At 68.0% G+C, this 93,303-nt stretch carries 75 protein-coding genes, 1 tRNA gene and 3 pseudogenes (1 of these 79 only partly in view); 36 read left to right on the plus strand and 43 right to left on the minus strand.

All coding sequences use genetic code 11. From position 1 onward, the window contains the following. The 6 genes from ACI2L1_RS23115 to ACI2L1_RS23140 form a co-directional block, all read left to right on the plus strand. Positions 1–196 carry the 3' portion of a hypothetical protein gene (locus tag ACI2L1_RS23115; RefSeq protein ID WP_404741234.1) on the plus strand. The gene continues 902 nt to the left of window position 1, outside the view, so only the last 196 of its 1,098 coding nucleotides appear in the window; its start codon lies beyond the left edge, outside the window; it ends in the stop codon at positions 194–196. 232 nt (positions 197–428) lie between these two features. Beyond that, positions 429–2,861 (plus strand): type I restriction-modification system subunit M, encoded by a 2,433-nt coding sequence (locus tag ACI2L1_RS23120; RefSeq protein WP_404741235.1) that lies wholly within the window; start codon positions 429–431, stop codon positions 2,859–2,861. Continuing rightward, a complete protein-coding gene (locus ACI2L1_RS23125) occupies positions 2,861–4,048 on the plus strand; it encodes a restriction endonuclease subunit S (protein ID WP_404741236.1) in 1,188 nt (395 codons plus the stop codon). Before ACI2L1_RS23120 ends, ACI2L1_RS23125 begins: the two co-directional genes overlap by 1 nt. After that, positions 4,045–7,131, plus strand: coding sequence for a type I restriction endonuclease subunit R (locus ACI2L1_RS23130; protein WP_404741237.1), 3,087 nt, complete (start codon positions 4,045–4,047; stop codon positions 7,129–7,131). The genes ACI2L1_RS23125 and ACI2L1_RS23130 overlap by 4 nt, the downstream gene beginning before the upstream one ends. Continuing rightward, positions 7,118–7,840, plus strand: a complete 723-nt coding sequence (locus ACI2L1_RS23135) for a M48 family metallopeptidase (RefSeq protein WP_404741238.1) — start codon at positions 7,118–7,120, stop codon at positions 7,838–7,840. The genes ACI2L1_RS23130 and ACI2L1_RS23135 overlap by 14 nt, the downstream gene beginning before the upstream one ends. Positions 7,841–7,880: 40 nt before the next feature. Further along, on the plus strand, positions 7,881–9,344 hold the full coding sequence (locus ACI2L1_RS23140; RefSeq protein ID WP_404741239.1) for a hypothetical protein: 1,464 nt from the start codon (positions 7,881–7,883) through the stop codon (positions 9,342–9,344). Between the two features lie 82 nt (positions 9,345–9,426). Here ACI2L1_RS23140 and ACI2L1_RS23145 read toward each other — a convergent pair whose 3' ends face one another. Then, a complete protein-coding gene (locus tag ACI2L1_RS23145) occupies positions 9,427–9,831 on the minus strand; it encodes a hypothetical protein (RefSeq protein WP_404741240.1) in 405 nt (134 codons plus the stop codon). Positions 9,832–10,124: 293 nt separating this feature from the next. Between ACI2L1_RS23145 and ACI2L1_RS23150 the strand changes: the two genes are divergently transcribed. Beyond that, on the plus strand, positions 10,125–11,708 hold the full coding sequence (locus ACI2L1_RS23150; RefSeq protein WP_404741241.1) for a hypothetical protein: 1,584 nt from the start codon (positions 10,125–10,127) through the stop codon (positions 11,706–11,708). A gap of 189 nt (positions 11,709–11,897) precedes the next feature. On the opposite strand, the gene ACI2L1_RS23155 is transcribed toward ACI2L1_RS23150, so the two are convergent. Further along, entirely contained in the window at positions 11,898–12,392 is a 495-nt protein-coding gene (locus ACI2L1_RS23155) for a hypothetical protein (protein ID WP_404741242.1), read from the minus strand. Positions 12,393–12,607: 215 nt separating this feature from the next. After that, on the minus strand, positions 12,608–13,105 hold the full coding sequence (locus ACI2L1_RS23160; RefSeq protein ID WP_404741243.1) for a lactococcin 972 family bacteriocin: 498 nt from the start codon (positions 13,103–13,105) through the stop codon (positions 12,608–12,610). A 591-nt stretch (positions 13,106–13,696) separates the two neighbouring features. Here ACI2L1_RS23160 and ACI2L1_RS23165 point away from each other — a divergent pair. Beyond that, positions 13,697–13,769 (plus strand) — tRNA-Arg (locus ACI2L1_RS23165). A 116-nt stretch (positions 13,770–13,885) separates the two neighbouring features. Here ACI2L1_RS23165 and ACI2L1_RS23170 read toward each other — a convergent pair. From ACI2L1_RS23170 to ACI2L1_RS23185, 4 genes are all read right to left on the minus strand, one after another. Then, on the minus strand, positions 13,886–14,578 hold the full coding sequence (locus ACI2L1_RS23170; protein WP_404741244.1) for a response regulator: 693 nt from the start codon (positions 14,576–14,578) through the stop codon (positions 13,886–13,888). Beyond that, positions 14,575–15,729 carry a sensor histidine kinase gene (locus tag ACI2L1_RS23175; protein ID WP_404741245.1) on the minus strand — a complete coding sequence of 385 codons (1,155 nt, stop codon included), beginning with the start codon at positions 15,727–15,729 and terminating at the stop codon, positions 14,575–14,577. Before ACI2L1_RS23175 ends, ACI2L1_RS23170 begins: the two co-directional genes overlap by 4 nt. 27 nt (positions 15,730–15,756) lie before the next feature. Then, positions 15,757–16,545: a hypothetical protein gene (locus ACI2L1_RS23180; protein ID WP_404741246.1), complete on the minus strand. Its 789-nt coding sequence runs from the start codon at positions 16,543–16,545 to the stop codon at positions 15,757–15,759. A gap of 308 nt (positions 16,546–16,853) precedes the next feature. Continuing rightward, positions 16,854–17,252, minus strand: coding sequence for a hypothetical protein (locus ACI2L1_RS23185; RefSeq protein WP_404741247.1), 399 nt, complete (start codon positions 17,250–17,252; stop codon positions 16,854–16,856). Positions 17,253–17,331: 79 nt separating this feature from the next. Here ACI2L1_RS23185 and ACI2L1_RS23190 point away from each other — a divergent pair, with 79 nt between their 5' ends. The 7 genes from ACI2L1_RS23190 (at position 17,332) to ACI2L1_RS23220 (ending at position 25,014) form a co-directional block, all read left to right on the plus strand. Continuing rightward, positions 17,332–18,168 carry an ATP-binding protein gene (locus ACI2L1_RS23190; protein ID WP_404741248.1) on the plus strand — a complete coding sequence of 279 codons (837 nt, stop codon included), beginning with the start codon at positions 17,332–17,334 and terminating at the stop codon, positions 18,166–18,168. Positions 18,169–18,520: 352 nt separating this feature from the next. Then, positions 18,521–18,694 (plus strand): hypothetical protein, encoded by a 174-nt coding sequence (locus ACI2L1_RS23195; protein WP_404741249.1) that lies wholly within the window; start codon positions 18,521–18,523, stop codon positions 18,692–18,694. 695 nt (positions 18,695–19,389) lie between these two features. Next, positions 19,390–19,674, plus strand: a complete 285-nt coding sequence (locus tag ACI2L1_RS23200; RefSeq protein ID WP_404741250.1) for a hypothetical protein — start codon at positions 19,390–19,392, stop codon at positions 19,672–19,674. Between the two features lie 454 nt (positions 19,675–20,128). Further along, a complete protein-coding gene (locus tag ACI2L1_RS23205; RefSeq protein ID WP_404741251.1) occupies positions 20,129–20,422 on the plus strand; it encodes a lactococcin 972 family bacteriocin in 294 nt (97 codons plus the stop codon). Positions 20,423–20,562: 140 nt separating this feature from the next. Then, entirely contained in the window at positions 20,563–22,680 is a 2,118-nt protein-coding gene (locus tag ACI2L1_RS23210; RefSeq protein ID WP_404741252.1) for a hypothetical protein, read from the plus strand. A 54-nt stretch (positions 22,681–22,734) separates the two neighbouring features. Next, complete coding sequence (locus tag ACI2L1_RS23215) at positions 22,735–23,385, plus strand: ABC transporter ATP-binding protein (protein WP_404741253.1); 651 nt, start codon at positions 22,735–22,737, stop codon at positions 23,383–23,385. 174 nt (positions 23,386–23,559) lie between these two features. Then, positions 23,560–25,014, plus strand: coding sequence for a hypothetical protein (locus tag ACI2L1_RS23220; RefSeq protein WP_404741254.1), 1,455 nt, complete (start codon positions 23,560–23,562; stop codon positions 25,012–25,014). On the opposite strand, the gene ACI2L1_RS23225 is transcribed toward ACI2L1_RS23220, so the two are convergent. Beyond that, complete coding sequence (locus tag ACI2L1_RS23225) at positions 24,980–26,065, minus strand: tyrosine-type recombinase/integrase (protein WP_404741255.1); 1,086 nt, start codon at positions 26,063–26,065, stop codon at positions 24,980–24,982. The two genes, ACI2L1_RS23220 and ACI2L1_RS23225, sit on opposite strands and share 35 nt — an antisense overlap. A 196-nt stretch (positions 26,066–26,261) precedes the next feature. Continuing rightward, on the minus strand, positions 26,262–27,347 hold the full coding sequence (gene chvE / locus ACI2L1_RS23230) for a multiple monosaccharide ABC transporter substrate-binding protein (RefSeq protein WP_404741256.1): 1,086 nt from the start codon (positions 27,345–27,347) through the stop codon (positions 26,262–26,264). Between the two features lie 934 nt (positions 27,348–28,281). On the opposite strand from chvE, the gene ACI2L1_RS23235 reads away from it, so the two are divergent. Next, positions 28,282–28,482 carry a hypothetical protein gene (locus ACI2L1_RS23235; RefSeq protein WP_404741257.1) on the plus strand — a complete coding sequence of 67 codons (201 nt, stop codon included), beginning with the start codon at positions 28,282–28,284 and terminating at the stop codon, positions 28,480–28,482. A gap of 303 nt (positions 28,483–28,785) precedes the next feature. Here the strand turns inward: ACI2L1_RS23235 and ACI2L1_RS23240 are convergent, their stop codons facing one another. Then, on the minus strand, positions 28,786–30,462 hold the full coding sequence (locus ACI2L1_RS23240; protein WP_404741258.1) for a flavin monoamine oxidase family protein: 1,677 nt from the start codon (positions 30,460–30,462) through the stop codon (positions 28,786–28,788). A gap of 477 nt (positions 30,463–30,939) precedes the next feature. On the opposite strand from ACI2L1_RS23240, the gene ACI2L1_RS23245 reads away from it, so the two are divergent. Continuing rightward, complete coding sequence (locus ACI2L1_RS23245; protein ID WP_404741259.1) at positions 30,940–31,779, plus strand: hypothetical protein; 840 nt, start codon at positions 30,940–30,942, stop codon at positions 31,777–31,779. A 326-nt stretch (positions 31,780–32,105) separates the two neighbouring features. On the opposite strand, the gene ACI2L1_RS23250 is transcribed toward ACI2L1_RS23245, so the two are convergent. The 4 genes from ACI2L1_RS23250 to ACI2L1_RS23265 all read right to left on the minus strand — a co-directional run bounded on the left by ACI2L1_RS23250 (position 32,106) and on the right by ACI2L1_RS23265 (position 39,069). After that, a complete protein-coding gene (locus ACI2L1_RS23250) occupies positions 32,106–33,044 on the minus strand; it encodes a GNAT family N-acetyltransferase (RefSeq protein ID WP_404741260.1) in 939 nt (312 codons plus the stop codon). A gap of 193 nt (positions 33,045–33,237) precedes the next feature. After that, entirely contained in the window at positions 33,238–34,566 is a 1,329-nt protein-coding gene (locus ACI2L1_RS23255; protein ID WP_404741261.1) for a VanZ family protein, read from the minus strand. Between the two features lie 86 nt (positions 34,567–34,652). Continuing rightward, positions 34,653–35,480: a MarR family transcriptional regulator gene (locus tag ACI2L1_RS23260; RefSeq protein ID WP_404741262.1), complete on the minus strand. Its 828-nt coding sequence runs from the start codon at positions 35,478–35,480 to the stop codon at positions 34,653–34,655. A 67-nt stretch (positions 35,481–35,547) separates the two neighbouring features. Beyond that, positions 35,548–39,069, minus strand: coding sequence for an Ig domain-containing protein (locus ACI2L1_RS23265; protein WP_404741263.1), 3,522 nt, complete (start codon positions 39,067–39,069; stop codon positions 35,548–35,550). A gap of 333 nt (positions 39,070–39,402) precedes the next feature. Here ACI2L1_RS23265 and ACI2L1_RS23270 point away from each other — a divergent pair, with 333 nt between their 5' ends. Further along, complete coding sequence (locus tag ACI2L1_RS23270) at positions 39,403–39,969, plus strand: Uma2 family endonuclease (RefSeq protein ID WP_404741264.1); 567 nt, start codon at positions 39,403–39,405, stop codon at positions 39,967–39,969. Positions 39,970–40,016: 47 nt separating this feature from the next. Here ACI2L1_RS23270 and ACI2L1_RS23275 read toward each other — a convergent pair whose 3' ends face one another. From ACI2L1_RS23275 to ACI2L1_RS23290, 4 genes and pseudogenes are all read right to left on the minus strand, one after another. Then, positions 40,017–40,436: a roadblock/LC7 domain-containing protein gene (locus tag ACI2L1_RS23275; RefSeq protein WP_404741265.1), complete on the minus strand. Its 420-nt coding sequence runs from the start codon at positions 40,434–40,436 to the stop codon at positions 40,017–40,019. After that, on the minus strand, positions 40,433–42,421 hold the full coding sequence (locus ACI2L1_RS23280; RefSeq protein ID WP_404741266.1) for a nitrate- and nitrite sensing domain-containing protein: 1,989 nt from the start codon (positions 42,419–42,421) through the stop codon (positions 40,433–40,435). Before ACI2L1_RS23280 ends, ACI2L1_RS23275 begins: the two co-directional genes overlap by 4 nt. A 623-nt stretch (positions 42,422–43,044) precedes the next feature. After that, positions 43,045–45,231: an RNA polymerase recycling motor ATPase HelR gene (gene helR, locus ACI2L1_RS23285; RefSeq protein WP_404741267.1), complete on the minus strand. Its 2,187-nt coding sequence runs from the start codon at positions 45,229–45,231 to the stop codon at positions 43,045–43,047. Positions 45,232–45,276: 45 nt separating this feature from the next. Further along, positions 45,277–45,720 (minus strand): annotated as a pseudogene (locus ACI2L1_RS23290) (glycosyltransferase); the annotation flags it as partial. A 487-nt stretch (positions 45,721–46,207) separates the two neighbouring features. Between ACI2L1_RS23290 and ACI2L1_RS23295 the strand changes: the two are divergent. Further along, complete coding sequence (locus tag ACI2L1_RS23295) at positions 46,208–46,876, plus strand: glycoside hydrolase family 11 protein (RefSeq protein WP_404741268.1); 669 nt, start codon at positions 46,208–46,210, stop codon at positions 46,874–46,876. Next, positions 46,876–47,550 carry a polysaccharide deacetylase family protein gene (locus ACI2L1_RS23300; protein ID WP_404741269.1) on the plus strand — a complete coding sequence of 225 codons (675 nt, stop codon included), beginning with the start codon at positions 46,876–46,878 and terminating at the stop codon, positions 47,548–47,550. The genes ACI2L1_RS23295 and ACI2L1_RS23300 overlap by 1 nt, the downstream gene beginning before the upstream one ends. Positions 47,551–47,713: 163 nt before the next feature. Here the strand turns inward: ACI2L1_RS23300 and ACI2L1_RS23305 are convergent, their stop codons facing one another. Genes ACI2L1_RS23305 through ACI2L1_RS23320 form a run of 4 tightly spaced genes read right to left on the minus strand, consistent with a single transcriptional unit; the run spans position 47,714 to position 51,555 of the window. Next, complete coding sequence (locus tag ACI2L1_RS23305) at positions 47,714–48,310, minus strand: GTP-binding protein (protein ID WP_404741270.1); 597 nt, start codon at positions 48,308–48,310, stop codon at positions 47,714–47,716. Further along, positions 48,291–48,674 carry a DUF742 domain-containing protein gene (locus ACI2L1_RS23310; RefSeq protein ID WP_404741271.1) on the minus strand — a complete coding sequence of 128 codons (384 nt, stop codon included), beginning with the start codon at positions 48,672–48,674 and terminating at the stop codon, positions 48,291–48,293. The genes ACI2L1_RS23305 and ACI2L1_RS23310 overlap by 20 nt, the downstream gene beginning before the upstream one ends. A gap of 8 nt (positions 48,675–48,682) precedes the next feature. Next, entirely contained in the window at positions 48,683–49,117 is a 435-nt protein-coding gene (locus tag ACI2L1_RS23315) for a roadblock/LC7 domain-containing protein (RefSeq protein ID WP_404741272.1), read from the minus strand. Positions 49,118–49,119: 2 nt separating this feature from the next. Then, the gene (locus tag ACI2L1_RS23320; RefSeq protein ID WP_404741273.1) at positions 49,120–51,555 is read right to left on the minus strand and encodes a nitrate- and nitrite sensing domain-containing protein; all 2,436 of its coding nucleotides are present in this window, start codon (positions 51,553–51,555) and stop codon (positions 49,120–49,122) included. A 335-nt stretch (positions 51,556–51,890) separates the two neighbouring features. Between ACI2L1_RS23320 and ACI2L1_RS23325 the strand changes: the two genes are divergently transcribed. Together ACI2L1_RS23325 and ACI2L1_RS23330 are read left to right on the plus strand one after the other, a co-directional pair. Then, positions 51,891–52,820: an N-acetylmuramoyl-L-alanine amidase gene (locus ACI2L1_RS23325; protein WP_404741274.1), complete on the plus strand. Its 930-nt coding sequence runs from the start codon at positions 51,891–51,893 to the stop codon at positions 52,818–52,820. Positions 52,821–53,195: 375 nt separating this feature from the next. Continuing rightward, positions 53,196–54,683, plus strand: a complete 1,488-nt coding sequence (locus ACI2L1_RS23330) for a serine/threonine-protein kinase (protein ID WP_404741275.1) — start codon at positions 53,196–53,198, stop codon at positions 54,681–54,683. Positions 54,684–54,689: 6 nt separating this feature from the next. Here the strand turns inward: ACI2L1_RS23330 and ACI2L1_RS23335 are convergent, their stop codons facing one another. Together ACI2L1_RS23335 and ACI2L1_RS23340 are read right to left on the minus strand one after the other, a co-directional pair. Further along, the gene (locus ACI2L1_RS23335) at positions 54,690–54,866 is read right to left on the minus strand and encodes a hypothetical protein (protein WP_404741276.1); all 177 of its coding nucleotides are present in this window, start codon (positions 54,864–54,866) and stop codon (positions 54,690–54,692) included. Positions 54,867–55,046: 180 nt separating this feature from the next. Beyond that, a complete protein-coding gene (locus ACI2L1_RS23340; RefSeq protein ID WP_404741277.1) occupies positions 55,047–55,247 on the minus strand; it encodes a hypothetical protein in 201 nt (66 codons plus the stop codon). 84 nt (positions 55,248–55,331) lie between these two features. On the opposite strand from ACI2L1_RS23340, the gene ACI2L1_RS23345 reads away from it, so the two are divergent. Both ACI2L1_RS23345 and ACI2L1_RS23350 read left to right on the plus strand, forming a co-directional pair. Continuing rightward, a complete protein-coding gene (locus ACI2L1_RS23345; protein ID WP_404741278.1) occupies positions 55,332–56,165 on the plus strand; it encodes a Scr1 family TA system antitoxin-like transcriptional regulator in 834 nt (277 codons plus the stop codon). Next, positions 56,162–56,269: pseudogene (locus ACI2L1_RS23350) on the plus strand (DUF397 domain-containing protein); the annotation flags it as partial. The gene ACI2L1_RS23345 and the pseudogene ACI2L1_RS23350, both read left to right, overlap by 4 nt. Here the strand turns inward: ACI2L1_RS23350 and ACI2L1_RS23355 are convergent. Continuing rightward, on the minus strand, positions 56,237–57,475 hold the full coding sequence (locus tag ACI2L1_RS23355; protein WP_404741279.1) for an MFS transporter: 1,239 nt from the start codon (positions 57,473–57,475) through the stop codon (positions 56,237–56,239). The pseudogene ACI2L1_RS23350 and the gene ACI2L1_RS23355 sit on opposite strands and share 33 nt — an antisense overlap. Before the next feature lie 72 nt (positions 57,476–57,547). Here ACI2L1_RS23355 and ACI2L1_RS23360 point away from each other — a divergent pair, with 72 nt between their 5' ends. Further along, entirely contained in the window at positions 57,548–58,549 is a 1,002-nt protein-coding gene (locus ACI2L1_RS23360; RefSeq protein WP_404741280.1) for a winged helix-turn-helix domain-containing protein, read from the plus strand. Between the two features lie 19 nt (positions 58,550–58,568). Beyond that, positions 58,569–59,072 carry a glutathione peroxidase gene (locus ACI2L1_RS23365; RefSeq protein ID WP_404741281.1) on the plus strand — a complete coding sequence of 168 codons (504 nt, stop codon included), beginning with the start codon at positions 58,569–58,571 and terminating at the stop codon, positions 59,070–59,072. A gap of 300 nt (positions 59,073–59,372) precedes the next feature. On the opposite strand, the gene ACI2L1_RS23370 is transcribed toward ACI2L1_RS23365, so the two are convergent. From ACI2L1_RS23370 to ACI2L1_RS23380, 3 genes are all read right to left on the minus strand, one after another. Next, positions 59,373–59,564 (minus strand): DUF397 domain-containing protein, encoded by a 192-nt coding sequence (locus ACI2L1_RS23370; RefSeq protein ID WP_069763889.1) that lies wholly within the window; start codon positions 59,562–59,564, stop codon positions 59,373–59,375. A 189-nt stretch (positions 59,565–59,753) separates the two neighbouring features. Then, the gene (locus tag ACI2L1_RS23375) at positions 59,754–60,623 is read right to left on the minus strand and encodes a helix-turn-helix domain-containing protein (protein WP_404741282.1); all 870 of its coding nucleotides are present in this window, start codon (positions 60,621–60,623) and stop codon (positions 59,754–59,756) included. 326 nt (positions 60,624–60,949) lie between these two features. Then, positions 60,950–61,705, minus strand: a complete 756-nt coding sequence (locus ACI2L1_RS23380) for a GPP34 family phosphoprotein (protein ID WP_028808344.1) — start codon at positions 61,703–61,705, stop codon at positions 60,950–60,952. 235 nt (positions 61,706–61,940) lie between these two features. Between ACI2L1_RS23380 and ACI2L1_RS23385 the strand changes: the two genes are divergently transcribed. Together ACI2L1_RS23385 and ACI2L1_RS23390 are read left to right on the plus strand one after the other, a co-directional pair. Beyond that, entirely contained in the window at positions 61,941–64,268 is a 2,328-nt protein-coding gene (locus ACI2L1_RS23385) for a D-alanyl-D-alanine carboxypeptidase (protein ID WP_404741283.1), read from the plus strand. Between the two features lie 163 nt (positions 64,269–64,431). Continuing rightward, entirely contained in the window at positions 64,432–66,273 is a 1,842-nt protein-coding gene (locus ACI2L1_RS23390; protein ID WP_404741284.1) for an MFS transporter, read from the plus strand. Between the two features lie 83 nt (positions 66,274–66,356). Here ACI2L1_RS23390 and ACI2L1_RS23395 read toward each other — a convergent pair whose 3' ends face one another. Beyond that, complete coding sequence (locus ACI2L1_RS23395; protein WP_404741285.1) at positions 66,357–67,196, minus strand: hypothetical protein; 840 nt, start codon at positions 67,194–67,196, stop codon at positions 66,357–66,359. Between the two features lie 180 nt (positions 67,197–67,376). On the opposite strand from ACI2L1_RS23395, the gene ACI2L1_RS23400 reads away from it, so the two are divergent. The 3 genes from ACI2L1_RS23400 to ACI2L1_RS23410 all read left to right on the plus strand — a co-directional run bounded on the left by ACI2L1_RS23400 (position 67,377) and on the right by ACI2L1_RS23410 (position 71,611). Beyond that, positions 67,377–69,026 carry a recombinase family protein gene (locus ACI2L1_RS23400; RefSeq protein WP_404741286.1) on the plus strand — a complete coding sequence of 550 codons (1,650 nt, stop codon included), beginning with the start codon at positions 67,377–67,379 and terminating at the stop codon, positions 69,024–69,026. A gap of 90 nt (positions 69,027–69,116) precedes the next feature. Next, a complete protein-coding gene (locus tag ACI2L1_RS23405; RefSeq protein ID WP_404741287.1) occupies positions 69,117–69,905 on the plus strand; it encodes an SDR family oxidoreductase in 789 nt (262 codons plus the stop codon). 125 nt (positions 69,906–70,030) lie between these two features. Next, entirely contained in the window at positions 70,031–71,611 is a 1,581-nt protein-coding gene (locus ACI2L1_RS23410) for a sodium:solute symporter family protein (protein WP_404741288.1), read from the plus strand. Between the two features lie 22 nt (positions 71,612–71,633). On the opposite strand, the gene ACI2L1_RS23415 is transcribed toward ACI2L1_RS23410, so the two are convergent. Together ACI2L1_RS23415 and ACI2L1_RS23420 are read right to left on the minus strand one after the other, a co-directional pair. Then, positions 71,634–72,752: an ADP-ribosylglycohydrolase family protein gene (locus ACI2L1_RS23415; protein ID WP_404741289.1), complete on the minus strand. Its 1,119-nt coding sequence runs from the start codon at positions 72,750–72,752 to the stop codon at positions 71,634–71,636. 136 nt (positions 72,753–72,888) lie between these two features. After that, a complete protein-coding gene (locus tag ACI2L1_RS23420; RefSeq protein WP_404741290.1) occupies positions 72,889–76,242 on the minus strand; it encodes a tetratricopeptide repeat protein in 3,354 nt (1,117 codons plus the stop codon). A gap of 88 nt (positions 76,243–76,330) precedes the next feature. Here ACI2L1_RS23420 and ACI2L1_RS23425 point away from each other — a divergent pair, with 88 nt between their 5' ends. Continuing rightward, entirely contained in the window at positions 76,331–76,837 is a 507-nt protein-coding gene (locus ACI2L1_RS23425; protein ID WP_404741291.1) for a DUF2165 domain-containing protein, read from the plus strand. Here the strand turns inward: ACI2L1_RS23425 and ACI2L1_RS23430 are convergent. From ACI2L1_RS23430 to ACI2L1_RS23445, 4 genes are all read right to left on the minus strand, one after another. Further along, positions 76,830–77,390 (minus strand): hypothetical protein, encoded by a 561-nt coding sequence (locus ACI2L1_RS23430; RefSeq protein ID WP_404741292.1) that lies wholly within the window; start codon positions 77,388–77,390, stop codon positions 76,830–76,832. The genes ACI2L1_RS23425 and ACI2L1_RS23430 overlap by 8 nt on opposite strands. Positions 77,391–77,480: 90 nt before the next feature. After that, on the minus strand, positions 77,481–80,093 hold the full coding sequence (locus ACI2L1_RS23435) for a bifunctional FO biosynthesis protein CofGH (RefSeq protein WP_404741293.1): 2,613 nt from the start codon (positions 80,091–80,093) through the stop codon (positions 77,481–77,483). 69 nt (positions 80,094–80,162) lie between these two features. After that, positions 80,163–81,005 (minus strand): LLM class F420-dependent oxidoreductase, encoded by an 843-nt coding sequence (locus ACI2L1_RS23440; protein WP_404741294.1) that lies wholly within the window; start codon positions 81,003–81,005, stop codon positions 80,163–80,165. A 78-nt stretch (positions 81,006–81,083) separates the two neighbouring features. After that, positions 81,084–81,890, minus strand: a complete 807-nt coding sequence (locus ACI2L1_RS23445) for a hypothetical protein (protein ID WP_404741295.1) — start codon at positions 81,888–81,890, stop codon at positions 81,084–81,086. On the opposite strand from ACI2L1_RS23445, the pseudogene ACI2L1_RS23450 reads away from it, so the two are divergent. Further along, positions 81,846–82,157, plus strand: a pseudogene (locus ACI2L1_RS23450) (phosphoesterase); the annotation flags it as partial. The gene ACI2L1_RS23445 and the pseudogene ACI2L1_RS23450 overlap by 45 nt on opposite strands. A gap of 18 nt (positions 82,158–82,175) precedes the next feature. On the opposite strand, the gene ACI2L1_RS23455 reads toward ACI2L1_RS23450, so the two are convergent. Continuing rightward, positions 82,176–82,994 carry an endonuclease/exonuclease/phosphatase family protein gene (locus ACI2L1_RS23455; RefSeq protein ID WP_404741296.1) on the minus strand — a complete coding sequence of 273 codons (819 nt, stop codon included), beginning with the start codon at positions 82,992–82,994 and terminating at the stop codon, positions 82,176–82,178. Between the two features lie 92 nt (positions 82,995–83,086). Here ACI2L1_RS23455 and ACI2L1_RS23460 point away from each other — a divergent pair, with 92 nt between their 5' ends. Continuing rightward, positions 83,087–83,479 carry a nitroreductase/quinone reductase family protein gene (locus ACI2L1_RS23460; RefSeq protein WP_404741297.1) on the plus strand — a complete coding sequence of 131 codons (393 nt, stop codon included), beginning with the start codon at positions 83,087–83,089 and terminating at the stop codon, positions 83,477–83,479. Positions 83,480–83,540: 61 nt separating this feature from the next. Here ACI2L1_RS23460 and ACI2L1_RS23465 read toward each other — a convergent pair whose 3' ends face one another. From ACI2L1_RS23465 to ACI2L1_RS23485, 5 genes are all read right to left on the minus strand, one after another. After that, positions 83,541–84,077: a DUF3455 domain-containing protein gene (locus ACI2L1_RS23465; protein WP_404741298.1), complete on the minus strand. Its 537-nt coding sequence runs from the start codon at positions 84,075–84,077 to the stop codon at positions 83,541–83,543. Positions 84,078–84,211: 134 nt separating this feature from the next. Beyond that, entirely contained in the window at positions 84,212–85,672 is a 1,461-nt protein-coding gene (locus ACI2L1_RS23470) for an aldehyde dehydrogenase family protein (protein WP_404741299.1), read from the minus strand. Beyond that, positions 85,669–87,399 (minus strand): amidohydrolase family protein, encoded by a 1,731-nt coding sequence (locus tag ACI2L1_RS23475; RefSeq protein WP_404741300.1) that lies wholly within the window; start codon positions 87,397–87,399, stop codon positions 85,669–85,671. Before ACI2L1_RS23475 ends, ACI2L1_RS23470 begins: the two co-directional genes overlap by 4 nt. A gap of 119 nt (positions 87,400–87,518) precedes the next feature. After that, a complete protein-coding gene (locus ACI2L1_RS23480; protein ID WP_404741301.1) occupies positions 87,519–88,637 on the minus strand; it encodes an LLM class flavin-dependent oxidoreductase in 1,119 nt (372 codons plus the stop codon). Between the two features lie 88 nt (positions 88,638–88,725). Then, positions 88,726–89,496 (minus strand): SDR family NAD(P)-dependent oxidoreductase, encoded by a 771-nt coding sequence (locus ACI2L1_RS23485; RefSeq protein WP_404741302.1) that lies wholly within the window; start codon positions 89,494–89,496, stop codon positions 88,726–88,728. A gap of 205 nt (positions 89,497–89,701) precedes the next feature. On the opposite strand from ACI2L1_RS23485, the gene ACI2L1_RS23490 reads away from it, so the two are divergent. Together ACI2L1_RS23490 and ACI2L1_RS23495 are read left to right on the plus strand one after the other, a co-directional pair. Continuing rightward, a complete protein-coding gene (locus ACI2L1_RS23490; protein WP_404741303.1) occupies positions 89,702–90,439 on the plus strand; it encodes a hypothetical protein in 738 nt (245 codons plus the stop codon). Between the two features lie 52 nt (positions 90,440–90,491). Further along, the gene (locus ACI2L1_RS23495; RefSeq protein ID WP_404741304.1) at positions 90,492–91,283 is read left to right on the plus strand and encodes a hypothetical protein; all 792 of its coding nucleotides are present in this window, start codon (positions 90,492–90,494) and stop codon (positions 91,281–91,283) included. Between the two features lie 102 nt (positions 91,284–91,385). On the opposite strand, the gene ACI2L1_RS23500 is transcribed toward ACI2L1_RS23495, so the two are convergent. Then, positions 91,386–92,051, minus strand: a complete 666-nt coding sequence (locus tag ACI2L1_RS23500; RefSeq protein WP_404741305.1) for a LuxR C-terminal-related transcriptional regulator — start codon at positions 92,049–92,051, stop codon at positions 91,386–91,388. 98 nt (positions 92,052–92,149) lie between these two features. After that, positions 92,150–93,064 carry an LLM class F420-dependent oxidoreductase gene (locus tag ACI2L1_RS23505; RefSeq protein ID WP_404741306.1) on the minus strand — a complete coding sequence of 305 codons (915 nt, stop codon included), beginning with the start codon at positions 93,062–93,064 and terminating at the stop codon, positions 92,150–92,152. Between the last annotated feature and the right edge of the window lie 239 nt (positions 93,065–93,303).

A 93,303-nucleotide genomic window follows, 5' to 3' on the forward strand; every position in this document is an offset into this window, starting at 1 on the left:
GGCAGAGCTCTGGTACGGCGACTGCGGTATCCGGCGCATGAACGTCATCGACTACCTGTCCGGCCCGCGTCAGCCGCGGTACCGGCACCTCGAAGCCTCTGATCCATCCCCGAGCGTCGAAGTGGCCTACGAGGGCTGGACGTTCCCGAAGGGCGGGGTGGCCTTCGTCTGGGTGCTCGACGAGGAACTCTCGTGATCGACTCGCTGAAGGTAGTCAAGCCCATGGGGGATGCGCGGCAACCGCATCCCCTGTCAGTACCCGGCGCTATCGTTGAGGCACTCGCTTGGAGTATCACCACTAGTGACACTGCTGTCACGCACTGGCACGCGAAGGATGGGCCCCGAAGGATGGACAGGTCACGCGTACACCTCGCCGCAGGATCGCGGTCAGGCTCTGGGCTCGATGCAGGCAAGGGGGTGGCGTGGTAGTGGCTCTCAAAAAGTCGGACCTGTACAGCTCGCTCTGGCGGAGCTGTGACGAACTGCGCGGCGGCATGGACGCCAGCCAGTACAAGGACTACATCCTCACGCTGTTGTTCGTGAAGTACGTGACAGACAAGGCCAAGTCCGACCCGAACTCCTTGATCGACGTCCCCGCCGGCGGGTCCTTCGATGACATGGTCGCCCTCAAGGGTGACAAGGAAATCGGCGATCGTGTCAACAAGATCATCGGCAAGCTCGCCGAGGCCAACGGGCTCGAGAAGGTCATTGACCTGGCCGACTTCAACGACGAGGAGAAGCTCGGCAAGGGCAAGGAGATGCAGGATCGCCTCTCCAAGCTGGTGACGATCTTCGCTGACCTGGACTTCCGGGGTAGCCGCGCTGAGGGCGACGACCTTCTCGGCGACGCCTATGAGTACCTGATGCGGCACTTCGCAACGGAATCGGGCAAGTCGAAGGGGCAGTTCTACACCCCGGCCGAGGTCTCACGCATTCTCGCCAAAGTCGTCGGTATCGGCCCCGGCACCCGGCAGGACCACACGGTCTACGACCCCACATGCGGTTCCGGCTCGCTGCTCCTCAAAGTGGCCGACGAGGCACCACGCGGCCTCACCATCTACGGCCAGGAGAAGGACAACGCCACCTGGGCGCTGGCCCAGATGAACATGATCCTCCACGGCTACGCGGACCGTGACATCCGCAAGGGTGACACGATTACCAGCCCACAGTTCACCCAGGGCGCACGGCTACAGACCTTCGACTTTGCCGTTGCCAACCCACCGTTCTCGATCAAGTCATGGAGCAACGGCCTGGAGAACGACTACGGCCGCTTCGAGTACGGCCGGCCGCCGGAGAAGAACGGCGACTACGCCTTCCTGCTGCACATCCTCAAGTCACTCAAGAGCACGGGTAAAGCCGCAGTCATCTTGCCGCATGGTGTGCTCTTCCGCGGTCACGCCGAAGAGAGCATTCGTAAGGAGTTGCTACGCCGCGGCTACATCAAGGGCATCATCGGCCTGCCCGCGAACCTCTTCTACGGCACCGGTATCCCGGCCTGCATCATCGTCCTCGACAAGGAGAACGCCCAGGCGCGCACCGGCGTCTTCATGATCGACGCTTCCAAGGGCTTCATGAAGGACGGCAACAAGAATCGCCTCCGGAGCCAGGACATCCACAAGATCGTCGACGTCTTCAACAAGCAGACCGAGAACGACCGCTATTCCCGTATGGTGCCGCTCCACGAGATCGCCGACCCGAAGAACGACTACAACCTCAATATCCCGCGGTACATCGACTCCTCTGAGCCCGAAGACATCCAGGACCTTCACGCCCACATGCACGGCGGGATCCCAGACCGCGACCTGGACTCACTTAACAGGTACTGGGAGGCGTTCCCGAGCCTTCGTGCCACGCTCTTCAAGCCAAACCGCCCCGACTACAGCGACCTCGCGGTCGGCGTGACTGAGGTGCAACAGGCCATCCTGGATTCCAGCGAGTTCCAGAAGTTCGCCACGGACGTCCGCGGCCAGGTTGATGACTGGTTCTCCGCGCACCGGCCAGTCCTGCAAGCGCTCAACGCGGACACTGTCCCCAAGGATCTGATCGCTCGTATTGGCGACGATCTACTGGCACGGTTCAAGAACGCCCCCCTGCTCGACGAGTACGACGTCTACGAGCAGCTCATGACCTACTGGCACGGCGTCATGCACGACGACGTCTTCCTCGTCATGAACGACGGATGGTGTGAGGCGGCGAAGCCGCGCAAGACCATCGAGGACAAGGAGCGCAAGCTCACCGAGACCCCGGACCTCGTCATTGGCTCCGGGCGCAGCGTCACCAAGTACAAGATGGACCTCGTCCCGCCGGCGCTTGTCGTAGCTCGTTACTTTGCGGATGAACAGGCCGAGGCCGACGCACTGCACGCGGCAGCCGAAGAGGCAAGCCGTGCTGTCGAGGAGTACATCGAAGAGCACGCTGCCGAGGACGGCCTGCTTGCTGAAGCGATGGACGATGGCAAGATCTCCAAGGCGCTCGCTTCGGCGCGACTCAAAGTGGCTCGGCACGAGGGAGCTGACGCGGAGGAGATCAAAGCTCTCCAGCACCTGGTCAAGCTGTACAACGAAGAGTCTGTTGCCAAGAAGGCGGCCAAGGAGGCCCAAGCCGCCCTCGATCTCGCGACCCTCAAGAAATACGGCGACCTCACCGAGCCTGAGATCAAGCAGCTCGTACTCGACGACAAGTGGCATGCCACCGTCGCTAGCCGCGTGGCGTCTGAGGCTGAGTCACTCACGCTCGCACTCGTGTCACGGATCCAGCAGCTCGGCGAGCGCTATGCCGAAACCGTGGGGGCGCTTAACACGCTAGTGGAAATGCTCGGCTCCAAGGTCTCACAGCACCTGGCTAGCATGGGGGTGGAGTAATGACCAACCCGGTGCATAAGCCACTCGGCCAGCTACTGCTACGCCCGCCTCGCTACGGAATTAACGCTGCGGCTGTTCCGCTGGCTCCCGGTGTAGCGACCTATGTTCGAATCACAGATATCAACGACTCGGGCAGGTTCTCCCCTGATCCGAAGGTCGGAGTAGATCACGTCAGCGCAGTCAACTACAGACTGTCCGCTGGAGAGCTTGTTTTCGCGCGCACTGGCGCCAGCGTTGGCAAGTCCTACCTGTACGACTCGCGTGACGGCGAGTTGGTATACGCCGGATTCCTGATCAATATTGCACCAGACCCGAAGCGACTCAATCCCAAGTATCTATCACTCTTCGTGCAGTCTAAGGAATATTGGGACTGGATTGCCCGAACATCTGTTCGTAGCGGTCAGCCGGGCGTTAATGGACGCGAGTATGCGCAACTCCCAGTGCCATTGCCTGACATCGCGACGCAGAACGCGATCGTGTCAGCGATGAATGACGTCGACGACCTGCTCTCCACGCTGGAACGCTTGATCGCCAAGAAGCAGGCGATCAAGCACGGCATGGTGCAGTGTCTCCTCACCGGAAAAGTGCGTCTCCCTGGCTTCACTTCTGGAACTTGGGAAACCCGCCCCCTGCGAGAGGGTGTATCGCTAATTTCCGGCACGCATGTAATGGCGCGGGATTGCAATACGCGAGGAATCGGAACACCCTATCTCACCGGCCCCGCAGACTTCCCCAATGGGGAGATCAAACAGACGAAGTTCACCACTCGGCCGGTCTCGTTGTGCAGAGCTGGAGATATCCTCATCACAGTCAAGGGGTCAGGGTCTGGATCCATGGTCGAAGCTGACGCAGAGTACTGCATCAGCCGGCAACTCATGGCCGTACGCACTTCGAAATGGGATTCACGCTTTCTCTTCTACTCCCTTCTGCACAACGCTTCACAGATTCGGGCGGCATCAGCTGGCCTAATCCCAGGGCTTTCGCGATCAGATATCCTTGACCAGCAACTGCCGATTCCTCCCACCATGGCCGAACAAAACGCTATCGCTGAAGCCCTGTCGGCTATTGATCATCAAATCGAGGGCTTGAAACGCTTGAATGCCCAGAAAGAGGCGATCAAGACGGGCATGATCCAGCAGCTCCTGACCGGCCGTACCCGCCTTCCCACCAAGGAGAGCGCAGCATGAGCAACGTCGGTCAGCCGGAGCGCAAGACTCAAGACCGCGTCGTCGAGCTGTTCCGAGACTCGCTGGGCTACGACTACCTCGGCAACTGGGAGTATCGCGCGGCGAACTCCAACATTGATGTTGAGCTGCTCACTCAGAACCTCCGCGCCCGGGGCTACAACGACAACCTCATCAACAAGGCGATCGACAAGCTGAAGAGCGACGCTTCGCTCGGTGGTGGTCGCGATCTGTACGAGGCGAACCGAGACGTGTACGGCCTGCTCCGGTACGGAGTGAAGGTCAAGCCGGGTGTCGGCGAGCAGACAGAGACGGTCTGGCTCGTTGACTGGGCACGCCCCGAAGCCAACCACTTCGCTCTTGCCGAGGAAGTGACGGTGCTGGGTCAGCACACCAAGCGCCCGGACATCGTGCTGTACGTTAACGGCATCGCCTTCGGGACGATCGAGCTCAAGCGCTCGAAGGTCGCCGTCTCTGAAGGTATCCGGCAGAGCATCGGGAACCAGCGGCCCGAGTTCATTCGCCCGTTCTTCACGACGGTACAGCTCGTCATGGCCGGCAATGACGTGGAGGGGCTGCGCTACAGCCCTATCGACACGCCGGAAAAGTACTGGCTCGCATGGCGTGAACCGTCCGACATCGCCGACCCGCTCGATCGTTCCTTGACCCAGCTCTGCTCGAAGGAGCGTCTGCTTGAGCTGGTTCACGACTTCATGGTCTTCGACGCAGGGCAGAAGAAGACGAGTAGGCACAACCAGTACTTCGGCGTCAAGGCGGCTCAGGAGCGGATCGCCAAGCGCGAGGGCGGCATCATCTGGCACACCCAGGGCTCAGGCAAGTCGCTGACGATGGTGTGGTTGGCCAAGTGGATCCGTGAGAACCAGCCGGACGCTCGCGTTCTCCTCATCACTGACCGGACCGAACTGGATGATCAGATCGAGAAGGTCTTCCAGGGAGTCAACGAGGCCATCTACCGCACGAAGAGCGGTGGCGACCTCCTCGCCACATTGAACGCGAGCGAGGAGTGGCTGGTCTGCTCGCTGGTCCACAAGTTCCGCAGCTCGGAAGACGAGGCTGCCCGCGATGAGGCTGAGAGCGAGTTCATTCGTGAGCTGAAAGCGACTGTTCCCAAGGATTTCCACGCCAAAGGCAACATCTTCGTCTTCGTCGACGAAGCACACCGTACGCAGTCGGGCAAGATGCACGACGCCATGAAGGCGCTCATGCCAGGTGCCATGTTCATCGGCTTCACCGGTACGCCTCTCCTCAAGGAGGACAAGGACACCACTGTTGAGCGGTTCGGCAGCTTCATCCACACCTACAAGTTCAACGAAGGTGTTGCAGACGGCGTCGTGCTCGACTTGCGATACGAGGCTCGCAACATCGACCAGGACCTGACCTCGCCGGCAAAGGTCGACCAGTGGTTTGAGGCCAAGACCCGCGGTATGACCGACCTCTCCCGTGCCGAGCTCAAGAAGCGCTGGGGCACCATGCAGAAGGTCGTCAGCTCGGAGCCGCGCGCCCGGCAAATAGTCAACGACATCCTGCTCGACATGGAGATCAAGCCGCGCCTGTCGGACGGTCGCGGCAACGCCATCCTCGTCAGTCAGAGCATCTATCAGGCGTGCAAGTTCTACGAGCTGTTCACCCAGGCCGGGTTCAAGGGCAAGTGCGCCATCATCACGTCGTACACGCCACAGGCCAGTGACATCTCCAAGGAGGACTCCGGCCACGGCGCCACCGAGCGGCTGCGGCAGTACGAGATCTACCGGCAGATGCTCGCGGACCACTTCAACGAGCCTGCCGACAAGGCAATGGGCAAGGTCGAGCAGTTCGAGAGGGACGTCAAGGAACGTTTCATCAACGACCCGGGTCAGATGCGGCTGCTCATCGTTGTCGATAAGCTCTTGACCGGCTTCGACGCCCCGAGCGCGACGTACCTGTACATCGACAAGAAGATGCAGGACCATGGTCTGTTCCAGGCGATCTGCCGGGTGAACCGCCTCGATGGCGAGGACAAGGACTACGGCTACATCGTCGACTACCGCGATCTGTTCAACTCGCTCGAGTCCGCCATCACGGACTACACCGTCGGCGCCCTCGAAGGCTACGAGGCAAAGGACGTCGAGGGGCTGCTGTCCGATCGGATCGACAAGGCTCGTGAGGATCTCGATGAGGCCCTGGAGAAGATCCGGGCGCTCTGTGAGCCGGTCGCACCGCCGAAGGACACCCTCCAGTACCAGCAGTACTTCTGCGCCCGCGAGCAGGGCAACGCCGAGCAGCTCAAGGCCAACGAACCCAAGCGGGTTGAGCTCTATAAGTCTGTTGCGGCCGTGACCCGCGCGTACAGCAACCTCGCCAACGAAATGCAGGCCGCTGGGTACAGCGACGCCGAAACGGCAGCGATCAAGGACGAGATCACCCACTACGCCAACGTGCGCGACGAGGTGAAACTCGGTGCTGGCGAGAATGTTGACTTCAAGCAGTACGAGGCCGGCATGCGGCACCTGCTCGACACCTACATCAGTGCCACTCCCTCCGAGGTAATTTCCGACTTCCAGGAAGCCGGGCTGATCCAGCTGATCGTCGAGATGGGAGCTGGCGCGCTCGACAAGCTTCCCGTGGGTATCAAGAAGGACCCCGAAGCGATGGCAGAGACGATCACCAACAACATGCGCAAGGTGATCATCGACGAGCGCCCGATGAACCCGAAGTACTACGACAAGATGTCGGAGCTACTCGACGCCATACTCGAAGAGCGGCGTCAAGGTGCTCTGGACTACAAGGAGTACCTCGAGAAGCTACTGGAGCACGCGTCCAACCTCGGTAAGGGCGAATCGGACACCGAGTACCCGGAGTGGGCCGACAACGGTGCCCGCCGCGCCCTGATCGACTTCTTCGATCAGGCACCGGAGCTGGCCGCGGTGGTGGACACCACCATCCTCCACACCAAGCCCGACTCATGGGTGGGCAACGCGATGAAGGAGAAGAAGGTCAGGCGCGCGCTCGCTCAGGCGCTGCCTGCCGACTTCGACCGGCTTGATGAACTGCTTGAACTGCTAAAGGCACGTCATGAGTACCGCTAGTGCCTATCTCACCGTCCGTGGCATCGGCATCGACGTCATCTACAAGAACATCAAGAACCTGCACATCGGTGTCTATCCACCCCTTGGGCGCGTTCGGGTAGCAGCGCCGCACCAGCTCGACGATGACCAGGTGCGGCTCGCGGTAATCCAGCGCTTGTCATGGATCAAAGAACAGCGCGAACGACTTCAATCAGCCGCACGTCAGTCAACCCGAGAGATGGTTACAGGCGAGTCTCACTATGTGTGGGGCGTTCGTCGCCGAATGAAGGTCGTTGAGCGCCCCGGACGAGCCCACATCGAGCTAGACGGTGAGCGACTGCTGCTGTACGTCCCTGCCGACACGACAGCTGAACGGCGCCATGAGCTGCTCGATCGCTGGTACCGGGAGCAGATTCGACATGCGATCCCGAGCCTGATCGCCAAGTGGGAACCGATCCTCGACGTATCGGTGCCGCGCTGGAGCATCAAGCGCATGAAGACGAAGTGGGGATCCTGCAACCGCGAGACCGGACACATCTGGTTCAACGTCGAGCTCGCCAAGAAGCACCCGTCCTGCCTGGAGTACATCGTCGTCCACGAGATGGCGCATTACCTGGCGCGCCATCACGACGACCGTTTCACCAAGCTCATGGATAGGTTCATGCCGAACTGGCGTAACCTCCGTGACCAGCTGAACAATGCACCGCTCGCAGAGGAGCAATGGACATGATTGCGCTGCATGTTCTTCAGGAAATAAGCGGGGCTAGACGATGACTGACTTCGACCTCTATTTCTCCGAATACTTCGGCGTCGATCCCGCCGTCTTGGAGGAGTACGGGGCCTTTGATGTCAGCATCGTCTCCGACCTTCCACTATTCATCGATCCATTTCTCCTCTTCAACAGCGAAAAGCCCGAGTACCAAGCCCTCCATGAGCAGATCCTCAAGTACCTGTACTTTCTGCGTGATAAGGCAGCGCCCGATCTTGATCCGAGTTTGATAAAGAGCTGGTACCGGTTCAAAGAGGTCAAGCAGAACTGGTTCGGGTTCACGGTGCTTGGCAATGGCGGCAGCGGACTCGGTGGTAAGTTCGCAACTTCGCTGCACGAGTCACTCGGGTCAATTCTTACTAACTTCGGCTCCGAGCAAATCACCGAGAGCTCCCATCTGGAGAAGCTGGCCCTGATCCAACCTGGTGTCGGGCGTGACAACATCAGCGACTTCGCGACGAATCTAATCAAGGACTACCTCCTCGACTACACCCAGACGTTCGCCAAGAATCACCTTTCTCCGGAAAAGGTCGAGACCTTCGCAGTGACGCGAGCTGCGTTCAACTATGACACCGAATCTTGGGAGGCACAGAGGTACGTCCTGCCTCGGCTCGGCGATGACTTCGTCCTGCTGACGCCGACCGATATCCTGACTCGTGACGACACCTGGATTAGTCAAGCGGACATGATCCGCAGCTTTGACAGGCTGCCGTCTGCCGTGCCTGACGACGAACTTAGAGCGCAGGTCAACAACTACTTTCGCCAGCGACTGGGGAGGAAGCCTACAGCGAAAGATCGTGCAGCGGCTGCCCACAGCACAATTCGCCAGTTCCCAGAACTCGTCGATTACTACATCAAGACCAAGGAAGACTCAGGCGACGAGGCTGTCGCAACCAGTTCGGAAAAGGTCGACGACACCTACAAAGTACTCGTCACCCAGCTCAAACTGGCTGTCGCCGACCTTGCTTCGAAGTCCAGGTTCTACGACCAGGCGTGGACCAGCTACGACGAGGCGCTTGATCGCGTCCATCTCTTCAAGGCCTATGTCGAGGACAACGACGGATACAAGCTGATCAACCGTGCAGGGAAGCCGTTCTCGCGTGAGGACGAGGTTCAGCTGTTCTTTGGCCTGCTCTGGTGTCGCACTGACTTTGACGTCAACCGAGAACCGAACAACGGACGCGGGCCGGTAGATTTCAAGGTCAGCTATGGTGCGGGCGATAAATCATTGATCGAGTTCAAGCTTGCGAGCAATTCGTCGCTCAAGCGAAACCTAGAGAACCAAGTCCCCGTCTACGAGAAGGCAAATAGGACCGATAAGTCCATCAAGGTCATCATCTGCTACACCCAGGCTCACCAGAATAAGGTCGCCAAGGTGCTCAAGGAATTGGGTCTCGACAAGGAGCCGTCTATCGTCGTGATTGACGCAAGGAACGACAACAAACCCTCTGCGTCGAAGGCGTAGCCTGAGACACACCGCCAACGAAGAGTGTCCGTTGGCTGGTCGCGGGGTGTTCTTTTAATTGGAACAAGACAGCTATGAGCTACTACGCCACGGGCGGACGCATCTCTACTTCCGCCCGCTTGAGCGCCTTCCATACCGCGCTGCCGCTGATGCCGAACTTCTTCCCGATCTCATTCGTGCTCAGTCCCTGCTCGTAAAGCTCCTTGGCCTGTTTCACTCGTGCCGGTGTCATCTTGGTCATCTGTCGCTTGGCCACGCCGGCACGTTCCAAGTGCCGGTCTACCGTGTGGCGGTGGACGCCGTAGCGCCGAGCCAGCTCGTTCATCTCGGCGCCGCGTCGGTACGCCTCCACCAGCTCCGCCACTTCGTCAGGTGACAGCATCCGGCACTCACGAACGCTCGTTGCGACGCCTGGCTCAACCAACGGCGGCTCTACCTGTGGCAACGCCGCCATGTTGACGCTCTCCAGCGCCTTGAACAGTCGCAACAGGGGTGCGCCAGGGTTCGAAAGCGAGTCACGGAGGCGCACAGCAAAAGGGCCGGCTCAGGAGGGTTTCCTCCCAGGCTGGCCCTTCGTCTTCGAGTCCGTGCCACACACGTGCCACTAGCTTGAGTTTTAACCTCGATAAATATGGTTCGGCGCCTGCCAGGCCCACGTGAGGTGAACTCTGCAGTCCGCATGGCATGCACTCCATCAGCGTCGGTTTCGGGAAGCAAGGCGGATAAGGTCGTGGACCAAGTCTTCACTAGACCGGTTGACACCTGGGGGGGGTACAAGGCATGCCTACACCTGAGCAGATCTGGGCGGACGCCGACCTCCCCACCCGTCGGCTCGCCGGGCTGGCTCTCAACCCGTCCGTGCCGGAGAGCGCCCTCCTGTGGCTACTCTCCGACGCTCCGCTTGCCGTACGAATGGTGCTGTGCCGGGACCGGATCCTGCCTGACGCCGTCGTCGACGCGGTGATCGAGCACCCCGACACCTACACCCGCAGCTTCTTCGCTCGTAACCCCCATGTCGATCCGGCCCAGCGAGTTCGGCTACTGGACGATCCCGAGTGGTTCGTCCGCGCCCACCTCGCCGAGGGACCGCGAGTGGCAGCCCCCGCGCGTCCCAGGCCTCTGCCCGATGAGGCCGTCGTCCACATGATCAGCACGTATGACGACGAACTCCTCGGCGGCCCCTTTTACCAGCAGATCTCCGCCAGGCTGCGCCGCTCCATGCCCACACATCCGATCGCGAAGGTCCGCCGTTGGGGCGTCGGCAGCTGGTCGTCATTGTCCGCGGACATACGGGCTGCACTGCTCGCAGACCCCGACGACGGGGTCCGGGAGAGGGCGCAGCGCCATGCGCGCTTGCAGGATCCGGCGTGGGTGGAGAGCGCGCTCCCTGACCGGCCGTGCCACGCCCGTACCGACATGCTGCTCCACCGCGCCCTCAGCAGACCGGTAGTGGACGGCGTCCTCACCAGGCCCGTAGGCGAGGAGGACAAGGCGATGATCGCCGTCAACCCCACCCTCCCCGCCGACGCGGTGGTCCTCCTGGCCGCCGACCCGGATCCGCAGATACGGGGCCTGATCGCGCAGCGCACAGACCTCGGACCCACCGAGCGCCGCGCACTCGTCGCCGATCCGGACCCGGACGTGCGCACGAAGGTCGCGTACCACGCGGACCTGGCACCGGCCGAGCGCCGCGTGCTCATGACGGACCCCCACCCCGGCGTCCGGCTGGCCGTGTCCCTCCACCCCGCACTGAGCGAGGAGGAACGGGCCCGGATCGACTACCAGGTCCCCATGGACGAGCCCTTCGTCTTCCACCCGGTGTTTGAGGTGGCCCGAAATCCCGGGACCGTCCGCCGAAACGCACTCTCCAACCACCCCCTGCTGCGGCGACAGGCAGCCAGGGACCATCTGCTGTCACCGGACCTCGTCGCCCGCCTGGCCTCCGACGACGATCTCGGCGTACGCGTCCTGCTGGCCCAGAACCATCCGGACGCCCCCGCGTCACTTCTGCTGCGCAGCTTCCTGGAGTACACCGGCGCCGAGCGCAGCCACCTCACCACCCGGCCGAACTTCCCGACCAGCGGACTGGCAGCCTTCGCCGACCACGAGGACCCTGAGGTCCGGGCCTTGGCCGCACGCGACCCCGAAACTGAGCCGACAGCCGTGGAGCGGCTCACCCGGGACCCGGAGTATGCCGTGAGGGCTGCGGCGGCGCGCCACTCGAGGCTTCCGCAGTCCCGGCTGGTAGTACTCCTCGACGACGAGGAGCTGGCTCACGCTGCGGCTGCGAACGCGGCGCTGGACGTGGACACGATCCGCCGACTGTTGAAGGCGGACAGCCGATGGGTAAGGCCGACGGCGTAGAGGAAGCTCCCGCTTGGCCCCAGCGCTCTGCGAAGAACGAGTTGTGAAACACCGACGCAACGAGGCTTCACTCCGCGGGTGTTCCGAAACCGCATGCCGCTCATGGAGAGGGCGATCGCGGGCGCTGCCCACATGGGAGCGTCGATCGTTTCGTGGCAAACAACGGCGCGAAGAAGGCTAAAACTCAAGCTAGCCAACGCCCACCCCGGCGGAACGAATACGGCGAGACCTCCACCAACCCCAGACCGTGTGGCCCACCAGAGCGACCGCAACGGCAACAGCCGTGAACCGAACGGTGGTCCAGGTACCCAGAACAATCTGACTCGGCCCGCGCGACTCCGTCTCCAGGCGCATGGAAGTCTCATAAAAAGCCACCAGGGGAACAAGCAGCCGGAAGCCTAGGCCGCCGATGCCCGGCACCCGTGCGAGGTTCCCCAGGAGCCCAAGGGGTGCCCCGAAGAAGAATGCCAGCACACCCCAGAGGACAATTCCGGATGATCCCGCACCTGAGGAATCCAGTCCATCCAGGGAGGCCAGGCTTCCCTTGGTCAGGTAGTAGGTCACGACACCGACAGCCAGCCCCAGAGGTGCGAGAACAACCGATTCGATTTTAGACCGGCGGAAATAACCCACCAGAAACGCGTAACACGCCCACGGCCACCCACCGGTGAAAACGGCGCCCACGGCCGCACCTGGACGGCCGCCCCAATGCTCCACGGTAGGCCCTAGCAGCCCAAGCAACAAGCCAAGCCCGAGTGGCACCGCAAACGACGCGACCCGAGCACTCCAATAGTTCACTCTCTCCCCTTCCGGCCCTAATGCGGCATTACTCCGGGCCCGTGTGCGCCCGGAGCAATGGCCCACCCGAGGGTGGTCAACCCTCATCACAGCGGAAACATTTATGCATTATCGTAGTATGCATAGCAAGTCCATGCTGCACCTTGTGTTGAGGTGGCGTAGGAAGTCTCCCCCTTCGCCACCCAGCCACTTGAGTGGTCGACGTTCTGGACCCTGACCGTTGACTTGTGCTTCACATCCGCGATGTAGTTCGAGTAGCACCTCTTTCCAGCCGACACCAGATCGTACCCATAGCACCACTTGCCATGAGTCACGGTCTCGCAGGTATTCCCTTTCAGCTGAACGGCCGAATCTTTGATTTCCAGCTTTACCACGCCCCACTCGGAGGGGTTACCCAGCTCCGCTGGCGGGTTGACGCCGTCACCTCTCTTATGGATGACGGGCTGCCCAGGTATGAGGCCGCCGTTGGCCTCAACCACGGTATTGCCGGTACCGGTTCCGCTCTGAGAGCCGTAGGCCGCCGCCGGGGTGGCAAAACTGGAAACCGCAAGCGCGGCGCCCAAAATGCCGAAAAGTATTGACTTCCCAAACTTTTTCACGTTCCCCCTATCTCCGCCCCCGTTATTGAGGGCTCGAAAAGATCTTCTATGAGGGCGCTGTGGCAGTCAAGGCTTGGCTGATTTACGGCCCCGGCACAGCCTGAAACCGTTGTTGGGCGGCGGTATTCACGGGCGGGTCATGAAACGCGCGGTCACGCCAGGCGTGTTGTCGGGGCCCATAACACCCCCGCCGTCCTGGCCACCGTCCGCGACCTGATCCGCGGTGCTCTCAAGCCGGCCGGGCATGTCAACATCGCCTTCGCCCGACGCGCCGACACCGGCCAACAAGGCTCCGTAGGCCTGGTCTTGAACAAGCCCTGGACGCGCTGAGCTGCCCAAGCTGAGGGCTCGCGCACCGTGTGACGGGGCCGGCTGTCGCTACTTGCTCTGGTCGATGACACAAGCCGGTAGCGTGGCTGAGGCCGGTGGGGTGCAGCGAGGCATACGCGCGCGTGATCGGCTGGCGCACCCACCGTCGTAGCGGACTGTCGTCGGCTGAGCCTCGTGCCACTACCGTGCCAGACGCAGGGGTCGGCCACGGTCAACGAGGGGGACCAGCGGTCAAGTTGCTGGCCATCTCCGCAGGCATCGAAGCCTGAGGTCACCTGCACGACAGCCCCGCCTCTCTCCTAAAACGGGTGTCGCAGGTTCGAATCCTGCCGGGGCACAGCGGAGTAGCAGGTCAGAAGCCCTGTCGTCCTAGCGGGCGGCAGGGCTTTCGGTCTCGCGGCACACATGAGTCGCCAGCGAGGGGGGCCATGACACAACTCCCCTGGACCGTCACACTCCACCCCGCCGATCCCCTACGAGCCCGGTCTCGTAGGCGACGATCACGAGCTGGGCACGGTCGCGCGCACGCAGCTTGGCGAGCAGGCGTCCGATGTGGGTCTTGACCGTGGCCAGGCTCAGGTGGAGGTGCTCTGCGATCTCGGTGTTGGACAAACCCCGCGCGATCAGGACGAGCACCTCCAACTCCCGGTCGGTGACTCCGTCCAGCGAGCGGCTGATCGGGTGGGCGGGCTCCGGACGGCGGGCGAACTCCGCGATCAGGCGGCGGGTAACCGAAGGAGCGAGCAGCGCATCGCCCGCGGCGACAACGCCGACGGCGGTGAGGACCTCGGTCGGCGGGGTGTCCTTGAGCAGAAAACCCGCGGCGCCGGCGCGCAGGGCGGCGTAGACGTACTCGTCGAGGTCGAAGGTGGTGAGGATGAGGACGCGGACGCCGGACAGGGCCGGGTCCGAGCAGATCTGCCGCGTCGCCTCGATGCCGTCGAGGTCCGGCATGCGTACGTCCATCAGCACGACGTCCGGCCGTTCGCGGCGGGCGAGTTCGACGGCCTCCGCTCCGTTCGCGGCCTCGCCCACGGCCGTCATGCCGGGCGTGTGGTCGACGAGGACCCGGAAACTGCCGCGCACCATCGCCTGGTCGTCGGCGATCAGTACCCGGACCGGGAGCGCGTCGGTCATGGTCATTGCTTCCCTTCGGCGGGCAGGCGGACGGACACCGCGAAGCCGCCCTCCGGCCGGGGCCCGGCCTCGAAGCTGCCGCCGTACATCATCGCCCGCTCCCGCATCCCCAAGAGGCCATGCCCGCCTGGCAGTTCACCGACGATCTGCCCGGACGCGGATGGTGGTCCCTCGTCCGCGATGTCGATGCGTATCTCTCGCGCATCCGCCTCGACCGTGACCTGGCAGCGGGTCGGGGCGGCGTGCCGGACCGCGTTGGTGAGGGCCTCCTGGACGATCCGGTAGATGGTCAGCTGTGTCCCCTCGGCCAGGTCCTCCGTGGCGTGGACCGTCAGGTCGACGTCCACCCCTGCGCGCTGTGCCTCCGCGGCGAGCGCACCGAGGTCGTCGAGTTTCGGTACGGGTGCCAGGGGCGTGCTTTCCGTGCGCAGCACCCCGAGCGTGCGCCGCATCTCGGCCAGCGCCGAACGGCTGGTTTCCTCGATGACCTTGAGGGCGGCCCGCGCCTCCCGCGGGTCGGCCTCCGCCACATGCCCGGCGACACCCGCCTTGACGGCGATCAGGCTGAGGTTGTGCGAGACGATGTCGTGCAGCTCGCGGGCGATCCGCAGACGCTCCTCGTCCAGTGCGCGCTCCGACCGGCGCCGCTGTTCCCGGGCGGCCTCGGCCCGGCGGCCGCGCACGGTGAACCCCACGCCCCAGGCCCCGCCGACCACCAGGAACACGAGCCCGGCCACCCCGACGGCGCCCCGCCAGTCCTCTGCGGGAGTGACCACCGCCTCGCCGAGGTAGACGGCACCGCACGCGACCGGGAGCGCCACCGCAAGTGCGGACACGGACCGGCGGGCGGGCTCGGCCAGTCCGACGAGGTAGGCCGCAAGCCCGGCAGCGGCGTACGGCTCACGGGGGATGTCGAGAAGCGATGCCGTGGCCAGGGCGGCCAGTACGGCCACCAGGACGGCGAGCGGCCAACGGCGGCGTACGGCGATCGGCAGCCCGACGGCGGCGGCGATCAGACAGCCGAGCCAGAGCGGTCCTGTGAAGGCCGGCTGGCCGTCGTCGGCAGTCAGCCGGGCGAAGCCGACGTACACGGCGGTCAGGGCCAGGGCCGCGCTGAGGTCGAGGGCGTAGAGATGTCGCTGCCCACGGGACTTCATGGCCCGACCGTACCTGTACGCGTGCATTCAGCCGGCCTGTCCCAGCAGCACCATCAGCCCGAGCGTCACCAGAGTCAGCGGCACCCAGCGCAGCACCGCCGCCCGACTGGGGCGGGGCGCTTCGCGCAGCAGCGCCAAGCCCAGCGGCACCAATGCGGCGCACAGTCCGGCCAGGGCCACCAGTGACAGCGGGGTGGTCCCCTTGAGTACGCCGAGGGGTAGTGCCGCGGTGAGGCCGAGTGCGACGGCACGGACCGGGCCGAGCACCCGGGTGCGCCACGCACCGAGGGCAAGGACCACCCACCCGGCGAGGATGGCGAGGTTCAACGTGGCGAAGACGTGGAAGGCGCCGTAGCCGGCGGAGACCGCTTCGGTGGCGGGCCCGACCCCCTGGGAACGCACCAGCTGAAAGGCCAGATGGTCCACCCCCGCGTGGAAGGCGCGGGCGAACAGTCCGAACATGACCAGCACCCCGCCCCACAGTCCCCAACCCGCGCTGCGGGCCCCGATGCGTGCGGCCATCACGGCCACGGCGGGCCAGAGCAGCAGGCCACCCGCCGCAAAGAGGCCGTATGCGGTGGCCATCAAGGTGGGGTGCCGCTCGTACGCGGCAAGCTGGTCGGGGTAGAAGAAGTGGAAGCGGGCCCGCAACAACACGCCGGCCAGCATCAGGGGTGGGCCGAGCACCATGGCAGTGCCGCCCACCCAACGTCCCGGGAAGCCGGTGGCCTCCCACTGCTCCACGGGCAGTGCGCCGTGCAGTCGGGCGCTGATCGTTGTGACCGGGGTGGCCATGGATGTCGTCGGGTTCGTCATGCTGATGACGATGCCTTCGCCGCCCCTGCCGGGCGTCGGACCAGGAGCTGAACTGCAGGGTCAGACCTGGGTATGACCTGTCGGACTACCTGAACAGGCACCGCCTCGCCCCGCCGCATGGGCAACTGACGGCTTGCCAGGAAGGCATTGCAGAACACATTCGGCACACACGGGGACGGGAAACCCCGCGAACATACGAGAACTACTGAGAGGTCTTTTCCCAGGCCATGCAGGGCCCTGCACCCACGGCACGCACGCATGAGGGTGAGGCTCTTGAATAAGTCCAGATATAATAAGCGCACCTATCCTTACAGAGGTGCGCAGTGGACAAACCCGCTGAAATGTTCGACCGCGACTTCGAGTGGGCCGAGCTGACCCGCTTCGCCGCCCTGTCCGGCCCGCGTGCCACCCTCGGCGTGGTCTCCGGCCGCCGCCGCCAGGGCAAGACCTTCCTCTTGGACGCCCTCGCGCGGGCAAGCGGCGGCTTCATGTTCACCGCGACCGAGACCACCGAAACCGACGCCCTGCGCCAGTTCGGCGAAGCCCTCGCTCTCCATCGCGACCAGCCCACCCCGTTCCGCTTCACCCACTGGGACGAGGCCGTCACTGAACTCATGCGCATTGCCGACAGGGGCGGCCCCACCATGGCGGTCATCGACGAGTTCCCCTTCCTCGCCAAGGCGTCCCCCCGCCCTCCCCTCGATCATCCAGCGCGCCCTCGATCCCGCCGCCCAGCACACCAACACCCCCGTACGGCTCCTGCTCTGCGGCTCCGCCCTGTCCTTCATGGGCGGACTTCTCGCCGGCAACGCCCCACTGCGCGGCCGCGCCGGCCTGGAACTCGTCGTCCCCACCCTGGACTTCGGCCTCGCCGCCGAGTTCTGGGAGATTACCGACCCGCGCACCGCACTGCTCACCCACGCCATCGTCGGCGGCACCCCCGCCTACCGCCGCGAGTTCACCCAGGGCGATGCCCCCGCCGGGCCCGACGACTTCGACGCCTGGGTCACCCGCGCCGTCCTCAATCCCGCCCGTCCGCTCTTCCGTGAGGCCCGCTACCTGCTCGCAGAGGAACCCGAACTCCACGACACCGCGCTGTACCACTCCGTCCTGGCCGCCATCGCCGCCGGAAACGCCGCACGCGGCGGCATCGCCGACCATCTCGGCCGCAAGTCCACCGACCTCGCCCACCCGCTCAGCGTCCTCCAGGACGTCGGCCTGATCACCCACGACGCCGACGCCTTCCGCCGCAACCGCTCCGCCTACCGCATCGCCGAACCCCTCATCGCCTTCTACCACTCGGTCATGCGCCCCACCTGGGGCGATCTGGAGCGCCCCGGACGCGCCCCCACCGTCTGGCGCCGCGCCCAGTCCACCTTCCGCAGCAAGGTCGTCGGCCCGCACTTCGAACAGGTCTGCCGCGAATGGGCCCGCCGGCACGCGTCCACCGCACCCCACGGCGGGCAGGTCACAAGGGTCGCCAGCGGGACCGTCAACGATCCCGCCGCGAAGAGCAGCCACGAAGTCGACGTCGCGGTCCACGGCGAGACCGACAGGCCACGAAACCCTGCTCGCCATCGGCGAAGCCAAATGGAACGACGTCATGGGAACCGGCCACCTTGAACGTCTCCAGCACATCCGCGCTCTCCTCACCGCGCGCGGCACCGCCACCGACGTCACCCGGCCGCACTGCTACAGCGCCACCGGCTTCACACACGAACTGCGCCACCTCGCCGAGAACGACCCCCACCATCCAGCTGATCGATCCAGCGCGCCTCTACCACGGCGACTGACCCCGTCCCGATCATCACCCCTCTGGCTAGGGCGACGTTCGGCGGCCCCCCGGGGCGACTCCAACGGGCCGCAGCGGGAGGGGCGTTCGTGGGCACTGAGGGTTAGCGGCGAGGCGAAGTGGCCCCACCTCGGGCCTTGCGATGGAACGGTGGTTGCGGTGCGCCGAGGGCGGGTGCTGTGGATGTCCTTGTCCAAGCAGGTGTTGCTTGACCGGATCCGCCGCGATAGCCGGCAGTTGGGGCTGTTCCGGCTGCCCACCATGCGCTCGCAGGCCGCCGACACCGTCGCCCGCGCCGAACGCGAGGGCCTGTCCTGTGCCGGCTTTTCTCGCCGAGCTGCTGATGGCCGAGTGTGACGACCGCGACTGCCGCCGGGCCGAACGCCGCGTCCCCGCCGCCCACTTCCCCCCTGAGAAGTCCCTGCGTTGCGTGAGCGATGCGTGAGCGATGCGTGAGCGGACGGCTAAGCGCCAGCCGTCACGAACAGGGTCAAGCATCATGGTTGGTGCTTCTGACCTGGGGTTTCTCCCCCAGGGAGGGCTCCTGCTCGGCCTCGGACTCGTCGTCCGGGGCCCTTCGGGGCGGAGTTGTCGGAGGCGGCGCGGACGTGCGGTACAAGTCGGGCCGCGGTCTGGGCGATCGCCAGGTCCGCCTCGGGGTCCCAACTCAGCGACGTGTTCAGCGGTCACAGCCAGCGACAATCCAATGTCCCGGGACTTCGCCATGATCGACTCCTCCACCACTTGTCATGCGCAGCTCAATGAAGGCGACAGCCACGAGGGGCTCGAGGTTCCCTGAATTTGTCGTGATCATGCTCACGTGGGTAATCAGTCGCTCAAGATCGCTCTCTTTACGTAGCATTCGTGACGGCCGCCTGCTCACTGACCAATAGCGGGTGCGCTCAGGGGGCAGGGGGACCAACGCTCAGATCCCGTCTCGGCTTGTGCAGCCGAGGCGTTGTCTGTCGTGCCTGGCAGCGCCAGGGCACCGGTGGGCCACATCACCGATTCGCCCCCTGCCAGATGAACGACCACTCCTTGGAGAAGCAGTCATGCGCAAGTTGATTGCCATTTCCCCTCTCGTCACCGCTGCCATTGCGGCCACGCTCTCCGTTGGTGTCGCTGCGCCTGCACAGGCGGCCAACGGCTGGAATGCGACCGTGCAGTGCACCAAGTGGCGCATCTCTGACAGCTCTGGCCACGGTTACTTCAACGGCCACGGGTGGGCCAAGACTCAGGATCTCGCGTGGAAGGCGGCCATCAAGGACGCCAACGACCAGATGCCCGCAGGCTACCGCGCAAAGCACTGCACCAAGAAGAAGATCGTTAGGGGCTGACGTAATGAGGACGCGCACGCTCAGGTTCGGTCTGTATGCGGACGAGCAGGGTCTGACGTGGGTCAGAGAGCTCATCGAGAAGGCTGTCGACTCCCGCAGTGCCCGTCTCGTCAGGGAGTCTGTCACCCACACCGTTTTCGGTGGCGAGCTCACGACCGCTGATGTGTACGACTACCTGTCGGAGCAGTGGCGCTTGGAGCATCCCGGACAGAGCAGCGGTACGCGAGAACTGGTCGAGCTGTGCGTCCATCTGAAGTGCTCGCTAAAGACATGGCGTGCCATTCGCAAGTCAGTGATCACGGGTTTGTGCCCGGAAGGCCTGGAACCTCACGCTTGCCGTGTCCCATGGATCGCGGCATGAGTCGCACATCACAGATTTAGCAAACCGCACAAGACAAACGGGGATCGGTCGACGCATGCCGAAAACCGAGACTCCAGAACGGAAAGGGAACTCATGTTGAGCCTGAAGAACAGCCTCAAGGCCGTGGCCGCAACCGGTGTCATAGTCATGGCCGTTGCCGCACCCGCGCTGGCCGCGGAAGATGCCGGCGGCGGAAAGTGGAGCCACGGCGTGGGCGAGAACTACGTGTACTCGAACTACTACCACAAGGATAACTACCACGCGTCCTCCGTGGAGGGCGCGTACTGGGCCAAGAGCGGCTGCACCAAGGAAAAGGTCTGGTCCAAGGCTTCGGCGAAGATCGCGACATGGGAGCTCAACAAGGCGTACTACGACCCGGCCTGCTGAAGCCGGATCGTACGCGCAGCTGAATTCTGAAAATGTCGCACCTGGCTGCGGGGCATCGTGTTTTGCTCCGCAGCCGGATTCTTCTTCACGCCGACCCTTACGAGATATGCGCTCCCGAGTGCCCGAACCTAGGTAACGCGATGCTCCACCGAGGTATCAAATTCGTCCATGTCGCCATTCTCCTCTTCGCGGCGATGCTGTCCTTTCTGTTCGTGCGTGGACTGGACGAGGAGTTGGTGCTGGGCAGTTCGGCTCAGATCTGGGTCACCAGGTCCGACGATTCCGTCAGCGGTGGTCAGGTCACCCGTGCGATCGCCGAGTTCGCGGATCATCATGAGGTCGCGGTCGCTCGTGTGCTGCCCGACGTGAAGAATCCCGACGGCCTCCGCCACCTGTACCTGGCCTCGGGCGACTCGGCTTCCGATGCGGAGTCGTGGCTGACGGACGGCTATCCGGCTTTCGGTTCGCACGTCGACACCGCGGTGCACCCCATCGCCGAGATCGGACAGCGTGACCCACGGGGCTTCTATTACGTCTTCGGATCGCCGCAGGCCGCGGATGACCTCGTTGCCCGACTCGCTGATCTCGGCCTGAGCGCAACGGTGCAACACCCCCTCGCTTCCGGCGAACTGGCCCGCGGCTTCGTCGAGGGCGCGCTGTTCTGGTCCTTCTGCGTGGTCGCACTCGCCGCAGTGACGATGACCGGCGCGAGTGTGCTGCTCGGCGCGAAGACCTACGGGGTACTGCGCCTGCAGGGCATGTCCCTGGTAGAACTTCTCCTTCGCGATCTCAAGCAGTTGGCGGTCTTCTGGGCCGTGGCCGCCAGCGCTGTGGCAGCTACGGTCCTGGCATCTCTCGGCCTCTACAACGGGCTGGCCCATTTCGGTCTCTTCACCTCAGTGGCCGCCTGCCTCGTCGGCCTGCTCGTGCTGTTGGTGGTGGCCACCCACGCCGCCGCGCTCGCCCTCACGTTCAAGGTCGACGTACTCCGGGCGCTCAAGGGTGAGTTGCCGGCCCGGACAGCATTCGCCGCCACATATCTGGTGCGCGTACCCGCAGTACTGCTCGCACTCGGCTTCGCCATGGATGTTGTCTCGGCGGGCCAGCACATGACGGTGCGCCAGGACAACCAGGATGTCTACGCCAAGGCCGGCGATGCTGTCACCATCCGCCTCAACGGCAGCTGGGGTGGTGACTCGGGGCACGTGGTCGCCCAGGTCGGCCAGTGGTTGCGGAAGGCCGACGCAGCTGACGAGATCGTCGTCGCCGGGCGCCACGATCTGCAGAATCTCCCCTTGAACGCCCGCTTTCCCCAGGGCGAGATGCTCATCGTCAACGAGACCTTCCTCGCCGAGCAGCCCGTCGTCGACCCGAGGGGACGGCCGTACTCTCCGCTGTCGCACGACGGGAAGAGCGCAGACGCGCACACCGTGCGACTCATCGTCCCTGAAACGCTCGCCCGCCATGCATCCGCCATCAAGGCAGCGGTCCCTGATGTGTTCGGCAGGCTGGATCCTGATCTACGCAAGCGCCTCACGGTGGAAACCCTTCCGGCGAAGAGCGGTCAGCGCGTCTTCGGCTACAACTCCGGGGATCGAAGCCCCAATACCGCCTACAGTCCGGACGACGACCGAACCCTGGTGCGCGACCCGGTAATCGTCATGGTTCCCAATGGATCGAAGATCCTCACGGACGACGCCTACACCACGTTCGCGACCCAGGACGGAATCATCTTCCCCGAGCCCAGCGACGTCCTCGGTCCCCTTGAGGCCGACGACCATGACCTGCAGACCTATGTGGCGACCGTGAATCCCGTCGGGCAGAACGCCGCGGAGAGCCTGCGTTCGGCAGTCAACGACTTCCGACTGCAGTTCTTCAACCTCCTCGCGTCCGTCGCTGTACTTCTCATCACTGGCGTCGGGGTCTGTGTGATCCATTCACGCAAGAACGCCCAGGCAGCTTTTGCTCAGTACCTCAACGGCTGGAGATTCACGGCAACCCATCGCTTCATTCTCGGTGTGGAGGGACTTCTCGCAGCTTTCCTCGCCTGGTGGGTGCCGATCCAGACATGGCAGCAGAATCAGGATCTTGAGGAGCTCGCGGCCCAGGGCATCCCCGCGCCCTTCCCGGCCGTCCATCTCACAGGACTGGACCTGGGTGTCATCGCAGGGCTCGTCGTCATCGAATTCGGAGCCGTTCTCCTTGCTCTCGGGGCATTTCACCGGCGCACCGTGAAGGAGCGGGCTGCCGAAGCCTGAGCCCGGCGCAGACCAAGCCCGGAAGCATTCCCTCCACCCAGCAGGAGTCGTGTCATGATCGATATTGTCAGCCTGTCCAAGAACTTCGGCCCCCGGACCCTGTGGTCCGACGTCACCACCACGGTCAGCAAGGGCGAGATGCTCGCCCTCGTCGGTCCCAGCGGGGCCGGAAAGTCCACGCTCCTCAACTGCATCGGTCTCCTCGACAAGCCTAATTCCGGTGAAATCCGCTATGCGGGAAAGGACATCACGCGGTTCGGACGGCGCGATACCCGCCATTTCCGCCGCGAGGTCCTCGGCTACCTCTTCCAGAACTACGCCCTGATGGAGAACGCCACCATCACTGAGAATCTGGAGATCGCGACCAAGCCGAAGCGGTCTGCACGAGGCAAGGCGAACGTCGTCATCGCTGAGGCACTTGAGCGTGTCGGCCTGGCAGGACGAGGAGACGAGAAGATCCACTACCTGAGCGGTGGGGAACAGCAGCGGGTGGCGCTCGCCCGGCTCATCGTCAAGGAGCCTGCCCTCGTGCTCGCCGACGAGCCGACCGGCGCCCTCGACCATGCCAATGCCACAGCGGTCATCGATGTCCTCCGTGAGATGAGCGATGCCGGATGCGCCGTCATCATCGCCACCCATGACGACCGCGTCCGAGACCGGTGCGACACCGTGTTCGCCGTCAACGAGAACTCTCTCGTCGCCTGAGCTCGGCACGGCACGGGACCTGGAGATTTCCTCCCGCTGCGCGGACCAGGGGGGTGCCCCCGTCCGCGTCCCTGCCGACCGGCCCCCACGCACACGCGGCCTCCACCGGACAGCTCTCACCAGCCCGTTCCTGATGTCGGTCCGCACCATCACTTCAAGGACCCGACCGTCTTCATGACTTGCCGCATATCTGTTCTCCGGCGCTGCCTGCCCATGTGGTTGATACCGCTGCTGTGGACCTTGGCCCTTGGCCTGTGGGGAATCTCCCGGCAGCACAGTGTGTGGCGGGACGAGGCGGCGACCTGGCAGGTGGCTCGCCGATCCGCCGGGGAGATCTGGCACATGCTTGGTCAGGTGGACGCCGTGCACGGGCTCTACTACCTGCTGATGCATGTGCTCTTCGAATGTTTCGGCCCCGGCACCACCGTCCTGCGACTGCCCTCCGTCCTGGCCGTGGCGGCAGCTGCGGCCTGCGTGACCGTCATCGGTCATCGCCTCACCGGAGCCCGGGCAGGCCTGGCCGCAGGACTGGCGCTCGGGCTGCTGCCGACCGTGCAGTTCTACCTCCAGGAAGGACGTCCGTACGCCCTGGTCATGGCCGGGTCTGCGATCTCGACCTTGCTGCTGGTGACCGTGCTCCAAGGGAATGGCCGTGCGGTGCACTGGGCCGCGTACGGAGGCGTCGTCCTGGTGTGCGCGTTCTTGAACTGGCTGTCGTTGCTTCTGCTGCCCGCGCACTGGACGACCCTGATGTGGGCGAAGGCCGAACGGGGGGTGTGTGCACGCTGGTCGGTGGCTGCGGCGGCCGCCACGGCGGGCGTCCTGCCGTTGATCCTGTTCAGCCGAACCCAGTCCGAGCAGGTGTCGTGGATCCCGCCTCTGACGTGGCACATGCTGATCGGCCCAGCGGTCCTGCTGGCCATCGGGGGTCTTGGAACGCTGCTGGACCGGCCACGAGCGGGCCGGCTGTCAGTGGCGGCGGTCGGACTACCGCTCCTTGCGGTGCCGCAGTTGGGACTGATCGGCCTTTCCTTGATCCAACCGCTCTTCCTGGACCGCTACGTCCTGTTCAGCATGCTGGGTCTGACCTTGCTGATCGGCGCAGCACTCGGCACGGCAGTACGTGTTGCCGGGCCCCGGTTCCCCAGGGCGGTGCCGTGGCTCGTACCAGTGGTCATCGGAGTGGCGGTGGTGGCGTTGTTGCCGCAGTCCCTGGCCAAGAGGTCCCCGGCCAGTCGCGTGGACGACGTCCTGTCGGCGGCCGTGAGCGTACGGCAACTGAAGAAGTCTGGGGATGCGGTGGTCTTCATACCGGCGGCCCGGCGCGACACCGAACTGGTCTCCCCCGACGCCTTCGCCGGCCTGCGGGATATTGCGCTGGCGCAGAGTCCGACGACGTCCGGAACTTTGAAGGGCGAGGAAGCCGTCCCGGAGCGGATAAGGACAGCGATGCTTGAGCAGCAGCGAATAATGCTGGTCACTGACGCGCCCGAGGTGGCCCGGCACATATCCGCGAAGCGGGACATCGTGAAGAACGCCGTCTTGCGGGAGGACTTCAGAGTGGTGGCGGACGAGCAGGTCCGCGGGCGGCGGGTCACCGTGTACGAGCGGCGCCGTCAGAGGCCATGAGTACGAGAAGCATCCCGGGCCGTGAGCGATGCGTGAGCGGACAGTCCGGCACGAGGTGCCACGCTCCTGCTCGGCCTCGGACTCCTCGTCCGGGGCCGTTTGCGTGAGCGGACAGGTCGCCAGGCGTTCCGCTCCTCGCGAGGGAGAGCTGCTTGGCGCGGCGCTTGTGCATCTTCTTGGACACTTCGTCGAGGCGGTCCGGGAAGAGGTGGCCGTAGGTGTCCAAAGTCAGGGTTGCGGACTTGTAGCCCAGCATTGTCTGGACGACATTGATATCCGCGCCGCTGGCGATGGCGAGCGAGGCCGCCGTGTGGCGCAGCTTGTGCGGAGTGACCTTGAGGTCACCGAGCCCGGCCTTGACGACAGCCGGCGCGAAGAAGCGCTGCCGGAAGTTGCGGGCACGCAGCGGGCCGCCCTGCGGGGCGGTGAAGAGCAATTCCTCGTCTCCCCGTCCCTGGATGTGAGGCTTCAACTCCTCTGCCAGGAACCGCGGAATCGGCACGGAGCAGCGCTCGTGGTTCTTGGGGGTATCGAGGTAGAGCTCCAGCAGCAGGATGAACACCCTGTAGGCGCCCGACGCGTTGGCCAACGCGTCGACCTGCATGTCGTCGAGGTACACGTGGTCAGCCGGCATCGGCTTCGGCAAAGGCACACCGACAGCCGGGTTGACGGCCAGACGACGGGGCTGGACCGCGTAGCCGAGAACGCGACTGAGGACGACGTACGCCGTGCGGACCGAACGGGGGCTGAGCTCCCTGCCGCCGGTCGCCCCGCCGGACAGCATGTCCGCGAGCCACTCGGCGATGTCCTCGAAGTGGATGCGGTCCAGCCGGGTGGTGCCCCATTTGGGGATCACGTGGACGTCGAGAACGCCGCGGTAGGGAGCCCGGGTTGAGCGTTTGAGGTGGATCTGCGCGGCCAGCCAGGACTCCGCCACTTCTGCGAACTTCACGCGCGCGGCGGCCGGATCGCGGTAGGAGCCGTCGTTGAGACGGGACTCCATCCTCGTCCGCTCCGCCTCGGCGTCGACCTTGCGGGTGAAGCTCTTCATCTTCGGCTTACCGTCGGGGTCGTACCAGCGCAGGCGGTAACGTCCGGGCGGCGCCCGCCTCGCCGGACTCCTACAGGTCGAGCAGTCGCCGACGGCCCTCATCCGCGTGACCGGCGCGTACTCCAGCCACCGGTGAGAGAAGGGTGGCAGTGCCGTGGCGAGCGTCGTGCAGGCGTATCACGCATAGGCTGTGTTGCTACTTGAGTTCGTCGGCGGTGAAGTAGCCGTTGGTGATCAGCCGTTCGTAGTTGGTCTTGTCGACGCCGGTCGGCTGCAGCAACCGGGCGGGCACGTCCTTGACGCCGTTGTTGTAATCACTTCTGTTGTCCACCCGCGGCGCCCTGCCGCTGAGTATGTCGTCGGCCGTGTCTGCGGCGGCCCTGGCGAGGTCGCGGACGTCCTTGAAGACGGTCTGCGACTGCTGACCCGCGATGATTGACTTCACCGAGGGCAGCTCGGCGTCCTGACCAGTGATGACCGGGAGGGGCTTGCCGGCGGCGCCGTAGCCGTCCTGCTTCAGCGCGGACAGGACGCCCCTGGAGATGCCGTCGTACGGCGACAGGACCGCGTCGACCTTCTTGCTGCCGTACCACTTGGCGAGGAGGCCGCTCATGCGCTTTTGCGCGGTTGGCCCGTCCCAGCGCAGGGTGGTGATCTTGCTGAGTTCGGTCTGGCCGGACGGGACGACCAACTGCTTGCTGTCCAGGAACGGCTGCAGGAGCGTCATCGAACCGTTGAAGAAGTATTTGGTGTTGTTGTCGTCGGGGGAGCCGGCGAACAGCTCGATGTTGAACGGGCCCTTGCCATCCTCCAGGCCGAGCTTCTTGATGATGTAGTGGGCCTGGATCAGGCCCACCATCTCGTTGTCGAAGCTGACGTAGTAGTCGACGTTCTTGGTGCCGAGGATGAGCCGGTCGTAGCAGATCACCGGAATGTGCGCATCTGCGGCCTGTTGCAGCACGCCGTTCAGCGACTTGGCGTCGATGGCCGCGATGATCAGTGCGTCGACGCCCTGCTTGATCAGGTTCTCGATCTGTGAGACCTGGGCTTTCGGGTCGTCGTCGCCGTAGACCAGCTTGGTCTTGTACCCACTGCCCTTCAGGTCCTCGACGAGGCTCTTGCCGTCGGTGAGCCAGCGGTCGGAGGCCCGCGTCGGCATGGCGATGCCGACGGTATCGCGCTCGGAGCTGCTCTCGGAACTGCTCTCGCTGTTCTGGCCGCAGGCGGACAAGGCGAGGGCGAAGCCGACGGCTCCAGCGAGGGCGGATCTTCGGTTGAGCATGGTGATCGTTCCTTGTTCTTCTCGTCGTTGAGAAAATGACGGCGTATCAGGCGTCGGCGGAAGGGCGGTGGAGCGGGCGGGCGGTAGGCAGGCGGGTCGCGAGTGAGTCGGACGCGCCGTACCCGCTCCCCGGGATCCAGAGTCAGGTCCCGCAGATGGGTGCCGTACGGAGAGACCCACGGACGCCCTGGACGGACCGAACTTCAGACAGAGCGGTGCGCCGGGGCGGATCAGCTCGGCGTCCTCATGGATCCGCACGTAGCCGCCGAGGTCGTCGGGGGTCTTGGTGCACAAGGTTCAAGGCGAGTGAACAACCGGCGGACCTCACTCGAGTGGCGAGGCCAGATCGGCCCGGCACGTTGCTTGAGTCGGTACTCAGGCGCCTCGATGTCCCGCAGATCGCCGATCTCGTCGCCAGTGTTCTCCTGTACGTACGTCAGGCTGCGCCACGGCGTTCCGGCCACGTGCGTGCTGATTCCGGGGAGGCGCAGGGCAATCACCTTTCGAACGTTCGAAATCTCGTCATATGGTCGGAATGCTGGCGCGACATTAGGGTCAGGCATGCCCGGTGTCAACGGGGCGAACTGGAACGGTTACAGAACGAGGTCGGGGATCGCTTTCGGTCTCCGATCGAGCAGCGGGGAAGGCGCCTGCGGGAGGGTCATGGACATGCCGTTCCCCACCGTCTGGCGCCGCGCCCAGTCCACCTTCCGCAGCAAGGTCGTCGGCCCGCACTTCGAACAGGTCTGCCGCGAATGGGCCCGCCGGCACGCGTCCACCGCACCCCACGGCGGGCAGGTCACAAGGGTCGCCAGCGGGACCGTCAACGATCCCGCCGCGAAGAGCAGCCACGAAGTCGACGTCGCGGTCCACGGCGAGACCGACAGGCCACGAAACCCTGCTCGCCATCGGCGAAGCCAAATGGAACGACGTCATGGGAACCGGCCACCTTGAACGTCTCCAGCACATCCGCGCTCTCCTCACCGCGCGCGGCACCGCCACCGACGTCACCCGGCCGCACTGCTACAGCGCCACCGGCTTCACACACGAACTGCGCCACCTCGCCGAGAACGACCCCCACCATGCTGCGGCGAACTTCGTGATCCGTCGAAGGCTGGGCAGGCCGCGCGGATGATCCGCTTCCTTCCGGCCTGTCACTGCCGGCGCCGCCTGCACGTGGCCGCGGACGCCGCTTACCGGAGCGGCAACGAGTTGACCCGGCTCGTGTGTTCGGCCTCGGCCTGGCGGACCCAGCCGCGCAGGGCTTCCCATGCCGGGCCCCTTATGGATGCCGAGATCCTTGGCGATGTGCGCGATCGTCGAGCTGCAGGAACCGAACGTGCTGCGAGCACCTGGTTCCGGGGGGATTCTGCGACGGATTCGAGCAGGGGTACGGCGCCGCGTCGGCTGCGCCGTACCCTCACCGGGCCGGGATCACCTACGTGGTCAGGCTTCTCGCGTCGGGAGCCTGCTTGACGGGCCTGCGGACCGCGCGCTTCCCGTCGATGATCCACTCGCATGCCCACTCCGCCGACATCAGTGCCCCCTCCTGCCAGCCAGGCAGTGCGGACACCTGGTCGCCGATCACGAAGAAGCTGTTCTCGCCCTGTGGGTAAAGCACCGTCGAGTACATCTTCTTGTGCTCCGGGTCATTCCCGTGCCAGTCGGCCCACGCACCCAATTGGTAGGGCACCCTTTTCCATGCGATCGACATGCCGAGCCGGTCGGGGACGACGGCGTTGCTGGCGAATTCGTCGTGCAGCTTCGTCGCAGCCGTGCGGGCCACGCTCAGCCGCTCCTGGTGTGGGCGGTTGCCGAGCGCGACTGCGTTCTCGTACTGGTTGTACGCCCCGGTCAGAGTGCCTTTGCCCGTGGCTGAGAAATAGTCGTTGGATGGATACCAGATCTGCTCGATCTCGTGATCGATCCGGCTGATGCCTCCGTAGATCTGATACTTGTCCGACTCCCAGAAGCGCTGGTTGGCCTGCCAGCCGACCTTGCAGGCGTCCGCGAAAGGTGTGTTGCGGACAGCGGACAGGAAGTCATCGGAGAAGTTGCGGAGAGTGACTTGTTTGCGCAGCACCGACATCGGGATGTTGCTCAGGCAGTAGTCGAATCGCTGACTACGCTCTGTGCCGCCTTCGGTCCAGTTGACGCTCACCCCGGTGCCGTCCAGGGCAATTTCATGGACGGGCGCCTCGTAGGTGATCGTGCCGTCCGGCAGTGCGGCGGCCGCGCGGTGCCAGATGGAGTCCATGCCGCCGACCGGCTGGAACGACGTGGTGTGCCAGTGAAACTTGGAGTCCTGATAGAAATTGTCCTCCCAGAACTCGCTCGCCAGCAGGTCCTTGAGAAGCAGTGGATCGACCGGCTCCTCCATCTGCAGGACGGTCGGGGTCCTGGCCAGGCCGGAACGGGTGGAGCCCACGTAGCTCCTGTCGGTGGGGTCGAGTGCGCCGAACTCGACGAGAAGATTCCCGAACCGTTCGCGCTGCGCGGGGGTCAGCCCGTCTTCGGCCTGCGTTCCCTTTTGCAGGGCCTGGGTGAGGTACTCGGCGATGTAGCCACGGGTGTCGTTGGCGATCCGGCGATTGGGTTTGGGCGTGCCACCCCATGCCTTGTCGGTCTGGTACAGGTTGGCTGTGGTGGTGTGGATGTACGGCTCCAGCGGAACCTTGTGCCTGCGGCAAAAATCGAGGACCCGCCGGTTCCAGTACGGGATGCGGCCGGCGCCGAGGTTGAGATAGAGGTTCGGGTCGAACTGGCAGGTCTGCCTCTGAACCGAACCGTCAGCCCCCACTTCGCTGATCTCGACGCCTGGGCGGGCGGTCAGCGTACGACCCCCCACCCGGTTCTGGGCTTCCAGCACCGTCACTCGGTAGCCCGCCTCCGAGAAGCGGATCGCGGACGCCAGGCCGGCGGGGCCGGCGCCGAGGATCGCCACCGTCTTGCCGTTGTCCACCTTCCTGACCGGTCTCGTCAGCCCGTCGGTGGCGGGCGCCGCAAACGCCGGCACGGCTCCGGTCATGACCTGCGCCAGTGTCGCCGAGGTGGCAGCGGCTCCAGCCATACTCAGGAAGTGACGACGCGAGGTGCCCTCGCCCGACTGATCCATCGTTACGCTCCTCCAGCAATGTCGATCAGGATAACTGCGGAGAGTAACGAATATCACGTAGAGTCATCAAAGAAGTGCTTCGCGTTACGACTCGCCGCACCAGGGGGAACATAGATCCGGCCGAGCTGCGGGGTGACGGCTCCCAGGGAGATGTGAGCCAGCAATGCGCCCGAGCGTTCGGCGGTACTCATGACGTACTCGGGGCGGAAGAGGCCGGCCAGCCGGAAGACCGTCCTGCTGACCGGCTACGACGACCACACCGCTCCCTGTGACCGCGGCACCGGACCGGGCGCCTTCCCGGTCCGCACCGGCTGGGGAACCCGGTTGGTGTCACAAGGGATACGGCGCATCCCTCTCCACCGCCCGCCAAGCACGATCAGATACAGCCACCCGAGGACTCTCATCGCTTGGCGGCGGAGACAGGGCTGGGACGATGGCGATGGCATCGAGCACCGCTGCCGGGAAAGGTGATCGACGTTGCGGAAATTCCCGGCGACTGCTGCCCGATGGGCGGTACCGACTGTTGTCCTCGCCCAAGTCTGTCTCGTCTGGACCGGCGTGTTCAGCCTGGGCGCAGCCGTGGCGGTGGGGCTGCTCCTCGAAGTCCTCCTCGCCGGGATCGTCATCACCGAAATCACCCTCGCCAGACGGGCCTTCAAGACCTCCCGGAGTCAGGGCGCCGACGGGCAGGAGGCCCTTTATCGGGCACTGTCTGCAGTCCTCCCCGCGCCAGTAGCCAAGGCGATGGAGATGGAATTCGGACTCTTCAGGGCCCTTTGGCACTGGATCCGTCGTAAACCGGACGCGCCAGAGGGACACGAGATCCTGACCTACGGCTCCGAAATCAAGCCAATCATGTGGGCGATGGTCTTTCTCGTACCGCTGGAGATCCTCGCCGTCGAATTCCTGGTCCCCTGGCCAGTGGTGCGCATCATCCTGCTGGTTCTCTCCGTGTACGGCACAGTGTGGGTACTCGGGTTCATCGCCGCGCTCTCCATCCGCCCTCACATCGTTGGCGACGGCAAAGTAGTGCTGCGCTTCGCCCACCTCACTCAGATCACCATTCCGCTCGAACTCGTGGAGTCGGTGCGCATGGCACGGCACAGCGGCTACCGGAGGACGGTCCAGATCGATGACGCCGGCGTACTGGCAATGCCGATCGGCGACTCCACCACCCTCAGCGTCAAGCTGCGCGAGCCGTACCCAGTAGCACCCAAGCCGGGGAAGCCGACGCAAGACGTGCGAGAGGTCCGCTTCGCCGCGGACAACACTCGCGAAGCCATCCGCGTTCTCACGGCAAGCACCACCGCCGGTTGAATCCCCTTCAGAGTTGGAAGGCGTAGCGCTTGCGGGCAGCTCCGTGCCCTCGCGGTGGTGAATTGCCGCTGATCATGCAGCTCGATTGCGTGAGCGGACGACGAAGCGCCGGCCGTCACCAACGAGATCAAGCTTCATGACGGGTGCTGCTGACCTGCACGGACAGCAGCACCCGGCACAACCGAGCACCGATTGGCTTTGTCCGCGAGAACGGACAGCACTTCGACAGTGATCCGGGAGGTGTCCTGCCGTCGGCATCGGCTCGGAATGTTCACGGGTGCTGAACAGCACCGGGCTTTCCTGGGCGGCCGAGCGCGGCGGTGGTCTCAGCGCCAGTCGTCGATCACATACGCGTCGGGGTGGCTGTAGCCGGGTTCGTTGGGCCTGTGCATGGTCACGCCCTGCAACCAGGTGCGGAACCCGCGGTCGATCATGCGCCGGTAGGCATCCGGGCGCCCCAGGTTCATTCCGGCATCCAACGCACCCAGTCCGCGCTCGGCGGCCAGCCGCTCGCATGCGTCCAGCAGTCGCTCGAACCGGTCGGCGGCCTCCGGACCAGGACGTACGGCGCCGAATTTGACGAGGCACACGTCCGTGCCGGCCTCCGACCCGGCTCCGCAGTGGCAGACGGCCAGGCCATCGAGCTCGGAGCCGGCGCCATGGAGCAGGATGGTGTCACCGAGTCCCTGCGCGTGCGCGGCCACGATCTCGCGTTCCAGGCTCAGGCCCTCGTACACGGCTCCTGTCAGTGCGCGACAGAGGCTCAGCGCGTCGGGCCGCTCGGCGGCGGGCAGTTCGCCATAGAGCACCCGGCCGGGGACCGCGGCACCGTCTGCGACCTGCTTCTTCATGATCGCTGTGAGGAATCGAGGCCAGAAACCGTACCGGCGGTAGAGCTCAAGATGCTTGGCACTGTGCGAGAAGGTGAACAGGCCGAGGTGGCGGTTCCCCCAGGCCTCGAAGCAGTCCATGACCGGCTCCATCAGACGCCTGCCGATGCCCTGGTCCCACAGATCCGGACGCACGGTCAGCGGGCCGAAATAGCCGACGCCGCCCCAGTCGGTGGCGAAGTTCGATCCGGCGAGCTCGCCCTCGACCGTCGCCGCGAACGCCGCCCGCGGATCGGCCGCCCAGCGGGTGCGGACGTAGTCGACGGTCCCGAAAGGCTCGGGGACCCCGAGGAACGTCCCGAAGGCCATCCGGCAGATCTCATCGGCCCGATCCAGGTCCGCCTCACCCAGCGGGCGGACTGATACCTGGGTCACGCCACTCTTGCGCTCCGCCGCTGGTGGGATCATCGCTCTCGCCTTTCCATCCCCCTTCCATCGCACCACGGGGGTGTCTCGCAGGCGAGGCGAACGGTCCGGCGCGCACCGCGAGTGCTGGACCGCTGACCTGCTGCAGGAGCGGCGAACGCTCCCATCGGTGTGCGGCCTGGCCGGCGAGGGAACGGGGTTCTCAGCGAGAGGCGCGTTCGTAGTCGGGGCGACGGGCGATCGCAGTCGGGGCGTCGGACGTCCCCGAGTGTGGCTCAACGGCCGTGGCGATCGGCGGTGCGGCGTCGAGGGCGGGGGTGGCCGGGCGGGTCCGCGTGCGGGTGTGTGGGAGGGCCTCGTTGTGGATGCCGGAGAGGACCTCGTGCGGGCCCAGGGCCTGCGGATGGCGTCGGACGGCCCTCACGTAACCGCCGACCAGGAGCAGGCAGAGGATCGGGAGCAGTAGCAGGACGAGCCTGAGGTCCAGGTGGGCTGCGAGGCCGTACGCCAGGTTCCTCCTGTTCACCGTGCCGTCCGCGATCGCGGACGGTACCGCGAGGGCCACCGTCCCTCCGGCGAGGACCCCGCTCGCGGCAAGGCAGGTGGTGGCCAGTACCGGGCTCAGGGCCAGGGCGCGCAGTGCGAGCCCGGCGAGGCCCGGTCGTCCCCCGTCCGGTGTGGACAGGCGCAGGAGCAGGACGCGCTTGCCCGGCGTCGTGCCCGTTCGCCACGGGATGACGACGAACCACAGGCCGAGGACGGTCACAGGTACGAGGAGGCTCCACGCCTCTCCGGTCACCACGAGCGCGACGATCCCCGCGACCAGGGTCAGCAGTACGACGCCGACCGCGTCCAGCAGCAGCGCGATGAGACGGCGGCCGAAGGGGATCCTGCCGGCGGCGAGTTGGGCGAGCGGGCGGCCGTCCAGGGCGTCCAGTTCGGGCAGCGCGCGGACCAGGGGTCCGGCGATCGCCCAGCCGAGGGCGGCACCCGCCGTGTTGACGATGAGGTCGTCGACGGCGAAGAGGCGGTACGGGCACGGGTAGAGGCCCCACAGGCCGGTGTACTGGGTCAGTTCGAAGGACAGGGATGCCGTGAACCCGGCCACCGTGGCCGCCGCCAGGCCGCGCCGGAAGTGGGTCCGCACGAACACGCCCAGCGGCACCAGCAGGAGCAGGTTGAACACGGTCTGCCAGAAAGCCGGGTTGTGCAGTACCAGTGCGTCGAGGGTGACGCGGTGGTGTGCCTCCTTCCAGATGTCGGAGAAGGCGACGCCCGGTGTGAACTGGGGTTCGGCGAAGGTCGGATAGGCCTTGCAGACGTCCGCCACACGCCTCGGCAGGGGCACGATCGTCATGCAGAAGGCGGTGAGCGCGTAGAACACGCCGCCGTACAGAGACAGCACCCGCCAGCGCGTCATGACGCCGTGCCGCCGGTACAGGACGATCGCCGTCGGCACGAACATCACGAAGGCCAGCGCGGGGAAGATCAGCGCGGCCGTACGGATCGGCAGGAGGTAGGTCTCCGTCATGGCACCTAACTATACACAGCGCGTATACGCGTGATGTATAGAGGCAGTGCATACGTGGTGTTCCTCGTCCCCTCAGTCGCTGCTCGTCACTGTGACCCCGCTGCCACCAGCGTCGCCGTGATGGGTTCGAGCTCGGCGACCAGCTCGTCGAGCTCGGCGGGAGACAGGGCGTCGTACGGCGGGGTGGCGAGCTCGTCGGTGAGGGCTTCGATGCGTTGCTTGGCCTGGCGACCGGCGTCGGTGAACCGGTCGTCGGTGTCGACGAGCCCGCGCTCGCGCAAGCCGTCCATGACCGCGGCCAGCCGCTCCTTCGGCAGGTGGTGGATGCGCCCGAACGACTGCGGCGGGTGGATGCCCATGTCCAGCGCGCTGAGCACGTGGGCCTCCGTGCCGCCGATGCGCGCCCCGACGAGGGCGGCGACATGCCCGTCACCGCGGTGCTCGCGCAGCATCGTCGCGGAATGCCACAGCCGGGCGACCGGGTCGCTCGGCACCGGAAGGGTGCGCATCCCGGCGTACATCACCCGGCCTTCCATGGGCGCGTTCGTCGCGGCCTTGGTGGTCAGGTCGGCGGCGCGCACCAGGCCCGGGGAGTCGGCCAGCTCGTCGCCGAGGATCCGCCGTACGGAGGCCGCGCTGCCCCGCTCCCGCGCGGCGACTGACGCCTCGGGCGGGATCGTCTCCCACGCGCTCGGGATGTGCCGCGCGGCCTCCCCTTCGGCGAAGCTGTAGAAGGCCGCGTGCACGACCTGGGCCGGCACCCGCCCCAGCGGCGCGGCGCGGCTGGCGAAGTAGCCGTCCCAGTAGGTGCGGTGGCCGAGAGCGGCCAGTTCCTCGTTGCACTCGTCGGCGAAGAAGGTGACGAGGCAGATCGGCTCCAGGAGCTCGAACATGCGGCGGGCGGTGTGAGTCATGGCCTACATGGTGCATGCGGTCACGCCCCGTGGGGCGCCACCGCATGCACCTCTCCCCGTTGTCGCGTTAGCGAAGTGCCGAGTCGAGCTGCAGCAGCCGGACCTCCGCGAGATTGGTGAAGCCGCCGTGCCCGTCGTAGATCCGCAGCAGTGGCGTCGTCGTCCGCTGGGGGAATTTGAACGTGTACCAGTCCTGGTCGCTGGTCATGCCGCTGACCGTCACGAGGGTTTTCCAGGTCTGGCCGCCGTCGGTGGAGCTCTGGATCTGTGTTCCGTTGCCCCGGCTGACGAATGTGGCCCTCGGGTGGACCATCACCGCGTCGAGGGTCAGGGAGGACCCGTCAGCCGGTTTGACGGTCACCCAGCCGTTGCCCGAGGTGGTGTCCGTGGCGGTGGTGAGGTCGCCGTCGAACATCCGCCAGCCGTTGGCCGCCGTGGTGCCGACGCCCGGGAACTGCGGGCTCGACGCGTCCACCCAGTCCCGGGCGACCTGCACCGGTGAGACGTGGGTGTTCCACAGGGACAGGGTTGAGCCGTCGGTCGTGGTGGTGACCGTCGCGCAGGTCCGGCCGTCGGACGTCGTGCAGTCGACCGAGAAGCGCAGGGCGCGGCCGAAGTCGACGTCCTCGGGGAGTACGGCCGTGGCCTGCCAGTGCTCGTCGTCGGTGTGGGTGAGCTTCGCGGTGACCCCCTCGATGGTCGCGTGTACGTCGGCCAGCGGCTCGGTGGCCACCAGGTCGAGCCGTACGGTGTCGCCGTTGACGGCCTGTCCGGAGTTCGCGCCGTCGGACGAGAGCGACACCGACGACAGCGCCTGCGCGGTCTCCACCCGTTCGCCGTGGATGCGGAACTCACTGAACGACGACAGGCCGGGGTAGTTCGGGTCGGTGGGGATGCCCGGGTCGTCGACCTGGATCTTGAGGTACCGGAACGACTCGTCCTGGACCTCGGTTCGGACCGGGATGGTCTCCATCGGGAACGTCGGAGTCGTGTCGGTGGTCTCCCGCGAGGTCAGCAGGGTCCAGGTGTAACCGTCGTTCGAGCCATAGACGTTGGCGCCCTGGGAGCGGTTGGCGAAGTTGTAACGGGCCCGCAGTCCGAACGCGTCGGCCCGCACGCGGTAGCCGGCGCCGAAGTCCATGGTGGACGGGGCCGTCAGATCGCCGGAGAAGGTGTTGACGTCGTCGTCGGTCATGTTCCATACGGCCGTGGCGGGGAGGGACGAGGTGACCGCTCCCGTGTAGTCGAGTGTGCCGTCGGGCAGTTCGGGGTTCAGCAACTTCAGCCCCGATACGGCGCTTTGCAGGTCGGCCAGCGCGGCCAGGTACCCGGCGTCGTCGGCCGTACCGAGAGCCGTCCGGGCCGAGGACAGCGAAGTCTCGTAGGCCTGGCGGGTCTTGGTCACGTATGTGGCCTTGGCGTCGAACCCGGCCTGCGCCAGCTTGAGGGCCTCTTGCCGGTCGCGGGCCACCTCCAGCGTGACGGCGAGGACGGTGTCGACCTTGCTGCCGGAGGCCACGACGCTGGTGCGGAACGTCCCGCTCTGCCCCTCCATGGGGGTCCAACTGAGCGCCCCGGTCGCCTCGTTGACGGTCGCGCCCTTCGGCAGTCCCGGCGCCGTGTACGTGACGGTGTCGCCTGCGGCGGCCGTCGCGGACAGTGAACGCTGGAGTGTCGCGCCGGCCACGCCGATCAGCGTGGTCTGCGCCCCCTGGGCGAAGGCCGGGATGCCGAGTTGCGACTTGGCCTGGAGGTTGACGCTGTCGACGTCGACCGTCACGTCGGACGCGCCGACGATCGTGTAGTACGCCAGGTTCTCGCCGCCGGTGCTTCCGGGTACGACGGCGTAGTCCATGTCGTAGGTGACGTACCGCCAACTGCCGTGGGTGTCAGGCAGGTTGACGGTCCGGTAGGGCGCCAGCGACATGTCCTTGCGGATCTGCAGGGTGGCCGGACCCGTCGTGCGCACCAGGACGCCCACCGGGCTGTACCCGTTGCGGCTGTCGTACATCAGCGTGCGGACGGCGATGGACGTGCCCTTCTTCGACGCCCTCATCCGGACGACGTCGTGCCCGTCGTCCGCCTCATGAACCTTGGAGCGGCTGTCCAGGGCGATGCTGCGCTGCGCCACCGACACGAGTGGCGTGGTCTGTTGGGGGCGGGTCTCGCCAGCGGTCTTCTTGGACAGCGAGAGCCAGTAGTCCGGGTTGTAGTCGGGGTTGCTGTTCCAGAAGTTGTAGGCGGCCGTGCCCCAGTACAACTTCGGTCCGTCGGCCTGCGCGTGGACCTGGGCGACGCTGGGGGCCTGCTTCTCGACGTTCACGCCGAGGTCGTAGCGGTAGACGTCGTACAGCTCGTCGATCGGGTCGAACAGCCGTCCCCGGTAGGCCTCCGAGACCTTGCCGGGGCCTCCGGTGGTGTCTATCCAGGGGATGGTGCGGCCCATCATGTGCGCGTAGTACGCGTCGAGGCCCGCGAGCAGCCGGTCGTTGCCGAAGCGGTACGGGGACACCGCGTTCCGTTTGGTGGAGACGGTCCCGGCGACCGGGTCCAGGCGGGTGCCCTGCACGGTGAGCAGACGGGCGCTCTCGGCCAGGGCGTTGATGCCGTCCCAGGCGTGGGCCTGGTCGCGGCCCATCTCCTGCTCCTGCACGAAGGAGCGGCCGTACGGGTTGAGCGGGTCGTCCGCCTTGATCTCACGGATCAGGGAGGTCAGACCGCCGTTGGTGTTCTTGTCCGGGTTGCCGGAGTTGACCGAGAACCACTCGACCGTACGGTCGTATCCGGCGCGGTCGTCGGTGAAGACGTAGCCGGCCAGCTCGCCGACGACCGGGTAGGTCTGCTGGCTCATGAAGAACGTGTTGCCGTACAGCAGGGTGTCGATGACCGGCGTCACCAGGTTCTTCGTCAGGTTCGTGGTGTCCGCGTCGGTCCAGGTGGTGTCGTAGCCGTCGGACGTGGCGTTGACGCTGGAGTAGCGGAAGATCTCGGCGGCGGCGAGCATCCGCATCAGCGGGATGGGGGCGTGGATGTGGTCGTCGGGGTAGTTCGCCACCTTCGCGGGGTCCATGTGGGACCAGGTGCGGATGATGTGCATCCCGTTCGCGCGGTACACCGGGTCACCCGTGATGAAGTACCGGATCGCCTGTGTGTAGGCGCCGAAGGCGTCCTCGATGAACTGGGCTTGCACGCCTTGGGAGTTGAACGCGTCCGTCTTCGGGGTGTCCACCTGTGAGCCCTTGTTGACGGGCGTCAGCGTGGCGGAGGCGTACTTGGTGTCCAGCATCGCCGCGTAGTAGGAGGCCCACGGCTCCACGCCGGCCAGCACCTGGCTCCGGGCCTGCGCCAGGTCCGACGCGCTGACGGCTATTCCGGGGTGTACGAATCCGGCGCTGCTGGTGACCTGCTTCAGCGTGACGGTGGGAAACGCGTCCGGCGTGGCGGAAGCCGCGGGAGTCTCCGCGCTCGCCGGCAGCGCCGGGATCAGGACCACCAGCAGTGCGCAGAGCGCGGTAGCCGTACCCCACCACATGCCCCACCACCGCGCGGCTCCGTGCCCGCCGTGTCTTCTCACCGGTCTCTGCCGCATACAACTCTCCATCGAGTCAGACACCTCGCTAAGAAAACGATTTCTGCGAAAGTAGAGTCGCTGTGTCGCGGGGAGCAAGGAGCGTGCGTCTCGAATGTTTTCGATGCTGAGTTTTCGAGGTGGTTGAGGCCTATATATGCGGGTAACAGCTGTCATACGGCGGCGAGGAATGTGCGGGATGACCGAGGTTCTCTACCAGGTTTGACTAGCAAACGGTTACTCTCGCCCCCACGTCCGCGCGCGTGAGCGAGATCAGCATGTGCCGGGCGGATGGCGGACATTACGCTGAATCCAGCGGGATCGGGCCCGCAGCACAGTGTCGAGAGGTGCTTCATGACGGCCGAGATGGTGGCCCCGGCGTGGATGCACGAGCAGATCACGGCAGAGCAGTACGAGTCCTGGTCTGAGGAGCAGTGCGCCGGTCTCGAGTTCGTGGACGGAATGGCCGTCGTGGGCCCGAGTGCGTCCAAGCGGCACAACCGGCTGGCCCGGATTCTGGCGAACGCCCTGGATGCCGCCGCGGGCCCGGAGTGGAATGCCGACACGGGCTTCGACGTCCGGCTTCAGGACGTCCCGCTCACCAATCGCCGCCCGGACGTCGTCGTGTACCGCGCAGACACCATCGACCTCACCCCCACCCGCCCCGAGCACGTACTGCTCGTCGCGGAGGTGGTGTCGCCGGGCTCGGAGACCACCGACCGGATCGTGAAGGTCGACCAGTACGCAAAGGCGGGCATCGGCTTCTACTGGCGGATCGAGCAGGCCGCGACAGGCGTTCCTCTCGTGTACACCTACGTCCTCGACCCTGCGACGAAGACCTACCGGGACGGAGACGTGTTCACCGGCGTCCTCAAGGCAGCGGCCCCCTTCCCGGTGGAGATCGACCTGGGCCAGATCTGACCGACACGCTGCTCAGCAGCCGACGGCGCGTGACCGGTGCGTGAGTGCTATCCCGTGGCCAGGGGCGCGCCGTTGAGTTCGCGGATCAGCTGTGGGGTGAGCAGTTCGCCGACGCGGTCGGCGAGGACGGCCATTTCGTAGCCGACGAGGCCGACGTCGCATCCTTCGGCAGCGAGGACGCCGAGGCAGCTGCCGTCGCGGATGCGACCGACCATGAGAAAGCCTCCGAGCATTTCGATCATGACGAGCTTCATGCCGTGGAAGCCGTGTGTCGTCGCCGCGTTCTGGGCGAGGCTGGTGATGCCGGAGACCACGGCGGCCAGATGGTCGGCGCGATCGCGGCCGAGGTTGTCCGAGGCCGCCATGAGCAGGCCGTCGGAGGAGACGGCGACAGCGTCGGTGACGCCGTCGGTGGCGCGTACGAACTCCGAGATGAGCCAGCCGAAACTCTGGACGGCGGTGGTCACGATGACACTCCTTGTGTGCTTCTGGCCTCGGCACGGGCGACGCCTGCTCGGAAGCCGTTGAGGAGAGCGGAGACAGTGGGTCCGGCGGGCGGGGTTGTGACGGAGCGGCTCTGTGCGGGGGCGAGCAGGCGCCCCGGAAGGACGAGGAGCGCGGACAGGCCGCCTCCGGTGGTGTCGAAGAGGTGGACCTGCGCGCCGTCACCGAGGCGGTCGGCCAGGCGGCCGACGACGAGGTGGCCGAGGAAGCGGGTCGGTGCGGCGAGGACGGCCTCCTCTCCGGAGTCGCGGAGGAGGGTGTTGGCGCGTTCCTTGTCGGCTTCCGACATGCCGATGCCGTGGTCGACGACGGCGAAGCTGTATGTGTCGTCCTCTGCGTCGTACCAGCCGTGCACCTCGACCGGTTCGGTGGGTGGCGAGAAGTTCAGCCCGTTCTCGATGAGTTCGGCGAGGAGGTGGGCGGCGTCGGAGGCCGCGTGCCCGCGTATCCGCACCGGCTCCACGGTCGCGATCAGGACCCTGCGGTACTGCTCCACCTCGGCGACTGCGGCCTGGACGACTTCGATGCCTTCGGAGGGTGCCGCCGTGGGCTGCGGCGGATTCTGCCCGGCGAGGACCAGCAGGCTTTCGGCGTTGCGCCGCATACGGGTGGCGAGATGGTCGAGTTCGAAGAGCTCGGCGAGGGCGTCCGGGTCGAGTTCCTGCCGTTCCAGGCGGCTGATGAGGCTGAGCTGACGACGTACGAGGTTCTGGTTGCGGCGGCCGAGATTGGCGAGCGATTCGGTGGTGTTGCGGCGCAGGCCGGCCTGCTGGGCGGCCAATTGCAGGGCGGTGTCCTCCACCCGCTGCAGGGAGGCGGCGACCTCGGCGATCTCCGCCGTGCCGCCCAGCAGCCGTGAATCGGGGGTGTCCCGCCCGTCTTCCGGAGGGAGGAGCTCCCTATGGTCCTGAGGGGACCGCTGGATACGGGCGACGGTCTCGGGCAGCCGGTGCCGCGCCACCTCGTGGGCGGTCGCGGCGAGTTCGCGGAGCGGGCGGGTGAGGGAGCGGGAAGCGAAGACGGCGAAGCCCGCGACGAGCGCAGCCGTGCACAATCCCACGCAGAGACAGGCGGCGAGGCCCAGCTCGGCGTCATGGCTCAGTCGGTCGGCCCGGTCCCGTACGTCGTCGCCGACCTGCTGCTGGACGGTGTGCAGAGCGTCGACGAGTACGGTCATCGTGTCCCACCAGGTGCCGGCGTCGGCACGCAGCGCGGAACCGTCGGCGGCGTCTTCCGCCCGGTTCTCATAGCCGGTGGCGCGTCTGGCGCCCTCGGTGCCGAAGGCCTTGTCCAGGGCGGCACGCTGGGGTGCGGTGGCGACCTGCCGGAAGCGGGCGAGGGCGGCGACCCGCGAGGCACGCACCTCGGTGAAGGCGAGGTACTCGCGGCCGTGGAAGGCCCCTTCGGCGAACACGCCGTTGAGGAGACCGCGTTCGAGGGCGACGGACTCCTTGGCCGCGGCCAGTTCCCGCAACGCCGCCAGTCCGTCGCTCAGTTGGCGGTCGGCGCGGGTCGCGGTCTCCGCCACCGGGTCGACGGCGTTGAGCGCGTCGACGGCGGCGGTGTAGAAGGCGAGCGAGCTGGTCCGGTCGGCGGTGTCCGTGTCTGCCGTGTGCTTGTCGGCGGCGGCGCGGACGGCTGCGAGGCGCCGCAGGTGCCGCTGGACGACTTCTTCCACGGCGGGTTCGGAGCGCATTCCGCGCAGCGCCGTGTCCACACGCTCGCGCGTGGCGGCAAGCGGTGCGCGGAATCCCCGCTCACCTCCCAACAGCCCGCTTGTCAGCCCGCGTTCGCGTTGCAGCTGGTGCACCAGCTCCTGGACCCTCAGGCTGAGGCCGACCTCGGCACGGGTCGTCCGGGCGTCACCGAGGGCCTCGGCACGGCCGTACACGGCCAGACCGGCGGCCGCCAGAAGCAGGCAGATCGGGACCGTGATGACCACCGCCACACGGCCTCTGATGCTGCGCCAGCCAGGCAGTGGTCGGCGGCCGCGAGCCGTTCGGTCACCGTGGCCGCGCCCTGCACCTCCCCTGCCGAAACCGCCGTTGCCGAGTGCACCGAGCCTGCCGGGCAGCGGCCGAAATGGGATCCACACCCTCATGTCACGAAGCTAGACCGACCGCCGCGACGGGCGGTTTCCGACCTGTTAGACCCCGTGGGAACTTCGGTTGCGCCGCGCTCACACCACAGGCCGGGGAAGTGTGACGGGGCCGTGGCCGGCAGCGCACGAAGCTTGCCCGATGAGCCCGCACCACGTAGTGGCCGGTCAGCTCGACGCACGGCCGGGCCGCCAGCGGCGGACAGCCAGACGTTCGGTGAGGAGGTAGCCCCTCGCCCTTCCCCTCCCACTCGTCCAGACAGCCGGGTGACGGCAGGCTCCGCCCACGGCGATGATGCCGACCTCGCTCAGCACAGTCCGGGGCAGCTTCCCGGTGCTCTTGCGGTCAAACCCAGCGCTCCCGGCCCGCGGCGATCTGCGCCACGGTGGCATCGCCGCCGAGCTCGGAGAGGGGGAAGCAGGCGTCGAGTGTTTCGTGAAGATGGTTCCCGTCACAGGCGTCACACCCCGCCCTAGGGGCTGGTGAGGACCACGAGTTGGCGGGTCGCCCTGGTCATCGCCACGTACCGGTCCACCGCCCCCTCGACGCCCCCGCCGAACTCCTCCGGGTCGACGAGGAGCACCAGGTCGAATTCGAGGCCCTTCGACAGCTCCGGAGTCAGCGACCGGACGCGGGACGTGGCCCGGAACGTGGGATCGCCGATGACGCAGGCGATGCCGTCGGGGTGGGCGGTGAGCCAGGTGTCGAGGATCGGGGAGAGGTCCGCGACCGACCCGTGGGTCACCGGGATGCCGGTCCCGCGGATGGAGGTGGGGACGTTGGCGTCCGGGAGGGCGGCGCGGATGACCGGCTGGGCCTCCTTCATGATCTCTTCCGGGGTGCGGTAGTTGACGGTCAGGGAGGCCAGGGTGACGCGGTCGAGGCCGACCCGTTCGAGCCGTTCCCGCCAGGACTCGGTGAAGCCGTGCCGGGCCTGGGCGCGGTCGCCGACGATGGTGAAGCTGCGGGACGGGCAGCGCTGCAGCAGCATCTGCCACTCCGCGTCGGTCAGTTCCTGCGCCTCGTCGACGACGACATGGGCGAACGGGCCGGCCAGCAGGTCAGGGTCGGCGGTGTGCAGGGCGGACTCGTCGACCAGGGCGTGGTGGAAGTCCTCGCCGCGGAGCATGGTCACCAGGCCCATGCCGTACTCGTCGTCGGCGACCGCGCTCAGGCTGTCCACGACCGTGGCCATGCGCTCGCGCTCGGCGGCCACAGCGGCCTCCTGCCGGCGCTTGCGGAGCGAGCTCCCGGGGTCGCCGAGCCGCTGCCGTGCCGCGTCCAGGAGGGGCAGGTCGGACGCCGTCCAGGCCTGGGCGTCCGCGCGCTGCAGTCGCCGTACGTCGTCGCGGTCGAGCCAGGGAGCGCACATCCGCAGATAGGCGGGGACCGTCCACAGGTCGCCGACGAGGTCGGCCGCTTCGAGCAGGGGCCAGGCGCGGTTGAAGGCGGTGAGCAACTCCCTGTTCTGGCGCAGGGACTTGCGGAGCAGGTTCTCCGGGGCGTCGCCGTCGTGCTTGTCGACGAGGATGGTGAGCAGCGCCTGCCAGACCTGGTCGCGCGCGTCGTTGTGGGGTGCGCCTTCCGCCGCGTCGAAGGCCTCGGCCCAGTCGCCGGCGGTCAGCCGGATGTCGGACCAGTGCGTGGTGACGGTCATGCCCTCGGTGGGCGGCTCCTCGTAGAACCTGACGGCCTTCTCGATCGCCTTCACCAGGTCAGCGGAGGACTTCAGGCGGGCCACCTCCGGGTCCTTCTCGGCCGTGGCCGTGGCTCCCTCGGCCACGAGGTCGCGCAGGACGCAGGTCTGCACGCCCTCCTCGCCGAGGCTGGGCAGGACGTCGGAGACGTAGGCCAGGTAGGGCCGGTGCGGGCCGACGAAGAGCACGCCGCCGCGGCGGTGCCCGAGGCGCGGGTCGGAGTGCAGGAGGTAGGCGGAGCGGTGCAGGGCGACGACGGTCTTGCCGGTGCCGGGGCCGCCGTCCACGACGAGCGCGCCGCGCGACCCCGCGCGGATGATGGCGTCCTGGTCGGCCTGGATGGTGCCGAGGACGTCCCGCATCCGTTCCGACCGGTCGCTGCCCAGGCTGGCGATGAAGGCGGACTGGTCGTCGAGCGAGGCGTGGTGCCCGGCGAACCCGTCGGGGGCGAACACCTCGTCCCAGTAGTCCCCGATCCGGCCGCCGTGCCAGCGGTACCGGCGGCGGCTCGCGAGCCCCATCGGGTTGGCGTGGGTGGCCCCGAAGAACGGTTCGGCCGCGGGGGAACGCCAGTCGACGAGCAGCCGGCGCCCGGTGCTGTCCGTGAGGCCGAGCCGTCCGACGTACACGGGCTCGGGGTCGTCCGCGCCGACCATGTGCCCGAGGCACAGGTCGAGGCCGAAGCGGCGCAGGGTGCGCAGCCGGGCGCTCAGACGGTGGATCTCGGCGTCCCGGTCCATCGCCTCCTGGCCGATGCCGCCGGGGGCCCTGCGGGTGGCGTCGAGGCTGTCGGAGAGTTCGGCGATCGTCTGCTCCAGGCACTCCGCGATGGCGGCGAAGTGCCGCTCGTCGGCGGCGATCAGCGTCGGGTCGGCCTTGGCGGCGAGGCGTTCGGAAAGGTCGAACACGCTGGTGGGCAGGGAATGCAAGTCAACAGCTCCGATGTGAGGTGTGAGGGTCATCTTCCACGACCATGGGGCCCTGCGGCCTCGGTCAGTGCGGTGTGATCACGCGGACGTGCGCGGCCGCTCCCGGCCGGCCATGTCCAGCAGCAGCCTCGCGGCCCTCTCCGCCCCGTCCGTGCGGATCATGGCGGCCACCTCGGCGGCCCGTGCCCGGGTCCCGGGGGCCAGCGCGGTCCTGAGCGCGGCCGAAAGCGAGTCGTACGTCGGCGTCGGCCCCTGGTGCGCCGCGCCGATGCCCAGTTCGGCCACCCGCCCGGCCCAGTACGGCTGGTCCACGATCTGGGGTACGACCACCTGGGGCACGCCGGCCAGAGCGGCCGTGGTCGTGGTGCCGGCGCCTCCGTGGTGAACGACGGCGGCCACGCGCCGGAAGAGGGCCTGGTGGTTGGCCTCGCCGACGACGAAGCAGTCGTCCGCCCCGTCGACCGGGGCCAGACCGGCCCAGCCCCGCCCGACGAGCACCCGGCGGCCCTGCGCGCGGACCGCCACGGCCAGTCCCGCCATCGGTTCGACGTCTCCGCGCGATCCGTACGTGGAGAGAACAACACGCATCGACCCATCCCCCGGTTTCCGCCGACCTGATTCTCGGCGACCTGTGACTCAGGCGGGTAAGTGTGCGCCAGCACCGGGGCCTTGCCGCAAGCCCCCCGGTGCGCTATACGTTGAGAGTGGCAAGGAGTGGGGTGACCTCCTTGCCTTTGTCGTTTCTCGGCGCCTTCACATTTCTCTCCGGATTCATTTCTCTCCGGATTCATTTCTCTCTGGATCTGGATCCCTTACTGCGATCCATGCGCCTCTCTGCGACCGGAAAGCCTTCGAAACATTCGAATGATCATCGGACTTTTCGATCTCTCACCCCCCGCGATCTTCCGAAAGATTTCGCGGGTTTCCTGAGGTGAGAGCGATACCGAAGCATTCGAAACATCTGCCGAAACTGTTGACGCTTGACAGGGGCAGACCAAAACTGTGGGGCATGACTGACACACCCGCACACCCGACGCGCCGCAGCGTCTGCGGCCTCCTGCTGGCCACCGGAGCCACCCTGGCCCTGCCCGGCACCGCCGAGGCGGCCACGGTCATCACCACCAACCAGACCGGGACCAACAACGGGTACTACTACTCGTTCTGGACGGACGCCCAGGGCACGGTCTCCATGACCCTGAACTCCGGCGGCAACTACAGCACTTCATGGCGCAACACAGGCAACTTCGTGGCCGGCAAGGGCTGGAGCACCGGCTCCCGCAGGACCGTGAGCTACTCCGGCAGCTTCAGCCCGTCCGGCAACGCCTATTTGGCCCTCTACGGCTGGACGTCGAGTCCGCTCGTGGAGTACTACGTCGTCGACAACTGGGGCACCTACCGGCCCACCGGAACGTACAAGGGCACCGTCACCAGCGACGGGGGGACGTACGACATCTACCAGACCACCCGCTACAACGCCCCGTCCGTGGAAGGCACCAAGACCTTCAACCAGTACTGGAGCGTGCGGCAGTCCAAGCGGACCGGCGGCACCATCACCACCGGCAACCACTTCGACGCCTGGGCCCGGGCCGGCATGCCGATGGGCAGCTTCAAGTACTACATGATCCTCGCGACCGAGGGTTACCAGAGCAGCGGCAGCTCTAACATCACGGTGGCCTGATGAGGACCCGGGCGCACCTTCCGTTGCTGGCCGCCGCCGCTCTGGCCGCCGCCGGCACCCTCACCGTCCCCGCCGCCGCTGCCCCTGCGCAGGCCGCCGCCTGCTCCGGATACGTCGGACTCACCTTCGACGACGGCCCCGGAGGCAACACCACCACCCTGCTCAACCTGCTCAAGCAGTACGGCCTCAGGGCCACCATGTTCAACACGGGTCAGAACGCCGCCGCCTACCCGGCGCTGGTCAGGGCCCAGGTCAGCGCGGGGATGTGGGTCGGCAACCACAGCTACACCCACCCGCATCTGACCCAGCAGAGCCAGGCCACGATCGACTCGGAGATCTCCCGCACCCAGCAGGCCATCGCGAGCGCGGGCGGCGGCACACCGAAGCTGTTCCGGCCGCCGTACGGCGAGACCAACGCGACGGTGAAAGCCGTCGAGGCCAAGTACGGCCTGACCGAGGTCCTGTGGCAGGTCGACTCGCAGGACTGGAACAACGCCAGCACCGACGCGATCGTCGCGGCGGCCGGCCGGCTCACCAACGGCCAGGTCATCCTCATGCACGACTGGCCGGCCAACACCCGCGCGGCGATCCCCCGGATCGCGCAGACGCTGGCCGCCAAGGGGCTGTGCTCCGGCGCGATCTCCCCGACGACCGGCCGTGCGGTGGCCCCGTGAGGGCACCCGCCTGACGGTGTCATCGGACTCTGGACCCCTGACCCCTGACCCCGGACCCCGGGCCCCGGGCCTCTCGGCCTCAGCAGCTCGGACGACCTGCTGAGGCCGGACGGCGGACACGGGGACGGACGAGGGGGCGTGCGAAGGGCCGGGCAGCGCTCTCTCAGGTCGCCGCCATCACCACGATGAGGTGTTCGACGAGCGCGAGCAGCACGTCGCGGCCGACCTCCCGTTGCCTCATGTCGCCCATCACCAAGGGGACTTCGGGTCCGAGGGTCAGTGCGTCGCGGACCTCCTGCTCGCTGCTGTCGGCGTGGCCGTGGAAGCAGTTGACGCCGATGGCGAAGGGAATGCCGCGGCTCTCGAAGAAGTCGATGGACGCGAAGCTGCTCTCCAGGCGCCGGGTGTCGGCCAGCACGATCGCGCCGAGAGCGCCCTGCACCAGGTCGTTCCACATGAACCAGAACCGCTCCTGGCCCGGTGTCCCGAAGAGGTAGACCACCAGCTGGGGGTTGACCGTGATACGGCCGAAGTCCATCGCCACCGTGGTGGTCGACTTGTCCTCCACCCCGTCCACGTCGTCGATGCCTTCGCCGGCGACGGTCAGATACTCCTCGGTGCGCAGCGGCGTCACTTCACTGACGGCCCCGACCAGGGTCGTCTTGCCCACGCCGAAGCCGCCGGCCACAAGGATCTTGACGGCCGCGGGTGGGGCGCCGCGGCGCACACCGACGGCCGGCTCAGAGTCTGCGAAGACCATCTCTCACCGCTCTTAGCAGGGACATATCCGATTCGTTTCCCGCCGCCATGGCGATCGGTGCCCGGGTGGTGACCTGGCCCCGGGCGACCAGGTCGTCGATGAGGATCTTCGTCACCGACACCGGGAGGTTCAGTTCGGCGGCGACCTCCGCCACGGCCGCCGAGCCCTCGCACTGCCGGATGATCGAGAGGTGCTCGGGCTGCAGGCCCCGGGAGGCGGCCCGGCCCACCGCCGGTTCCACGGTCGTGACGAGGGTGATCAGCGTGAGGTCGTCGCGGGAGGGAGCCGTACGGCCCTGGGTGATCGTGTAGGGGCGGACGGAGAGTTCCTCCGGGTCACCCGCGCCTGCCTCCAGGTCGTCCATCCAGTGGCTCACTCACGTACACCGCCCTCAAGGCTCACCGACGCGACCCGCGCCTCGGCACCCAGGTGCCGGCCCACCTGCTGCATGAGGGTGTGCATGGCCAGGGCCAGCACTTCGGCCTCCACCTCCTGGGACGCCACGACGGCCAGATGCGTCCCCTCCCCCGCGGCGGAGATGAACAGCCACAGGTCGGCCATCTCGACGATGACCTGCTGCACCGGGCCACCGTTGAACAGCTTCCCGGCGCCGCGGGCCAGGCTCTGCTGCCCCGTGGCGACGGCGGCCAAGCGCTCGGCGTCCCGGCGCGCGATGGAACGGGACTGGCTCACCACCAGCCCGTCGTCCGACAGCACGATCGCGTGCTGCGTGCCGGCGACCTGTTCGACCAGGCCATCCAGCAACCAGTCGAGATCCTGATGTGTGGCGGTCGTTCGCTGTGTCATGGTCAGTCTTCCGTAGGTGTCCGTCTGCGATACGGCAGGACCTCGGGGCGGTCCTGCTCTCCGGCTCCGTCGCCCGCTGCGTCGGCGCGGTCCGTGGGAGTGGCACCGTCCGTCGTGGCCGAGGGCGCGGTGAGGGTGGTGCCTCCCCGGGCCAGCCGGGACTGGCGCTGGAAGGCTCCGATCGTCGCGCCGGAGCGGGCGGGCCCGCCGTTGCGCCGCGGCGACCGCTCCGCCTCCGGAGCGGACCGGACATCCGCGTCCGGATCCCGTAGTTCGTCGACGAGGCTGGCCATGCGCACCCGTTTGGGCAGCGGCCTGGTGCGGGGCAGTCCGCGCGCCGGCGCGTCGGTGGTGCGGTGGGCCACCCGCCCGGCCCGCTCATGCGCAGGGACGTCGGCGGGCGGCGTCCCACCGCGCGTCCCGTTGCCGGAACCGGAGCTCATGGCGAACGCGGCGGTGCGCGGGGGATACGGGGGCGGCGGGCCCGCCACGGTCTGCGGCGTCCGCTCGGTCATCTGCTCCGCTGTCTGCTCCGGCGGCACGGGCGGGTGGGGAACGCCGACGGGCGCGGGCGGCGCTGCGGCCTCGTCGATGACGAGTTCCTCGGGGATGAGGACGACCACCCGGGTCCCGCCGAACGACGAGGGCCGCAACTCCACCTGGAGACCGAGGCCCTGGGCCAGCCGCGCCACCACGTACAGGCCCAGCCGGACGTCCTCGGCGTGCGACAGGACGTCCATGCGAGGGGGATCGGCCATCAGCCGGTTCGCCTCCTCGTACTCCCCTGACGTCATCCCCATGCCGCGGTCCTCGATCTCCACGGCGAGCCCGCGGCCCACCCGGGACGCGTACACCTCCACGGGAGTCGGCGGCTTCGAGAACGCCACCGCGTTCTCCATCAGCTCGGCCAGCACATGGACCACCAGACCCACCGCGCGCTCCGTCAGCCAGAACCGGCCCGCCACCTCGATCTGGATGCGCCGGTAGTCCTGGACCTCGCTCTGCGCCGAGCGCAGCACGTCCACCATCAACACCGGTTTGCGCCAACGCCGTTGCGGCTGGCCGCCGCCCAGGATGACCAGGTTCTCCTCGTACCGCCGCAGCCGGGCCGTCAGGTGGTCGAGGTCGAACAGCCCCTCCAGCACCTCGGGGTCCTCGTGCCGGCGCTCCAGCTCGCTGAGCTTCTTCATCTGCAGGCCGATCAGCAGCTGCGTCCGGCGGGCGATGCGCTGGAGCAGCTTCTCGAATCCGCGGAACTGCCCCACCTGGGTGATCGTGGTGTCCAGCGCACTGCGCCGGGCGAGGTTCAACGCCTGTCCCAGCTGGCCCAGTTCGTCGGCGCTGTGCTGGATCGGAGGCAGCTCGGCGTCGGGATCGACCGCCTCGCCGCGCCGCATGCGCTCCACCACGTCCGGCATCCGCGTCTGCAGGTCCAGAGCCGCCTGACGCAGCGCGAAGATCCGCCGCCGCAGCATCCGGGTGAGCAGCGTGCTGATCACGACGACCAGGACCACGGCACCCGCGTCCAGGGCGCTGATGAGGATCAACTTGGTCCGCATCGCGTTCAGTTCGTCATTGATGTCGACGATGAGGTCGTCCCAGTACGCCCGGTTGAACCCCTGGAGCGGGCCGGTGACCTGGCCGATGCTGTCGCTCCACTTCTTGGCGAGCGCGGGCGAGACGGTGCCGGCGTCGGACGAGGCGCCGTGCAGGATGTCCTGCTCGATCGAGGTCTTCTGCTGCCAGGCGCTGCCGGCCATCAACTTCTTGTAGAGCGCCGACTGGTTCGCGGGCATGCCGGGCACGACCTTGTTGTCGTAGATGAACTTCTGGGAGCCCACCCACTCGGCCAGTTGGCCGCGTTCGTCGTCGGACAGCTTCGCCGTCGCACCGGCACGAGTGACGACGGCGCTCTCGCGCGAGATCATCTCCATGCCCCAGAGCGAGTCGTTGGCCGGCCGGATGCGGTAGTCGATCTCGGCCATGCCCAGGTAGCTCATCGACGAGAACAGCTGAAGGTCGGTGGCGACGAGGCCGGAGTAGGCGTCGAACGCCTGCTGCTGGGAGGCGGTTCCGCGGTCGACGGCTTCCCGGTAGCCGTCCAGCTTCGCCAGGCTCTGGATCACCCGGCCGACATCGCGGCTGATGTCTGCCGGGCCCGTCCACCCGCCCTCGGTGAGTGCCTGGACCTTCTCCACCGCCGCGTCGGTGCGTACGCGCTGCGCCGCCAGTTGGGCCCGGTACTTCTCGGGGTCGGCCAGCGCCGCGCCGGTGACGCGCCGTTCTTCCTGCAGGTTGTAGAAGACGACCACGACCAGGACCGAGGACTCCTGCGAGGAGTCGCTGCGCTCCTTCTGCTGCCGCCAGTCGGTGTACAGCTGGACGGAGGTCGTCGACCACAGGGCGACGAGGGCCACACAGGGCACCAACGCCAGCACCAACAGGGCTGTACGCAACGACAGTTGCCGACCGCCGCCCTTCGTCGTCCGGTCTGGCTTTCTCGACGCGCGCGCGTGCACTGCCACGAATGTCCCCAGCGTGCTCAGAGTGACGGTCGGGATACGGACCGCTCAACGAGCCGAAATGATACCGCTCATAGAGAATATGTGAATATGTACAGAGAAGATCGTTTAAGTAGTTGACCGAGCATCAGGTTACTGTCTGCTCGCGCCGCTTGAGCGCTAAGTTCGGCACCGCGACCGTTTTGATGCGAAAACGCGTTTGAACTCGTTGTGATGCGTACTTGTTGCGCCGATCCGAGAGGACCGCAGCCATGGCCACTCCCCTGTCCGCCGCGAAGATGCTCGCCGCGCTGAAGGCCGAAGGCCTCACCGTGCACGAGCACACCGGCTGGAAGACCCACAACCGCGAGGCGGCGACCGGGAAGTCCTTCGGTCCCGTCATCGGTGTGCTGATCCACCACACCGGCGGCCACGACGACAAGGAGCTCTGCTTCAAGGGCAGAACCGGTCTGCCCGGACCGCTGTGCCACGCCTGGCTCGGCAAGACCGCCGGTCTGTGGACGATCGGCAACGGCCGTGCCAACCACGCCGGTTACGCCGACATCGATGTCCTGAACGCGATCCGCGAGGAGAAGCCGCTCCCGCACGACGACGCCGCCGGGGCCGACGGCAACGACTGTCTGTACGGCCTGGAGATCGAGAACCGCGGCAAGGGCGGCGACCCCTACCCGGACGCGCAGTACCGGCAGGCCGTGCTGTGGGCGGCGGCGATCTGCCGGGCGCACGGCTGGAGCGAGAAGTCCGTCGCCGGGCACAAGGAGGTACAGCCCGGGAAGATCGACCCGAGCTTCGACATGGACGACTTCCGGGCCGACGTGAAGAGGCAGCTGGCCGTCAAGCCGGGGAAGACGGAGCCGACCAAGCCGACCACCCGCCCGGCGGGCAAGCCGCGCGTCGACCTCTCCCGCCTCGTCACGGCCGCGAGGACCGACCCCGGCGCCAAGCAGGGCCACGTCAGCTATATGACGGGCACCAACCTCACCGAGGCCGCCCTCGTCGAACTCGGCTACCTCTCCCGGACCTACTCGGGCGACGGCTCCTTCGGCACCACCACCGTCGCCGCCTACGCGAAGTGGCAGCACCACCTCGGCTACACCGGCGACGACGCCAACGGCATCCCCGGCAAGATCTCCCTGGACAGGCTGGGCGAGAAGACGGGGCTGTTCACGGTCGTGGCCTGAACGCACCACGCGGACCCGGCACTTCCACGCATCGAGGTACCGGGTCCGCTTGTCGTCACCTATGACCCGGCCGCTGCTTGGCCTGTCGGACAGTCCAGGAACGAGTCCGTCGCCGGCACGGCCAGGCTCCGCTACGACACCCCGGAGCAGCGCTACGCACCGCCCGAGCTGAAGAGGCTTCGACAGCCGACCGGGATCCACATCGAGCCGATCCCCGACCATCCGGTCACCCGCCGCCCCACCACACCCCTTGTGCTACCCGGAGAACGCACCCCGACCGACCCGGCCCGCCAGCCCTCGTGACGTCGCCGGAGCTCGTCTCCTTATCTGCGGTTGTTCCGGAAGTGAGGGCTCTCGCTCGGGCATGATGCCTGCATGGTGTCGGGGGGAGAGCCGGAGGCGGTCGCGGCCGAGGGACGGTTGATCGGGGGACGGTACCGGCTGGCCGAGCGACTCGGGTCGGGCGGCATGGGCACGGTGTGGGCCGGACTCGATCAGCTCGTCGGGCGGGAGGTCGCCGTGAAGGAGGCCGTCACACAGGGGCCGTCGCGCGTCGAGCGGATCCTGCGCGAGGCGCGCGCCGCGGCCCGCGTGAACCATCCGGCGGTGGTGACCGTCCACGACGTGGTGATGGAGGACGGTCACCCCTGGATCGTCATGGAGCGGGTCCACGGCGAGTCCCTCGCGGCGCTGCTCGACCGCGTGGGCACGCTGCCCGAGCACGAGGCGGCGCGCATCGCGCTGCACGTGCTGGAGGCGCTCACCGCCGCCCACGCCCGCGGCGTCCTGCACCGCGACGTCAAGCCGGGGAACGTGTTGCTCGACACCGACGGCAGAGTGGTCCTCACGGACTTCGGCATCGCGTACATCGCGGGAGAGACGACCCTGACCCGCTCGGGCGAGTTCGTGGGCTCGCTCGCCTACACCTCCCCCGAGCGGATGGGCGGTGACCGCCCCGGCCCCTCCTCCGACCTGTGGTCGCTCGGAGTGCTCCTGTTCCAGATGGTGGAGGGGTTCTCGCCGTTCCAGCGGGACTCGGTGGAAGGCACGGTCGGCGCGGTGCTCACCGCGCCGGTCCCACCGGTGCGGCGGGCGGCCGCTCTGGGGCCGGTCATCGCCGGGCTGTTGACCAAGGCGCCCGCCACCCGGCCCGCGGTAGGCCGGGTGGCCGAAGTTCTCCGTACGACGTCGACGTCGACGTCGGCCAGGACCGGTCCGACGGTCTCCTCCGCCCTCGGTCGCGCCAGGCGGCGGTGGCTGTGGCCGGGAGCCGTCGCGGGGGTCGCCGCCGCCCTGACCGCCGTACTCCTGACGCTCGACGATTCCTCGGACGGCGGCAACCAGGCGGCGGACGCCGGTACTTCGGCGGCCTCACCCTCCGTACGCTCGTCCGCCTCTCCCACCCACACGGCCGCTACGGGGTACCAGTGGGTCCAGGAAGACGAGTTCGGCCTGGAAGTGCCGGCCGGGTGGCAGCGGCACGCCAAGAACGCCGACGGGCAGTACCGGTACACGAAGGGGTCGTACGAGATCGTGGTCGTGCCCGGGAGGGACAGGGCGACGGCGGGCGAGAATCCGGTGGACTACCAGCGGGAAGTGGAGCCCGAGTTGCAGCCCTACCGGGACTCGTCGTGGGCGACCAGCTTCGGTATCCGTCTGATCGAAGCCGGTGGGAAGGTCATGGCCGAGGGGCAGTTCACCTGGGAGACCGAAAAGGGACGCCCGGTGTACGTGCACAACCTCGCTCTCCGCTCCGGCGGGCGCTACCACATCGTCCTTGTGTCGGGGCCGGAGAGCGAGCGGGACGTGGTGGAGCGGTTCTACGCGCGGGCGGCGGCGACGTACAGACTCACGGACGTTTGAGCGGGCTCAGATGGCCTGTGAGTCCCCTCTGACAGCTTCCGCGGACTTACGGGCCCGGGCCGCGTCCTGCTCGGCGTCGGCCGCGTCGTAGCACTTCGCGGCCTGGAGCCAAGCGTCATAAGCCGGTCGCTGGTTGCCGGACTTCTCGTAGAAGGTAGCGGCGGTCGAGAGAACTCGGGCCATCAAGCGGCCCTCCCCTGCATCGGCGAAGGCCTGGATCGCGCTTCTCAACTCCTTTGTTCCGGGGTGTGCTTCGCCCATCACCAAAAGCAGCGCGCCAAGCCGGTGCCAAGCCTCACCGACGGATCAGACGGACTCCGAAGGGTCCAGCCGCCGCGTCCGGACTGACGTCGGCCAAAGCCGTCACTCTCGACGGCAGTTCACGTTGGGCCGCTGGAGCGCCGGCAGGACGTCCGAGTTGAGCAGGATCCGTTTACAGCCGAGGGGACAGTCCGGCCATGCCTTGCGGATGCAGCGGGTCAACAGCTCGATGGAGCGGTACAGGTCGCCGAATGGCCGAGCGGCCACCGGAGAGGCGGCGACGTTGGCACGGCTCCCCTGCACACACAGCACGCTGCCGACCCGTACAGATTCCCTGTACGGGTGAACACGGGTGAACGTACGGCCTCAGATGGGGAGTTCATCGGCATGAGCAACAGGAGCCGCAGTGCGCGGGGCAGGAAGAACGCGTCTGCCGTGAAGCTGGTCGGGAGTCTCGTCGGCGTGTTCCGGCGGGCCAAGGGGCTGACCCAACGGGAACTCGCCGAGGCGGTGGGTGTGGACGAGGAGACGATCGCTTCCGTCGAGCAGGGCAGACGGACCCTCAAGGAGGACGTGGCGGAGTTGCTGGACCAACTCCTCGACACCAAGGGGGCGTTGTCCGTCGCGCTCCGGCACCTGCCCGAGGTCGACCTGTTCCCGCGGTGGGCGGAGGGCTACATCGACCTGGAACGGGAGGCGTTGGCGCTGTCCTGGTACGACAACCAGGTGCTGCCGGGTCTGCTCCAGACTCCGGCGTACGCCCGGGCGGTGTTCCTCCACGAGGTGCCCGCCCTCACCGAGGAGGAGATCGATCAGCGGGTCGCGGCGCGGATGGAGCGCCAGGAGATCCTCCAGCGCAAGGGACCGCCGACCGTCAGCTTCGTCATCTCCGAGGTGACCGTGATGGACCGCCTCGGAGGTGACGCGGTGTACGCGGAGCAGCTGCGCCGCCTGCGCGAGTGGGCCGATCTTCCGGCCGTGACCCTCCAGATCATGCCGGTCGGCCGGGACTTCCACGCTGGGCTCTCGGGTCCTTTCATCCTCGTCGAGACGGCAGATCACCAGCGCGTCGGCTACGTCGAAGGCCAGCTCCACGGGAGGTTGATCACCGACCCGGACAACGTCTCTGTGCTGGAACGCAAGTATGCGATGCTGCGGTCACAGGCTCTCAACCCGCAGGAGTCCAAGCGCCTGTTGGACCGTTTGCTAGGAGACCAATGAGCAGCGCACTTCAGTGGTTCAAGTCGAGCTACAGCAGCGAGCAGGGCGGCGCATGCCTCGAAGTCGCCGCCTCACCCGGCACCGTCCACGTCCGCGACTCCAAGGACACCAGCGGACCCACGCTCACCGTCCGCCCCGACACCTGGACGTCGTTCCTCGCGCTTGCCCAGCGCTGAGAGTGTCATCGTCACCGTGACCGACAACGCCGCCATCAGCATCATCGCCGTTGCCGACGAGGTCAGTTGGGCCAGGGTGCCCGCGAGGAGTGCGCCGAGGCCCTGGAGGACGACCATGCCGGTGGAGTGCAACCCGAGGGCCTGACCCGCGAGTTCGTCGGGGGTGAGGGACATCAGGCGTTCCTGGAGGACCAGCGAGGCGGCGAAGCCGACGGAGGCCACCGTGGCGGCCATGACCGACAGCGCCACCCCGGGTCGTAGGACGAAGAACAGATAGGGCACCGCGAGGAGCAGGCGCAGCGGGGTCGCGAGACGGGGGCGCAGCGCGGGCGGGACCAGACGGCCCACCGTCAGGTCGCCGACGAACATGCCCAGCGCCCCGCACGCGTACATCGTGCCGGCGGCCGAGGGGGCGTAGGAGACGTAGAGCGAGTCGCTGCCGACCACCAGGCCGTTGGGGACCCACAGGCCGAGGTACACCAGGCGGCGGGGGCGGGAGGACCACAGGAGGGCGTTGGTGTGCCAGGTCGCGGAGAGGGAGGGGCGGCCGGTGGCGCGCGGTGGGCGGGGGGCGAGGCCCAGGCGGGTGACGAGGGCCGACAGCACGTACATCGCGGCCGTGAGGAGGAGACAGGTCCGTGGGGACAGGAGTGCCAGCAGGGCGCCGCCGGTCGCGAACCCGGTGATCTGCACCAGGCCCCAGAGCATGTTGAAGACCGAACGGCCCAGGACGTAACCGTCCTTGGGCAGGATCTCGTTCATCAGTCCGCCGCGCACTCCGCCGCCCAGCGACGCGACCAGGCCCTGCAGGAGCAGTACGACGAAGACCGCCCAGACCGGCAGTCCGGGCAGCGCCAGCACCGCCGTACCGGCCGCGAAGGCGAGGGAGATCACCGTCAGGATCGCGCGTGGGGGCAGGCGGTCGGCACCGGAGAGCAGGAACGCTGCTCCCAGTAACTGCGCCAGCTGAGGTCCGAACATGCTCACCGCCGACAGGAGCGGGGAGCCGGTGGCCCGGTAGACCAGGGTGCCGAGGGCCAGGCCGCCGATCGTCTGGGCCGCGGCGTAGGCGGCGAAGGAGAGCAGGAACGAGGGGTACTCAGGGGTGCGGAACAGGGTCCGGTAGCTGCGCATGGACGGAGTCTTCGAGCGGTCGGCGGGTGACGGTTAGTCTTTCGCGCGTCCGCGAAACGACCGGGGGTGTTCATGGGGTGGTGGATGCTCAACGCCGACACCCTGGTCCGCAGCCGGTTCGTCGTCTGTCCGTTCACCGAGACCTTCGCGACCCTGCGGCTGCTGCACACCGGCACCGCCGCCCACCCCGGCGAGGAGGCCTGGCTCCGTGCCCATCTGCCCGGCTACCGCGCCCGCCTCGCGGCCGACCCGGTGACCGCGCTGCTCGTGCGCTCCGCGATGGGCACGTCCTGGATCGCCGACTTCCTCGCGCCCCTGCCCCGGGACGGGACGCCCCTGGAGGAGACGCTGGCCCGCATCCGGGCGACCGACCCGGCCGAGGCCCGCGCGAACGTCCGGGTCTCCCTGCGCGGCGCGCTCCCCGCCGCCCTGGAGCGGGACGACCTCCCGGAGCGGGCGGCCGAGCTCCTCGCGTACGTCTGGACGCAGACCGTACGGCCGTACTGGGACCGTCGGCGGCGCATCCTGGAGGCCGACGTGGTGGCCAGGACCGCGCAGGTGAGCCGGGGCGGCTGGGCGACCGTCATCGACTCCCTGACCCCGGGCCAGACCCGCTGGCTCGGCGACAACCGGCTCCAGGTGAACCGGCACGAGCGCCCGCCCCGCGAGATCTCCGGCGCCGAACTCGTCTTCGTCCCGGTCACCCCGGGGCGCGGCTGGGCGACCTGGGAGGAGCCGACGCGGTACGCCATCGTCTACGGCTGCACGGGCGCCCTCGCCGACCCGGGCGCCCGGAGTGTGCCCGCGAGCCTCGGCACGCTGCTCGGCGCCGGGCGGGCCCGGGTGTTCGTCCTCCTGGACTCCCCGCTGAGCACCAGCCAGCTCGTTGCCGTCACCGGTCAGGGGCTGGGGTCGGTGGGGCGGCATCTGCGGGTGCTGCTGGACGCGGGGCTCGTGGAGCGACGGCGGGCCGGGCGGTCGGTGCTGTATGTGCGTACGGCGGCCGGGGAGGTGCTGGTGGAGGCCTCCGGGGGCGGTACCGGTGAACGGGAGCCGGAACCGGGAGTTCGCTGAGCGGAGTTAGCATCCGCTCATGACGACTGCAGATGGTTCCTCTCCCCTGGACGTCGAGATCGGGGCCCTCACGGGCGGCTCCGCCGACCTCTCCCAGTACGCCGGCAAGGCCGTCCTCATCGTGAACGTCGCTTCCAAGTGCGGTCTGACCCCGCAGTACAACGGCCTGGAGAAGCTCCAGGAGCGGTACGCGGAGCGGGGCTTCACCGTGCTCGGCGTGCCCTGCAACCAGTTCCTCGGGCAGGAGCCCGGCAGCGCCGAGGAGATCGCCGAGTTCTGCTCGGCGACGTACGGCGTGACCTTTCCGCTGACCGAGAAGGTCGAGGTGAACGGGGAGGGGCGGCATGCGCTGTACGAGCGGCTCGTCGATGTGGCGGACGCCGAGGGGCACAGCGGGGACATCCGCTGGAACTTCGAGAAGTTCCTGATCGGTCGGGACGGGGCGGTTGTGGCGCGGTTCTCGCCGCAGACGGAGCCGGAGTCTGACGCGGTCGTAGCCGCGGTGGAGGGTGTGCTGGCGTAGTAGGGCGGGTGCGGGTGCGTTGTGGCTGGTCGCGCAGTTCCCCGCGCCCCTGAGTGGGTGCAGTCAAAGGATGCCTGGCAGCACCCACCTTTTCAGGGGCGCGGGGAACTGCGCGATCCCCCACCGACCCGCACCCGACACACAACCCCCCGGCCACAGCGCCGCAGGCAAACGCCGAGCCCCCTCGGCAAGGACGGCGATCTGGTCGAGAGGGCTCTGGGTGGTGCTTGTGCTGTTGTCGCGAGCAGTTGTGGTGTGCAGTTGTGGGTGAACGGGACGGGGATCAGACCGGTCCGCCCCTCACACCTTGACCGAGGCCACGAAGGCACTCCACGCGTCGGCGGGGAAGGCCAGCTTGGGACCCTCGGGGATCTTGGTGTCGCCGAGTTCGAGTGCTTCCTCTTCGGTCGACCTCACCATCAGGCACGCCCCGTTGGCGTTGGTGTAGGTGGAGGTCGTCCATGTGTCCAGGTTGCCCAGACGAATTGCCATATTCGCTCCGTAGCCAGTTGCGCAGTGTGCGGATTCCGCCAACCTTTATTGATCGTTGGCGTGATCGACGCTACTCGCCGACTTCCTCTTTCGGAGCAGCCATTCACTCTTCTGGTGGCATATTCCAGGGGAGTCTTCCAGACGGGCGTGGCCGGGGTGTACTATCCGGCCCGCCCTGTCCGGAAGGGCTCAACGGGCGTATTCCCGGGCGTACTCCTTGGCGAGGTCCTCGATCAGCTGACGCGACTGGTCGACGTTGAGCGCCTGGGCCCTCAAGTGCTCGTACATCACGGTGTACTTCTGCACGTCGTGCGCCTTCTCCAGGTACAGGTCGCTGGTGACGCCCTCGATGTAGACGACACTGGAGTCCGCCGCGTCCGAGAACTCCAGGATGGAGTACTGGCCGCTGAGACCGGGGTGGGCGCCGACGTCGAACGGCAGCACCTGCACGGTGATATGGGGCTGCTGGGACATCTCGACGAGGTACTCCAGCTGCTCGCGCATGATCTGCCGGCCGCCGACGACCCGGCGCAGACACGCCTCGTCCAGAACCACCCACAGCCGCAGGGGGTCCCGCTCGGCGGCGACCCGGCTCTGCCGTCGCAGCCGCACCTCGACGCGCTTGTCGTTCTCGGTGTCCGTCGCCTCGGGTGCGCCGCCGCGCACGATGGCCTCGGCGTACGGCCGGGTCTGCAACAGGCCGGTGATGATCTGGGGTTCGTACACTCTCAGCGACTCCGCGTCGGTCTCCAGACCGATGTAGACGCTGTACGGGATGTCCCCGAAGGCATGCCACCAGCCCTGCTGGCGCGAGTCCTTGGCCATCTGCATCAGGGACTCGACGATGCGCTGGTCCTCGACGTCGTACACCCCGCACAGGTCACGGACGTCGCGCTGGCTGATGCTGCGCCGGCCGTTCTCCAGCCGGCTGATCTTCGACTGCGACACCAGCAGGCGTTCGGCGACTTCCTCGGCCGTCATGCCCTTGAGCTCGCGGAGCCTGCGCAGCTCCTGGCCCAGCCGGCGCCGCCTGACGGTGGGATTGACATTGGACGCCACGGGACGTGCACCTCCGGCTGCGTGCCTCGTACTTGACTTTGCGTATCTGCTGTTGAGCAGACTGCCACCAAGGTGCTTATTACCGCTGGGAAACGGTGTATATGCGCCGCGTTCACGTCAGTTGGAGACGTCCTGACCCGATCGGGCCCGTCCTGGCTCGAACATGCGGCCGCGCGGGGCGGCGGAACCGGCGACGCCCGCGGTACGGACGTACGGTTCCGTCGCCCCGCGCGGACCAGCGGCTCCCGAACCGGTCTTGGGACTGACGGTGCGGCGCTGTGGCGGTGCGGGTGGTGCTGTCGTTCTCGGTGCCGTGGGACTGCGGCTCAGTGGGCCACGGCGCGCGCCATCGGTCCTCGGCGCGGTTGCATCGGAACACCACGAGCGGGTTCCGGCGCGGGCCTGGCTCCCGGGGCGGCCTGACGGCCGGCGGGCGCCGGGCTACGGCGTGGCTGTGCGGCCACCCCGTTCTGGACGTCCATCACGGCGTGCGCGACGAGTCCGCCCATCGGGTCGTGCCTGATCAGGTCCCGCAGCCGGGAGCGCGAGGACCGTCCCTCGTTGCCCGGGTACAGGTGCTTGCCGAGGCCTACCGCGTGTGCCAGGGCGGCGAGCGCCGCGGTCCGCGGGTCCGGCGGTACGCCGGTGCGGATCGCCGAGTCCAGTCGGGACCTGATCTCCCGGCTGATCTCGTTGTCCGTCGCCTGGTAGCGGGTGGTCGGCAGCACTCCGCACATCTGACCCGCCACGGCATGCACCATGCCGCACCGCTCCAGATGCGAGAGGTAGGTCTGGCGGAGCCCCAGTCGCGGCCCGCCGATCCAGTTCACTGCCCGCACGGGAGCGCCACGCCTTCGCAGCAACTCCAACGCGCAGTCCAAAGTTGGATCTCCAGTCGGCCGTGGGGCCACCACGGCGATACGATCCCCGTCTGGGGCTATACGTCCGGCCAGCGCCAGCTCTACTAGCTGCGCTCCGGCCAGACCGAGGTCGAGCGACTGCGGCTGTGCGGTGGTGCCCGTGGTCGGGTCCAACGCCAGCAGCAGAAGCTCCTCCGGAAGTGTTCTGCGGCTCCTGCCCATCCATGCCTCCCCGCGTGGATGAAAGACAGGGTGACCCCTCTCACATTGGTCTGTCGAGGGTGCGTGACCTGTTTGTAGTGGAACCGGTAGCTATGTCGTTCTCGTCTACCGGTTGGGGCAAGCCCGCACACAGGACACTGGTACATGGTTCGGACAGCGTGGTGTGGCGGTTGCCCGGGCGGCGAATCAACGGTTCGGCAGACGCACGGAGACGGATACCGATCACGTGCGGCACATGGAGGAGGCATCGGTGGCGGGCGAGTCCCCCGACAGGTCGAAGCAGCGCGAGTCGTCGGCAGAACCGACGTCGGGGAGCGCGAGTCCGGTTCCCGAGGCGAGGGGTTCGGCTCCCGATCCCCGGCTGGCGGTGGCACGGGAGTCCATCTCCCTCGGAGGCGTGGACACGGCCACGAAGGTGTTCTCGGTACGAGAACTGCCGACCGCGGCCAAGAACGCCGACGATCCGGAGGAGACGGCCGCGCCCGAGGACTCGGACGACTCCGACGAGCGCGACGAGCCGGCTACGGCGGGTGACGCACGGCTCCGGGACGCGGTGGCGGCGTGGGTGGCCACGGCGGACGAGCCGGAGAAGGGTGCCGAGGATGACTCCGGGAAGCCCGAGAACGCCCCTGACAGCGACGCCGGCGACACGGAGACCCCCGCGGCCCCGGAGGCCGACAGCGAGCCGGAGACGGCCGCTGAGGCCGACGCGACACCGGAGAGCGACGCCCCCGAAACAGCCGTAGACGACGAGGCGGACCTTCCCGACACCGGCGACTCCGACCCCCCAGAGGCGCGGGGAACTGCGCGACCAACCCCCACCGACCCGCAGACGCACGACGACGGCGAACCCCCCGCCGACAAACCCGACGCAGCCGACACCGGCACCCCGGACTCCCCAGGGGCGCGGGGAACTGCGCGACCAACCCCCACCGACCCGCAGACGCACGACGACGAGGAACCCCCCGTCGACCAGCCCACCGCCGTGTTCAAGGCACCACGGCCCCCGGTGGACCAGCCGACCACCATGCTGAAGCTCGGCAAGGCGGCCGCGGCCGCGGCGGAGCCCAAGGAGCCCAAGGAGCCCAAGGGGCCCAAGGAGTCCAAGGGGCCCAAGGAGTCCACGACCCCCAAGACGCCCCCCAGGCCGGAGGCCGTCGCCGAGGCCGAGCGGACGAGCAAGTTCGTCGCGCTGAAGCCCCTCGACGAGCCCCGGCCGAAGCCGGACGCGACCGCGGTCGTACCCCAGGTAGGCCCGGAGCGGACCACACAGCAGCCCCTGCCGCCGAAGCCGCCCCTCGACCTGCTCGCGGAGCTCACCAACACTCCGCCACCCCCGCCCAGCCCCCTGCGCACCCTCGGCCGACGGGTCAAGATCTGGACGCCGCTCCTGATCCTCCTGGTCGTCGTGTTTGCGATCGTGCAGTCCGTACGCTCCCTCCCGAACCCCACGCTCAGCCTCACCGCCGAGGACTCCTACAGCTTCGACGGCAGCAAGGCCACCCTCCCGTGGCCCACCCAGGGCCAGGGCTGGATGGACGTCAACGGCATCGGCACGATGGGCGACTTCGGCAAGCAGACCCCCGTCGCGATCGGCTCCGTGGCCAAGGCCATGACCGCCTACATCGTCCTGAAGGACCACCCCCTCAAGTCCGGCGAGGAGGGCGCGAAGATCACCGTCGACGAGCTCGCCGAGAAGGAGGGCGGCTACAACAAGGAGGGCGAGTCCACCCTCAGCACCGTCAAGAAGGACGACGTCCTCACCGAGAAGCAGGCGATCTCGGCGATCATGATCCCCTCCGCCAACAACATCGCCCGGCTGCTCGCCCGCTGGGACGCGGGTTCCGAAGCGGCGTTCATCAAGAAGATGAACGACACCGCCAAGGAACTCGGCATGACGAACACGACGTACACCGACGCCTCGGGCCTGAAGGAGACCACCGTCTCCACCGCCGAGGACCAGGTGAAGCTCGGGAACGAACTGGTGAAGATCCCGGCCCTGATGGAGATCACGTCCATGGGGCAGTGGGTCGATCCGTCCGGGCAGAAGTACTACAACTACAACTATCTGGTCCCCTCCAACGGCGCGATCGGCATCAAGACCGGCACCACCACCGCGGCCGGCGGCAACCTCCTCTTCGCGGCCCGCAAGGAGGTCGGCGGTGAGACCGTCACCGTCGTCGGCGCGATCCTCGGCCAGCACAAGGCGCCGATCATCCAGACCGTCAACGACGTCAGCAAGACCGCGATGCTCGCCGCTCAGGACGCCCTGGCCTCGGCGAAGATCCTCAAGAAGGGCGACGTCGTCGGCTACGTGGACGACGGGCTCGGCGGTCACACCCCCGTGGTGCTCACCAAGGACGTCACCGCCGTCGGCTGGGCCGGCCTGAAGGTGAAGCTGTCCTTCGCCGCCGACGACGTACCGCACACCGCGAAGGCCGGAACCAAGGTCGGCACCCTCACCGTCGGTGACGGCAACGGCGGTGCGGTCGAGGTACCGGTCACCCTGCAGAAGGATCTGACCGAACCGGGCTTCACCGACAAGCTGACCCGCGTCAGCTGAGCAGGACACGGACGACCCGGGACAGACGCCCCGAACGGCCCGTCGGCCGGACCCCGCCGGGGTTCCGGCCGGCGGGCCGCGTGCTAGCGTCACGAACCGGGGCAGGTTGCCGCTGGGATGCGGCCGGGAAATGAAGACGGGACACCACGGGGAGTGCCTTCAGGTGGCCACTGCGGAGCCGACACGCGCCGACGACACCGACCCGGGCCCGGGTACCGGCCCGCGAATACAGGTGCCCGCGGAACCTGACGGCACCGAGAAGAGATCCCTCAGGAGCCGCGCCGGGACCGCCCTCCTCGCCCTGCGCGAGCGCATGCTGCGCCATCCCGTCCTCTCCGTCACCGCCCTGTCCGGCATCCTCCACATCGTCTGGTTCTTCACGTTCGCGAACAGTGGCGGCGACCTCGCCGCGCAGGACGCGTGGGCCGAGTTCGTCGGCCGGCACCCGGACTCCGCGTACAACCTGGCCTGGTACGGCGGAATGCACCCGGTGTCGTACAGCATCGTCTCGCCGTATCTGATGTCGGTCCTCGGCGTCCGTACGACGATGATGTTGGCCGGAACCGTCTCGGCGGGCCTGCTGACGCTGATCCTCATCCGCAGCCGGTCGGTGAAGAACCCGCTGTGGGCCTCGCTGGCGGGGGTGTACGCCTTCCTGTGCAACGCGGCCTCGGGCCGGGTGACCTTCGGGCTCGGCACGGTGTTCGCGCTGGGCGCGGTCGCCGTCGTCTTCTGCTGGCCGCACCGCTTGCGCCACAAACGCTGGGCGAAGGCCGCCAGCGCGGCGCCGCTCGCCGCCCTCGCGACCATGGCCTCCCCGGTCGCCGGCCTGTTCGTGGGCCTGGTGGCGGTGGCGCTCTTCCTCCAGAAACGGCGTCCGGGCGCCTGGGCACTCGGCCTCGCGCCCACGGCCGTGGTCGCCCTCTCCGCCTGGCTCTTCCCGTTCTCCGGCACCCAGCCGATGAAGATCGCCTCGGTGCTGCTGCCGCTGGCGTACGGCCTGCTCGTCCTCTTCCTCGTCCCGCGCGAGTGGACGACGGTCCGGATCACCGCGGGGGTGTACAGCCTGTCGGTCGTCCTGGTCTGGCTGGTGAGCTCGCAGATCGGCTCCAACATCTCGCGGCTGCCGATGCTGTTCGCGGGGGTGGCCCTGGCGGCCGCGCTGCCGTTCACGGTGCCGCGCTCCCGCAAGTGGTACGCCGTCGTCGTCTCCTTCGTCGGCTTCACCACCTGGATCGGCTTCAAGTCGGTCGACGACGTCGTCCACACGACCCCCACGGCGTCCTGGGCGCGCGAGCTGGCCCCCCTCGTCAACGAGCTCCAGGAGGTCGGCGCCGAGAAGGGCCGCGTCGAGGTCGTACCGGCCGCCTCCCACCGCGAGGCGTCCGCGCTCGCGCCGTACGTCAACCTCGCCCGGGGGTGGAACCGGCAGGCCGACATGGAGCGCAACCCGCTCTTCTACGACGACACCCTCAACTCCGCGAACTACCACGAGTGGCTTCAGCGCTGGGCCGTGCACTTCGTCGTCGTACCGAAGGACGAGCCCGACGGGGACGGGGGCGAGCGGGAGCGGGAACTCGTCCAGCGCGGGATGCCGTATCTGAAGCAGATCTGGGGCGACGCGAACTGGCAGCTGTTCCGGGTGACCGACCCGGCCCCGCTGGCCTCCCCCAACACGGTCGTCGACCGGGCCGCGCAGGGCGAGATGACCATGCGGGTGAAGAAGGCCGGGCGGATCCTCATCCGCATCCCGTACTCCCCGTGGCTGTCCATCGTCGACGCGGACGGCAAGAAGCTGAAGGCTCCGCAGGAGACGGAGGCGTCGAAGGAGCGGGATGCCACGCCGAAGGAGTACGACAACGTCAACGGGTGTCTGATGGAGACGCCGGAGGACGCGGACGGTGACAAGTGGACGATGCTGCTCGCGCCTCGGGCGGGGACGTATCGGCTGGCCGCGCCTTACACCGTGTCGCGTGGGACGCCTTGTCCGGATGAGTTGAAGTAGTCGGGCGGGTGCGGGTCGGTGGGGCTTGGCGCGCCCGCGCGGCGGAGCCGCACGTTGATACAGCCCCGCGCCCCTGGAAGCGGTCAGCGCAGCTGGTCTACGTATTTGTCCGTGCCCGGGATTGTCGGGACGAAGGGCGCCCGCAGTTCCACCCTGCCCATCGGCGGGTCCTCCAGGTCCGTGAAGTGCTGCTCCCAGCACTCCCTCGGGTCCGTCTCCAGGAACCAGAGCAATGTCAGGCGGGTGTCGACGCCCTCGACCTGCTTCACGTACGTCATGCGGTCGCCTGGGAGAGGGGTTGGGCGGAAGGCCGTCACCATGGCCGCCGGTGAGCCCGCCAGCCGCTTCGGCAGATGGCGTCCGACCAGCCACTCCAGCAACTCCCCCCGCCGCTCCGGGGATTCGGCGTCGATCACCTCCAACACCAAGCCCTGGTACGGGTGGTCCAGGGCATGGAAGTCCCTCGGGCCCGCCGCACCGTCGCGGTAGACCGTGGACTCGTGGTCCTGGAACGCGGTGAAGACGTGGGTGCGCTGCTGGAAGACCCGCCCGTCACGGTTGAGCCGCTTGTTGATCCCGACGGTCCACTTCATGTGCTCTTCGTAACGACCGGAGGTCAGCCAGTAGACCGTGATGTAGCAGCCGTCCGTAACCGGCTGGGCAACGGCGGAATCACTCGGGTACCGCAGGAGCTGGAGGTCGCGCGTGGCCACCCAGCGGCGCCCCGCGTATATCCAGGGCATGGCCATCGCTCCCGCTATGAAGTGATCGTCTTCGTACCATCTGTGGTAAGCGCGCTCGTAGCCCCGATGAGGTTCGACCATCGTGATCAGCGCATGCCCGACCTCCACTCCGTAGGGCCCGACCGAGGCAAGTTTGCCGTACAGGTCCAGATGGGCCGTTTCGCGTCCGACATCGCTCATCCGCGCTCCCCGCGTCTCTCGAAGGCTTCTCCGCAATGATTCTGACGATACGTCAGATATCGAACGACGGGAATGCGCGTGCGACCGGTCGCCCGAGCAAGTGATCTGCACTCAATGCACCGAAACACGCCCTGGAAATGGCTACGTTCAGGGGTGCATCAGACCGCTCCGGGAGGACACATGAGCACGCGCGGCACCACGCCATCGGAAGCGGTCGATGTCGCCTCATGGGACGGGGTGACCATCCCCGAGCGCGTACGCAACCGGACTTCGGTCGCCATCGCGGTCGGTGGGTCGCTGAGCACCTACGTTCCGCGGCGGCCCGGCTGCTACCTGCGCACTTCTCGTGACCGCCAGGGCGACGAGAGGAGCATCGGCCTTCAGCTCGACGATGCCGAGGCGAAACGCACCGCCCTAGGCTGGGCACCGTTCACCGAGATGTATCGGGAGAACGACACCAGCGCCTTCAAAAAGAAGCGCACAGTCCGGGCAGACGGCTCAGCCGACTGGGTCGTCGTCCGCCCGGAGTTCAGACGCCTGCTCGGCGACCTCCTGTCGGGGCGGATCGACGGGATCGTCTTCTACGACACCGATCGGCTGGCCCGCCAGCCAAGGGACCTCGAAGACCTGATCGACGTCATCGAGTACGCGAAGCGCCCCGCTGTAGGAGTCACGGGCAACCTGAATCTCATCTCCGACGCAGACAGGCACATGGCGCGAATGCTGTGCGTCATGGCGCTCAAGTCATCACAGGACACCTCGCGGCGCGTCACGCGAAATCATCTCGCGGACGCCACGGCAGGCGTACTCACCGGCAGGACACCCTACGCATGGAATCCGGACGGCACCCTCCGGCCCGACCGCGCACGCGTCGCCCGGCGGATCTACGAGCGGTTCTCGGAGGGCTCCTCCATCACGGGGATCGCCCGTGAACTCAACCGCGACGGGATTCCCTCACCGCGCGGCGGAAAATGGGCTCAACCAACGGTGAAGGCCATCCTGACCAACCCCCGCTATTGCGGGTTCGTCTCGTACGAAGGGAAGCACCGCACCGAGAACCACCGTCAGCGGGACGGCTGGGGGCGGGTGCTCATCGGGCCGGAAGGCCTGCCCATGGTGGGCAGGTGGGATCCGGTCATCCCCCGGAAGGTGTGGGCGGACACGCAGCTCGAACTGGACCGACGGAGGGCGCTCTTCGCGGAGAAGGGAATCCTCCGCAATCACGAAGGTGCCAACCAGCGCAGGTACCTGTTCACGGGATACCTGCGATGCGGGGTCTGCAAGGCTCCCATGAGCGCCAAACGGGTCGCGCAGCGCGGGCACGTCATCTACTACTGCCCGGGACGCGCCCGCAACGCCTGCGGCAAGGTCAGCCGCCGCGCGGAGCCAGTGGATCAGCATCTGGAGAAGCTAATCACCGAGTGGATGCACGGGCGCACGGAACCCAACTTCGGGGACGACGCCGCAGCCGCGGAAGACGCGCAGGACGCACAGGCCCGAATGGCGGCGATCAGTACCCGCAAGCGCACGCTCATCACCGCGTGGGCCGCAGGGGAAGAGTCCGTGTCCGACCTGCGTCCGGATGACTACTACCAGACCATCTCCGCCATGAACGCCGAACTCGATCGACTGGAACAAAGGGCCGCCGCGCACGCTGCGGCCACCCAGGCGACTCAGCAGCGCGACTATGCGACCGAGTGGAGAGACGGTGGCTTCGAGCAGCGTCGCGCACTGGTCGGCGAGATCTTCACAGCCATTCATGTCATGCCGTCCGGCAAGGGACGGGCTCCGTTCGACCCAGCTCACATCTGTCCCGTCTACGTGAACTGACTCATGCGCGCCAGCCGCTGGCCTTCCGTCTCGGACGCCCATACTCTGACGCCCCGTCAGATGATGCGCCAGAGCAGGGAGGCCGCGGGTATGTCACTTCTCTCCGGGAGGACCGTCGTCGTGTCGGGAGTCGGCGCCGGGCTCGGGCATCAGGTCGCCGCCGCCGTCGTGCGGGAGGGCGGGAACGCCGTTCTGGGGGCGCGGACCGAGGCCAACCTCGCCAAGAGTGCCGCCGAGATCGATCCGGACGGGGCGCACTCGGCGTACCGGGCGACGGACATCACCGACGAGCAACAGTGCGCGGGGCTCGCGGAGTTGGCGGTGGAGCGGTTCGGGCGGCTGGACGCGGTGGTGCAGGTGGCCGCGTGGGACAGCTACTTCGGCGGTCTTGAGGACGCGGACTTCGCGACCTGGCAGTCGGTCGTCGACGTGAACCTGCTGGGGTCGTTGCGGATGACCCGGGCCTGTCTGCCGGGGCTGAAGGCGGCGGGTGGCGGTTCGGTGGTGTTCGTCGGGACGCAGTCGGCCGTCGCCGCGCCCTCGCAGGTGCGGCAGGCCGCGTACGCCGCGTCCAAGGGGGCGCTGACCAGCGCGATGTATTCACTGGCGCGGGAGCTCGGGCCGTACCGGATCCGGGTCAACACCGTGCTGCCGGGCTGGATGTGGGGGCCGCCTGTGCGGGCGTACGTGCAGTTCACGGCGCATACGGAGGGGGTGCCGGAGGGCGAGGTGCTGAAGCGGCTCACCGGGCGGATGGCGCTGCCCGACCTCGCGACCGACGGGGACGTGGCGGATGCGACCGTGTTCCTGGCCTCGGACCGGGCACGGGCGATCACCGGACAGTCGTTGCTGGTCAACGCCGGGGAGCTGATGCGGTGAGTTCAGGTAGGTGAACTCAGGCCATCATCGCGAATATTTTTACCTCCCTTTGACGCAACGTCAGCTTGTCGTGTCCACGTCGTGGCGCCCACGATGAGCGCTGGCTGATCCCTGGGAGGGCGCATATGAACGGTCTCGACTGGGCCGTGCTCATCGGCTACTTCGGTGTGATGGTCGCGATCGGGGTGTGGTCGCACAAGCGCGTGGACGACGTCAGCGACTTCTTCACCGCCGGCGGCAAGATGCCGTGGTGGCTCTCGGGCATCTCGCACCACATGTCGGGCTACAGCGCGGTGATGTTCACCGGATACGCGGGCATCGCCTACACCTACGGCGTGACGTCCTTCGTGACGTGGTCCTTCCCCATCGCCCTCGGCGTCGCCATCGGCTCGAAGCTGTTCGCGCCGCGCATCAACCGGCTGCGCTCACGGCTCCATGTGGCCTCCCCGCTGGAGTATCTGAAGAACCGCTACGACCTCAGGACCCAGCAGGCGCTGGCCTGGTCGGGCATGCTGCTGAAGATCGTGGACGTGGGCGCCAAGTGGGCGGCGATCGCCACCCTGTTGTCGGTGTTCACGGGCATCTCCCTCAACCAGGGCATCCTCATCACCGGCGGCATCACGGCGATCTACTGCACGATCGGCGGTCTGTGGGCCGACGCCCTTACCGAGTTGGGCCAGTTCGTCATCCAACTCCTCGCGGGCATCGCGATGTTCGTCGCCGTCGTCCTCAAGCTCAACGACAAGGGCATCGGCTTCTTCGGCGCCTGGGACGAGCCGGAGCTGCAGGGCCACGGAGAGCCACTGGTCGGGCCGTACGGAACGGTCTTCCTGCTCGCCTTCCTCTTCATCAAGCTCTTCGAGTACAACGGCGGCATGCTCAACCAGGCCCAGCGCTACATGGCCACGGCCAACGCGCACCAGGCCGAGCGCTCGGCACGGCTCTCGGCGATCCTGTGGCTGGTGTGGCCGGTCGTCCTCTTCTTCCCCATGTGGATGTCACCGCTGCTGGTCCAGTCGCAGAAGACCGACGGCTCCGACTCCTACGGCCTGATGACCGAACAGCTCCTGCCGCACGGCCTGTTGGGCCTGGTGATCGTCGGCTTCTTCTCGCACACGATGGCCATGTGCTCCTCCGACGCCAACGCGATCGCGGCCGTCTTCACCCGGGACTGCGCACCGGTGGTGTGGCGCAGGGCGCGCAGTTGGAGCCAGGGGCAGGGGCTGCGGGTGGCCCGTATCACCACGGTCGTCTTCCTCGGTCTGTCGATGGCGGCGGCGACCCAGGTCAACTCCCCCACGTTCAAGGACATCATCACGGTGGTCATCAGGTGGGTCGCCGGCCTGATGGGCCCCATGGCCATCCCGATGATGCTCGGCCTGCTCCGCCCCTTCCGCCGCTCCGGCCCCACGGCCGCGCTCACCAGCTGGTCGATGGGCCTGCTCGCCTTCTGGCTGGTCAACTACCCGATCAGCTGGAACGTCGAGGGCGGCGTCCCGCTCCAGTACCAGGTGTCGATCCCGCTCGCCGTCTCCCTGGTCCTCTACATCCTCGTCGGCTTCATCAAGCCCGAGGACACCCCGGAACGGCTCGCCATCATCGAGAAGATCAACACGGACGGGGACGGCGACGGGGCGGCGGCCGCGGCGATCCCGGCTCCGGCGGGCGGTGCGGACGACGTGATCGGTACGAAAGTGAAGGACTAGCCCGTTTCTCCAAGCACCGGCCCTACCCCCTCGGATAGCGGGCCAGCCACCCCGGGGACGCCCCCGCTGGGCCGTGCAGCGCCGGGCCCTGGGTCATCTCCATCGCGAAGTCGTCGGCCAGCTCCAGCAGGGTGGGACGGCCCTCCAGTTCGGCCAGCCAGGCCGGCGGAAGGGCCGTCTCGCCGTGCAGGGCGCCGAGCAGGCCGCCGGTGAGGGCGCCGGCCGCGGCGGAGGGGCCGTCGTGGTTGACCGCGAGGCACAGACCGTGCCGTACGTCCTCCCCGACCAGCGCGCAGTACACGGCCGCGGACAGCAGCCCGTCCGCCGAGCCGTCGGCGGCGAGTTCCTCCACCCGCGCCGGGGTGGGCATCCCCTGCCGCACCGCACCCAGCGCGTGCTGGAGCGCGTCCGACACCGGCTCGTGCCCGGGCCGCGCGGCGATCAGCGCGAGCGCCCGCTGCACCGCGCCGTCCAGGCCGTCGCCGAGGGCCAGCGCGTGCACGATCACGGCGTAGGCGCCCGCCGACAGATAGGCGACGGGGTGACCGTGGGTCTGCGCGGCACACTCCACGGCCAGCTGTACGACGAGCTGCGGCTCCCATCCGACGAGCAGCCCGAAGGCCGCGGACCGGGCGGTGGCCTCGGGGCCCAGCTCGTTCGGATTCTTGGGCGACTCCAGTGTGCCCATGGTCTCGTCGCCGAACCCGATGAGCAGGGACCGGGTGGGATCGCGGCGGGCGTACAGCCACTCCTCCCGGGCCAGCCAGCCGTCGTCCTTGCGCCGCTCGTCGGGCCCCCAGTCGCGCTGGGTGGCGGCCCACCGCAGATACGCCCGGTGCAGATCGGTGGGCGGATGCCAGGCGCCGGTGTCCCGGCGCACCTGGGCCCGTATGAGCCCGTCCACGGTGAAGAGGCTGAGCTGGGTGAGATGAGTGACGGCACCGCGTCTGCCGTACCCGAATCCGAGGTCCACGAGCCCCTCGGCGCCGTACGTCTCCCTGATCTCGTCCAGTCCGAGCCCGTCGATCGGCGCACCCAGCGCGTCGCCCACGGCGACCCCGAGGAGCGTCCCGCGCACCCGGCTGCGAAAGTCCTGCTGCTCGGCACGCCCCCAGACGACGGCCCCGGCTGTCGCACCCACCAAGACCTCCCGTGGCGACCGTCCGTATGTACGACATCCAGCACTGTAATCGACGGGGGGTGCGGGGTTCAGGGGGCGTGTGGGTATGCGCCGCTTTCACCGAAAGGCGAAGGGGTTGGCGTCATTCCGCCGGCGGTCAGTGGCCGGACCTCGTATGGCCGGCCTGAAGCGCGTCCCGGGCCTCGGTCGCCGCTGTCAGGCATGCGGTGGTGTGGGAGGACCGGGCCGTCGCAGGGGCGGTGAGGAGTTCGGCGAGGACGCCGGTCAAGGAGGCCAGGTCGTCCCATTCCGGGTGGAGAGCGAGGAGCTCGGACAGGCCCCGGTCCGCCGCCCTCCCGTCGGACAGCGCGCAGCCCAGGAAGCAGTGGGCCTGGGCTCGCATCGCGGGTGACATGTCGGGGTCCTGCTCGACCAGTCGGGACAGATCGCGCCAGAGGGGCTCGGCGGCCTCCGGGCCCTCGGCGCAGTGGACAGTCATGGCCAGTTGGAAGGTGCCCAGGAGCGGTTCCCTCTCGGGCAGGCGCTCGGCGAGAGCGCGGGCCCGCGCCCACCGGCCGTGGTGGCGGTGGAGTTCCACACGCATGTCGTCCAGGTCCGCGTCAGGGGCCGCTGTCAGCCGCCCCTCCGCCTCCTCCCACCGCCCGCACCACAGCAGCAGTTCGATCGCGGCGCGCCGCTCCCACTGCATCTCCGGATCGAGCGACACGCAGCGGTCCAGGTCGGACAGGGCCTGCTCGGTGCGGCCGATCGCCAGACACACCCGGCCCCGCCGACCGTAGGCCCAGGCGTACTCCGGGTCGGATGTCAGGGCACGGTCCAGGTGGTGGAGGGCCTCCTCGTAGGCCTTGCGGACGTGGTGGATCGCACCCAGGACCGCCAGTGCGGTCGCGTGGGTCGGGTCCTGTGCCAGGACGGCGTGGAGGAGGGGCGACGCCTCGTCGTACCGGCCCTCGAACCAGTACGCCGAACCCAGCTCGGCCTGGATCCAGTAGGTCTCCGGTTCCGCTTCGACAGCCCGCCGCAGATCCTCGAACACGCCGTCCTGGTCGGCCAGCCCGCGCTTCACCCTGGATCTCATCACCAGCGCCCAGCCGTAGTCGGGGACCAGCGCCACGGCCCGGTCGAAGTCGGCCAACGCCTCTTCATTGCGGCCGAGTTCACACAGCGCCTGCCCCCGGCTCGCCAACGCCGACGCGTAGCCCGGCTCCAGCTCGACCGCGCGCGCCAACTCCGCCACGGCCTCCTCGTACCGACCCTCGGTCCGGTACACGTCCCCGCGTTCCGAGGCGATCCAGGCCCGGTCGGGCGCGAGCGCGGCCGCCCGGTCCAGGTCGGCGAACGCCTTGTCCAGGTGGCCGCGCGCGCGGTGCAGCCGGGCCCTGCGCACCAGCGCCCAGAGGTACTCCGGATCGATGCTCAACGCGCGGTTGAAGTCGGCGAGGGACTCGTCGAGCCGGCCGAGACCGTGCCGGCACACCGCCCGCCCGGCCAGGGCGACATCGTCGGTGGGGTCGAGGGCGACCGCACGGGTGTAGTCGGCCTCCGCTTCCTCGAAACGCGACGCCAGACGGTGGGTCGCGGCCCGCTCGGCGACGATCCACCCCGCGTCGGGGGCGAGTTCGACGGCGCGGTCGAGAGCGGTCAGGGCCGCCGGGTAGTCGTCGAGCAGCTGGTGGGTGAGGCCCCGGCCGTAGTGGGCCAGGGGCTGTCCCGGATCCAGCTCGACCGCACGGTCGTACTCCTCCAGGGCCTGTCCGTACTCCTGGTGTCTGCGCAGTTCCCTGCCGCGCAGCGCGTGCGCCTCCGCCCGGCCGGACGGGTCGAGGCCGGGGCGGGTCAGCAGCAGGTCCGTCGCCGTGGTCACCCCGCTCTCCTCGTCCGCGAGTGCCGCGCCCAACGACCTTCCCCACTCGCGCAGTACGGCGTTGTCCGCCGCGTCCCCGGCCTCCTCCAGCATCCGCGCCCAGCGCCGGGCGACGACCTCGTCCTCGCGGCAGGCCACGACGAAGCCGCGCAGCGCCTGGGCGAGCGCGGCGGGCGGGCGCGCGCACAGCAGGTGGTAGACCTCCTCCAGGCGCAGCTCCCACCACTCCTCGTCCGCCCACAACTCCTCGGCGCGGCGGCCGAACTCGGCGTCCTCGCGCCACTCGGCGTACGCCTCGGCGAGCCGCCGGTGCCGGGTCGTCCAGTCGGTGCGGGACCGGCGCCGCTCCAGCCGCAGCATCTGCGCGCGTACGACGTCGTGGTACTGGAGCCGCTCCCCGCGCTGACCGACGAACGGCAGCGCCGTCAACCACTCGTACAGCGCGTCCAGTTCGCCCCCGGACCCGGACCCGGACTCGGACTCGGCGGCGGCGGCGATCAGGACCCGGAAGACGTCCGCGTCCAGTCGCCTCGGCAGCGCGCAGGCCCTGGCGACCTTCCGGCGCGCCTCCGGTTCCGGCTTCAGGAACCGTTCCACCGCGGTCGTACTCGGGTCGGTCACGTTGTCCGGGCCGTCGGGCCGCTTGGCCGCGAGGGTCGACACCAGGACCGGGAGGCCGCCCGTCAGGCGCAGCACCTCCTCGACGACCGGCTCGGCCACGATGCCCCGCGTGGCGAGCAGGCGGCGCGCCTCGGCCTCGGTGAACGGGGCGAGCGGCACCTCCGCCACCACGTCCAGGCCGCTCCAGCGGGAGGCGTCCAGGGGTCGCTGCCCCGCGGTGACCACGACGACGGCGGCGGGCAGCCGGCCGTGCTCCCGTGGCTTGGTGAGGACGTCGTACAGCCACGGGTCGAGGAAGGGGCCGGTCCGCTCGTATGTGTCGAAGAAGAGGACGATCCACGGTACGGCGGAGGCGGCGGCCCGCAGTTCGCCGAGCAGCACCGGGGTGAGGACCCGCTCCGGGGTGAGCACCAGGTCGACGTCGTCGGGGTTGCGGAAGCGGGCGCCGAGGCCGGCCCGCAGCCGGTCGGCCCCCTGGGCCAGCCGATCGGCGGGAAGGGCGCGGGTGACGAGACTGGCGCCGGGAAGGGCGGTCTCCAGGGCGCCGAGGCCGAGGTCCACCGCCATCCTGCTTCCGGCCGAAGCCGACGCCGAGGCCGTGTCGGCCGAGGGATCCGGCGCGAGCGCGGCGAGGGCGGCGGCCTCCGCCTCGCGCCGCCGATCCCGCCAGGTCGCGAGGCGCCGTTCCAGATCCTTCAACCGCCGTCCCTGGTCGGCGAATTCACGGCACAGCGTCTCCATCGCCTCCGGCACACTGCCGACCCCGTCGTCCACATAGGCCGTCAGGGCCCCGCGTTCGCGGGCGAGCTGGGCCAACTCCTCGACCAGGGAGGTCTTTCCGATGCCCGCGCTGCCGTGCACATGGAAACGGAACCGGTGCCGGGCGTCGCCGGGTGGGATGTCGAAGTTGCCCAGGAACGCGGCCCGTTCGGCCTCGCGGCCCACGAAACCGGCCCGTGTGCGCAGCAGGATCAGCTCCTGCTGCGACGGCTCCGCCTGCGCCATGCGTCCGTCCCCTCGTCACGGCCCGTCCACCCCCATTCTGACGCAATCGATCTGGATCACACCGCCCCGCACGGGGAAGATGGCCCCCATGGCATCCACACCCCCACGCACCACACGAAGCGCACTCCACCTCTCCGCCACCCTTCTCACCGCGAGCGTCGCGCTGTACATAGCGCTCGTCGCGTTCGGGAACATCACGGACTTCGGGACGAACCAGGCGTTCGTACAGCATGTTCTCGCGATGGATACGACGTTCAAGGACGACGATCTGATGTGGAGAGCCGTCACCAGCAAGGGACTTCAGAACACGGCGTATGTCGCGATCATCGTCTGGGAGACGCTCGCGGCGCTCGTGCTCATCTACGGCACGTGGCTGTGGGCGCGCCGGGACGACCAGGCCGCACGGCGGTTCTCCACCTACGGCCTGCTCATGCTGATGCTGCTCTTCGGCGCCGGGTTCATCGCGATCGGCGGGGAGTGGTTCTCCATGTGGCAGTCGGACACCTGGAACGGGCTGGACGCGGCGCTGCGGGTGTTCCTGCTGAGCGGGGTCGTGCTGCTGGTGGTCAACCTGCCGGAGCGTGCCGCTAGTTGACGACGACGACCTTCGTCCCCGTCTCGCCGAACGTCCACAGTGCCGAGCCGTCCGCCGTCCTCATGCGGATGCCGCCGGTCTGGGCGCCGTCGGCGGGCGGGGGTGAGGAGCCGTCCACTGCGTTGGAGAAGGCGACGTTCACGCCGCCCACGGCCGTGAAGTACACGATGTGCTCGATCCGCACGCCGTCGGATCCGGTCGTCGGGTCTTCCCGGCGCAGGGAGACGGAGTAGTTGCCCGGGGCCGGGTCCACCGTCCCGGGCCAGACGGCGAAGGTGCGCCGGGCTGCCTCGCTCGCGTCGACCAGCCACACCCGCTTCTCGCCGAGCGAGTAGACGATCCGGCGGCCGGTACCGGAGCTGTCCGGGAGCGCGGTCGCGGACGGTTCGGGCTGCGCGGACGCGCTCGGGGACGCCGACACGCTCGGCCGGGCGCTGGCGGCCACGCTCGGCTTCGTTCCCTTGTCGGCCTGTACGGCCAGGGCGACGACAGCGGCGATCGCCCCCACGGTCAGACCCGTCACCCAGACCTTCGGGGCTGGCACGGCACGCATCTCCTCGGCTAAGGATCCCCGTCGAACGGGGGTCGGATCATCGTACCGGCCCCCGCCGAGAGGCCCTTCCTCTCAGACTCTCGGAGCACCTCAGTCCAGCACCGGCAGCAGCTCCGGCAGGTGCCCGTCGGAGACCTGTGCCGCCCTCTGCCGTTCCTGCGGCACCTCCCCGTACAGGGTCGTGCGGGGACGCGCGGGACGGCCCGCCGCCTCCGCCACCGTGATCAGGTCCTTCACCGACTTGTACGAGCCGTACGACGAACCCGCCATCCGCGAGATCGTCTCCTCCATGAGGGTGCCGCCCAGGTCGTTCGCCCCCGAGCGGAGCATCTCCGCCGCGCCCTCGGTGCCCAGCTTCACCCAGCTGGTCTGGATGTTCGGCACCCAGGGGTGCAGGAGCAGTCGCGCCATCGCCGTCACCGCCCTGTTGTCCCGCATCGACGGGCCCGGGCGGGCGATGCCGGCCAGGTACACCGGGGCGTTGGTGTGGATGAAGGGGAGGGTCACGAACTCCGTGAAGCCACCGGTGCGTTGCTGGATGCCGGCCAGGGTGCGCAGGTGGCCCAGCCAGTGCCGCGGCTGGTCCACATGGCCGTACATCATCGTCGAGGAGGACCGGATGCCGACCTCGTGCGCGGCCTCGATCACCTCGATCCAGGTCGCCGTCGGCAGCTTGCCCTTGGTCAGCACCCAGCGGACCTCGTCGTCGAGGATCTCGGCGGCCGTGCCGGGTACGGAGTCAAGTCCGGCCTCCTTGGCGGCGATCAGCCACTCTCGGATCGACATGCCGGTCCGGGTCGCGCCGTTGACGACCTCCATCGGCGAGAAGGCGTGCACATGCATGCCGGGAACGCGGGACTTGACCGCCTTCGCGATGTCGAAGTACGCCGTCCCCGGCAGGTCCGGATGGATGCCGCCCTGCATGCAGACCTCCACCGCGCCCACCTCCCAGGCCTGTTGGGCCCGGTCGGCCACCTGGTCCAGGGACAGGGTGTAGGCGTCCGCGTCCGTCCTGCGCTGCGCGAACGCGCAGAAACGGCAGCCCGTGTAGCAGACGTTGGTGAAGTTGATGTTGCGGGTCACGATGTACGTCACGTCGTCGCCGACCACCGACTTGCGGACGTCGTCGGCCACCCGGCACAGGGCGTCCAGGGCGGGCCCGTCCGCGTGCAGCAGCGCGAGGGCCTCCTCGTCGGTCAGCTTCGTGGGGTCGTCGGCGGCGGTGCGCAGCGCCTCCCGTACGTCCGTGTCGATGCGCTCCGGCACCATCCCGGGCGCGGCCGCCTCGCGCAGGGCGCCCCAGTCGCCGTACACCTCGTCGAAGTCGTCACGGCGGTCGGACGTACGGCCCTCGGTGTCGATGGAGGCGTGCAGATCCGTACGCCCGGACGCCACGAAGACCTCCTCCGGCTCCTGCCACGGAAGCCCCCGCGGCTGAGCGTCGGGACGCGCCAGTCCCGTCTCCTGGTCCGCGAGCGCCGCCACGTGCGGCCGTAGCCGGGGATCCAGCCAGGGCTCGCCGCGACGCACGAACTCGGGGTACACGCACAGCCGTTCCCGCAGTTCGAACCCGGCGGCACGCGAGCGCTCGGTGAGCTCCTCGATCTGCGGCCAGGGGCGCTCGGGGTTGACGTGGTCGATGGTGAGGGGGCTGACCCCGCCCCAGTCGTCGATCCCCGCCCCGATCAGCCGCTCGTACTCGTTGTCGACGAGGTTCGGCGGGGCCTGGATGTTGGCGGCCGGGCCCATGATGAGGCGGGCCACCGCGACCGCGGCGACCAGTTCGTCGAGCTCCGCGTCCGGCATGCCGCGCATCGCGGTGTCCGGCTTGGCGCGGAAGTTCTGGATGATCAGTTCCTGGACGCCGTGGTACGCGCGGGAGACCCGGCGGAGGGCGAAGAGGGAGTCCGCGCGCTCCTCGTACGTCTCGCCGATCCCTATGAGAATCCCCGAGGTGAAGGGGACGGAGGAGCGGCCCGCGTCCTCCAGGACCCGCAGCCGTACGGCGGGTTCCTTGTCCGGGGAGCCGTGGTGCGGGCCGCCGGGCTCGGACCAGAGCCTCGTGGCCGTCGTCTCCAGCATCATGCCCATGCTCGGCGCGACCGGCTTCAGGCGCTGGAAGTCGGTCCAGGACAGCACGCCCGGGTTGAGGTGAGGGAGGAGGCCCGTCTCCTCCAGGATGCGGATGGAGATGGCACGGACGTAGGCGATGGTGTCGTCGTAGCCGTGCGCGTCCAGCCACTCCCTGGCCTCCGGCCAGCGGTCCTCGGGCTTGTCGCCGAGGGTGATCAGGGCTTCCTTGCAGCCCAGCGCGGCACCCTTGCGGGCCACGTCGAGGACCTCGTCCGGGGACATGAACATGCCGTGCCCGGCCCGGCGGAGCTTGCCGGGCACGGTCACGAAGGTGCAGTAGTGGCACTTGTCCCGGCAGAGCCGGGTGAGGGGGATGAAGACGCTCTTCGAGTACGTGATGACACCGGGGCGGCCCGCCTGTTCGAGGCCCGCGTCCCTGACGCGGGCCGCGGAGGCGGCGAGGTCGTCCAGGGCCGCACCGCGGGCCTGGAGCAGCACCGCGGCCTCGGAGACATCGAGGGCAACGCCGTCCCTGGCGCGTTTGAGAGCGCGACGCATGGAGTTCTCGGTGGGGCCGGTACCGCCGGGGCGGTCGGTGGGGCCGGTTCCGGAGGTCGCGGAAGTCGTCATCCTTCGAGCATACGAGCGGGCCGATCAAGCCGGACAAGCACTGCTGGGTCCGCTGTGGACGGTACGGCGTTACACACTGTCACCATCACCCTGGATATAACGGGCATACTCATCAAGCACCTTGAGCGTCTCCCCCTCCCCCGCCGCAGGCAACTGCAGCACGACCTCCTCGATGCCGAGCTCGGCGTAGTGGGCGAGCTTTCCGGGGGTGGGCAGGACGGCGTAGGGCACCACCTGCAGCGCGGCCGGGTCGCGGCCGGCGTCGGACCAGGCGGCGCGCAGTACGGGCAGGGACTCGGTGAGGCCGCGTCCGCCGATGGGCAGCCAGCCGTCGGCATACTCGCAGATGTGGGAGAACAGCTTGGGCCCGGCGGCGCCGCCGACGAGAACCCGTTTCCTTATGGGCTTGGGGAAGGCATGGCTGGCCCGCACGCTCCCGAACTCGCCCTCGTGGGCTGTGGGTTCGTCCGCCCAGAGCGCCTGCATGAGTGCCATCCGGTCGCGGACCAGCTCCCTGCGGGTACGCCACTCGACCCCGTGGTCGGCGGCCTCCTCCACGTTCCAGCCGAACCCGAGCCCGAGCGTGAACCGGCCGCCGCTGAGGTGGTCGAGGGTCGCGATCTGCTTGGCCAGGTCGATCGGGTCGTGCTGGGCGACCAGGGTGATGCCGGTGCCGAGCCCGAGCCGCTCGGTGACGGCGGCGGCCTGGCCGAGCGCGACGAAGGGGTCGAGGGTACGGCCGTACTCGCGCGGCAGCTCGCCACCCGCCGGATACGGGGTGACTCGCTCGACGGGGATGTGGGTGTGCTCGGGCAGATACAGCCCGGCGAAGCCCCGCGCCTCCAGCTCACGGGCGAGCCGGGTCGGGGTGATGGTCTCGTCGGTGAGGAAGATCGTCACGGAGATGCGCATGGATGCATCTCTACCGGCCGAGGCGTCACATGTCCATACCGACTGGTCGGCATTGGACTGCGTCGGAACGCGCCGTCGTCAGAACGCACCCCCGCTGTCCACCCAGCTCTCCACCCGGTGGTCCGCCTCGGTCAGCGGGGGACGGTAGGCCCAGGCCCGGTCCAGCTCCGCGCGCTGTACGGCGTCGAGGTCGCGCTCGGCCGGGTGCGGGAGCAGCGCACGGCAGTACGGAGCGAACCGGTCGCGGCGGAACGGCCACACCCACGCCACCGCCCAGCCCAGGATCAGCGTGAACGCCGTCCACATCCACAGGAGTATCAGGACCGCCATCACGAAGCCGCCGCCCCCATAGCTGAACACGTGCCCCCTGTTGAGCAGTTCGAAGGCGGACCAGCCGCTGAACAGCACGGCGGGCACCAGGGAGAAGTGCAGGAGCCGGTCCGTCCTACGGCTGGACCAGCGCGGCCACCTGGCGTCCTCGGCGCGCAGAAAGGCGTCCCGGCGCCCGCGGTGCTCGCCGTCCGCGACCAGCTCCTTCAGGGACCAGGGACCGTCATGACCGCTCAGGGCGGCCAACACCGCGGCCGGGAGCGGATGTTCCGGTGTCTCCGGGCCGGGATCGGCGCCCCGCTCGGTGACTTCCACCCGACCGTCGTCGGTGACCCGGACGAGACCGGCCGCCAGCAACACGGCACCCGCGGCCCGGTCGGCATCCGCGTTGACACCGGCTGTGGCGACCGCGTGGTACGGGTCGATCCGCGCCGGATCCAGCCGCGCCACGGCCCTCCGGTCGGCCCGGTCACGAACCCACCACAGCACGCCGAGCACCACCCACGCCCCGCCGGCGAGCGCCGACGCCACGCCGTACATCTCCAGTTGGCTCACGGGCGGAAGTTGCCCGTAACGGCCCGAATTCATGTACGACGTCGCCTGGAAGCCACGGGCGTGCCCCGCTGCACGGTCCGCTTCATCACCGACCAGGGCGTACTGCTCACGACGGCCCCACTGCCGCTGTCGGGCACCGGCACGGTCGAGTGGCGCACGACTCCGGCCCACACGAGGTACGTACGCGCGGAACTGCGTCATGAGACGGCAGCGGGTCCCCTGCCGGGAGCGGTGGCGGCGCTCACCAACCCGATCTTCCTGGGGCAGTGGCCGCCTGCGTCCACATCACTCCGACCCGTCCGCCAACTCCGCCACCACCGCCGCGTGATCCGACGGCCACACCCCGTCCACCGGCCCGTCCCCCGCCCGCCGTACGCCCAGGACGTGGCCCAGCCCCGTCGCCCCCGGGGGGCCCACGTGGATGTAGTCGATGCGGACCGGTGGGGACACGCGGACGTAGGGGTTGGCGGGGTCCCAGGTCGCGGAGGGGGCCGTCGGGTCCGCGTACTCCCAGGCGTCCAGGAAGAGTTGGCCGGGAGCGGCCGGTGCCGTCTTGTAGCCTCCGAAGAGGCGGATCTCGTCGGAGTCGGGCCAGGCGTTGAAGTCGCCGGTGATCACGGGCGGGAAGTCGGTGCCGGAGCGGTGCGCGGCCACGAACTCGGCAAGGGCGGCGACCTGTTGGCAGCGGATCGCCGACGCGTCCGGCGCCGAGGCGAGGTGGGTGGTGAAGAAGGGGATCTCGTACGACGGTCCCGCGAGCCGGGTGTGGAAGGCTAGGCGGCCGTCGTCCAGGTCGGCGGGCGCGGGGAGTCGTAGCACCGCCTGGTCGACCACCGGCCAGCGGCTCAGCACCGCGTTGCCGACCTCCACGCCGGGGTCACCAATCCGTCGCTGCCAGCGCTCCGAGGCGGGCGACGCGGCCCATGCCCAGTGCAGGCCCAGTTCGCCGGCAAGCCACTCGGCAAGGTTCTCGGTGCCCGCCGACCACACCTCCTGGAGGCCGACCACATCGGCCCGCAGCTCCCGCAGCACCGCAAGGATCGCCTTCTGGCGTTCCTCCCACGGGCCGAAACGCCACCACAGGTTCCAGGTCACCACGCGCATCGCCGACACCCTTCGTCCGCCCGGCCGCACCCTGAGATCATCGAGGCCGCCGGTCAGGATACGGAAGACGAGCGACAGGAGTCTCAGAGACCATGTCCCGCAACGCCGAGCGCAAGTACCGCGCCGCCAGGGCCATTCAGCGCCGACTCAACCCGGTCATGCGCCGACTGCCCCTCCAGACCGTCCTGGAGACCACCGGCCGCACCTCCGGCCTGCCCCGCCGCACCCCGGTGGGCGGCAGGCGGGTCGGCGGCTCCTTCTGGCTGGTCTCGGAGTTCGGGGAGCGCTCGCAGTACGTCCGCAACATCCAGGCCGACCCGCGGGTCCGGGTCCGGATCAGGGGCCGGTGGCACACGGGCACGGCCCATCTCATGCCGGACGACGACATCGCCGTACGACTGCGCTCGCTGCCGTCGATGAACAGCGCGGCGGTACGGGCCATAGGGGCCGGGCAGCTGACCGTGCGGGTGGATCTGGAGAACTGACGGGCGATGGCCCTGTTTCGACCGGGACACCGCCGTACCGGCGTTCAGTGAGCGGTGTGCGTCACTTCGCCGGCTTGTAGAAGGCGTACGTGGCCGTGTACTGGACGCCGACCTGGTCCGTGCCGGTGCACGCGGTGGCCGGGGCGACGCCGCCGGTGGTGTTCAGGCGCTGTATGTAGGAGACACCGCCGAAGACGCCGGTGCCCCGGGTGGCGGTGGCCTGGAGGAGGAGCTCGGGGATGGTGCCGGTCTTGGGGGAGCTGGCGATCGCCGCCGCGTTCACCGCGCTGCCGTCCACCGTGGACACCCAGACGGGGCCCCGGGAGTGCAGGGCGACGGTACGGCCTCTCTTGTCGGAGAGGGTCGCGGCGGGCTCCAGGAGCTTCCAGGCCCCGTCGGTGCAGGTGTAGGTCTGCGTGCCCCGGGCCGCGTACACGCCGGTCAGCTTGTTGCCGTCGGGCACCTTGAGTGCCGCGGGGGCCTTCACGGGCTTGGGCGCGGGGTCCGAGGGCGTGGCGTAACCGGTGGTCGCACCCAGGAGGGCGGTCGCGGCGGCGAGGCCCGCGGCGGTCAGAGCGAAACGCTTGGTGAGCTTCAAGTCGGTTCTCCGGGACGGGATTTGACTGACGTTCAGAGCAGCGGCATCGATGCCGTCGCCCTTCGCTCCGGGACTCTACGGGCCCACCCGCGGGTTACCGGCCAGTTGGCCGAACACGCGTCCCCAAAGCCGGCTCACCCCGGCCAGACGATCGACTGCACCTCGCTGTAGGCGTGCAGCGCGTACGACCCGCAGTCCCGGCCGACCCCGCTCCTGCGGAAACCGCCGAACGGCGCCTCCATGTTGCGGCCGACCGTGTTGACCCCGACTCCCCCCGCCCGCAGCCGCCGTGCCACGCGGAAGGCCCGGGCGACGTCCGCCGACCAGACGTAGTCGATGAGGCCGTAGTCGCTGTCATTGGCGAGGGCGATGCCCTCCTCTTCGTCGTCGAAGGGTGTCACCGTCACGACCGGGCCGAAGATCTCCTCCCGGGTCACCCGCAGCTCCGAGCCGCAGTCGGCCAGCAGGGTCGGGGCGACGTAGAAACCCCGCTCCAGAAGGGGCCGTTCACCGCCGACGACCACGGACGCACCTTCCTTCCGGCCGAGTTCGACGTACGACTCCACCCGCTCCCGGTGCGCGCCCGAGATCACCGGCCCGACGACCGTCCCGGCCGCACGTGGATCGCCGACCTTCAACCTGCCCGCGTAACCGGCCAGTTGCTCGACGAGACGGTCGTAGACACCCCGCTGCGCCAGCACCCGTGTCGGCGCCGTGCAGATCTGCCCGCTGTAGAAGGAGAACGTGGTCCCGATCCCGGCGACGGCGCAGGCGAGGTCCGCGTCGTCGAGGACGAGCGCCGCGCCCTTCCCGCCCAGCTCCATCAACTGCCGTTTCATGGACCGCCCGCACACCTCGCCGATCCGCTGTCCGACCGCGGTCGAGCCGGTGAAGCTGACCATGTCGACGTCCGGTGAGTCGACGACGGCCTCGCCGACCTCGACGGAACGGCCGCTCACCACGTTCACGACCCCGCGCGGCACACCTGCGGCCTCCAGTGCCTCCGCCATGCGGTAGACGGACAGGGGGTCCTGCGGGGCGGGCTTGACCACCACCGTGTTGCCCATGGCGAGGGCGGGGGCGATCTTCCCCGCCGGGTTCGCCCAGGGGTTGTTGTACGACGTGACGCAGGTGACGACCCCGACGGGCTGCCGTACGGCGAGCGCGCCCATCACCGCGGCCTTCCCCATCGGCCCGGCCTCGTTGATCTGCGGCGGGACCGCCCACTCGGCGGGCTCGACCCGCGCGTACCGCCGGAAGCGGGCGACGGCGACACCGACCTGCATCCCACGGGCCACACCCGTGGTCGCCCCGGTCTCGGCCTGGGCGAGTTCGGCATACGCGTCGAAACGGCTGCCGATCACGGAGGCGGCCCGGGCGAGGATCGCCGCCCGCTCCGCCGGTGCCGTGCGCGACCACGGCCCGAAGGCCTCGCGGGCCGCGGCGCAGGCCGCGTGCACCTGATCCCGCGAGGCCTCCGGAGCCCACCCGACGGTCTCCTCGGTGGCCGGGTCGACCACCGCGTAGTGGCCGCCGTCGGGCGCCACCCACTCACCGCCGACGAACAGCCGCTGCCCCTCCACGGGTGAACTCACCTGGTGCTCACCGTCCGTGTGTCCCGCCCGGACCGCAGCACCCGGCCCGGTACGGCCCCGCTCACCACGTCGTCCCGGATCGCCTCGACCCCGTTGACCCACACGGCTCGTACGCCGATCGCCTTGGAGTCCAGCCGCGGGCTGTCACCCGGCAGGTCGTGCACCAGGGTGGCCGTGCCCGCGTCGATCCGCTCCGGGTCGAAGAGCACGAGGTCCGCATGGAAGCCCTCCTCGATCCGCCCGCGCTCCCGCAGCCCGAACAGCCGGGCGGGATCGTCGGTGAGCATCTTCACGGCCTGCTCCAGCGACGTGAGCTTCCGCCCGCGCAGACAGTCCCCGATGAAACGGGTCGTGTACGGCGCCCCGCACATCCGGTCCAGATGCGCGCCGGCGTCGGACCCGCCGAGCAGCACGTCCTCGTGCTGCCAGGCCTCGGCACGCATCGCCCAGGACGCCGGGTCGTTGTCGGTGGGCATGGGCCACAGGACCGTACGGAGATCGTCGGCCACGCAGATCTCGACCAGCGCGCCGAACGGTGTCTGCCCGCGCTCGGCCGCGATGTCCTCCACGACCCGCCCACTGAGCCCGCGGTTCGCCTCGCTGTAGGTGTCCCCGATGACGTACCGCCCGAAGTTGGTCAGCCGCCGGAAGACGCCCGCCTCCTTGGCCTGGGAGTGCCTGAGCAGTTCCTTCTGTACGTCCGGGTCGCGCAGCTTCTCGATCCGCTCGGGGACGGGCAGCCCGAGGACCGGCCCCCACCCGGGGATGAGGTTCAGCGCGCAGAAGGTCCCCAGGGACATGTTCATCGGTGTGAGGATCGGCATGGTGAGGGCGATGACCCGGCCACCCGCCTTGCGGGCCTGTTCGCTCGCGAGGAGTTGCCTCGGCACCCGCTCCGGCACGGCCGAGTCGATGGTCAGCACGTTCCAGTTGAGCGGTCGCCCGGCCGCCGCGCTCATCTCCACGAACAGTTCGATCTCGGCATCGCTGAACTGGTCGAGACACCCGGCCACGATCGCCTCGATCTGCGTCCCCTCGTGTTCCCCCACGGCCCGTGAGAGCGCGAGCAGTTCGGCGGGCAGGGCGTGGCGGGAGGCGACGGGCTTGCCGTCCCCGTCGGAGTGCGTGGACGACTGGGTGGTGGAGAACCCCCAGGCCCCGGCGTCCATGGCATCGTGCAACAGCCGCAGCATGTCGTCGAGTTGCTCGTCGGACGGCTGCCCGCCGACCGCCTCCGGTCCCATCACATACCGCCGCAGCGCGCAATGCCCCACCATGAAGCCCGCGTTGACCGCGATACGCCCCTCAAGGGCATCCAGATAGTCCCCGAAGGACTGCCAGCTCCAGGGCGCCCCCTCCTCCAGGGCCACCAGGGACATCCCCTCGACCTTGGACATCATGCGGCGCGTGTAGTCGGCGTCGTCGGGCCGGCCCGGATGGAGCGGAGCGAGCGTGAACCCACAGTTCCCGGCGGCGACGGTGGTGACCCCGTGATTGAGGGACGGCGTCGCGTACGGGTCCCAGAACAGCTGGGCGTCGTAGTGGGTGTGGGGGTCTACGAACCCGGGGGCGAGGACGAGGCCGGTGGCGTCCTCGGTGGACCGGGCCTCCTCACTGATGTCGCCGATCGCGGCAATACGGCCATCCCGTATCCCCACGTCAGCGGTGAAGGCGGCCGCGCCGGTCCCATCGACGACGGCGGCACCTTTGATGACGTGATCAAGCATGGGGCTCACCTCCTGGCCTACAGGGGATCGACCTACTCAGGGGCGCGGGGCTGTATCGATATGCGGCTCCGCCGCGTGGGCGCGACCAGCCACAACGAACCCGCACCCCGCAACGGCGATTACGCGGCACCCCGGAACCGGGACGTCCGATGCACAGGATCCGTATCGATCTTCGGAATCACGTGCTCCCCGATCAACCGAATCGTCTGCAACGTCTCCTCCTTCGGCACCCCCACCGGCAACCCGAAGCTCAACTGATCCGCCCCCGCCTGTTCCCACCGCTTGCACTGCCGCGTCACCTCATCCGGATCCCCGCAGATCAGCAGCTCCTCCTCGATGAGCAGCTCCACGAACTCCGCGTTGTACTCGGGCAAGGTCTCCGGCCACACGGGGAAGCCCTCAGGCCGAGGGAACGTGTCGTGATACCGGAACACCAGCGAGGGCAGATAGTGCAGCCCCCCGTTCACGGCAACCTCAATGGCCTCGGCATGAGTTGGCGCACAGATTGCCGTCGTCGTCACCATCACGTTGTCGTTGACGAAGTCCCCGATCGGCTCCGCGTCCACGACCGCCGTCTTGTACTGCTCCAGCACCCACTCCATGTCGGACACCTTCTGGATGCTGAACCCGAGCACCCCGAGCCCCTTACGGGCGGCCATCGCGTACGACGGCGGCGACCCGGCGGCGTACCACATCGCGGGGTGCGACTTCCCGTACGGCTTCGGCAGGATCTTCCGCGGCGGCAGCTGCCAGTGCTTGCCCTGGAAGCCGACGTACTCGTCCTGGAGCCACATCTTGGGGAACTCGGCGATGGTCTCTTCCCAGATCTCCTTGGTGTAGTTCATGTCGGTGACACCGGGTATGAACCCGAGGATCTCGTGCGACCCGGCCCCGCGCCCGCTCCCGAACTCGAAGCGGTTCTCGGTGAGATGGTCGAGCATGGCCACCTTCTCGGCGACCTTCACGGGGTGGTTGACCTGGGCAAGCGGGTTGAAGATGCCGGAGCCGAGATGGATCCGGTCGGTCGCGTGCGCGAGGTACCCGAGGAAGACGTCGTTGGCGGAGAGGTGCGAGTACTCCTCCAGGAAGTGGTGCTCGGACGCCCAGGCGTACTTGAAGCCGGACCGGTCCGCCTGGATGACGTACTCGGTCTCCTCCATCAGCGCCTTGTGCTCGGCCAGCGGGTCGGTCTCGGCGCGCTTGCCGACGTATCCCTGTACAAAGAGCCCGAATTCCAAGGCGGGTCACCGTCCCAAGTCCTGGTGGTTCCTGCGAGTGCTACGACTTTCTGACGTGCCGTCAGATTCGTCAATAGATGATGGCTCGTCAGATGACACTGACCCCCGCCAGCCAGCCGCCGTCGATCACGAAAGGCTGCCCGGTGACGTAGGAGGAGTCGTCGGAGGTGAGGAAGAGGGCGAGGCGGGCCACCTCCTCCGGGCGCCCGATCCGGCCCAGCGGCACGAGCTTGCGGTACAGCTCGTTCAACGCCTGACCCATCCCCTCCGCGTCCGCCGCCGGGTCCAGCTGGGCCGGGTTGGACATCGCGGTGTCGATGGCGCCCGGGCACATGGCGTTGACCCTGATGTGCCGGTGCGCCAGTTCGAGGGCGGCGACGCGGGTGAGCCCGAGGATGGCGTGCTTGGTGGCGGCGTACGCGCCGACGGCCGCCATTCCCGTCACCGCCGTGTACGAGGCCGTGTTGACGATCGTGCCGCCGTCCTCCATCGCCGGCGCAACGGTCTTGATGCCGAGGAAGCAGCCGACCTGGTTCACCCGCACGACCTGCATGAACTCGTCGAGAGGCGTGTCGACGAGGGAGTTGAAGCGCAGGATCCCGGCGTTGTTGACCAGCCCGTCGACCCGCCCGTGGGCCTCCTTGACCGCACTCACGGCGGCGCCCCAGTCCCCCTCCTCGCCGACATCGAGATGGACGTACAGCCCACCCAACTCCTGGGCCAGCGCCTTCCCTTGCTCGTCCAGCACATCCGCTACGACCACGCTCGCGCCCTCGGCCGCGAACAGCCGCGCCTCCTGCTCCCCCTGCCCGCGCGCCGCCCCGGTGACGAGGACGACGCGTCCGTCGAGCTTGCCCATGGCGCACTCCTTCGCATCGGTGGATGGCGACAGCGTAGCGCCGTACCTGACGGAGCGTCAGATAGCCGCGGGATCTGTTTGCCCCTCGCATATGCACATCTCAAGTAACCGCAGAGTAGGGATATTTGACTCTGTCGGCGCCATAAGAAGCAGCTCAATAATCCTCAACGGAAAGGCAAAGTCACCCTCAAGGAGAGAACGGGACATGGCCAAGAGGCGCTTCAAGAACAAGAAGGTCCGGTACGTGGCGATCGCGGCGGCGATCACGTCCGGAGCGGCCGTCGCCACCGTACTGCTGCCGTCGGCGAACGCGGCAGAGGAGAAGACACCGGACGAGATCATGGCGATGTGCCACAGGGCTGCGAAGATCAACGGTGAACAGCGGTCAGTGAGCGATTTCGATGCCCGCTTCGGAGACGGGTTCGCGGCCGACACCTGCGATTTCCAAGAGACCAACTTCGAGACATTCGACGGTCCCACCGAGAAGGTCACGGTCGACTTCCCGAACTGCGAGCCGAACGCCACCGACCCGGCGAAGGTCACGACCGAATGGTCGACGGCGGTGGCGCAGGGCAAGGGCAAGTACACCGTGACCCAGCAGGGCGCGGGCGGCGGGATCCTCGGATTCCTGAGCGGCTCCTGGCAGAAGCACAAGGGAACCCTGGACCTGACCATCGAGTCGGCGACCGCCAGCGAGTCCGAGGAACGGGAAGTGCCCGTCGGCAAGGTGCTCTCCATGGAGTTCACGCCAAGGATGCAGCGCATGACCGGCATCTGGAAGGTGCACATCGACGCCCGCGAGCAGGGCACCGTCACCCCCGCACAACCCGAGGTGAACCTCGAAGCGGAGGAAGTCGTCGAAGGCCCCTCGATCCTGGAGGGCGCCGCCGGCGCACCCGGACGTGCGGACGGCACCTCCAAGGCGGTCCTGACCGACTGCTGACGCCCTCCCACCTCGACCGACGCCCACTACTGCCCAGTACAGGAGACACACCATGACACGCGCCGGCCACAGCGGAAGCCACCGGAGCAAGAAGAAGCGCATCACCCTCGTCCTGGCCCCGGTCGCCGCCCTCGCGGTGATCGTCCCGCTGATGAACAGCGCAGGCGCCGCCACCCCCGACGAGGTGGCCGCCGACTGCCAGAGCGACTCGGACAAGCTGGAGAACTGCGAGTTCGTCGACGTCCAGGCCAAGAGCGACAGCCTCGGGCCCAACGAACGGGTGTCCGCCGTGACCGACAACTGCGGAAGCACCTCCGAGGCCACGAAGTCCTTCAGCGTGAGCGCGTCGGTGACGAGGATCATCCAGATAGAGAGCGGATCCGCCGTCGACGTCGGACTGAAGCTGGGGAGTTCGATCTTCGAGATCGGCCTCAAGTACAACGAACAGAACATCACCATTTCACGCGACGACAAGACGACCTCGCTCTCCTTCACCCGCAGCGACACGGTGAAGGCGGACCACATAGCGTTCTTCATGTGGTCCCATAAGCGCACCGATGTGAGCGGCCACCTCAAGGCCACGTACAAGGAGCCACAGGACGGCCAGACAGTGTTCTTCTCCCCCAGCGAGGGGGCCGCCACGGTTCACGTCTTCTATCCGCACATCCTGAACAACGGAACCCCGGACGGCCGCCTCTGGCTGCGCAACGTCCAGTGTGGAACACCGCAGGCGGAGGGAATTCTGAACAACCAGAACAGCGTCCGCACCGAACCCGGATTCGGCGAGGGCGGAGAGAACGTCACCGACGTCGAGATCCCGCTGTCGGAGATATCGGCATCGTAGGAGATAAGCAGGAGAGAAGCGGCGAAGAAGAGACCAGGTACGGGACACTCGACTGGCCCCCGCGGTTCCCGCGGGGGTATTTCCCTCTGCGAATTCCGTGCGTCAGCGGGCCAGAGCCCCCTGACTGCCACCGCTCGCGGCCCCCAGCCACCGCAGCACCGCCTCCGTGCCGCCCCGGACGTCGAGCTTGGCGTAGATGTTGCTGAGGTTGTTGCGGATGGTCTTCTCGGTCAGGCTCAGCCGCAGGGCGATCTCCTGGGCCAACAGGCCGGTCGACAGCAACTCCATGATCTGCCGCTCGCGCGGCGAGAGCAGGCCGCGCAGCCGCGTCATCTCGTCGTCGGCCTCGGCCATCCGCCGGGCCTCCTCCCGCAGGGCGTCGGACGCCGACGGCGAGAGGTAGGTGTGCCCGGCGAAGGCCGCCTGGGCCGCATGGGACAGCATCTGGTCGCAGTAGTCGCCCTCGACCAGATAGCCCGCGCCGGCCCGGAACGCCGCGACCACCGCCTGGACGTCCCGGCGGGAGCTGACGACGATCACCGGAACGTCCCGGGATCCGAGTTCGTCCACCAGCCCGGGAAAGGTCACCGCCGGGTCCTCGCAGCGCAGCAGGACGACGTCCGCCGTGGTCTCGCGCAGCCCGGGGTAGGGCGGGAGAAGGTGCAGCACACGGCTGACGAACGGGTCGTCCGGGCCCGGCCAGTCGGCATAGGGCCAGGGGTCCCCGGAGGAAGCGAGTACGACGGAGAGCCGCTGGAGGGATTGCACTTCGGGGGTCCTTCCGCCGGAGCCATCACGTCCGTACGTTCATACATACGCGGCCCGGCGTGAGCATGCTCAAACCTTCAAGGAGAATGTTGGGCAGTTCAGTAACCCGCATCGAGCAGCGGCCCCACCTCCGCCCCGAACTGGGCCATCTGATCGGTGAGTTCGCCGATGTCCCGGCATCGGAAGCGCACCTGGATCTGGTCCACGCCCATCTCCCTGTACTCCCGCAGCGGCTCCACGAGGGCCTCCGGCGGCCCGGTGAGCGTGCGGCGCCCGACCTCCCACGCGGGCGAACCGACGTACAGCGGCTCGGTAATGGCACCGATCGTGAGCGGCGGCCCGTCGCCCCGCAGCCGCCGCAGCGTCGCGATCTGCGCGGGCAGCCGCGCCCGCGGGTCCCCCTGCGGCAGCCACCCGTCCCCCTTGAGCGCGGCCCGCCGCACGGCAGCCGGCGAGGACCCACCGACCCACAACGGCACCCGAGCCTGGGCTGGCCGAGGCCGCTGCCCGAGCCCCTCGAAGTCGTACAACTTCCCATGATGGACGGGGAATTCATCCCCGAGCGCGGCCCGCAGCGCGTCGATCGTCTCGTCGAGTACGGCACCCCGGTGCTCGAAGTCGGCCCCGAGCGCCTCGAATTCCTCCTGTACGTGCCCGGCCCCGACCCCGAGGATCAGCCGCCCCCCGCTGAGGTGGTCGAGGGTGGCGTACTGCTTGGCGGTCAGCAGGGGATGCCGTAGCCCCACGACGGCCACATGACTGAGCAGCCGCACCCGCCCGGTCACCCCCGCCAGGAAGGCGAGGGTGGCCACCGGGTCGTACCAGACCGTGCTCATCGCAGGCGCGAGGCGACGCGGGATCGCCACGTGGTCGCAGGCGGCGACATAGTCGAACCCGGCCCGATCGGCGGCCCGCGCCACCTCGGCAAGATCCTCAGGCCCGGCCCCGGCCTCCCAGGGCTCGGCGTAGATCGTGCTCTGGGACTGGACGGGGAGCTGGATGCCGTACTTCACGACGACAACCCCCTCTTGTGTGTGGGGTGATGGCCGCCATCGACCTTTCTGACGGTCCGTCACATAGTGAAGGCGCGGGTCGTCGGAGACAAGACGCACGGTGACCGGAGAGGGTGCCCGCCCCATACCTTGCGGCTCAACTGACTAGTGTCCTGAGTCTGGAATTCGGTTCAGATATCCGGCGAGGCGCTCAAGGATCTCGTCCGCGGTCTTCGTCCATACGAAGGGTTTCGGGTCTT

This window comes from Streptomyces sp. NPDC019531, assembly GCF_044903305.1.
In the GTDB taxonomy this organism is placed as follows: Bacteria; Actinomycetota; Actinomycetes; order Streptomycetales; family Streptomycetaceae; genus Streptomyces.

Coding starts and splice junctions, on each gene's coding strand:
- ACI2L1_RS23125 (WP_404741236.1), top strand. CDS start 2,861: ATGACCAACCCGGTGCATAAGCCACTCGGCCAGCTACTGCTACGCCCG.
- ACI2L1_RS23130 (WP_404741237.1), top strand. CDS start 4,045: ATGAGCAACGTCGGTCAGCCGGAGCGCAAGACTCAAGACCGCGTCGTC.
- ACI2L1_RS23135 (WP_404741238.1), top strand. CDS start 7,118: ATGAGTACCGCTAGTGCCTATCTCACCGTCCGTGGCATCGGCATCGAC.
- ACI2L1_RS23140 (WP_404741239.1), top strand. CDS start 7,881: ATGACTGACTTCGACCTCTATTTCTCCGAATACTTCGGCGTCGATCCC.
- ACI2L1_RS23150 (WP_404741241.1), top strand. CDS start 10,125: ATGCCTACACCTGAGCAGATCTGGGCGGACGCCGACCTCCCCACCCGT.
- ACI2L1_RS23170 (WP_404741244.1), bottom strand. CDS start 14,578: ATGACCATGACCGACGCGCTCCCGGTCCGGGTACTGATCGCCGACGAC.
- ACI2L1_RS23175 (WP_404741245.1), bottom strand. CDS start 15,729: ATGAAGTCCCGTGGGCAGCGACATCTCTACGCCCTCGACCTCAGCGCG.
- ACI2L1_RS23180 (WP_404741246.1), bottom strand. CDS start 16,545: ATGACGAACCCGACGACATCCATGGCCACCCCGGTCACAACGATCAGC.
- ACI2L1_RS23185 (WP_404741247.1), bottom strand. CDS start 17,252: ATGATCGAGGGGAGGGCGGGGGGACGCCTTGGCGAGGAAGGGGAACTC.
- ACI2L1_RS23190 (WP_404741248.1), top strand. CDS start 17,332: ATGGGCGGACTTCTCGCCGGCAACGCCCCACTGCGCGGCCGCGCCGGC.
- ACI2L1_RS23195 (WP_404741249.1), top strand. CDS start 18,521: ATGTCCTTGTCCAAGCAGGTGTTGCTTGACCGGATCCGCCGCGATAGC.
- ACI2L1_RS23200 (WP_404741250.1), top strand. CDS start 19,390: ATGCGCAAGTTGATTGCCATTTCCCCTCTCGTCACCGCTGCCATTGCG.
- ACI2L1_RS23205 (WP_404741251.1), top strand. CDS start 20,129: ATGTTGAGCCTGAAGAACAGCCTCAAGGCCGTGGCCGCAACCGGTGTC.
- ACI2L1_RS23210 (WP_404741252.1), top strand. CDS start 20,563: ATGCTCCACCGAGGTATCAAATTCGTCCATGTCGCCATTCTCCTCTTC.
- ACI2L1_RS23215 (WP_404741253.1), top strand. CDS start 22,735: ATGATCGATATTGTCAGCCTGTCCAAGAACTTCGGCCCCCGGACCCTG.
- ACI2L1_RS23220 (WP_404741254.1), top strand. CDS start 23,560: ATGACTTGCCGCATATCTGTTCTCCGGCGCTGCCTGCCCATGTGGTTG.
- ACI2L1_RS23225 (WP_404741255.1), bottom strand. CDS start 26,065: ATGAAGAGCTTCACCCGCAAGGTCGACGCCGAGGCGGAGCGGACGAGG.
- chvE (WP_404741256.1), bottom strand. CDS start 27,347: ATGCTCAACCGAAGATCCGCCCTCGCTGGAGCCGTCGGCTTCGCCCTC.
- ACI2L1_RS23235 (WP_404741257.1), top strand. CDS start 28,282: ATGGGAACCGGCCACCTTGAACGTCTCCAGCACATCCGCGCTCTCCTC.
- ACI2L1_RS23240 (WP_404741258.1), bottom strand. CDS start 30,462: ATGGATCAGTCGGGCGAGGGCACCTCGCGTCGTCACTTCCTGAGTATG.
- ACI2L1_RS23255 (WP_404741261.1), bottom strand. CDS start 34,566: ATGACGGAGACCTACCTCCTGCCGATCCGTACGGCCGCGCTGATCTTC.
- ACI2L1_RS23260 (WP_404741262.1), bottom strand. CDS start 35,480: ATGACTCACACCGCCCGCCGCATGTTCGAGCTCCTGGAGCCGATCTGC.
- ACI2L1_RS23265 (WP_404741263.1), bottom strand. CDS start 39,069: ATGCGGCAGAGACCGGTGAGAAGACACGGCGGGCACGGAGCCGCGCGG.
- ACI2L1_RS23270 (WP_404741264.1), top strand. CDS start 39,403: ATGACGGCCGAGATGGTGGCCCCGGCGTGGATGCACGAGCAGATCACG.
- helR (WP_404741267.1), bottom strand. CDS start 45,231: ATGACCCTCACACCTCACATCGGAGCTGTTGACTTGCATTCCCTGCCC.
- ACI2L1_RS23295 (WP_404741268.1), top strand. CDS start 46,208: ATGACTGACACACCCGCACACCCGACGCGCCGCAGCGTCTGCGGCCTC.
- ACI2L1_RS23300 (WP_404741269.1), top strand. CDS start 46,876: ATGAGGACCCGGGCGCACCTTCCGTTGCTGGCCGCCGCCGCTCTGGCC.
- ACI2L1_RS23305 (WP_404741270.1), bottom strand. CDS start 48,310: ATGGTCTTCGCAGACTCTGAGCCGGCCGTCGGTGTGCGCCGCGGCGCC.
- ACI2L1_RS23310 (WP_404741271.1), bottom strand. CDS start 48,674: ATGGACGACCTGGAGGCAGGCGCGGGTGACCCGGAGGAACTCTCCGTC.
- ACI2L1_RS23315 (WP_404741272.1), bottom strand. CDS start 49,117: ATGACACAGCGAACGACCGCCACACATCAGGATCTCGACTGGTTGCTG.
- ACI2L1_RS23325 (WP_404741274.1), top strand. CDS start 51,891: ATGGCCACTCCCCTGTCCGCCGCGAAGATGCTCGCCGCGCTGAAGGCC.
- ACI2L1_RS23330 (WP_404741275.1), top strand. CDS start 53,196: ATGGTGTCGGGGGGAGAGCCGGAGGCGGTCGCGGCCGAGGGACGGTTG.
- ACI2L1_RS23335 (WP_404741276.1), bottom strand. CDS start 54,866: ATGGCCCGAGTTCTCTCGACCGCCGCTACCTTCTACGAGAAGTCCGGC.
- ACI2L1_RS23345 (WP_404741278.1), top strand. CDS start 55,332: ATGAGCAACAGGAGCCGCAGTGCGCGGGGCAGGAAGAACGCGTCTGCC.
- ACI2L1_RS23355 (WP_404741279.1), bottom strand. CDS start 57,475: ATGCGCAGCTACCGGACCCTGTTCCGCACCCCTGAGTACCCCTCGTTC.
- ACI2L1_RS23360 (WP_404741280.1), top strand. CDS start 57,548: ATGGGGTGGTGGATGCTCAACGCCGACACCCTGGTCCGCAGCCGGTTC.
- ACI2L1_RS23365 (WP_404741281.1), top strand. CDS start 58,569: ATGACGACTGCAGATGGTTCCTCTCCCCTGGACGTCGAGATCGGGGCC.
- ACI2L1_RS23370 (WP_069763889.1), bottom strand. CDS start 59,564: ATGGCAATTCGTCTGGGCAACCTGGACACATGGACGACCTCCACCTAC.
- ACI2L1_RS23380 (WP_028808344.1), bottom strand. CDS start 61,705: ATGGGCAGGAGCCGCAGAACACTTCCGGAGGAGCTTCTGCTGCTGGCG.
- ACI2L1_RS23385 (WP_404741283.1), top strand. CDS start 61,941: ATGGAGGAGGCATCGGTGGCGGGCGAGTCCCCCGACAGGTCGAAGCAG.
- ACI2L1_RS23395 (WP_404741285.1), bottom strand. CDS start 67,196: ATGAGCGATGTCGGACGCGAAACGGCCCATCTGGACCTGTACGGCAAA.
- ACI2L1_RS23400 (WP_404741286.1), top strand. CDS start 67,377: ATGAGCACGCGCGGCACCACGCCATCGGAAGCGGTCGATGTCGCCTCA.
- ACI2L1_RS23405 (WP_404741287.1), top strand. CDS start 69,117: ATGTCACTTCTCTCCGGGAGGACCGTCGTCGTGTCGGGAGTCGGCGCC.
- ACI2L1_RS23410 (WP_404741288.1), top strand. CDS start 70,031: ATGAACGGTCTCGACTGGGCCGTGCTCATCGGCTACTTCGGTGTGATG.
- ACI2L1_RS23420 (WP_404741290.1), bottom strand. CDS start 76,242: ATGGCGCAGGCGGAGCCGTCGCAGCAGGAGCTGATCCTGCTGCGCACA.
- ACI2L1_RS23425 (WP_404741291.1), top strand. CDS start 76,331: ATGGCATCCACACCCCCACGCACCACACGAAGCGCACTCCACCTCTCC.
- ACI2L1_RS23430 (WP_404741292.1), bottom strand. CDS start 77,390: ATGCGTGCCGTGCCAGCCCCGAAGGTCTGGGTGACGGGTCTGACCGTG.
- ACI2L1_RS23435 (WP_404741293.1), bottom strand. CDS start 80,093: ATGACGACTTCCGCGACCTCCGGAACCGGCCCCACCGACCGCCCCGGC.
- ACI2L1_RS23440 (WP_404741294.1), bottom strand. CDS start 81,005: ATGCGCATCTCCGTGACGATCTTCCTCACCGACGAGACCATCACCCCG.
- ACI2L1_RS23455 (WP_404741296.1), bottom strand. CDS start 82,994: ATGCGCGTGGTGACCTGGAACCTGTGGTGGCGTTTCGGCCCGTGGGAG.
- ACI2L1_RS23460 (WP_404741297.1), top strand. CDS start 83,087: ATGTCCCGCAACGCCGAGCGCAAGTACCGCGCCGCCAGGGCCATTCAG.
- ACI2L1_RS23475 (WP_404741300.1), bottom strand. CDS start 87,399: ATGCTTGATCACGTCATCAAAGGTGCCGCCGTCGTCGATGGGACCGGC.
- ACI2L1_RS23485 (WP_404741302.1), bottom strand. CDS start 89,496: ATGGGCAAGCTCGACGGACGCGTCGTCCTCGTCACCGGGGCGGCGCGC.
- ACI2L1_RS23490 (WP_404741303.1), top strand. CDS start 89,702: ATGGCCAAGAGGCGCTTCAAGAACAAGAAGGTCCGGTACGTGGCGATC.
- ACI2L1_RS23495 (WP_404741304.1), top strand. CDS start 90,492: ATGACACGCGCCGGCCACAGCGGAAGCCACCGGAGCAAGAAGAAGCGC.